Origin of the sequence: Sphingobacterium bovistauri (assembly GCF_020295405.1) — a bacterium.
GTDB classification, from domain to species: Bacteria; Bacteroidota; Bacteroidia; order Sphingobacteriales; family Sphingobacteriaceae; genus Sphingobacterium; species Sphingobacterium bovistauri.
This window is the reverse complement of sequence record NZ_JADEYP010000008.1, coordinates 1-115,343: the sequence shown is the minus strand read 5'-3', so window position 1 is coordinate 115,343 and position 115,343 is coordinate 1. Positions and strand designations below refer to the sequence as shown.

76 protein-coding genes and 2 tRNA genes are annotated in these 115,343 nt (G+C 34.7%); 22 read left to right on the top strand and 56 right to left on the bottom strand.

Annotation, left to right across the window (positions count from 1 at the left end; translation table 11 throughout):
• Positions 1-59 precede the first annotated feature (59 nt).
• Positions 60-1,070 (top strand): zinc-binding alcohol dehydrogenase family protein, encoded by a 1,011-nt coding sequence (locus IPZ78_RS06205; protein ID WP_225552131.1) that lies wholly within the window; start codon positions 60-62, stop codon positions 1,068-1,070.
• Between the two features lie 132 nt (positions 1,071-1,202).
• On the opposite strand, the gene IPZ78_RS06200 is transcribed toward IPZ78_RS06205, so the two are convergent.
• From IPZ78_RS06200 to IPZ78_RS06120, 17 genes are all read right to left on the bottom strand, one after another.
• Positions 1,203-3,518: a DUF5703 domain-containing protein gene (locus tag IPZ78_RS06200; RefSeq protein ID WP_225552130.1), complete on the bottom strand. Its 2,316-nt coding sequence runs from the start codon at positions 3,516-3,518 to the stop codon at positions 1,203-1,205.
• 21 nt (positions 3,519-3,539) lie between these two features.
• Entirely contained in the window at positions 3,540-4,961 is a 1,422-nt protein-coding gene (locus tag IPZ78_RS06195; protein ID WP_225552129.1) for a sialate O-acetylesterase, read from the bottom strand.
• Between the two features lie 11 nt (positions 4,962-4,972).
• Positions 4,973-6,991: an aceric acid hydrolase gene (locus IPZ78_RS06190; RefSeq protein ID WP_225552128.1), complete on the bottom strand. Its 2,019-nt coding sequence runs from the start codon at positions 6,989-6,991 to the stop codon at positions 4,973-4,975.
• 4 nt (positions 6,992-6,995) lie between these two features.
• Positions 6,996-10,406 carry a glycosyl hydrolase gene (locus tag IPZ78_RS06185; protein WP_225552127.1) on the bottom strand — a complete coding sequence of 1,137 codons (3,411 nt, stop codon included), beginning with the start codon at positions 10,404-10,406 and terminating at the stop codon, positions 6,996-6,998.
• A gap of 25 nt (positions 10,407-10,431) precedes the next feature.
• Entirely contained in the window at positions 10,432-13,710 is a 3,279-nt protein-coding gene (locus tag IPZ78_RS06180) for a glycoside hydrolase family 2 TIM barrel-domain containing protein (protein ID WP_225552126.1), read from the bottom strand.
• Between the two features lie 15 nt (positions 13,711-13,725).
• Positions 13,726-15,888: an alpha-L-rhamnosidase-related protein gene (locus IPZ78_RS06175; protein WP_225552125.1), complete on the bottom strand. Its 2,163-nt coding sequence runs from the start codon at positions 15,886-15,888 to the stop codon at positions 13,726-13,728.
• 209 nt (positions 15,889-16,097) lie between these two features.
• Positions 16,098-17,987, bottom strand: coding sequence for a RagB/SusD family nutrient uptake outer membrane protein (locus tag IPZ78_RS06170; protein ID WP_225552124.1), 1,890 nt, complete (start codon positions 17,985-17,987; stop codon positions 16,098-16,100).
• 31 nt (positions 17,988-18,018) lie between these two features.
• Positions 18,019-21,144, bottom strand: a complete 3,126-nt coding sequence (locus tag IPZ78_RS06165) for a SusC/RagA family TonB-linked outer membrane protein (protein WP_225552123.1) — start codon at positions 21,142-21,144, stop codon at positions 18,019-18,021.
• A 280-nt stretch (positions 21,145-21,424) separates the two neighbouring features.
• Positions 21,425-22,732: an L-fucose:H+ symporter permease gene (gene fucP, locus IPZ78_RS06160; RefSeq protein WP_225552122.1), complete on the bottom strand. Its 1,308-nt coding sequence runs from the start codon at positions 22,730-22,732 to the stop codon at positions 21,425-21,427.
• Positions 22,733-22,799: 67 nt separating this feature from the next.
• Positions 22,800-23,243, bottom strand: a complete 444-nt coding sequence (locus IPZ78_RS06155; protein WP_225552121.1) for a MaoC/PaaZ C-terminal domain-containing protein — start codon at positions 23,241-23,243, stop codon at positions 22,800-22,802.
• A 47-nt stretch (positions 23,244-23,290) separates the two neighbouring features.
• On the bottom strand, positions 23,291-24,364 hold the full coding sequence (locus tag IPZ78_RS06150) for a Gfo/Idh/MocA family protein (protein WP_225552120.1): 1,074 nt from the start codon (positions 24,362-24,364) through the stop codon (positions 23,291-23,293).
• The gene (locus IPZ78_RS06145; protein ID WP_225552119.1) at positions 24,361-25,584 is read right to left on the bottom strand and encodes an extracellular solute-binding protein; all 1,224 of its coding nucleotides are present in this window, start codon (positions 25,582-25,584) and stop codon (positions 24,361-24,363) included. The genes IPZ78_RS06150 and IPZ78_RS06145 overlap by 4 nt, the downstream gene beginning before the upstream one ends.
• On the bottom strand, positions 25,577-26,719 hold the full coding sequence (locus tag IPZ78_RS06140) for a CaiB/BaiF CoA transferase family protein (protein ID WP_225552118.1): 1,143 nt from the start codon (positions 26,717-26,719) through the stop codon (positions 25,577-25,579). The genes IPZ78_RS06145 and IPZ78_RS06140 overlap by 8 nt, the downstream gene beginning before the upstream one ends.
• A gap of 2 nt (positions 26,720-26,721) precedes the next feature.
• A complete protein-coding gene (locus IPZ78_RS06135; protein WP_225552117.1) occupies positions 26,722-27,870 on the bottom strand; it encodes a CaiB/BaiF CoA transferase family protein in 1,149 nt (382 codons plus the stop codon).
• Positions 27,870-29,021: an ABC transporter substrate-binding protein gene (locus tag IPZ78_RS06130; protein WP_225552116.1), complete on the bottom strand. Its 1,152-nt coding sequence runs from the start codon at positions 29,019-29,021 to the stop codon at positions 27,870-27,872. Before IPZ78_RS06130 ends, IPZ78_RS06135 begins: the two co-directional genes overlap by 1 nt.
• A 36-nt stretch (positions 29,022-29,057) precedes the next feature.
• The gene (locus IPZ78_RS06125) at positions 29,058-30,605 is read right to left on the bottom strand and encodes a RagB/SusD family nutrient uptake outer membrane protein (protein ID WP_225552115.1); all 1,548 of its coding nucleotides are present in this window, start codon (positions 30,603-30,605) and stop codon (positions 29,058-29,060) included.
• Between the two features lie 25 nt (positions 30,606-30,630).
• Entirely contained in the window at positions 30,631-33,747 is a 3,117-nt protein-coding gene (locus IPZ78_RS06120) for a SusC/RagA family TonB-linked outer membrane protein (protein WP_225552114.1), read from the bottom strand.
• 308 nt (positions 33,748-34,055) lie between these two features.
• On the opposite strand from IPZ78_RS06120, the gene IPZ78_RS06115 reads away from it, so the two are divergent.
• On the top strand, positions 34,056-34,823 hold the full coding sequence (locus IPZ78_RS06115; protein ID WP_225552113.1) for an IclR family transcriptional regulator: 768 nt from the start codon (positions 34,056-34,058) through the stop codon (positions 34,821-34,823).
• A 45-nt stretch (positions 34,824-34,868) separates the two neighbouring features.
• On the opposite strand, the gene IPZ78_RS06110 is transcribed toward IPZ78_RS06115, so the two are convergent.
• The 30 genes from IPZ78_RS06110 to IPZ78_RS05965 form a co-directional block, all read right to left on the bottom strand.
• Positions 34,869-36,221: a glycoside hydrolase family 88/105 protein gene (locus IPZ78_RS06110; protein ID WP_225552112.1), complete on the bottom strand. Its 1,353-nt coding sequence runs from the start codon at positions 36,219-36,221 to the stop codon at positions 34,869-34,871.
• A 45-nt stretch (positions 36,222-36,266) separates the two neighbouring features.
• Positions 36,267-37,838, bottom strand: a complete 1,572-nt coding sequence (locus IPZ78_RS06105; RefSeq protein ID WP_225552111.1) for a sodium:solute symporter family transporter — start codon at positions 37,836-37,838, stop codon at positions 36,267-36,269.
• The gene (locus IPZ78_RS17305; RefSeq protein WP_225552110.1) at positions 37,835-38,920 is read right to left on the bottom strand and encodes a Gfo/Idh/MocA family protein; all 1,086 of its coding nucleotides are present in this window, start codon (positions 38,918-38,920) and stop codon (positions 37,835-37,837) included. Before IPZ78_RS17305 ends, IPZ78_RS06105 begins: the two co-directional genes overlap by 4 nt.
• A 9-nt stretch (positions 38,921-38,929) precedes the next feature.
• Entirely contained in the window at positions 38,930-41,446 is a 2,517-nt protein-coding gene (locus IPZ78_RS06095) for an L-rhamnose mutarotase (RefSeq protein WP_225552109.1), read from the bottom strand.
• A gap of 48 nt (positions 41,447-41,494) precedes the next feature.
• Positions 41,495-43,873 carry a glycoside hydrolase family 2 TIM barrel-domain containing protein gene (locus IPZ78_RS06090; RefSeq protein WP_225552108.1) on the bottom strand — a complete coding sequence of 793 codons (2,379 nt, stop codon included), beginning with the start codon at positions 43,871-43,873 and terminating at the stop codon, positions 41,495-41,497.
• A 6-nt stretch (positions 43,874-43,879) separates the two neighbouring features.
• Positions 43,880-44,986: a glycoside hydrolase family 130 protein gene (locus IPZ78_RS06085; RefSeq protein WP_225552107.1), complete on the bottom strand. Its 1,107-nt coding sequence runs from the start codon at positions 44,984-44,986 to the stop codon at positions 43,880-43,882.
• Between the two features lie 4 nt (positions 44,987-44,990).
• Positions 44,991-47,708 carry a family 78 glycoside hydrolase catalytic domain gene (locus IPZ78_RS06080; RefSeq protein WP_225552106.1) on the bottom strand — a complete coding sequence of 906 codons (2,718 nt, stop codon included), beginning with the start codon at positions 47,706-47,708 and terminating at the stop codon, positions 44,991-44,993.
• Between the two features lie 38 nt (positions 47,709-47,746).
• Positions 47,747-49,246 carry a glycoside hydrolase family 28 protein gene (locus IPZ78_RS06075; protein ID WP_225552105.1) on the bottom strand — a complete coding sequence of 500 codons (1,500 nt, stop codon included), beginning with the start codon at positions 49,244-49,246 and terminating at the stop codon, positions 47,747-47,749.
• A complete protein-coding gene (locus IPZ78_RS06070) occupies positions 49,194-50,096 on the bottom strand; it encodes a sugar phosphate isomerase/epimerase family protein (RefSeq protein WP_225552104.1) in 903 nt (300 codons plus the stop codon). The genes IPZ78_RS06075 and IPZ78_RS06070 overlap by 53 nt, the downstream gene beginning before the upstream one ends.
• A gap of 145 nt (positions 50,097-50,241) precedes the next feature.
• Positions 50,242-51,567 (bottom strand): DUF4974 domain-containing protein, encoded by a 1,326-nt coding sequence (locus IPZ78_RS06065; protein WP_225552103.1) that lies wholly within the window; start codon positions 51,565-51,567, stop codon positions 50,242-50,244.
• An 83-nt stretch (positions 51,568-51,650) separates the two neighbouring features.
• Positions 51,651-53,207 (bottom strand): sodium:solute symporter, encoded by a 1,557-nt coding sequence (locus IPZ78_RS06060; RefSeq protein WP_225552102.1) that lies wholly within the window; start codon positions 53,205-53,207, stop codon positions 51,651-51,653.
• Between the two features lie 19 nt (positions 53,208-53,226).
• Positions 53,227-54,363, bottom strand: coding sequence for a four-carbon acid sugar kinase family protein (locus tag IPZ78_RS06055; protein ID WP_225552101.1), 1,137 nt, complete (start codon positions 54,361-54,363; stop codon positions 53,227-53,229).
• Positions 54,364-54,368: 5 nt separating this feature from the next.
• Positions 54,369-55,394: a 4-hydroxythreonine-4-phosphate dehydrogenase PdxA gene (gene pdxA, locus IPZ78_RS06050; RefSeq protein ID WP_225552100.1), complete on the bottom strand. Its 1,026-nt coding sequence runs from the start codon at positions 55,392-55,394 to the stop codon at positions 54,369-54,371.
• Positions 55,387-56,307, bottom strand: a complete 921-nt coding sequence (locus IPZ78_RS06045; RefSeq protein WP_225552099.1) for a dihydrodipicolinate synthase family protein — start codon at positions 56,305-56,307, stop codon at positions 55,387-55,389. The genes pdxA and IPZ78_RS06045 overlap by 8 nt, the downstream gene beginning before the upstream one ends.
• A gap of 12 nt (positions 56,308-56,319) precedes the next feature.
• Complete coding sequence (locus tag IPZ78_RS06040; protein WP_225552098.1) at positions 56,320-57,465, bottom strand: iron-containing alcohol dehydrogenase; 1,146 nt, start codon at positions 57,463-57,465, stop codon at positions 56,320-56,322.
• Positions 57,466-57,469: 4 nt separating this feature from the next.
• A complete protein-coding gene (locus tag IPZ78_RS06035; protein ID WP_225552097.1) occupies positions 57,470-58,606 on the bottom strand; it encodes a sialidase family protein in 1,137 nt (378 codons plus the stop codon).
• 3 nt (positions 58,607-58,609) lie between these two features.
• Complete coding sequence (locus tag IPZ78_RS06030; RefSeq protein ID WP_225552096.1) at positions 58,610-61,351, bottom strand: alpha-L-rhamnosidase; 2,742 nt, start codon at positions 61,349-61,351, stop codon at positions 58,610-58,612.
• Positions 61,352-61,362: 11 nt separating this feature from the next.
• Positions 61,363-64,143 carry a glycoside hydrolase family 2 TIM barrel-domain containing protein gene (locus IPZ78_RS06025; RefSeq protein ID WP_225552095.1) on the bottom strand — a complete coding sequence of 927 codons (2,781 nt, stop codon included), beginning with the start codon at positions 64,141-64,143 and terminating at the stop codon, positions 61,363-61,365.
• Between the two features lie 2 nt (positions 64,144-64,145).
• Positions 64,146-65,972 carry an exo-alpha-sialidase gene (locus IPZ78_RS06020; protein WP_225552094.1) on the bottom strand — a complete coding sequence of 609 codons (1,827 nt, stop codon included), beginning with the start codon at positions 65,970-65,972 and terminating at the stop codon, positions 64,146-64,148.
• A gap of 2 nt (positions 65,973-65,974) precedes the next feature.
• A complete protein-coding gene (locus IPZ78_RS06015) occupies positions 65,975-66,901 on the bottom strand; it encodes a glycoside hydrolase family 43 protein (protein WP_225552093.1) in 927 nt (308 codons plus the stop codon).
• 21 nt (positions 66,902-66,922) lie between these two features.
• Positions 66,923-68,326, bottom strand: coding sequence for a glycoside hydrolase family 140 protein (locus IPZ78_RS06010; protein WP_225552092.1), 1,404 nt, complete (start codon positions 68,324-68,326; stop codon positions 66,923-66,925).
• Positions 68,327-68,350: 24 nt separating this feature from the next.
• Positions 68,351-71,491, bottom strand: coding sequence for a DUF6298 domain-containing protein (locus IPZ78_RS06005; RefSeq protein ID WP_225552091.1), 3,141 nt, complete (start codon positions 71,489-71,491; stop codon positions 68,351-68,353).
• Positions 71,492-71,952: 461 nt separating this feature from the next.
• A complete protein-coding gene (locus IPZ78_RS06000) occupies positions 71,953-73,572 on the bottom strand; it encodes a polysaccharide lyase (protein WP_225552139.1) in 1,620 nt (539 codons plus the stop codon).
• 204 nt (positions 73,573-73,776) lie between these two features.
• Positions 73,777-74,736, bottom strand: a complete 960-nt coding sequence (locus tag IPZ78_RS05995) for a hypothetical protein (RefSeq protein ID WP_225552090.1) — start codon at positions 74,734-74,736, stop codon at positions 73,777-73,779.
• A 36-nt stretch (positions 74,737-74,772) separates the two neighbouring features.
• Positions 74,773-76,677, bottom strand: a complete 1,905-nt coding sequence (locus tag IPZ78_RS05990) for a RagB/SusD family nutrient uptake outer membrane protein (protein WP_225552089.1) — start codon at positions 76,675-76,677, stop codon at positions 74,773-74,775.
• A gap of 12 nt (positions 76,678-76,689) precedes the next feature.
• Positions 76,690-79,905, bottom strand: a complete 3,216-nt coding sequence (locus IPZ78_RS05985) for a SusC/RagA family TonB-linked outer membrane protein (RefSeq protein ID WP_225552088.1) — start codon at positions 79,903-79,905, stop codon at positions 76,690-76,692.
• Between the two features lie 42 nt (positions 79,906-79,947).
• Entirely contained in the window at positions 79,948-81,552 is a 1,605-nt protein-coding gene (locus IPZ78_RS05980) for a DUF5123 domain-containing protein (RefSeq protein ID WP_225552087.1), read from the bottom strand.
• A gap of 54 nt (positions 81,553-81,606) precedes the next feature.
• Positions 81,607-82,239 carry a DUF3826 domain-containing protein gene (locus tag IPZ78_RS05975; RefSeq protein ID WP_225552086.1) on the bottom strand — a complete coding sequence of 211 codons (633 nt, stop codon included), beginning with the start codon at positions 82,237-82,239 and terminating at the stop codon, positions 81,607-81,609.
• A gap of 467 nt (positions 82,240-82,706) precedes the next feature.
• Positions 82,707-83,777, bottom strand: a complete 1,071-nt coding sequence (locus IPZ78_RS05970) for a Gfo/Idh/MocA family protein (RefSeq protein ID WP_225552085.1) — start codon at positions 83,775-83,777, stop codon at positions 82,707-82,709.
• The gene (locus IPZ78_RS05965) at positions 83,777-85,048 is read right to left on the bottom strand and encodes a Gfo/Idh/MocA family protein (protein WP_225552084.1); all 1,272 of its coding nucleotides are present in this window, start codon (positions 85,046-85,048) and stop codon (positions 83,777-83,779) included. The genes IPZ78_RS05970 and IPZ78_RS05965 overlap by 1 nt, the downstream gene beginning before the upstream one ends.
• Positions 85,049-85,164: 116 nt before the next feature.
• Between IPZ78_RS05965 and IPZ78_RS05960 the strand changes: the two genes are divergently transcribed.
• The 8 genes from IPZ78_RS05960 (at position 85,165) to rodA (ending at position 94,516) form a co-directional block, all read left to right on the top strand.
• Positions 85,165-86,427, top strand: a complete 1,263-nt coding sequence (locus tag IPZ78_RS05960) for a DUF819 family protein (protein ID WP_225552083.1) — start codon at positions 85,165-85,167, stop codon at positions 86,425-86,427.
• 105 nt (positions 86,428-86,532) lie between these two features.
• Entirely contained in the window at positions 86,533-86,976 is a 444-nt protein-coding gene (locus IPZ78_RS05955; RefSeq protein ID WP_225552082.1) for an acyl-CoA thioesterase, read from the top strand.
• Entirely contained in the window at positions 86,969-88,636 is a 1,668-nt protein-coding gene (locus IPZ78_RS05950; protein WP_225552081.1) for a M1 family metallopeptidase, read from the top strand. Before IPZ78_RS05955 ends, IPZ78_RS05950 begins: the two co-directional genes overlap by 8 nt.
• A gap of 160 nt (positions 88,637-88,796) precedes the next feature.
• Positions 88,797-89,819, top strand: coding sequence for a rod shape-determining protein (locus IPZ78_RS05945; protein ID WP_149912555.1), 1,023 nt, complete (start codon positions 88,797-88,799; stop codon positions 89,817-89,819).
• A 97-nt stretch (positions 89,820-89,916) separates the two neighbouring features.
• Positions 89,917-90,762 (top strand): rod shape-determining protein MreC, encoded by an 846-nt coding sequence (mreC, locus tag IPZ78_RS05940; protein WP_225552080.1) that lies wholly within the window; start codon positions 89,917-89,919, stop codon positions 90,760-90,762.
• Entirely contained in the window at positions 90,755-91,279 is a 525-nt protein-coding gene (locus IPZ78_RS05935; protein ID WP_225552079.1) for a rod shape-determining protein MreD, read from the top strand. Before mreC ends, IPZ78_RS05935 begins: the two co-directional genes overlap by 8 nt.
• Before the next feature lie 11 nt (positions 91,280-91,290).
• Positions 91,291-93,258, top strand: a complete 1,968-nt coding sequence (gene mrdA, locus IPZ78_RS05930; protein ID WP_225552078.1) for a penicillin-binding protein 2 — start codon at positions 91,291-91,293, stop codon at positions 93,256-93,258.
• Positions 93,245-94,516, top strand: coding sequence for a rod shape-determining protein RodA (gene rodA / locus IPZ78_RS05925; RefSeq protein WP_225552077.1), 1,272 nt, complete (start codon positions 93,245-93,247; stop codon positions 94,514-94,516). Before mrdA ends, rodA begins: the two co-directional genes overlap by 14 nt.
• Before the next feature lie 92 nt (positions 94,517-94,608).
• Here the strand turns inward: rodA and IPZ78_RS05920 are convergent, their stop codons facing one another.
• From IPZ78_RS05920 to IPZ78_RS05910, 3 genes are all read right to left on the bottom strand, one after another.
• Complete coding sequence (locus IPZ78_RS05920; protein ID WP_225552076.1) at positions 94,609-95,199, bottom strand: hypothetical protein; 591 nt, start codon at positions 95,197-95,199, stop codon at positions 94,609-94,611.
• A 130-nt stretch (positions 95,200-95,329) separates the two neighbouring features.
• Positions 95,330-95,947: an IMPACT family protein gene (locus tag IPZ78_RS05915; protein WP_225552075.1), complete on the bottom strand. Its 618-nt coding sequence runs from the start codon at positions 95,945-95,947 to the stop codon at positions 95,330-95,332.
• On the bottom strand, positions 95,944-96,726 hold the full coding sequence (locus tag IPZ78_RS05910; protein ID WP_225552074.1) for a DMT family transporter: 783 nt from the start codon (positions 96,724-96,726) through the stop codon (positions 95,944-95,946). Before IPZ78_RS05910 ends, IPZ78_RS05915 begins: the two co-directional genes overlap by 4 nt.
• Positions 96,727-97,334: 608 nt before the next feature.
• Here IPZ78_RS05910 and IPZ78_RS05905 point away from each other — a divergent pair.
• The 5 genes from IPZ78_RS05905 to IPZ78_RS05885 all read left to right on the top strand — a co-directional run bounded on the left by IPZ78_RS05905 (position 97,335) and on the right by IPZ78_RS05885 (position 102,931).
• Positions 97,335-98,159: a prephenate dehydratase gene (locus IPZ78_RS05905; RefSeq protein ID WP_225552073.1), complete on the top strand. Its 825-nt coding sequence runs from the start codon at positions 97,335-97,337 to the stop codon at positions 98,157-98,159.
• Positions 98,160-98,210: 51 nt separating this feature from the next.
• A complete protein-coding gene (locus IPZ78_RS05900) occupies positions 98,211-99,323 on the top strand; it encodes a chorismate mutase (protein ID WP_225552072.1) in 1,113 nt (370 codons plus the stop codon).
• Positions 99,324-99,327: 4 nt separating this feature from the next.
• Entirely contained in the window at positions 99,328-100,578 is a 1,251-nt protein-coding gene (gene aroA, locus IPZ78_RS05895; protein ID WP_225552071.1) for a 3-phosphoshikimate 1-carboxyvinyltransferase, read from the top strand.
• A gap of 72 nt (positions 100,579-100,650) precedes the next feature.
• Positions 100,651-101,745, top strand: coding sequence for a chorismate synthase (gene aroC, locus IPZ78_RS05890; RefSeq protein ID WP_225552070.1), 1,095 nt, complete (start codon positions 100,651-100,653; stop codon positions 101,743-101,745).
• A gap of 337 nt (positions 101,746-102,082) precedes the next feature.
• Complete coding sequence (locus IPZ78_RS05885; protein ID WP_225552069.1) at positions 102,083-102,931, top strand: ROK family protein; 849 nt, start codon at positions 102,083-102,085, stop codon at positions 102,929-102,931.
• A 13-nt stretch (positions 102,932-102,944) separates the two neighbouring features.
• On the opposite strand, the gene IPZ78_RS05880 is transcribed toward IPZ78_RS05885, so the two are convergent.
• A complete protein-coding gene (locus tag IPZ78_RS05880; RefSeq protein WP_225552068.1) occupies positions 102,945-105,365 on the bottom strand; it encodes an alpha-ketoacid dehydrogenase subunit alpha/beta in 2,421 nt (806 codons plus the stop codon).
• Between the two features lie 132 nt (positions 105,366-105,497).
• On the opposite strand from IPZ78_RS05880, the gene IPZ78_RS05875 reads away from it, so the two are divergent.
• Genes IPZ78_RS05875 through IPZ78_RS05865 form a run of 3 tightly spaced genes read left to right on the top strand, consistent with a single transcriptional unit; the run spans position 105,498 to position 107,501 of the window.
• On the top strand, positions 105,498-106,229 hold the full coding sequence (locus IPZ78_RS05875) for a hypothetical protein (RefSeq protein WP_225552067.1): 732 nt from the start codon (positions 105,498-105,500) through the stop codon (positions 106,227-106,229).
• 5 nt (positions 106,230-106,234) lie between these two features.
• On the top strand, positions 106,235-107,032 hold the full coding sequence (locus IPZ78_RS05870; RefSeq protein ID WP_225552066.1) for a 3-keto-disaccharide hydrolase: 798 nt from the start codon (positions 106,235-106,237) through the stop codon (positions 107,030-107,032).
• A gap of 4 nt (positions 107,033-107,036) precedes the next feature.
• The gene (locus IPZ78_RS05865; protein WP_225552065.1) at positions 107,037-107,501 is read left to right on the top strand and encodes an NUDIX domain-containing protein; all 465 of its coding nucleotides are present in this window, start codon (positions 107,037-107,039) and stop codon (positions 107,499-107,501) included.
• Positions 107,502-107,839: 338 nt separating this feature from the next.
• Here IPZ78_RS05865 and rlmH read toward each other — a convergent pair whose 3' ends face one another.
• The 5 genes from rlmH to IPZ78_RS05840 form a co-directional block, all read right to left on the bottom strand.
• On the bottom strand, positions 107,840-108,313 hold the full coding sequence (rlmH, locus tag IPZ78_RS05860) for a 23S rRNA (pseudouridine(1915)-N(3))-methyltransferase RlmH (RefSeq protein WP_225552064.1): 474 nt from the start codon (positions 108,311-108,313) through the stop codon (positions 107,840-107,842).
• 213 nt (positions 108,314-108,526) lie between these two features.
• A complete protein-coding gene (locus IPZ78_RS05855) occupies positions 108,527-109,894 on the bottom strand; it encodes an MBL fold metallo-hydrolase (protein WP_225552063.1) in 1,368 nt (455 codons plus the stop codon).
• A gap of 13 nt (positions 109,895-109,907) precedes the next feature.
• Positions 109,908-110,687 (bottom strand): sulfite exporter TauE/SafE family protein, encoded by a 780-nt coding sequence (locus IPZ78_RS05850; RefSeq protein WP_225552062.1) that lies wholly within the window; start codon positions 110,685-110,687, stop codon positions 109,908-109,910.
• Positions 110,688-110,698: 11 nt separating this feature from the next.
• A complete protein-coding gene (locus IPZ78_RS05845) occupies positions 110,699-111,112 on the bottom strand; it encodes a DUF6691 family protein (protein ID WP_225552061.1) in 414 nt (137 codons plus the stop codon).
• A gap of 3 nt (positions 111,113-111,115) precedes the next feature.
• On the bottom strand, positions 111,116-111,664 hold the full coding sequence (locus IPZ78_RS05840; RefSeq protein ID WP_225552060.1) for a YeeE/YedE family protein: 549 nt from the start codon (positions 111,662-111,664) through the stop codon (positions 111,116-111,118).
• 338 nt (positions 111,665-112,002) lie between these two features.
• On the opposite strand from IPZ78_RS05840, the gene IPZ78_RS05835 reads away from it, so the two are divergent.
• The 4 genes from IPZ78_RS05835 to IPZ78_RS05820 all read left to right on the top strand — a co-directional run bounded on the left by IPZ78_RS05835 (position 112,003) and on the right by IPZ78_RS05820 (position 115,310).
• Complete coding sequence (locus tag IPZ78_RS05835) at positions 112,003-114,033, top strand: M3 family metallopeptidase (RefSeq protein WP_225552059.1); 2,031 nt, start codon at positions 112,003-112,005, stop codon at positions 114,031-114,033.
• 205 nt (positions 114,034-114,238) lie between these two features.
• A tRNA-Gly gene (locus IPZ78_RS05830) sits at positions 114,239-114,314 on the top strand.
• Positions 114,315-114,319: 5 nt separating this feature from the next.
• Positions 114,320-114,404, top strand: a tRNA-Leu gene (locus IPZ78_RS05825).
• A 552-nt stretch (positions 114,405-114,956) separates the two neighbouring features.
• Positions 114,957-115,310 (top strand): ISAon1 family transposase N-terminal region protein, encoded by a 354-nt coding sequence (locus tag IPZ78_RS05820; protein WP_225552058.1) that lies wholly within the window; start codon positions 114,957-114,959, stop codon positions 115,308-115,310.
• Positions 115,311-115,343 lie beyond the last annotated feature (33 nt).

The following is a 115,343-nucleotide window of genomic DNA, read 5'->3' as shown; positions in this document are numbered from 1 at the left end:
AAGGAGATTTGGGTTTGCAATTAATGTATACTTATTATGGATAAAATTTTTAGAATAGTATGATGAAAGTCCTAGTGTGTGAAACGCCAAATAAACTAAACTTTACCGAACAAGTAATTCCTACACCTAAAAAAGGAGAATCATTACTCAAAATCAAAAGAATAGGTGTATGTGGAACGGATATCCATGCCATTGCGGGCAAACAACCATATTTTACATATCCAAGGGTCTTGGGACACGAAATCGCTGCTGAATACGTCGAGGGGGATGCTGCAAATTTATCACCAGGTGATAAGGTAACAGTAATTCCTTATTTGACACAAGGCATTGATATCGCATCAAAAATGGGAAAACCAAATTGTGCTACAGATATGAAAGTATTGGGTGTACATATAGATGGCGCGATGTGTGAGTATATTGTTGTGCCGACTGCAGCTTTAATTACCACAAAAGGCATGTCGTATGATCAGTTGGTTTTGGTAGAGCCTTTGGCTATTGGTGCACATGCTATTAGGAGAGCTCAAATCATACCTGGAGAGTTTGTTTTTGTAATAGGCGCTGGGACTATTGGATTAGGTATTATTAAGTTAGCAAAATTAAGTGGTGCAAAAATAATCGCAATGGATGTTGATTCCTCTCGATTAGCACATGCCAAACGATTAGGTGCAGATTATACGCTTAATCCATTGGGTGATGATATAGATGCTAATTTGACAAATATTACCAAAGGCGATATGCCTACATTAATTTTTGATGCTAGTGGGAATGTACAGATAATTAATAAGGCTTTTAATTATATGGCTCACGGAGGCAGATACGTGTTAGTAGGTATTCAAAATCAAGATATCGTCTTTAGTCATCCCGAATTCCACAAGCGTGAAGGTACATTAATGAGTAGCAGGAATGCTGTTAAAGACGACTTCAACGATATTATATTCAAATTTCAAAATAAGTTGTTAAAGCCTGATGATTTTATTACCAAAAGAGTGAAATTTAAAGATGCTCGTGAATATCTAAGCGAAAGTCCTGAAGTACTAAAATCTGGAATAAAGACTGTTATTGAGTTTTAATAATTATCAATTACCCCATTAAGTAGTTTATCAATTAAAACTATTCTAATGGGGTATTTTTTTGTGCTATGCAAAATAAATTGCAAAACTTATTTCCAATCAAATTTTAATTGTCTTCGTAGTAAATCTACTTTAGTTAAGACAAATTTGAACGTCTTTTAATCTTTCTTTAGGTAATACGACTAAATCTTTTACAACACCATCTATAAGTCTACCAGAGACAGTTGCATTTTGTGATGCATGAAGTTTGAAGTCAACATCCCAATCCTTTGGCCAAGCTGGAAATAATAATATCTTATCATCATTAGTTTGTAATAACATCTCCTGCAGACCAATCATTCCTGATCCCCCCCAATTATGATCTGGAACCCAGTCAAAACCTGGCCCCCAAAACGTAGGAAATCTTCTTTCTGAATCCTTTAATTTTAGTGTAGTATATTTCTTTGCTTCATCCGTAAGACCAAGTCGCGCCGCGAAAATATTATCTTGTTTCCAACCAACATGACTGCGAAATTTCAATAGATCTGTATCATATTTATAGGTATTGATAGCTATATCAATATCTGGCTTACCGACACCATAAAATCCCCAAGGATATACCCCATATAGCTGCGGCGCTTCGGTATTATTTACTCTAGCCCAAATTTCTGCTGGAGCTAGCATTTCTTTCCCATCTAATATGCGCTTTGGTAAAGGAGGTATTTTTTTCAAGAAGTTTTGTAAATACGCACGATCGCTATTTTTAAGTACTGAAGTATCTAATGAAACTAACTTTTGAGTGACCCCTTGCAATGCAGCTATAGTTGTTGAAGCATTATATGCCATTTTGTATGTCTCGGCTGAAGATCCAGGATAAAAAATTAAATGCCCCTTCTCATTCAAAGCCTTATTTCCCAATTGTCTAGCTCTAAACTGATAATGTTCATCAAAAAATTGAATACTACTCATTACAAAAGGAATATACGCTGAAACGTCTTCATTATTATATGATTCTAATTCGAGCATCATCATACAAAATTCTAAAACAGTATCCCATTGATGTTCTAACCATGCATTATATTCTATACCAGGATCGAAGCTTTCGGGTCTTTTCCAATTATATTCAGCTGGATTTGGTAAGCCAAAATTTTCAATTTGTTCTGTAAAACTAGCTCCCAAGTGTCCCCAATATACCTTTGAACGTAATTCAGCATTTTTTTGAATTCGTTGATAAAACTTAAATTGTGAGGGCATCATATCAAAATCACCACTCTTTAACATAGGCCAATACACTAATCGTTGGTTTTGTGCTGTATGCGTACCTCCTCCCCAATTCCTAAAATCAGGGGTGAATTTAAAGTCATTATTGATAGATGAAGGATCATAAGTGAATAAACCGCCATTAAACTTTGTCGGGTAATCTCCATATGCATTACATGCCAGCATGTACCTAAACAATTGATAATTTCTACCGACCTGCCAAGCTTCAGAATACGCTGATTTTTCCTTAGGTCGTATTATAATGTGGCTACGCTGCCAGAAATTGTGCCACCACTGTTCGTTCTGCTTTTTTACTTCAACAATCGATGTTTTATAGGCTGCTCTTTCAGCTAGTTTTGAAAACCAAGAAGAAATATCTTTTGATTTATCTACAAACAGAACAACTAGTAAATTATGTCTCTTTGCTTCCTTCTTACTAGATAAAACCCAAGACTTATAATCTGTATCCATATATTTACCATTTGTGGTAGATACAAATTCTAAATTACTACCTTTTAAAATACCTCCCGAAATAAGATTTTGTAATGGATTATATAATGAGTCTTTTACACTATCCATTTTCTGCTGTTTTACCACAATGTCAAACACTGTGTGACTTTTATTTTGATGGTAAAAGTGAATCTCGTTGTTAACGACTCTGATGCTGTCCTTATGTGTGATGACCTTGTGTGGAGGTGCCCATTTCCAAGAATTCATGTTATTCTCTCTTTTTTCAGGGAAAAGATCTTTATATCTCCATGATTCGTAGGCTGCTTTTAAATGGATATTTTTTAGTGATTTAACTTCAATATGGATATTCGGACGAAACACATCTACAAAAACCAATATATCCACTTTATTGCCATTGTGTTCCGCTGATATTGTAGCATGCCCTTTATGCAATACAAGCTCTTGAGAAAAGGACTTTCCAGCAAATGGATTTGGTAACAAATCCAATTTAATACGTCCCAACTTAAGTAAGGTATTATTCTCATCGAAAGCTCCTGTTTTACCAAGATAAAGATAAACTTGACCCTTTTCTACCCAAAGGTTAACACCGATATCTCCTCCCCCAACAGGCATTGATTCAGAAGAATTATTGCTTTGAGAAGTCCATTTCACATTATAATCTTGGATTGACTGCGCTATTGACGTGTCGTAAACAGCAAAAATTAACAAGGAAAAGAAAATATAGAATTTTAGAATCATACTTTTTAAATCTGTTTTATATTACCAATCATCTGTTCTGAATGATGAAACTGGTAATCCATTTACACCAAATAGATCCCCGATTACAAAATCTTTGAATCCATAACGAACCGCAGCAGGCTTACTAACCTTTGGAGAACTCACTACAATAGCTTTTCCTTTAATAATTGCATTGGCTGGATAAAACAATTTATCCTCACCTGCAATTTCAAAATTCTTTAATTCTTTTCCGTGACTTGTTAATCCTAATGGACATTCTCTAAAATGAACTATAGCTTGGGCTTCATGTATTTCGTATTTATCATAAATAGGGCTTTGTCCATTAATCCCCTTAAGAAAATATGAATTTTGTAAGGCTAACATTGCAAATCGGTCTCCAACTTCACTTTTTTTTGAAGGATGTATACATTCTTCTTCACCAATGTCTAATGTGACAACCATACCTGAATGCATCAACGTGTCCAAAGATTTGCGCTGCGCATCGCGAATAAATGCAGAATTAAATTTATCTTCTTTATGATATGGAGGTAGAGATGCATAATCAAAAGGAGCAATCTGTGCGTAATAGAAAGGAAGTTGATCATCATTCCACAGTTTTCTATAGGATTGGACCATACCTGTAAAGAGCCTTTCATACGATTCTGCAATTTCATAGTTAGATTCACCTTGATACCACAATATCCCCTTTAATCCAAAACCGACAATTGGATTTACCATACCATTAAATAGCATAGTTGGAATTCTATTTTTGTTCTTTAATCCATTCTCTTCAGATGGTATTTCAAGATTAGAAACTTCCTTTAGCCATTCTTGATGCATCCATGTCTCTATATTTGATCCTCCGTAAGCACATAAAATTACACCTACTGGCACCTCTAATATTTGATGTAATCGTTTTGCAAAAAAATAAGCTGTAGCACTAAAATTTGCTGAATTTTCAGGATTTGAAATTTTCCAATCCGATGGCTTGGAGTTTTCTTGCAGCTTCAAAGATGGATTTCTCGGAACTGTATAAAAACGAATATTTTTATTTTTTGACTCTATAATAGCATCTGTACTTTCTTCAATAGGTTGGCCAGGATAACCTTTCAATGGCATTTCCATATTTGACTGCCCACTACATAACCAAACCTCTCCTATTAATACATTTTGTAGAACTATTTTGTCACCAGCTAATATTTCTATGGCATAAGGTCCTCCTGCTTTGGGTGTAATGAGTTCTATCTTCCAATTTCCAGAAGTACTAGCATTGGTCCGATATGTTTTTTTATCCCACGAAGTTTTAATTGTCACCTTTTCTCCTTTATTTGCCCAGCCCCAGATTGGAACTTGTTTTTGCTGTTGCAAAACCATATTATCCGTAAATAGAGATGATAATGACAGTTTTGCAAATAGCATTTGAGTTGTTAGTAGAAAAATGAAAGTGAATACTATTCTTACCATATCAATCTAATTTAAAAAGATGGTAACCAAACCGACATATCTCCAAATTCGCGGTTGCCCCAAGCAAAATAAGGAACTAAACGAACATTGACCTCTTCTTTATCCGTATTGGATATTTTTCTGTATAAAGAAGTCCATTTAGACAATGAGGGTTCTACATAAGCTTTACCTTTTAAGAAGGTAATTTCCTGTCCCATAATTTCTCCTTTTTCAGGTGAAAATGTGTCCAAAATCTTAAATTTAAGATCAAATAAATTCACATCCTTATCAATATCTTGATTTTCTAGACAATAAATAACAGGACCACGTTTCAATGCGATTTGATTGCGTGTTTCCTCAACTAGAGGATTAGATTCCATGTAAGCCACTTCCATAGGAATTTCCATTTCGATTAAGTCATTCCTTTTCAAATCTTCAGTTAATGTCACATATCCTCTGTCTACCTTGTACGCGATATTTTTACCGTTCTTTTTTAACGTTATATTTTCGGCCCAACCTGGAATTCGTAATTTCAATTTGTATGATGAAGGAATCTCTTGAACTTTAAATGCAATATTACCATTCCAAGGGTATTGTGTAGTTTGTTTAATTATGATTGCCTCATTATTTACTTTGGTATTCAATTCATTCCCTCCATATAAATTCACCCAAATATGATTGTCAGAAATGCTGTATGAATAATTACTTATTTCGGCAACTGTACGTACTGTATTCGGTGGACAACAGTTGGATAAAGAGATATACGGGACACGTTTTTTTGACCATCTTTGTTGAAAAGGCAAATCTGTAGAATAACTTAATGGATTAGTATATAAATACTTATCCCCATCAAGGCTCACACCAGACAATACACTATTATATAGGGCCAATTCTAATACATCAATATACTTACCGTCACCAGTTAGATTTGCCATTCGCCAATTCCACAGTACATTACCTATATTCGCACAAGTTTCATTATGAGCTGTCAAGTTTGGTAATTGATAATCTCTTCCGAAGGCTTGATGTATTTTTTGGACATCCTTAGGATCATAAGATGTTCCATCAGGAGATGTCCCATCATACAATGATCCGACTCCCCCCGTAATGTACATCTTTGTTTCCGTCATATCGTCCCAGATATTGTACAATCTATTCGTTAAAGTAGTATCCTGTATTTCAGCACTTAAGTCCGCGACCCCAGCATATAGATACGTAGCTCTAACAGCATGACCGATAGCTTTATTTTGTTGACGGAATGGTACTCGATCTTGGTTATCATCTGTTCCATCTTCAATTTCACCCTTTATATCAATTAGATGTTTTGCTAACTCTAGGTATTTCTTATCCTCTACAGTTCGATACAGCTCAATGACACCCATATAGTGAGATGGACAAATTGCATTTCTTGCAAGTGTAGGATTAGATTTTTTATAGAATCCGTGTAGGTAATCAGCAGCTTTTATAGCAATATCTAAAAGATTTCGCTTACCAGTAATCCTGTAATGAATACAAGCTGCTGTCATTAAATGACCTATATTGTAAGCTTCAAAACTTAATCTATCTTGAAATTCTATATTATGACCTGCATTCTTTTGATCAATCGTTGCTTTTGTATAAATATAACCATCTGCGCGTTGTGATTTAGCAATTACAGCAATGACCTCATCAAGCATTTTGGACAATTTAGGATCTTTTGTTTGTGCATAAATAGAAACTACAGCTTCTATTGTTTTATAAAAATCTCCATCATGAAATGATGGACCTTTATGTTCACCTTCAAAATGTCCGGCTGCGATTTCAAAATTGCGATAAGCATGACTTATTTCTGCATTTGTATACACTTCCCAAAGACTTGGAACCATACGATCAACACAAACTTTAGTACGATCTGCCCAAAAACCTTTAGTCCATTTCACATCTCCTATATTAATAGCTCTTTTTACTGCGTATGGACTGTTAGAAGTATTTGTGATTGCCTTTTCTTGCGCATTAACCGTTGCTATACAGTTTACGAAAAGTCCAATACATATATATTTTAAAGATTTCATCTAATTAATTATTAGTTTGCCATATTAATTTTACCTCTCCATTTAGACCCGAAGGGAGTAATCCTTTTAAAAATTTATTCGGAGCTGTAGTCTTGATTTTTTTATTTTCTACATTGGGGTTCTCCGATTCATACAAAAATCTATTTCCCCATGTATTCACGACCTTGATCTCCAGCTTATTTTTTCCAGAGTTAAGTAGTTTACTAATATCCAATTGAAATGGATTGGCCCATATTACACCCGCATAATTACCATTTACTGAAACTTCTGCCATACTTTCTACTTCACTCAACTGCAACAGTACACGTTCATCATGCTTAGGTTTATTTATCTGAAAGTCTGCCGTATATATACCTTCTCCCGAATGGTATTTTATTTCTGTATTACTGCTATTGGTCCAAAAAGTAGGCGTTTTCATTTTGACAGCAGCATGTGATATCCCAAGAATCTGCATTTCCCAATTAGATTTTATTTTTTCTACCTTAAGAGTCTTCCATTTTGGCACATTAATATCTTCATCACTAAAGATGATATAAAATGACCCGTGAACATCAAATTCTACATCAAGAACAAATCGGCCGTTTAAGATCTCTCCTTTAGCTCTTGATAAATCGTCGGAAAGCGGATCGTATATATATGCATTACTCCTGTACTCACGAAATGATACCGTTGTATTATGCTTCACACTATCTTGACTAGCTAGGAAATATATTTCACCTGATTCGAAAGTTCTATGATTCCATGAAATTTGGGTATTATTTTTATGATTAATAATAACGTCTTCATGTAAATTTATAAATGATAGATCCTTTGTATCCACAGTTCCTACGAATAACTTCCCTTTACCTAACTGTTTACTAAGTAAACTTTTCGAACCATCAACCCTTGTTTGTAAATTAGAAGACAACTTAATGATAATAGCTAAAAACTCTACTGAATCTCTTGCTGATAAAATACCTCGAGGATTTTTTGGAAGTTCTTCAAATAAAACATTACCACCATTCTCTATAAGATCGACTAATTTTCTCAGTGTAGATAAAGTATAATGATTTCCTCTATGGTTAAGTGTATGATTCGATGGAACAACCAATAATTTGTATGTAATATGATCACTCATAACAATGTTGCCATCGACGACTTTTGTATTATTTATAAGCACATCAGGATTAAAAGAGTCATATGCGTATCCTTGAAGTGGATCTACCCATTCTTCAGGATTATACATGTTTTTTGTGGTGCTAACATTAGCAAACTTTTGCATTGGGATGCCCTTATTTGCTAACATACGATTGGCTAATGCAACCCGATGCCCTCCTAATAAACCCGGTATTACATTTACAAGACGATTAGGTAAAATTGATCGACGTGGAATTTCTTCTCCAATAAAAACGGCTATATCCCTTACTGGCTTTCCGTGTTGTAATAACTGTTGATTACGAATTGCATAATTAACCCATTCTTTACCTTGATTCCACCAAGTTTGGTCTCTCTGAAAAAATATCCCTACACCATCTAAAGTCATACCTGGTTTACGGTCCAACCAAGGATTGTGCGTGTAAACATGATAAACTAAACTATTTACTCCGATAGCATAATTTCTATCCTGAAGAGTTTTTAACAATCTAGGATGTTCATCCCACTGCATGCGAATTTGAGTAAATGCTTCAGACATTAGAATATTCTTTCCGTAGATATGACCGGCAGAAATAGCATCTAAAATATCATTTGGCTTATCATGGGATGGGCTTCGATACCAAAACTCACCCATTGTATTATCCGTCCAAGAAAAATGACTCAATCCATCACTAGCCATTACTGGTGCAGTAGTTTCTGCAGTAAATTTTACAGCATATTCATCAGCCTTTTTCTTCAGCGTTCCAAAACATTTTTCATCCAATAACTCAGCTAGTGTTAATCTATAGTCTGATAAAAAAGCTTCAGATTCATCAACACTATTCACTATTAATCCAGCTAAAACTGGCCAATATTTATCAATATCATACTTTCTTCTTTTCTTGAATTCCTCTTCCATCAACCGTGTCCAATTCTGACTTCCACATTCCCAGGAATCGATATGGTATACCGTGAGAACATCCTTTGATAGGTCATCAGGTACAGATTTTTTCGCACGACCATACCACTGTTCAAATTGGTATGCCATTGTTTGACTGTCCAATTTATCCGCTTCAAGCCCTTTACCCGCACCTGCTGTTTCATTTTTATGCCCAGTAGATGTATGTCCAATTCTCAATATTTTCCAATTACCCAATGGTAATTGGGTCGTCAAAATTCCATCATTATCTAATGATGCTGTAAGGTCAATGACCAAGTTGCTATTAATAATGTTTGATTTTTCAACATAATCTGGTGTAGTATATGGAGAAACCCTCCATATCTCGCCATTCTTACCCTCAATATTTGTAATTTTTGGCTCTTCGAATAATGTAATTCCTGTAAATTTTATTGAAGGTTTCCATTTTGCGACATCCAAATCTTCAGCTCCAGGCTCAGATCCCTCTGAATCATATACAAAGCGGAAAAATTTAGCTTTAGTAAATGGAATAGTGTGAGTCACCCCATTGTCCCAATCTAGCCATCCTGTTCTCGGTGCTTTTAACTGGACTACTTCATCAAAATTAATCCCATCATTACTCGCTAATATTTTAAAGCGATTAACCTGGTAATTAGATGCTTTCCAGTCTATTTTTAACGAATTACAAGGGAAAATCTCAGTAAACTCGTATTGAATCCATCCTGGCTCTGATGAAGCAAAAATAGTTTCATTGCCTTTTACAGCAATTCTTGATAAATCTTGATTATAAGAAGATGTTACTTTTACTTTTTCAGTAGTACTCAGTCGATATTCACGTTTTAATGGAATTGCGACAACTTTTAAATCTTTGTAGTAGTTTTCAATTATTTTGGCTTGTGGAATTTCTAGTGTTATTGCTTTATCTGTTGATGAAATTACCGTATCAGTCCAAACAATTTTTTGCATAGATTGCTCTGGTTTAATCCATGGTCCACCAGCTGTTGCAAAACCGTCATTTGGAAACATAGCAATTTGGATGTTTAATTTTTTAGCTTCTTCAACCATATATCGAAACATATCCCACCATTCCGGAGTAAGCGTTTTTGTTGCAGGACTAAATAATAAAGGATCCGTTTTATCTTTAATTGGAGTAAAGTATGCTCCAGCAATATTATTAGCAGCCATTGCCTCCAAATCAGCTTTAATCCCCTCTTTTGAATAGCTTGCGTGCATAAAATACCATACAACCCATGGCTTAGCATTCTGATAGGAATCAGAGGAAAGTGGTACAATTGATTTCGGAATACTCCTTATCTGCGCTTGTATATTGACAGAAGTTAATATACATAGCATGCAAACCAAAATATATAGTCTATTTATCATATCCTAAAGTATCTGCTATTTAATATTATTTATTAAAGTAATTTTCGACTTTAGTAGTACTCTGCATTGGAATAATACTAAAACTATACGTGTAATTTTGCGCCGGGATTTGGTAATGAGGTAGAGGTTGTGATACATCAGTCCATGTATCATTACCGCCAATACCCATAGTTTTATAATCTACATACAAGCTGATTTTATCCTCTTTTTTCAACTTGTACCAATGTTTAGTTTTTTCCATTTGTTCCGATGAATAATAACTAGCATTGACATTTAAAGGTTGATTACCTACGATAAGGACACCTGATTTTTTATTATCCATCAATGAAAACCATCGTACATCCATGCGATTACCATTCTCTTGAGGGACTAAATAGGGTTCTACAAAATTATCCAAACTCATTCTATAAAGACCTAAATCAAATCCATAAGCGCGATCATTATAAGTTTCCATTGGTCCTAAACCATAATATTCTATAGTATTAAAATTGGAATTGATCCCCATCTTTAATCCTACCTTAGGAATATTAGAGAGTCCATCCTTAACTTTTAAATTATAGTTTACATTAATTACTCCTGCTCCATCTACATGATATTCTACTTGAATTAATGCAGAATCATTTGGCATTCTGTAATTAGATTTTATAAAGACACCTTGTTGATTTTCAACACTTGAAATATCAATTAATTTAGGCGTATTGTACCAATATTTTAATTTAAGATGTGGTTTCCATCCCCTTCTTTCATTATCTGTTGCAGGACGGGTAAAACTTGGAAGAATTTCATTTGAAATGATATTAATCCCCTTGAATGTATATTTAGATAACGCACCAGAATTTTTATCAAACGTTATTTTAATACCATTTCCATTAATAATGTAGCTAGTAGAATCAGTAGTTACTGATAATTTTTTACTCGCATTATTTGCAACCGTAAATTTATCAAATTCTATCCATCGCAATTGTGAACTTGAAACCACATGACCGGCTTTAGCCCATGGTAAGTCTTTATTTAATTGGAATTGTACATCAATCTGATATTCAGAATTTCTCTTTGGTTTTATATTAATAAATTTCTTTAAAGACATAATTACGGAATCACCAGCTTCGAGGTTTATTGATGGAATTTCAATTTCATTTATTTCCTTTCCATTCTCACGAATAATAAGAAAGGCTTTATAAAAGTTTAGATTCAAAATCGAAGCTCTATTTTTTATAGAGATTTCAAGTGTTTCTTTATTATGCAATTTGATTTCCGCAGGCTGGTATATTTTTTTATTATCATACATAGCGGCCTTAGGTCTTCCCCAACCATCTACTATACCATTTAATGCAAATGATCCGTTGTGTTTTTTCTCGCCGAAATCACCTCCATAGGCTAATACTTCACCGTAAACACTATCCTTGCGTATCAATGCTTGGTCTTTATAATCCCAAATAAACCCGCCAATAAACCTAGGGTAGCTTCTGAAAATTTCCCAGAAATCTTTCATATTCCCAGTTGAATTACCCATTGAATGCGAATATTCAACAAATAATATTGGTCTTTTATCTCCATTTTTCTGATCAAGTAACAATTTAGGAGTATGTATTCCTGGGTAAAACCTTGAAACCATGTCTACATAATATTGATCTTTAATATTCTGTATTCTATTAGCATGATCATTTGATTTAGGGTAGCGAGCATCTGAAGGATCAATATAACCTGGCAGCTGATGACTTCCCATTGCTGGTTCATAGTGAACAGGTCTAGTGATGTCAAAATCATGAATCCACGCCGCCATAGCTGCTGTAGTAGGCCCTCTGCCCGATTCATTTCCTAGTGACCATACTACAATACTTGGATGGTTTTTATCGCGTTCAATCATTCTGATTACCCTTTCCATATGCGCATGAAGCCATTGGGGATCATTCATTAATTTTCCCCCTAAACCATGTGTTTCCAAATTAGCCTCATCCATGACCATTAAACCATATTTATCGCACAATTCATAGATATATGGATCATTTGGATAATGGGAAGTACGAATAGCATTAAAATTAAATTGCTTTATTTGACGGATATCTGCTTCCATATCCTCTCGTGTTAATGCTTTACCTCGCACAGGATGATGGTCATGACGATTTACGCCATAGAAATATGTTTCCTTCCCATTTACAAGTAGTTTTCCAGTTTCCTTACTAAATTTTACTGTTCTAAAACCAACATTACAACTTTTTGACTCTATCAACTTATTATTCTTGTCATATAAGCTCAACACAAGTTTATATAAATTAGGATCTTCTGGAGACCATTTCTTCGGATTCGCTACCTGCGCTTCCATTAGTCCAAACTTCACATTATCAAGGCGAGGGTATATTTCATTAAAAATTTCGTTTGCACTTTTTTCAATTTCCTGATCAAGAACAGGTCTAGAATTGTCATCGTAAAGTTGCATTTTTACAGTATAACCTGCTATCTCATGACCTGAATAATTATCAATTTTAGGTCTAACCGAAAATACTGCATTTTGAAAATTGTTATCCAATTTAGCTTGCCAATGAAAATCAGCTATTTTTACTTTTGGCTCTGCCATAAGAAATACATCCCTATGTATGCCACTCTTACGCCAATGATCTTGATCTTCCAAATAAGAAGCATCGCTCCATCGTATCACTTGAATTGAAACTCGATTTTTTCCCTTTTTCAAATAAGGATTAATATTGAATTCCGAAGGAAGACAAGAGTCTTCTGCATACCCTACATAGTGATCATTGATCCACAAATGATAAGCTGAACTTACACCACCAAAATGGATTATTACATTCATACCATCCCAACCTTCGGGCAAATCAAAATTACGTTGATAAGAACCTACAGCATTATAATCTTGTGGGATCCGAGGTGGATCAATTGGATCAAATGGATAAACAGCTGAACGATAAATAGGAATATCATAGCCTTTCATTTCCCAATTTGATGGAACTTCTAATTTATTCCATCCTTTTACCTCACTTTTGTGAAAGTCTTTAGGAGCTTCAGCAGGTTTAGGAACATATTTAAAGTGCCATTCCCCATTTAGAAACAGTAATCTTTCATTTGCATCTCTCTGATTAGAAAGTGCTTTTTCAATTGTGGAATATGAATATGCAGTGGCACGTGCAGGAAGTCTATTTATTGAAGTGATAAGCGGATCTTCCCATGCTGTTGCTATTTTCCCATCGCTAATTGGGGGTACAACTGCGGGTTTACCATCTACTGTTTGTGCTGATAAAGTATAAATGCCACTTAGTGACAAGAGTAAAGAGCTTATATATTTAATCATGTTGTTAGTAAAGACTTATAATGATTTGTAATCAATCTGATATGAAATTCCTGATTTTAACTCTAGTGAATACGTATGGTCATCTTGCTTTACAAAAGCCCCATGATTACTCTTTGGTAAAGTTTTACTTTTGATGCGTAAAGTTCCCAATCCTATAGGTGATTGTACTTTAATTTTGTTTTTAGAAACAAATAAATCAATCTCCCCCTTTGGAGTAGGAATCTTCCCTTCCATCCACTCTTGACTAGCAAGGTAAGGCTCAATATCATAGGTTTTATAGCCTGCTGAAGTAGGTTTAGCACCAAGAAAATATTTCCCTAAAAGATATATAGGACCAGCACCCCAAGAGTGACAAAGGCTTTTGCCATAATCTCTTCCATACATGGATAGATGGTCTTTTCCGGATTTACTAGGATTATACTCTTCCCAAAAAGTCGTAGCACCTTGCTTTAACATTGCTCCCCAATAATTCTTCATTTCTTTCATCACAAAATCTTTCTCACCAACAACACATAGCGCTTCCAATTCATAATAGCGCATATATGGAGTCATAATCTTTTGAACCTTATCGTTTAGCAATACATGATCCCTTATACCATCTTTTTGATTAGCATTTAAATAATCAAAAAATATGGCAAACATGTTTGTATACTTAGTTACATTATCTGTTTGTTTACCATCTACTAAGCTATGTACAAAGGCATTTTTCTCTGAATTCCAATAAGATTTAAAAAATTTGTCTTTCAGGTCAGTTGAAATATTTGAATACAATAATTTATCATCAGGTTTATTCAAGATTTCTGCACACAATGCCATTGTTTCTAAACTTCTACAAAACAATAATTGTTCAAAACTCACCTCACCTTTTTTACTCAACCCTTCAGCCCAATCTATAAAAACCCAATCCCCTGCTAATCCCTCCATAAAACCATTATGATTTCTTCGGTTAAGACAGAATTCCATCATAGACTTCATTCGCGGATAAATATTCTCTATAAATTCATCATCTCCCGTATATAGGTAATAATCATAAATACTCAGAAACCAATAGAAAGTATAATCCATAATTGTATTGATATGGCTTACTGTTGGTTCTTTGCCACGCAAAGCCAAAATAGTACGCTTAACAGTATTAGAGTCGAATCCTAAATAGTAATTCATGGCATAGGATTGATAAGCATCACCACTCCAAATCCATCTATCTCGTTTGATACCATCTATATAAAACTCTCTAGAAGTGAGCTCCATAGTATATTTTGAAACTTCCCATATTTTGTTCAGTTCATCATCCGAACTACGGAACGTACCTCTATCTTCAACAGGTAGATACTCGTACTGCATACTAACGTCTGAGAAATTTACATTCTCTGAATTCTTGATAAATGCATAACGAAAACCTTTAGAATTTAATAACGTGCTATCTACTTTATTGGACTGAATGATATTCAAATAATCTAATGTTTCACACTTCGCTGTATCTAAAGCTTCTTCTTTAGACTCTCCATAATAGATACTTATGTTTCCTTTGCCAATTAAATTATGCAGTGTCAAAAAACCAAAAGTATTTTTTCCAAAATCTACTAGTACACCATCATTTAATTTTGATTGATAAACTGCTTTCTGCAATTGTGTTGGAAGTTTAAATTGTGAAGGAATTTGATCCATTCTATTAAAATTCCAATACCCAACTTTGGAATATGTAGTACCAGAGGCGTCTGATGCTTTTCCAGTCTCATCTATCCACTCTTTATCTTCATATGTAACAAACCAATCTTTGTCGGTATTTACATTTTTTCCTGACACAAATAGTGCTGGTGGTGTAGATTGATTATATACTTTAATATTTACCTTTTGTTTTCCCTTCTTCAAAATCAATTTATCGGGCATTCCCGAAACCATTTTACCATTCACTTTTACATTATAGATACCTTCGGCCTTTATTTGAATTTGCTCCTCATTGGGTAAATCAAATTCTTTATTAAATTCTACTAATACATAGTGACTATCCATTTTCCAGAAAGGAGGGAAATATGTTCCTCTTTCGGTACGTCTATTTTGCATATCGTTACTCAACCAAACTTCAAAATCTCCTGGATACCAAATCCAAGTGGGACCTTGTTGTCCAAACGATAATGATGTTAAAATTGAAAGATAAAGAACAAGGAATATTCTTTTCATGATTATAATGGTTATTTAAATAAAATTGTATACCTATTAAAATTTGGGGTGATAGTTTTGCTCTAGAGTATTAACTACAAACTTAATTGAAATGCTATTTTTTTGACTGTAAGATATTTCCCAGCTATTATATATAATTAGCATAAAATGATAATACAAGAAGCTGATATTTACCATATCAGCTTCTTGTATTATACTAACTGTTTTAATTAGTAGCCATCATTTTGTCCAAATTCTACCGGATTTGCTATTGCATCCAAGAATGTTTGCGGAATAGGTCTTTTCACATGTTTAGATGGATCGAAAGATAATATTTCTGGATTCGTATCTTTCAAATATGCTGAAGTCAACTTGCCCAATCTTTTCAAATCATACCATCTTGTTTGTTCACCTGCTAATTCTCTTGCTCTCTCAGCTAATATAAAATCTAGATTAACTTCCCCCGCAGCTACTAGCATTTCACTTTCTCTAGATGACTTAGCAGCTCTTTTTCGAAGTGTGTTGATATATTGTAGCGCTTTATTAACATCATTATTCTGTAAAAGTGCGGCCTCAGCGGCAATTAAATATACCTCTCCCAATCTTATAATTGGGATATCACCCATCCAGTATTGTCTATCATAGACATATTCTTTACTTGAAAATTTCTTTAATGAAGGAAATATTTCATATTCAGCTGTAGTCCTCGTATTTGTTTGCGCATTAATCCATTTACCTTCAGCATCAAACCAATCTGATGGATCGGCAACCCAAAATGGTAAATCTGACTTTTCTTGAGTAGACATAACATAATTAGGTGTTAAAATAGATAAACCATCTAAATACCCATCATTGTTATTATCGACCATATTAACTAATCCATAATGATTTATTGCGCGATTGCCCTGTACCAAACTACTACCCGTAGCAGCAGTATTTTTGATCACACGACCTACTAGATTTGGATTCTTGCGATATTGTGAGACCATTGATGCAGTTATCGTTTTATCAGCCCATGTAGCATTATAATATTCATGGAAAAATGTTTCACTAAAACGAGTATCTGCAGGATTACGCACCGGCTGGAATACTTCGGTTAACAAATACTTAGTAGGTTTAAAAATCCTGCTATTTGCACGACCTAAGATAGCATCATTTTCTTGTGTCCCCCATGGTGCACCAACAGTGCGGGCATCCATCAAATAATATTGACGTGTACGCCCTCTATTCCATCCTTCAGGATTACGACCTTCAACGTGGTCAACAGCCTCAAGAAATAAAAACTCCGTATTATTTTTATTATTCGGTCCAGCCCAAAGTTTAGAATATCCAGAAGTATTTGCATCACTTTGATACAATGCTACACCATATTTAGCACCATTATTGATTAACTCTTCTGAAGCCTCCAATGCCAGTTTAGCATATTCTTGGACATTTTCACCTAAACGGATACGCTGTAAATATGCCTTGGCAAGCATCGCATAAGCAGCCTTCTTTGTCACACGACCACGTTCTCCAGCTACTTTATCTGGAAGATTTGCCGCAGCAAATTTCAGATCTTCAATTATTAAATCATAAAATTCCTTTTCCGTACTACGCTTAGGGCTACTAACTGCTCCCGAGACTGTAGAAGGAATCGTAGTTAAAGATATCCCCCCGAATTGTTCGACTAAGTGCCAATTAGCCCACCCTCTAAGAAAATATGCTTCAGCCACCTTTTTATTTCGTTCTTCTGGTGTATAACCTTCTACGACGTTAGCATAATGAATTGCAGTATTACAATAGTTAACTGTAGAATACATACCATTCCAAATAGTATTTAATGTCCCCAGTTGGGCATTCATATTACTATTATATAAAATAAATCCTGATTCCGTATTGCCAACATTAGTCCACAAATCAGTTCCCATTTCCATAGCGCCAATACCATCTACTTTACCATAAAAATAGTAAAGACCATCGTAGCAATAATTGATTAAACTTTCATAGCCCGATTTATATTTATAAGCTGTTTCAACATCCACCGTCGAAGGATTCCATTCTTCCAAAGAACATGAATTCATACCCCCTGCAAGTATTAATGCGAAAGAAAGTTTATATGTTAGTTTTTTAATTGACATAATTTTAGTTTTTTCGTTTTTCATCATACAATTAGAAAGACAAATTAAGGCCAAAAACCATTTGTCTATATAGAGGAAACTCATCTGATGCCCCCGATTCAGGATCCATATCTTTTAGCAAATGACTTTTCGCGAAAATGATAGGGTTATACATTGTAGAATAAACTCTTAATTTCGAGAATCCTAGGCGATTTCCTACTTTTTCAGATAAGGTATAACCCAATGTAATGTTCTTAATTTTAACAAATGAACCATCCACAACATTGAGCCCTAATACTGGATTTGTTTTATTCGTTGTTCTATTCAAATATGGCCTTGGGTAATCATTCGTCGGATTATCTGGTGTCCAATAATCATATATTGAAGGCATATTTAGAGATTTATATTTAAAATATCCCAATAAATTAGCATCTATATGATGTCCCCAACGCGCTACTGTGAAAATATTTAAGTCAAAACCTTTGAAAAGAAATGTATTCTGCCATCCTGCTGTCCAGTTTGGACTACCTTGACCTATGATTGTTCTATCTCCCGCTGCAATAGAATATTGATTTGTGGCCGAATATTCAATAGGAATTTCAGCAGTATTATCTACCCATACACCTTCACTTAATCTTGTAAGCTTTGATTGTGTCTTTACATCTCCAGGTAACAATCCAAATACTGCTGCATCAGCAGCCTCATTCGTTTGCCATACCCCCAATTTCTTATATCCATATAGTACTTTACTAGGTTCATCCATGAATAATCCTAAAGAAACTAAGTCATCTACAGATGTTCCACTTCCTAAGTCAATCGAACGAACTCTTTCCTTATTGTAAGCATATGTAAGTGTAGAATTCCATTTGAATGACTCCGTATTAATGTTTTTAGTTGTTAAGGTTACCTCAACACCTTTGTTATTCATTTTTGCTAAGTTTCCTGTAATTTGATATGGAAGCTTAGGAGTAAATCCTCCACTTGAAAAGGGCAAACTTCTAGCATATAATACATCTCTAGTGTCTGTATCATATAATTCGACTACCGCCTGAACTCTATCGTTGAATAATCCTAAGTCTAAACCAATATTAAAATTGTATGATTTCTCCCACCCTAACTGAGGATTACCAACGGTACGCGTAAGTACACTCACCGGTAGAACACCACCACCTAAATTAATAGCATCAAGACCTGAACTAGTTACTTCAGTCATCGTTGAGTAAGGACTAATTCCAGAGTTTCCTGAAACACCATATGACACTCTTAACTTTAGATTATTAACCGTTTGGCTTATGTTTTGCATAAACTTCTCATCACTAATTCTCCAAGCTCCCGCTGCTGCCAAGAAAGTGTCCCAGCGTCGTGCCAATTGCGAAACACCATCTGTACGTTGCGTCAATGTCAATAAATAACGTCCTTTGTAACCATAGTTTAAGCGAGAGGCAACTGACATTCTTTTACTCATATTATATCCTGAGCTCACATTGGGTACTGTACCCCCTTGCAAACTATACCATAAATATTCATCATACAAAAAGCCTTCATTGTAAGCCATCGAATTCTCAGATTGATTATGTGCCCAAGATGAAACGACAGTTGCAGACAGGCTATGATCTTCTGCTATAGTGGTATTATAATTTGCTATATTTTCCCAAACATATCCATAATTAAGATTTGATGTAACGCTTGCATTGCGCACTTGCGCTGAGCTACCTGCCAACATCATATATGTACGATCACTATTAAAAGCTCCACTTCGTTGATTACTTAATGAAGCGCCTAAAATTGACCTAAATGTTAAACCTTTAGCTATATCGATATCGATGTGTGGATTAATCGTTAATGCTAAATCCTTAGAATTATTACGCAATGTATTGGGAATATCATCCGCTAACAAACTAGGAGCCGTCATGCCTTCAATTGGGTAAACATTTATATTACCCTCACTATCATAAACTTCACCCAAAGGAGCTAAATCAAATGTTTTATTAAGTCGACTTGGACGTGTCTCATTATCTCGCCAAGTAACACCCGATACTATACCTCCTTTTAGCCAGTTGGTAATTTTAGTATTTGCACCTGTTCTTGCAGTATACAGGTTTGATTGGTCACTGCGATATATCCCCTTAGTAGAATTGTAGCCTAACGAAAAAAAGCCTTGAGTCTTCTCAGTTCCACCATTAATAGATAATGAATAGTTTTGTTGAACCCCATCTTGTAATGTCTCATCAGTCCAATTTATCCATTGGTTATTATCTAAATATTTTCCAATCTGCTCAGGATTCAAACTCCAAGCCGTTAATAATTCTGTTCTATCGTTTGATTTTCGACCATTTGTAGCCTCAAAACTATCTTCCAAATATTGCAACCATTTATCGCCTGAAAGTGCTGACGGGTATCTACCATTTGAATTAATACCAGCATAAGCATCCAAATTAATTGATACTCTACCCTCTTTAGCCTTCTTGGTCGTAATAATAATTACACCATTAGCTCCAGAAGAACCATAAATAGCAGTTGAAGACGCATCTTTTAACACTTCAATACTTTCTATATCATTTGGATTTAAATTAGTTATGCTACCAGGTATTCCATCCACAATGTAGAGTGGACTATTGCCTGCTGTTAAAGATCTATTACCACGTAATAATATCTCCGAACCAGATGAAGCGCGACCTGAAGATCTTGCAATATCTAGACCTGCAACTCTACCTTGAATTGCTTCAATAGGGTTAGCTACTGGAGCCATAGCAATATCCTCAGCTTTTACTGAAGAGACTGCACCTGTCAAATCTTTCCTTTTTACACTACCGTACCCGATTACGACTACTTGCTCTAACTCTTCATTTTGAGCATTTAGTACAACATTTAATACTTGATTTGAGGAAACTTTAAATGACTGCCGAGCGTATCCTACTGAACTAAAGGTAACTTCTCCTGTTTTTTCAAGTTCAATCGAATATTCTCCACTGGTATTTGAACGCACACTCTTACCAAATGCACTAATAGTTACATCAGATAACGGTTGCCCCTGCACATTACTTACCTTCCCTGAGACCTTATAAGTCTGCTGCCTTAATTCAATGACTTCATTTGCATGAGTCAATGAAATATTGAACTGGGTAGAACCTATAGCTAAAAATGCTAAAGGCCAAGTTCTTCTAAATTTGTTTAACATAGATATAGTTTATACTTCTACAATGGTTATCAAAAATATACTGGGTAGTATATCAATTTTGGCTTTATTATTCTCAAATATATAAATAGATTACACCAATTATATTTCCCTTAATTACCATTTTATTATACAATTTTATCATAATATTAAAGATTTTGTCTAATTATTCAGACAGTTAAGTATTATAAATTAGAGGGATTAAAGATTGGCTTGAAACAATATCTAATAACCTAGTCTAATTAGGAAGCTATTTATTAATCTGCTATTTTTCGTTTGAATTCTATTTTAATTTTGGTTCAACTAAAGGATTCTTATAACCAATTGTTGCATACCATAAGATAATTAAGTAACAGACGAAAGGAACTAGATATCCAAATTGCATGTTTCCACAACGATCTACAATCTCACCCATGAAAAATGGAAAAACAGCACCTCCAACTATAGACATTATCAACCATGATGAGCCTGATTTCGTTTGCTCACCTAACCCCATTATCCCTAAAGAAAAGATAGTTGGAAACATAATTGACATAAATAATCCAAGACCACCTAGGGCATATAATACAACCATACCTGAACCCAAAATAGCAATCAACGAAAGTAATATCGTCGCACTGGCACATATGGCTAGCATACGTTTTGCTGAAATATATTTTAAAAAGAAGGTACCTATAAAACGTCCCACCATGAATAACAATCCATAAATACCTAATGCATAACCTGCTACTTTTTCATCCACTCCAGCTCCCTGTTGCGCTACCATAATAAAAAAACTGGTAACACAGACTTGTGCTCCAACATAAAAAAACTGTGCTATAACTGCGAATGCTAAATTTCTATTTGCTAAAACTGAAAAAATACTTTTATTACTATTTTCATTATCAGATGGGGAGTCTGTATTCTTGATTTCTGGTAGCTTGATAAAAATAAAAAGAATAGCTACGATTAGTAATACTGATCCTAATATAAAATAAGGTAATTTTACAGATGATGCTTCAGACATCAAGTATGTCAAGCGATCTGGTTCTGACATCACATTTAATTCTTGCTCAGTATAATTTTTTCCTGAAAGAATGAAAATTGTCCCCAATATTGGAGCTAGCATTGCTGCTAAACCATTGAAGGAAGCCGCTAAATTAATTCTACTTGTAGCAGTCTCTGCTGGTCCTAATAATGTGGTGTAAGGATTTGCTGCTGTTTCTAAAATTGCTAATCCACATCCAATAATAAATAAGGCTACCAAAAACATTTCATACATACGCATATTAGCAGCAGGTATAAATAAAAATGCTCCAATTGAAAAGGCAAAGAGCCCTATAATAATCGATGTCTTGTAACCAATTTTTCGCAATAGATATCCTGCCGGAAGAGCCATAACAAAATAGGCTAGAAAAACAGAAGTATCGATTAAAGCAGATTGACTATTATTTAACTGACATGCCTTTTTTAAATGAGGAATCAAAACCCCATTTAAATTGTGAGCCATTCCCCATAAAAAAAATAGACTTACAATTAATATAAATGGTAAAAGATATTTTTTTGATGAAGACTCATTTCCTTTTGCTGAATTACTCGTGTTGATATGCATTGGTAGATTGATATTTAATTTTGGTTTATCATACAGTATAAATGATTATTAAATCTTATACCTTTTCTTAACTTTTACGTTTGGCTAATAATATATGGTCAGCGACCAGTACCACATCTCCATGTTGATTTATCACTTTGACATGTTCTATGACAGTTCCATATTCTGGATTTTTAGCTTCAGATTTTTCAGAAATAATCACTTCGACATGAATTGTATCGCCAATAAATACAGGCTTAACAAAACGTAAACGATCATATCCTTTTGAAAAAGCTTCAGGATTTATAACTGACGCTGTAAGTCCAATACCAATAGAAAATATCATAGTACCGTGCGCGATTCGTTGACCGAATGGCTGTGTCTTACACCACTCTGCATCCATGTGATGTGGAAAATAATCACCTGTATGACCTGCATGAACGACAAAGTCAGTTTCAGTAATTGTTCGCCCTAATGTCACCCTTTTATCCTGTAGAGTATAATCTTCAAAAAATAACGATTCAAAATGCATAATTTATAATTTAGTTATAACTGTTTAATTGGTCTATTTCAAATTATTTATAATAAATAATTAATGAATTCCCCCCCATTCTCGCTACTCTTATAGGCTGTTTCCACGACCGCCATGGTGTGAATTACATCTTCCACACTGGCAGTTAAAACATCAATTTCACCCAATTTGAAGCGAATTAAACTACCCATACTCCCGATGAAAGCATCTGGAAACCATGTGCCTTCTAACGGAACTTCCACCCAATCCAAATTTTCGGAATCACCTTTAATACAATATTCAAATTTATCAGGCACACCGTGCGGATAATTCATCAATAAACCCATTTTCGCTTTGATAGCACCCTTTGTTCCCTCCCATTTAATAAAACTTTCTTGATGCTTATCGCCAAACTCATGATCATGATTTGTATTAATTACAGCACGAAGTGTATCACCAAAATCAAATATCATAGTAGACCTACTCGAGGAGAGCTCTTTTGCTGGGTGCTTAAATGTTTTCGCATAGATACTAATTGGATTACCTAGAAAAGAACGTATTAAATCAATATAGTGAACACTATGATATAGTATCTCAAGTCTTGGGTGAATCATTACGTGTGGGAATAATTCCCAAGGTGTATGAATGCTAACCCGAACTTCCATATCATAAATCTCACCTAAATAATTATTATCCACCAGCCATCTTGCTGCATTCACAAATGGACTTTGACGAAGCTGACAATTAATTGCGGCTACTAGTTTTTTACGCCTACATACTTCAAGAATAGCTTTTGAATCAACGAAATAATCCCCCATAGGCTTTTGAATCAATACAGCAGCTCCATCAGGTAATGCTTCTAAAGTTTCAATAAACTGAGTAGGCATAATCGTAATATCATAGACCGTGTTTTCTGGAGAATTATTCACAGCCTCCTCTATGGTGTCAAATACATGAGGTATTTCAAATTCTTGGGCTAATACCTCGGCTTTGGCACGTGTTCTATTGATTATACCAAATACATTGAAACCTGCTTTTTGATAAGCTGGTAAATGCGCATCTCTAACTATCCCTCCAGCTCCAATTATAACAATTGGTAAATTTACCTTTGGAAGTGTTACTTTATATTCAATAGGTATCATGTTAATCTATTTATTTTTTGTTGAGCCATAGACAATAATAGATAACTATCCTCATTTTGAGTTATAGATTCAGTCACGACATTATCTATAATATGAGCTATTTCTGGCCAATTGGTTATCTTAGGCAATGTTTTTGCGATTTCATGCAATTCACCTAATTTATTATAAAATGGTATTTTGGAATTGATTTCTTCATCATACCAAGTAGAAAATCTACAACCTACTCCGCCTGTTAACGTCAATAATTTATCTTGCTCTTTTCCTATGGAATATTTTAAAAAATCATAGGCAAGGTCCTTATTTCTACTTCCTGTAGCTACTGCTGTAAGCCAATATACATTAAGGGAAATAGGCTTTATCCCTGGCATTGTCGGAATTGAAGCTATATCAACGTTTCCTTTCACTGCTGAGTCTTTATCAATTTGAGCCCAAGAAGCAAAGCCAAACCAATTCACCATCATTGCCACCTCACCTTGAGCAAAAGCATTTCCTGCTTTTACGGAATCGTAAGATTTTGAATGGGAATGCAAACAGTTTTCATTATTAAATAATTGCCTGTAGAAATCTAATGCCTGAACAGCAATCTGACTATTAACAACTACTTTCCCGTCATTATTTAGAAGCTCTCCCCCCCGCGACCAAATCTGAATACAAAAATCAAATACCGCATTATGCCCATCTGGATAACCTGCGAAAATGGTACCGAATAAATTTTGTTCTGGTCTATTAAAAAATGATGCTACTTGCAAAAATTCATCCCATGTTTTAGGAACTTTTAATGGACGCTTGAATTGCTTTTGAAAATTTTCCTTCTCCTTTGGATCTTGGAATAAATCTTTTCTATAAACTAAACATTCAGGACCATCATGAAAAGGTAAAGCTAGAATATCATTATCAAAATTTTGAAAATATAAAAGGCTCTTACTCCATGCATTTTTGTAATCTTCTACCGGATTTTTTTCTAAAAAATTGTTTAGAATATGTAAACTATTTTGAGAATGGGCTTTCGAGATCCAGTCCGTATTAATATGTACCAAATCCCAAATTCCAGATTTAAGACCTTCCTTTATAATCAATTCAGAATATAATTCTTCTAAATCCATTGGTACAAATTCAATATCTATTGCGCTTTTGTTGAGCTCATTGTATGAATTCAACAATGATTCTAATACATCCTCAAAAGGCCCGAATTTTCTGACCGCAAATCGTAATTTATCCATAAAGCTCTTTTAATATTTGTTCATTATGCTCACCTAAGTTCGGTGATCCTTGCTCTGAAAAGATAGGCTTACCATCAATACGAATTGGACAACGTGTTGTACCATATTGAAATCCATCACCCATATTTACTGTTTGGATCATTTCAACTGCTTTGAACCCATCGTGCTCAAACAGATGATTCCAAGATAATACATCAGCGCACCAAATATCAGCTGCTTCTAAAATATTTAGCCAATATGCAGTATCTTGATTTTGAAGATGTTTAGTTAAAATATTTTTAATTTCATCGCGTCTTTCAAACGCTTCTGATGCCTGCATAAACTCTCCCAATTGGGCACAACCTAATAGCTGCCCCAATTGAGGAATAGAACCCATAGCTAGCGTGAGAAAGCCATCTTTAGTTTTATATATTCCGTATGGCGCACCTAAATATGCATTAGCATTACTTGTCTCTGTACGATTAGGCAATTGCCCACCATCTTGATAATATGTCGTTATTACTTCAAATTGAATATCAGCCGCTGTATCTAACATAGATATATGTACATACGCCCCAATATTATGAATCACCTTTCGATATAGACATGCCAGTATTGCAGAACTCAGATTAGATCCAGCGAACATATCTACAATAGATAAGCCCATTGGTACGGGTCCATGACTAGCATTCCCACTTAACCAAGTCATACCTGTCATAGACTGTAACAGTAAATCTTGACCAGGTTTACTTGACCAAGGGTTATCCACTCCGTAGCCTGATATTTCTGCATAGATAACATTCGTATTTATCTTTCTTACACTTGATTGATCAAAGCCTAATCTTTCCATTACACCTGGTCGGAAATTATGGATTACGACATCTGCTTTTTTAATCAAGTCTGTTATTACAGCTTTATCTACTTCATTTTTAATATCAAGAGCAACACTTTCTTTATTTCTATTGATCGCATGAAATACTGTGGATGTACCATTTAAAATAGTATCAGAAGTATATAAATGTCTGCAAATATCTCCTGTTAATGGTTTTTCAATCTTGATTACACGAGCACCAAGATCAGCAAGTCTTAAACTTGCTAATGGTCCCGCCAAAAATTGGCTAAAGTCAATAACTAAGTAGTTTTCTAAAGGTAGCATAATCAATCGTTCAAATAATCATTAAAAATAACGGCATTATGTTCTCCAATTTTAGGGGCAGGTTTATCGCTCAAAAAGTATTTTCCATCAATTTGATAGACACTTCGCGTTGTAGTTAATGTATTACCTGAATGTAATTTGACATAATGTAACATCTTAGATTGTAAAAATCCATCACTATTTAGAAAATCCGTATAATTTTTTATTTCTGCACTCCAAAAGCCATTTTCTTCAAGCAATAGTTCCAATTCTTTAGCATTCCAAGAAAGAATATTCTCTCCTAATATTTTTAATATTGTATCACGATCTCTAAACCATGTTGCTGAATCTGAGTATTCCTTTCCATCAATTGATAGTACATTTAAAAGTTTGTTAATATCCCCCATTGCAATAGCGATATAACTATCAGTTGTTTTATAAATTCCATAAGGCGCACTTAGGTAAGCATGACCTGCCCCCCTTATTTCACTTCTATTTGGATTTTTATTTCCATCATTTAAAAATGATGTCAACACTTCAAATTGCATATCTAAAGCAGATTCCAATAAGCTAACTTCTACTAAAGCACTTTTATTTGTTTTAGCACGTCTTATTAATGCTGCTAATATGCCTTGTGTAAGATGCGTTGCGCAATACATATCAACTACAGATAGACCAAAAGGAATAGGACCATCTTGCTTATTTCCTGTCAACCATGTTAATCCGGAAACCGATTGAACTAATAAATCCTGTCCAGGTTTAGTTGACCAAGGTCCTTTCGTCCCATACCCAGTTACTACTGCATATATTATTTTATCATTTAAAAGCTTCACATTTTCATAATCTAGCCCAAGTTTTTCCATGATACCAGGTCTAAAATTATGTGTGATCACATCTGCTTTTTCAATTAATTTCTTAACTAATGCCAAATCCTCTGGATCTTTCAAATCGGCAGCAAATGATTCTTTATTCCGGTTAATAGTATGAAATACAAGGCTACTATCCTCTACAAATAAATTTTTAATAGCAATTTGACGCCCAGCGTCACCTCCATTGGGCCTCTCAATTTTAATAACACGAGCCCCCATGTCTGCTAAGCGTAAACCAGCAGTCGGTCCAGCCAAAAACTGAGAAAACTCTAATACAACTAATCCTTCTAATGGCTTTTTCATTACTTATCTTGGGATTCTTTATATAATTTATTTAAAGATTCTAGAACATTTTTTTCATCCTTACTATATCTCAAATAGTCGACAACTATATCACCGGCATTATCTTGGAAATATAAATGTCCATAATAGCGCGGACGTAGATAAGCATTTTGAAGAGTTGGTAGTGTATTTTTGAAATAGTTTTTACTATTTGCATTTACTACATCATTCTGCCATGCAGCTAAATGACCAGGCTGACCGCCATTTTCAACATAAATCGTAGATTGAACAATAGGTGAAGCTACAAATTCAGCGTATTTAACAGCTAGCTCTATATTTTTTGACTTTGAAGACACAGCTAATCCAGCACCTCCTAAAGTACTAATCATAGGTTTTCCAGCAGTTAAAGTAACCAAATCATGAAATGTTAACGTCTTTTTTGCATAACCATGTCTTGAATAGTTTGAATAACCATAAGCAAAGGGACAATAAACGATATCATCATTATTGACCATGTCTTCATAAACCATAAATGGATTTTTAGAATAAAAACGTTCATCAACTAGGTCAGATAATGCCTTAAATAACTTTAATGCTTTTACTCCAACTTCTGTACTGATTACATAGTCCTTAGACTGACAGGGCTCTTCGCCTAACGAGCAGCAAAACATATAAAAACTCATCAATACATCTACAGGTATTAATGAAAATCCTACTTTACCCAATTTTGCAAGATCTATAAGTTCATCAAAACTTTCCGGAATTTTCAACCCCATTTCTTCGAGCAAATCAGCTCTAGATGCGGCTACTGGCGTAGCTGCATCTATTGCTAGCGCCCATTGTTTATTTTGAAAATTATAGCTTTCATATGATTTTCCCACAGAATTACTTTTTTGATCTTGCATATATTCTGCTGAAAGATAATCATCAAAAGGAACTAACATATTTTCTTTAGAGGCATGCCCTGTCCATGGATGATCAATAACCAATAAATCATATTCATGAGCTAGTTCCATAATTGATTTATCTGCAAATTCTTGAAGCGTACGTTTCTTCCATATAATTTCAACACCTAGATTTAATTCTTCAAAGCGTTGAGCAGATGCTACCATTGGTACGTATCCTCTACTATGCCCCCATGTTATTCCTTTTAATTGTATTTTACTATTCATTATAATTGTGTAAGTGGTTTGGTCATTGAAAATTATTTAATATCCTTCATTCTGTATAAGATTAGGATTATTATCTAATTCTGTAATCGTAAATGGCAAATAATAATTGTGTTGTTCAAAGACATAAGGAATACCAGAAGGACTAGATAGTTTAGGTAAAACTTCATGTGCAATTTTCCATCTTTTAAGATCATGATACCTATGTCCCTCTAAAGCAAACTCAACCCTTCTTTCATTTCTAATTTGCTCACGTAAAGCACTCTGTGTACTATATTTTGTCTTGTCTATAGCTGGTAGGTTTACAGATTTTCGTCCTCTAATTTGATCTACTAAATCGTAGGCTTCAATAGAAGGTCCTGCTGACTCATTTAATGCTTCAGCAAGCATTAGCAATATATCGGCATAACGAAGATGGATATAATCCTGATCAGACATTGCAGCTGTTGCATTTGTAAAAGGTAATCTGTTTAGATCAACATATTTCTTTGTATGAAATCCTGTATATGTATTATAAATAGGCACAACTGCATTAGTATTTGGATTTCTCCAAACATCAGTTGGGAGTTTTACAGTGGCATATAGACGGGGATCTCTGTTTTCATATGGCTTTTCGGAATCATATAAACTTGATTCACTAATGCTTTTGCCATCCTTCATTCCATAGGCATTCACAAGATTTTGATAAGGCTGCATTAATGCATACCAGCCTAGTTCAATGTCAAGACCTCCAGCACCAGGCCTTAATCGATGTACATTATTCGGCGCTAGATAACATGTGGAAAACAATATTTCCTTATTAATATTATCTTTAGCCTGTCCATTCGTAGTGAAAATTGATGCATAATCATCAGCTAAACCATGTTTATTGTCGTTAATAATCTCACGTAACAATGGAATAGCCTCCGTCCATTTATTTTGCACCATGAGAGCTCGAGCTTTGATTCCTTGTGCACTAGCCTTTACAGCATGGCCATTATATTTTTCGTTCGAAAGATGTTGTATTGCGAAATCTAAATCTTCATATATAAATTCATATACCTCTTCAATTGACGATTTTGGAATTCTCACATCTTGAAGCTCACTTACGAAATTTCTATAAATTACTACACCTCCAAATTGCTGAACTAATTCAAAATAAGCCAATGCACGTAAAAAACGTGCTTCTGCTTTATAATTGTTGCCCCTACTCTCACCCAAGTTTGCTTTATCAATGTTGTCTAGAAAATAATTTACAGATGACACTAATTTATAGGGAGTACTGTACATATTTACCATCGCGCCACCTAACCCTGGAGAAATGCCACCAATTGTTAAACTACCAATATTAGCCTGATTACTATTTCCAGGATCAGGGAATGCATTGTCGCTCAGTGCATCATAGTATACTCTTTCATACCCCATGAAATTTTCTTGAAGCCTTGAGTATACTCCTGCTAGAGCAATTTTTACATCCTCTTCATTATTCCAAAAAATATCATCAGAAACACTTATTAAGGGGTTTTTATCAAGAAAACCATCACATGAAACATTGCAAAGAGATAGAAATGCAACGCCCATCAATATATTTAGATTAATTTTTCTCATTTTTTATAATTTTTAGAAAGCGAAATTAGAATGTTAAAGATGCGCCCAAACTAAATATTTTGGCTTGCGGATACTGGGCAAAATTCCCCGAAGTACTTGCCCTTTCAGGATCTGCTCCTTTGTATTCTGTTATAGTAAATAGATTGTCTGCAGAAAAATAAATTTGTGCATTCTTTGCTTTTAATTTATTCATAAAACTTACAGGTACATCATATGATAACATTAAGTTTTTCAATCGCAAATAAGATGCATCACGCAAATAATAAGTAGATGCTTTATAGTTAGCAACGCCCTGATAACCGGCAACGTATAAAGCAGGAATTTCATTGCTTCTATTTTCGGCAGTCCACGCATTACGCCATTCAGTAGTTGGTGCTGTGCCCTGCATGAATGGATCAACCCCCCAATTCTCCACTCTATTTTTCACACCTTCAATACCTTGAAAAAAAGCATTTAATGAAAATCCTTTATACCCCAGATTTAGTCCAAACGAATAGGTAAAATCAGGATAAGCTCCCGCCACTACCTGTCTATCATTAACATCAACCTTACCATCACCATTTATATCCTTCATTTTTAAATCTCCTGCACGAGGATTAGGATTTAACTGATGCTCAGGAACATTGGGGTTATTGATATCTTCTTCCTGAAAAACACCATCCCATACATATAAATAGTGCGCATCAAAAGGTTGGCCAATCTCACGTATTCTATTCCCATAATTTGGAACTCGGATATGTAACAGCTCATTGTATGCAGTTGAAATCATAGCATTCAATCCATAATTAACTTCACCAATTTTATATTGATGGAATAGATTTAATTCTATCCCTTTATTACGTAATTTACCATCATTAACCGTTGGACTACTTAAACCCAAACTGGCTGGAATAGGTTGTTGTGCTAGAATATCAAAACTAGTTTTGTTAAACCAATCAAACGTAAATCCTAATACTCTATTTTTAAGCGTAGCATCGATTCCCAAATTAAATATACTTGTAGATTCCCATTTCAAGCTTTGATCCATAAACCTATTTACAACTGCTCCCTGTGATAATTGGCTATTATCATAAGAATAATATATCCCATTTATATCAAGCACATTCTGATATGCATAAGTTGAAATATCTTGATTACCTAATACTCCATAAGAAGAGCGCAATTTAAATTCCGATAGCCAAGGAAAGGCATTATTAAAGAACTCTTCTTTTGATGCGACCCATGCTCCTGAAATTGAAGGGAACATCCCCCATCGATAATCAGGAGATACTTTAGAGGTTCCATCATATCTTAAATTGGATTCTAAAATATATCTATCTTGAAAATTATATGCTAAACGCGCAAAAAACGATTGAAGTGCCCATTCCGAAGGAGTAATTAATGATGGAAGCCTTGGATGCGTAAAATAAAGGGTCTCTCCTGAAGGTAAATATCCCTGCAATTCATCTAAATTAGGATAGGCCGTTGCTGTACGACGTCCTCTTAAACTTTGTATTTTATAGGACACTTGCTCATAGCCTGCTAAAGCAGATATATTATGACCATTTCCGACACTTGTATTATAATTTAAAACAGAATAAATTGTAGGCGTTAGTGATTTAGAATATTGGTCAGTAACACCTAAAATATCAGGTCCAAATGAAGATTTTATATAATCACCAGTAGAAGCATCACGTCCCTGCAATAAATATGCGTCATATGGTTTTTGATGCATTTTATAAACATTATCTTCATAATTTATGGCAACTTTATTTGTCCAAGTTAAACCTTTAAACGGATTAATTTCAATGAAAGCTTGGGCATTTAAATTATAATCTTTTGTATTTTGATTACCCATCGCATAATATTCTTGAGGATTTCTATTACGCCCTTCATCTTGGTATGCTCTTGAAACAACTCTTCCACTACCATCTGGTAAAAAAGGACCATACAGTGGACCTGCTGCATAAATAGCTAAAGCCATGTTTTCACCGGTGAATGGTGGTTCTTTACGATCTCTATATGTCGCATTAATTATTGTTCCTACTTTGACGTACTTACTGATATCATTTTTATAGTTCAATAAAGCATTCCATCTTTTAAATTTATATCCCTCAATCATACCATCTTGATCAAGATAACCTAAAGAAAGATTGTATGTACTTTTTTCTGCTCCTCCAGAAAGGGATATATTGTGGTTCACCACATTTGCACTATTTATATAATAATCAATATTATCAAAATTGGGATAAGCATCATCGGTGCTATTTCTATATTTTTCAATATCTTGAGCTGGAAAACGAAAGGATATACCTGACCTTTGAGCTGCAATATTATACATTTCCATATATTCAGCCGAATTGGTAATTAAATCTGGAACTGCAGTTGGAAGATGTCTCCCGTAATTCACAGAATAATTTATAGAGCTTGAACCCTTCTTACCAGATTTAGTTGTTACTAAAACAACACCATTTGCTGCTCTAGACCCATATATTGCAGCTGAAGCCGCATCTTTTAATACTGTAACATTTTCTATATCTGCAGGTAATATCGATTGCAAAGAACCAACTACACCATCTATCAAAACCAGTGGTGAAACGCTGCTTCCAAAACTCCCTCTACCACGAATCAATAATCCAGGAGAATCTCTTCCCGGTTCTCCTGATCCTTGTGTTACTTGCAAGCCGGGTATTCTTCCCTGCAATAAATTTCCTGCATTAGGAGCTGGTCGTTGATTAAGAGTCTTTCCATCAACACTTGCAACTGATCCTGAAACATTAGCTTTCTTTTGTGTAGAATAACCAACAACTACGACTTCTTCTAATTCCTCATCTTTTGATTGTAATACAATAGTTGATTCTTCATTTTTGGAAATGAAAACAGTATTTGTTTGGAAACCAATTGCAGAAAACTGCACTTCTGTTGCATTTTCTAATACAATAGAAAAATTACCATTGTTGTCTGTTTTAACAGTCTTTCCAGCATATTTAACCGATACATCATTAATTGGTTCGTTAGTGTTATTAACTACTTTTCCTTTGTATGTAATAGGAGTTTGTTGAAATAAGGATTTCTCGTAAGCTACAGTTGTTGCTTTTAAATTTGAAATACTAGGTACCAATACTAACATTGACACATAGAAATGTAAACTTTGCTTTAACATAGATTTATTTATACTTGGTTATGTATACTAGTAAGTGTGAGCACTGATGTATATTCAAATATAAATATTATATTTGAATATGAATAAAATTATGGTAAATATTTTATTCATATTTTTATAATGCCTTGCCAAAGGCTACAAACGACAAATGAATCGGAAAATGGATAATATTTTATATTTTGTATTCATATTTAGAGTACTTTCGAACTAATATTATATATTTTTAGTCGTTGCACTAGAATACAACTATAGTCTATTAAGTATAGAGCTATAAAATTATTAACAGAAAATCTTTGTAATTTTTATTTATGGATAACAATAAGTACAAGGCTCCTGCATTAGAAAAAGGGCTAGATATTATTGAATTTCTTGCAAAACAGCCTGCTGCTCAATCTCAAAGTGAGATAGCTATAGGTTTGAATAAAAGTCCTAATGAAATCTACAGGATGTTATCTGCACTTGAATCTAGAGGTTATGTACACCGAGATGGCATATCGTCTAAGTATTCACTAACTCTAAAATTGTACTATTTATCTCACCATCAATCATTTATTGAAAAGCTTCGTTCAGCAGCACTACAACCGATGAAGCAAACTTCATTAATTGTAAAAGAGCCCTGTCATTTAGGTGTATTATTCAATGATAAAGTATTGGTTATAGCCTATAGTAAAAGTCCTTTTCCGATTTCAGTAATGATTGAAGAGGGAAATTTGTATGACATCTTTAATACAGCATCTGGTAAAATACTCTTAAGTTCTTTGGATAAAGAAACGCGCAATCAAATACTTGACAAAGATGAAAGCTATTTAAACCTTTCTGTAAGTGAAAAGGAAAAATTTCAAACAAACCTAGATATCATTAAAAATCAAGGCTATATAGAAATGTCAAGTACATATGCGCAAGGCGTAATTGATTTTTCAGTTCCAATTGGGAATAGTTCTTCAGGAATAATGGCTTGCCTGACTATATCTAAACTACTGACTATTAAGAATAACGAACAGTTGCAAAATGATGAAATAATAGCTACACTTTTAGCTTGTAAAAAAGACATAGAAGGTAATTTAGGATTGTATTAATATAGATCCTTACCTTCTATGTCTGTTTACTAAATTTAAGGAAGTTTAATTCAATTTTTCATATTCAAGAGAGGCTAATATAAAAGTTCCAATCGACTTACCTTCGTTTTCTGCAAGCCCAACATCCTTTCCTGCTAGGTAATAATTAATAGTTCCTGTTCTAGATAGATCTTTAGCTGGGCCTAATCCTGCAGAAGCGCAACTTTGAATGATGTCAATTTTATCATCTTTCGCTACAATAAAATTATCTAATAAACCTTGATAAGCTTTTTTAGCAACTGGTAAATATTCACTTTGATTCAAAACACCTAGACGCACACCTTTAAAAAATGCATAGGTAAATATAGATGAAGCAGAAGACTCTAAATAATTAGAAGCATCACCAACATTATGTGCCACACCATTGATTATATCCCCTACACCATCAGCATGCACACTCGAATCGTACTGTAATAATTGATACCAAAGACCTGTTTCATTATCTTGCCAACGTTTAAGTCCTGCAGCTACTTGATTAGTTATTTCTTTCATGTAATCATAATCTTTATGATCATTCGGCATATACTCCAAAACATCAACTAAGGCCGCGAAATACCAGCCCATTCCTCTCGCCCAAAACTCTTTACTACAGCCCAAATATGGTTCTTGCAAATTAGACCAAAATGAATTGGAATCAGTCGGTAATGCTGACCAAGCATGATAATTTAATTGGACATCTTTATTATATGTTTTTTGATGTATCGTTTTGAATTGTAAGACAATATCATCCCAACTAGACAAATATTCTAATTTATCATCTTTGCCAAATGTACTTTCCCATTCAGCATACACTGGTGAGCCCATATACAAGCCGTCTAACCACATTTGATTAGGATATATTGCTTTGTGGAAAAATCCTCCTGCACCAGGTAAGCTGTCTCCTATTCTACTATGATTGAATTTCAATGTATTTCTGATAAGATCTAAAGCATTTTTATAACGTGCAGCATCCTTCTTATTTCCCTTTGAAATCTCGTGCTTATATAAAGTGAAAAATACACGACCTGCTGGGAGGTCATCAATATTACTTGGTCTCAGAGCCGATTTTCCATTTTTTGAAATTATTGAAGTACCGTCTTCATTAATACAATTATCAGCAAATTGTTTCACCGATTGGTAATATTCCATTTTTTCAGGATACTGCTCCCAAGCTTTTAAAACTGATAAAGCAACCAACCCCGATACATAATCCCATCCCGTAGTATCAAGTTTTCCTTGAAAATGTCTATTACAATAAAAATCTCTCAGCCCATGGGATTCCACCATCTTCTGAGACCATAAAACAGCACTTTCTTTTTTAGGAGAAGCACATGAAAATATAAATATTGAAATTAAAAGTATGTACAAAATATTTTTCATAGATTTTTAATTAATTAAAGATAATTTGTGGTTTTAGATTGTTATTTACCAAAAAACCACATATAATACGATCATAGTAACAAGCAATAATAGCCATGCGATGTTAACAATAGTACTCGTTTTTTCGAGTTTAACTTCAGTGGTATTATTTGACTGAATAGTTGAGGGATATAGCAAAGAAATAACTACTCCGATGACCATTAGTAAGACAAAAATATAAAAAGATATCATCAAATAATGAGGCCAAAAATCAAATTCTTTGGAGGGAAAAACCCATAGATACGCTATCCCGACTCCCAGAGATAAAAAAGCTCCAAAAGTTAGTAATGTATTAACTGCCAATCGGCTTGTGCTTTTCCAAAGGACTGCTAGAAGAAATACGGCAGCTAATGGAGGTGCTATAAACCCAAGAATTGACTGAAAAATATCGAATAAATTAAGACCCCTTATTTCATCAATTGCTAAAGCCATCAGTACAGCTATAATGCACCCGACAATAACAGTCCATCGACCTGTTTGAATAATTTCTTTCGTAGTCGCAGTTGGATTTATGTGCTTCAAATACAAATCCATTGTAAACACCGTGCTTAGTGAATTGAGTGATGAGCCAATAGTACCAACTAATACCGCGATTAAGACTACGATTACCAATCCATTCATACCCGTAGGGAATAAATTTGTTACCATAGTCATGTAGGCCAATGATGGATCTTCCAAATTGGGAAATAAAATATAACAGATTACACCCGTCAAAATGAATAATGGTAAGGATAAAATTTTCAACCAAGCGATAAAATTTATACCCAATTGTCCTTGTTTTAAACTTTTTGCTCCTAATACCGACTGAACCATTGCTTGATCCGTACAGAAAAATGCGATAGCTGCTACTGGGTATCCGAGCAAAATCGCATACCAAGGATAATCTACATCTGATGAAGGGCGAATTAATGACCAGTAGCTTTCGGGGGTAGATGTGAATAAAGCATCTATGCCTCCAATTTTTTGTATACCAAGAAAAGTCAAAAGTGCTGAAACTAAAATCAATAAAATCATTTGAAAAATATTGATTTTAGCAATTGTCTTCAATCCACCTGTGTACGCAAATAATCCAGCTAAACTAACCAAAACAATGATGGATAAAGACATGGGGATACCCAAAATTTGTCTTACTAAAAAACCACCTGCAAACAACCCAAGGGATAGCCAAGATATAAGCATTTTTACTAAGGAATACCAAGCAAGTATAGTTTGCGTCCTTGAGCCAAAATGTATACCCATAAATTCGGGTAGTGTTTTAACACCTAGAGACAAATATCTCGGCGCAAATACCACTGCTAAAAGAAACAAGAAAACAAAGGCGTACCAATCAAAATTTACCGCAACAATTCCCGTCGTATAACCAACCGTTGCGAAAGCAAGCAATAATGATGGACCAACATTTGTAGCCCACATATTGAAGCCTATACTATACCAACTTAAAGATTTATCCGCCAAAAAATGCTCCAGACCACTATCTTTCTTTTTTGATGAAAATAATCCTATCAGAAGTAGTATAAATAAATAGACTACTACAATTAAGTAGTCTAAAAAAGTTAATTTTTGTAATATGGTATTCATTTCAAATCACTAAGTTTGATATTATAGCTAGCTAAAATATCGTTAGGACGCACTGGTTTGCCAGAAGATAATGTTTCATCCATTGCCTGTAATAATGCAATAGTTCCAATACCTTCTTTAATATCTGGGAAAGCAGGCTTATCTGAAAATATGGACTCAGCAAAATACTCAAGATAATTTTGATATTCTCCTGCATGATGACTCTTTCCTTCAAATCTAAAATAGTGTTTCAGCTTGTGCTCCCAAGTCAAAATCCGTTCCTCTCCAGTTTTATCCGTAACAGCGTATCTTAGATCCATATAGTCCGCCTGACTCGCCCCCTCAGTCCCCCTAAGAATACAGCTCATTTCACTGTCACGTGTTGCTGGTTGAACCGGCCCTGTATATGCTCCGCTAACTCTAGCTACTTTGTCATCATCCGTTTTAAATACAAAGTGCATGGTATCTTGATTTTTCAATCCATTTATAGATCCATTTTGACTGAGCATACCATAGCCAAAAACTTCATCAATATTAGGGAGGTACCATCTAATAAAATCAACCGGATGACTTAACCCGCCATACAACCATTTAAATTTCTCATTCAATGACCATGGTTTATTTAGAAACCATCTGTGATCAGCATGGTAATAACTTTCTACTGTTATTAATTCACCTATTAGGCCCTCTTCAAAATCCTGACGCTGTTTTTTCATTGGTTCAAAAAATCGTGAACTCTGCCCCACAAATACATGCCTATTCATTTTTTTTGAAAGAGCCAATAAATCATTTGCATCGCTTAAATCATCAATGAACGGTTTTGTACAAACAACATGTTTACCATGTTGTAAAGCTAACTTAATGTGCTCTGCATGTAAATGATCTGGTGTATAAATAGCTATTGCATCAATATTTGGATTTTCCAAAAGTTCATAATAATTGGTTGTGTAATTATGAAAATCGAACTCTTTAGCACGTTGTCTACACATTATTTCATTGAGATCACAAACTTGAACGAGCTCTATCTTTTCACTATTTAGTGCCGCCGACATTGTACTACGACCTTCTCCAAGTCCTAAAATTCCTAATCTTAATTTTTCCACTTTATATAATTATTTTTTATAAAATATCCATGATTCATTTGCTGCTGTTCCCTGTATACCTCGTTGAAAAGTACTCATAAGTTTGTTCCACTCTTCTACTTTAGGATTATCCTTAGTTGTCAAAGCGTTTATTTCATCAAAACTTTTACCCTTAGGATATGAAATATATAATAAGAGTTGATGATCATTTCTGTACATCGTCACATCATTAAATCCAGCATTACAAAATCCTTTGGAAATTTCTGGCCATTGTTCAAACTGATCCTTATGATATTGATAATATTGGTCACGTTTATTTGGGTCATCAACTAACTGAGCTGTAAGTATTACAAAATCTTCTTCGTCTGATTCAGAATTTGTTGGACAGTGCTGTTTCGATTCAAATGAATAGAAAATCTCTTTAAATACTTTACACTTTACAGCGGGAAAATCAGCTTTCCAAGCACTCGATATTTTTTGAGCGATATCGTCTGTGGTCTTGAGCAATGTATAGCCTTTCCAACGATAAATTTGTTTAATTTCTGCACCTTGCCTTTGGATAAAACTTTCTAAAGATTTCGCTGAAATTGACCCGTCAGGGTCACTAATTTGGACATAAACGGGTTTGTCAAAAGGAATATGTTTATTAAATTTTGATCTATCTTCTACCTTGTTTTGATATTTCAGAAGGGATCTATATGTTGAAGATAATCCAGCATTTGCCACTTTAGCCAAGTCTACTTGTGGTCCATTTTCTTTCCATTCTACTGAAGGTCCATTAGCATTTTTTAAGATTTTATTTTCTGGATACCAATTGTCCGAAATATTCATATAAGCAGATCCTTCATCAGTGTAGAGATAAAACCAATGATCTGGAATATGTGCATATGGAGATAAATAAATGCTATCGATAAGATTATTTTGAATGATTGTACCAGGTTGTGCTGACAAAGTATATATTCCAGCTACATCATACATAAATTTTCCATACCTAGTAATTCTATTTTCCTTAACGATATTATTCTTACTAATATTGATAGTTGGTGTCCAGCCCCATCCTACACTAATTCCTGTATAAGCAAGATCACTAATGTCATTATTTAGAATATTGATATTTCGTGCAAATCCAACACCTATCCCAACAGCACCCCAATCTTCATTACACACGTTATGTATAAGATTATTCTCAATCGAAACCCCATCAGAGACAATACGTTCATCTTTCGGATGATATGGTAGATGTGCTTCAAATTGTTCGTCCGAAAATTTACCGACCAAAACACCATTTCCACCCACATCCTTAATTAGATTTCCTGTAAAAGAATCTTTATAATTTGCTTCTTCAAAGTCAACCGCTGTAGAGGCTAAATGTGTGAATTTACAATTTGAAATTTCGTTCTGTTTTGTGTGTGATAAAACTATTGCTGATTTCGGTCTTCCTACCCAAGCCTGATTTTCTAACCCCTTTTTATCAGGAGTACCAGGTGTTTCTAATTTATAAGCGTCTATAAAATACATTCCTGCCTGCAAGGCAACGTGCCCGAAGTAATGAGGTCTAATCCAAGAACTATGCTTAAAATTTAATCCTTCAATATGAATGTGTGATACAGGGTTTTCTAATGTCCCCCTCAACTCTAAAATCGTTTCTAAATAAGGAACTACTATTTCCGAAGTTTCTAAATCTTCTTTATCTCGCTTATAATAATAGATCTTATGATCCTGCTCATCAAGAAACCATTCTCCCGGAGTATCTAAAAACTGGATTGAATTCACCAACCTAAATGCGGAATTTCCTGTTTCTTTAGATAACCAAGGACTAGGCCAAGGATGTTCACTTTGAATTTTGCTTTCAGGATCATGAAAGGATAAAACTATACTATCTTTTTTAACAATGGCTTCTTTTATTCTAAGCTGAGCTATAGCCCACCATTGATGAATAAAAAACTCCATTCCATCTTTAAACTCGATATTCTTAAATACATTTGGAATGGTAGCTGTTTGTTCCTTAAAATTCCAATTAAGAATTCTAGGCAATTCGTAATCGGAATGACTCTCGGCACGAATAGCTTTAGTATCGCCAACCCACATCTGACGAAAAGGAAAATATCTACCTCCTACTTTAGGTGCATCAGCGACATAAATATTCTTGAAATGCTTTTCACCAAAAAGATTATTTTTCCCAACTCTCCTCCAACCTTTGACAGTAATACCTCCAGAAAACACAGCTTTATCCCCCAAACCTCTAATGGAAGTCGGACTTTGTAAAGTTCCTGAGTCTTCAGGCCGAATTAGAATAGGTTGACTAGGCCGATATACCCCGTCTTTAACCAGAATATAAACAGCAGATTTTATTTTTGGATCACCAAGGCGACGCCATTCTCTAACTTGTCGCAATGCATCCTCCAAATTAGCATATGGAGAAGACATACTACCGTCTCTATCAAGCTTTTCACTATGTATACCCACATAAATTTCTGTTGAAAAAGCTTTGGATAGGAGAATCAATATAGCTATTGAACTCAGAATAATATGTTTAACAACTCTCATAAAATAAGTAATCTTTAAGTTCTATTTAATGTCAATTGAATGGGTAGATTATAACCTTATTTCTTTCGTTCCGAGTTTAGTTTTTATGATAAGGTTACCGACTTTATTTATATCCTTTTTCATAACATACCCTACAGCATACCCTTTAAAGGTTTTTCTTTTCGATTTACTCAAACTATTTAAATCGGCTTGATAACCGTTATCAGTTCCAATTACGTCACAGTTTTCATCTGCATGAAATTCTAATTTTATGTCATCTTCAGTAACTAGATTCCCTTTGTCATCTTTTAATGAAACTGTTACAAAATATAAGTCAGTAGCATCACCCGTAGCATATTTCTCATGCTCAACCTCTACTTGAATATCGCTAAGTGAACCTGCAGTCTTACGTACAACTTGCTGAATCTCTTTACCATTTCTATATTTAACAACTTTTATTTCTCCAGATTCAAAAGGTATTTTCCATGAAGCATGTAGCACATCTGCTGTTTTGGTAGATTTACCTAGACTTTTACCATTAAGGAACAATTCAACGTAGTCTGCATTATTGTAATAACACCACACATCGATTGTATCACCTTTTTTCCAATTCCAATGCGGTAACACGTGTAAAACTTCTTTATTAGTCCATTCGGATTGGTACATATAATAGACATCTTTAGGTAAACCTGCTAGATCAACAATCCCATAATAGGAGCTACGAGCTGGATAAGCATATGGAACAGGTTCACCTAGAAAATCAATTCCTGACCAGACAAAAATTCCAGATAAAAAATCACGTTTTTTCACTTCTATCCACGCTCTTTCATGGCTTGTTCCCCAATAGGCTGAAACATTATCATAGGCTGTTACGGTATAGTCTGAATTACCATTAACCACATATTTATCTTTACTCGATGCTGGCCAATATTGTATGGTATCGTGCGGAGTTTGGTAAACGCCTCTAGTTTGTAAAGCAGACGTCGTCTCTGCAGCTAATAATGGTGTATTTTTGAACTGAGTTTTCAGTTTATCATAATCAAAATATTTATAGTTAAATCCTAACACATCTAACGCTTCTGCTTGAGCAATAAAATTTTTAACATATTCGGTTTCAGTCAATGCCGAAGTAACAGGTCTTGTTGGGTCCAGTGCTTTCACCGTTCTACTCATATTCTGAGTAAGCTTGATACCTGTTGAATCAAATTGTTCGCGAATCTCATTGCCTATACTCCACATGAAAACTGAAGTTTTATTTCTATCCCGTTTGATAAAATTCTCCAGATCACTAATATGGTGCTCGTCAAAATCAATATTATAATCGAATTTGTTCTTACGTTTCTTCCACATATCATAAGCCTCATTATACACTAGCAGTCCCAATTCATCACATAAGTCTAATAATTCTTCTGCAGGTGGGTTATGTGCAGTTCTGATTGCATTAACCCCCATTTCTTTCATAATAATAAGCTGTCTCTTTGCTGCCGATTTATTAAAGGCTGCACCTAAAGCTCCCAAATCGTGATGTAGACAAACCCCCAAAATCTTTGTGGAAATACCATTCAAAGTAAATCCAAACTTATCATCGAATTCAAATTCGCGTAATCCAACATTATAGTTTAACTCATCTACTATTACCTTTTTGTTATTGAAGAGAGATATTTTCAATTTATATAAATACGGATTATTAGGACTCCATAAATTAATATCACTAAGTTTAATAGAAGTTTGTATTGAATTATTAACAACGTTTTTTTCTTTAGTAGCTAAGACCTTACCTTTAACATCTAATATTTCCACTTTAGCTAATAAATCCTTGCCTGCTGTTTTCGCACTAATATTTACAATACTTTCTTTAGTATTTACTTGAGGCGTAGTAATAACAGTTTCGTTTTTTAATAAATATGATGTACTGCGTTTTTCAAGCTTGACATCACGGTATATTCCTGAACCGGAATACCATCTTGAATTAGGTTGAAGGCTATTATCTACGCGTACAGCTATTACATTGGTTTTAGTCCCAAAATTCAGGTGCTTTGTAAGTTCCTTTTCGAATGACAGATATCCATTTATATTTTTCCCTAAATAAATACCATTAATCCATAGTTCAGAATATCTATATATACCACCAAATTGAATAAAAAATTGCTTATTACTATCCAAGGTAGGCAAATCAAAGGTTTTTCTATACCATCCAATGCCACCTGGCAAAGCACCTCCCGCATTACCAGCAGGATATTTTTCATCAAAATCAAAACCAATACTCCAATCATGCGGAAGAGCTATTGATTTCCAATTTTTATCGTTGTATGCGTAATTTCTAAATGATAAATCATCTTCTAAAATAAATTGCCAGCCTTGATTAAAATTTACAATTTCTCTACTTTGTCCATATGTCATTTGTTGAACTACGACAAACAAAATGCTCAATAAATACTTCTTTAGCATAAACAATTATTCTTTAATAAATTTCAATTTACTTTTTCCAATATCTTTTGAGGTAGCAACGGCAATACCTCTATTATCGTCTTTATCGACAGCGCAGTAAAAATGATATACTATACCTTTGTGTTTTATGACGAATGATTTGTGAGCGTATTTGACATCATACTCTTCCGTGGAGTTGATTAAATCATCACCTGTCCAATCCGTCCAATTGATCAAATCCTTAGATGCCGCAAAACGATTAAATCCTCCAGTTTTATTTTCCCAAAATGCGCCAAAATAAAACATTACCCATGTATTATTAATACGCTGAATCATTGGGTCACCAGTGATACCTACAGGATGATGTACAACTGGATCATTCAAATACCTTTTCCATGTGACCATATCGTCAGAGACAGCCATTCCGATTCTTTCATACCACCTAGTTTTCTTATTATTTACTAACGAATCCCCTACTGCATTATAGTACATAATAAATTGGTGTCCTGTATTCTTCTTTTTATCTTCTATCACATAACTTTTGAAAAGCTTGTGCCTATTTTCCCACCACCTAATATCTTTGTCTGTACTACTTAGCACTGGTGTCGTATATCTATTCCACTCAAATGCCCTATCTGGAATATTGGTTGTCGAGGCAACGCCAATAGACAAGGGCTCAGGTTCATATCCTGCTGTATTACCCCCAAAATAAGACATCCAATATTTACCCTTATATTTTTTCAAATCATACTTACCACCCCATTTTGTATTGATAAGGGCATTGTAACCAGCTTTTTGTTTAGAATCCCACGAATTATCATTTGACGAAGTCGATAGTTGTTTACCTAAATATTTCCAATTTAGTAGATCATTACTCTCAGCCAAATGTGTTTCATAACCAATACCATCGAAAATGATGTAGGTCATAAACCATTTTTTTCCTACTTTATAAACTGAGGGACAATCAATTAAATCTTTCTTTTCTGAAGGGACAACCACAAGTCCATACTTATGTGGTGTTTTAACCTCGTCGTATAGCTTCTGCATTTCTACCACAGAAATCGTTGATTGTTTTACCTGCGACATAGCAGGTAATATATATATAAGTAATACTGTTATAAATAAAACTCTCATTTAATTATTTGGTTATTAAAAACTTTCCAGCTGTCAATTCTATTTCAACTCTTGCTTTATCTTTAGATAATTTAGTTTTCACATTCTTACCATTTACCTTGTAATGTCCATAGGCAGGTAGCGAGACTGTTGCTTTCGAACCTATTGGAATGTGCACACTATAGTAGTTATCACCCTTACGATCTAGAATAATTTCGCCATAAGGACTATGATAACTTACTTTAACAGATTTTACCACATCAATGAGTTTAGGTTCAATCCATACATGATTATAAGCTACTGAGTTGTCAGCTTGCTTAATGCCCCCTAAATTTGCATGAAACCATTCCATCAAATGGCCAAGCATAAAATGATTATTTGACACTGTGGGCAGTGCCGCCCAAGATTCTGTTAATGCAGTAGCACCTTTGCGAATTTGGTAACCATAGCCAGGTCGTGTATCATCCTTATGCATCGCATATATTACATCATCTCGATCATGTTCAGTCAATGCTTGAATCAAATAACGGTGTCCTACATCTCCAGATGTAAATGTGGTATCCTTAATAAAAATATCCTTCAATAAATTTTCAAAAACGGCAGTCTTATATTGAGGTTCAAAAATATTCATATAAATAGGCATAGCCTGTGCAGTTTGACTACCTGTAGCATAAATTCCATTTTGACTATTGAAAAATTCATTATTAAACGCCTTCTTAACCTCAACTGCTAACGAATCAAAATATTGTCGATCCGATTTATAACCAAGTTTTTCAGCTATTTTGGACATTACAGTAAGGTCATAGTGATATATTGAAGTACCTGTCACCCCATGAGGTGTTAATTGAGAAACACCTGGTCGCTCTTTACCGATATCATACCAATCACTTAAGCCTTGATATAGTATATTGTTTTTAGCTTTGGATTTAAGGTAATGAACGTACCTTTTCATCATTGGGTAGTTTTCTGTTAGCAAAGTTTCATCACCATACCATTTGTAAGCATACCATGCTAGTAAAATAGAACTGCTACCCCATTCTGGTGAATCTCTAAACATATCTCCTCCCCAATCGAACTGCACATATTCAGGGGCTATTTCGGGAACCAATCCATCAACAGTTTGAGATTGGCGCATATCATACAATGCTTTTGCAAATAGAGCCGAAGAATTAAAATTATACTGAACAGATGGCCCCATTAAATGTAATTGCTCTAACCATCCTAACTTTTCACGATGTGGGCAGTCTGTAAATACAGAAACCATATTACTTTTAATACCCCATTTTATAAGGTTATGAATTTGGTTAAAAAGAGTATCCGAGCTGGAAAAAGTACCTGATTCTACAGTACTATTACGTATATGATCCAATTGAATTTCCTGAATTTCTATTTTACTACCTGCTAATGGTTTCTTAAAAACCTCTGCATAACGTAATCCGTAATACGTAAACTTTGGAGACCAAATAACTTGCTTCTGGTCACCAAAAATATATTGATAATAATGTGGGCTTCCTGAATGTTTCTGATTAGCAGAACCATCATTATTAAGTAGTTCTGCTGGATACACGCGAATAGTATCCCCCTTATTTCCAGACATTTTTAGGGTTACTATCCCTGATGCATTCTGTCCAAAATCATAAACTATACTCTTACGGTGGGAAAGTGTTTTTTGATTTTTGGGTTTGAATGATTCCATGATTCGTGTTGGCTCTATTTCTTGAGCTTTCAAAGCTGGACCATCCACGATAATAGCATTTTTCCAATTTGAATCGTCATATGAATTGCTTGTCCAAATGTTAGGTAAAATATTGCCATCAAAATCTTCACCACCGTACATACTTGAAAATGTGATTGGAGATTTATGCACTTTCCATGATTCATCTGAGTTAAGAACATCAATCGTACCGTCTTGATATTCTGTTATAACTTTCATTTTAACTTTTGGGAGACCAAAAGCTACTTTATGCTTTTGAAAACGACCTCTAATTGGTGGTATATAATAAAAACCATTTCCTAAGAGTACGGAAAATGTATTTTTCCCTTGATTGAGTTTATCAGTCAAGTCATATACTACATAATAGGCCTCTTTATCATATTTAGTCCATCCTGGTTCTAAAAAATTATTTTCTACTTTTTGTCCGTTTAATAAAAGTACGAAATGCCCCAAACCAGATACAAAAGCATAGCTTGATTTTATATTTGATTTTGTATTTACTGATTTACGAAATACAGGCAAATCATACGGTTCTCTAATTTGTAATCTACTTGAGCTTAATGGTAATGGATTGATTAATGAATCGGGTAATTTTTCAAGTGTTATCCACTTTGCATTTGACCAATCTTCGCTAGACAACAAACCTATTTGAAAATTATAAACATCACTCTCTGCAGATTTACCTTCATTATCCTTGACTTGAATTTTCACAAAATACTTCTTTGAAGACGACAAAACTGAACCTGAATACTTGACAAATAACGAATTACTTGATTTTTTCCATTTGGAATCCCACATCAACGAGCTACTAGATAAGTCATCCTTTGAGTAAACAACAATTCTATATGCGACCTGTCTTAATCCATTTTTTTCGGCAATTAATTTCCACGAGAATACAGGGTTTAGGCTATTTATACCAAGAGGATTCTCTCTACCTTCTACGCGGACATCTTTTATTTTTACTTGGGCATTAAGTGTACTGATAACACCTAAAAAAAATATTAGTATAATCTCTCTTAAATAAGTCATTTTAAAATTGGATAACTACAATTGGATATATTATTATTCTACAGATTATTATGCTGACTGATGTTACTTAATTTTAATCCGCTGACATTTACCGTATCAATAGCATTATTTTCAACCGACAACTCAACATTTGACAATTCTAAACCTACAACGTCGCTTGCACTCAACCAATTCTTCCCTTTAGCTATTACATCTTGAATTATTACATTCATTAACGGTGACTCAGGTAAAGCTTGAATTTTAATACAATCTTCTGCATTTTCTATTACTACATTTTTGATTCTTATATTCTGAAACTTTGGTGTTAACCTATCAGGAATAACTTTATAATTACGATCGGCTAATTTTCCAACATGCATAGCTTGTCCTAGCATATCCCATCTTATCGCCGAATGATTAACTCGCATACGGATATTTTCAAAGAGCATATTCTCACCACCACCACCTCTAGGACGTCTCGTTTTAAAACGAATTCCTACATCAACTCCATCAAATACACAATCATGAACATATACATTACGAACCATCCCCGCAGTCTCACTACCAATCGTCAATCCGCCATGCCCCTGTTTGGCTAAACAATGACGTACAATTACATTTTCAGTAGGTCTATTTACACGTAATCCATCATATCCTCTTCCTGCTTTCAGTGCTATACAATCATCTCCCGTATTAAATACACAATATTCAATAAGCACATCTATTGAAGACTCGATATCAATACCATCCCCACGTTGAATTCCAACAGAATTAATTGTTAATCCTCTAATGATTACATTTTCACAATAAGTTGGAACTACATTCCAAAATGCAGAGCGTTCTAAAGAAACACCCTCTATTAATACATTTTTACAATTTATAGGAGCTATTAAAGCTGGTGGAAAAATAAAATCTTCTGTTCTTCCATCATATATTCTATCCTCAACAGCTTTCGTATAGTCTACTATTTTTTCAATAACTTCATGAGTCATTGTCTTCCTTCTTACACTTCCTTCTCCAGGACCAATGATTTTTCCTTTTCCAGTAATTGCAATGTTTTCTACATTATTTGCATAGATACACGCCCCTAAAGAGTATAACTCTATACCTTCGTTTCGTGTGAATACAACTGGCAGAAAATCCTCTATTTCACTTTTAAAAACTAATTCTGCACCCTGTCCTATCTGTAAATTAATATTAGACTTTAATATTATTCGCTTAGAAATATGTACTCCAGCTTCCAATACGACATATCCGCCTCCCATTTGGGCCATTGAATCAATAGCAGATTGAATATTTTCCCCTGAACTAATGTTTATAAATCTATTCGGAAATATGGGTTTATAAAATCGATGATTAGTATATGGGCTATGTGTGTCCCCGAATATAGAATCACCTTTACTTTCAAGTACGTCAGCAGATGTCAACAACATAGAATCCAAACGCTTATGCCTTTCAGATTTACAATTGACAAACAAAAAAACGACAATAAATAGGAATGCGTTTTTAATTACCATTTTCTTGAAAAATACTTTTAACGTACCTTGTATTTGCTCCATAATTTTCCAAAACCATACGAGAAGATAACTTAGCGTCTCTTGATCGTTCAATAACCAACCATCCACTCCATTTCATCTGATCTAAAGTTTCCTTTACAGAATTTAAATTTAAACGTGAATTATGCTCAAGCCAAACCCCATCTTCATCTGTACAATGAATCATACTTATGTTCTTTGCTCCAAGAGTTTTCAATTCTTGAATGAGAGGGATTCCATTTTTCAATGGATTTGAAAAATTGAAGTAAATTTTAATATTCTTCGATCCAATTTCTTTTAGCAGATTCAATTCACCCTTTGCATCAAGAGAAGTTTCAATGCCAACAACTACACCTGCACCTTTTGCCATCTTACCAATTTCACGTAATCGTTCTACAAGCACTGGTCGTAATTCAGGGTTTTTAACAAGATCACACTGAACACCCAGTGGCAAGAATGCATTTTTAACACCAAGAAGCTGACATGTCTTTAAACAATCTGATATCATTTTCTTATAGGTCGGTCTAGTCGCCAATGATTGTGCGTAGAATCCCGTCATAGCGACAGAACAGATGTCTATTTTGTGTTTTTTGAGATGATTAATATAATTTTCACGGAATTCAGTCTCAAAGAATTTGTTATCGAATGTATCTCGATTGCCCAAGCCACCCATATCTACCTCTAATCCATCCGCACCGATTTCACTGGCTAACTGTACTGCACTAAGCTTTTGGCGTTTAAGAATCATCAGATCAATTACAGCAACACGATACCTGGACTTCTTTACTGACGCAATTGATCCTAATGGACTAGCTAAAGCTATCCCAAATAGAAAACATTGCTTCATAAAAACTTTTCGATCTATTGATTCCATTTTATTTGATAGTTTATATTGGCGATCCACTCACTAAAAAGTAAGAAAGTTAATATTCTATGAATTTTATAATTCAAGAATAATCTAAAAATAGATAGAAAACTGAAACGAGAACAATACGTTTTTAGCCAATAATTATAGCATCTTACTTGAAGAGTTTTTCAAGATTTTCGTATCCATAAATAGCATGTGAAGGTATTAATTCACCATTTTCTCCAAATGCATATAGTGCCTTCTGGTCTTCTATAGTACATTTGCTTTCGTCATAATCACCGTTTGATTTTAGGACATGCTGATTATCTAACTTGAAATGCTTTGTTATAAAATCGTATACAGCTTTGCGCTTTGGATACGAGAAGTCATGAGCCCCATCTGCAAAATGCACATTTTCAACTAAGTCCGATTTGTTATAGAAACTGTAAATGTTTTTTAGGTATGGAACATCATGTAAAGGTGCATGCGCTGTCCAATCTTTGCCATTAGAAATTATAAGTTGTGGTCGTGGAGCTGTCATGGCAGCAATTTCTACATTATTTGTTCCGGAACCACTAAAATGAATAGGTAACCCACTCTCGCAAGGACAACCACCAAAATGATAAGATGATAAAGAAGCAACAGGTATACTTAACTTTATTCGGTCATCTAATGCTGCAACTAGGGCGCTATGATTGCCACCACCAGATCCACCGCATATACCAATTCTACTGGAATCTATAGATTTATCAGCTTCTAAAAAATCTAGAATACGTAAAGCTGAAAGAGTTTGAACAGTTAAAGCAAGACTTCTTCGGTGATCTTGAGATCTAAATTGGAGCAACGATTCTCCCCATGCAAATAAATCATAGCTAATAGCAACTGCACCTAATTGAGCTATCATGGCACATCTTATTTGAGCATCGTTTCTATACCTATGCCCTCCCCAATGACCGTCTGGTGATAATATAGCGGCCTTTTTATTATTTCCACCAATAGGACGATATATAGAACCGTTTACGAATAATCCCGGCATAATTTCCAAAGCGAAATTCTGAACCGTGTATCTATGAAATTTTCTAGCCTTTGTTAAAATGGGTTTGCTATTAGGTATTGTTGGTATTGGCGATAATTTCAATGCTTCAAAAAGATCTGTACGCAATGAATCTTTACGTTTTTCCCAACTAGTTTTGTCATTGTACTTCCCTCCTAAATATTGTAAATACTGCCACCCATCCTCTTCTTTCCAACGAAAGTATTCGAATTCCTTTAATTTGTATTTACCCTCACCTTCCTTATTCACTTTTAGATCTAACGCTGACAAAACTTGCGTAAGCGTCTCATCTACGTTAGCTCTGAAACGCCATAATCCATAATCAACATTTTTATCCTTAATTTGATCTTCATTATATTTTATGACTACATTATATCTCTTCTCAATCAAGGATAATACATCCCTCAAAGGCAAACTGTATTTGGTTTCAAAGCTCTGCCCCATAAGTTTAACACAGCTTATGTTAAAAAAATAAAAACCTAATAATAAAACAATTAAAGCAACAAACCTATTCATTCTCTTTAACACTATTTATTTTTATTTATTGAATTTCTCCAGCCTTTAAAGGTTAAATTAGGATCTAACTCAGCTTTAGGATAAAATAAACTCGCGATGTAGCCAACAATTATAACTATCAAATGACTATAAACACCTAACATTAACTTGTTGTGAGTAAAATTAAACTGACCTAAATCCAAAATTTTAAAGGTCTTACTAGCAAAAGTAATTTCCGTACTAGTCAAAAATGCATAGGCAGTAAATAATATACAAACAACGATAGCAATGTTTACACCTTGATTATTTGCTCTAGATGAGAGGATTCCTAATAAAAATACCCCCACAATACCACCCGAGAAAATGGCGTATAAAGTAAATATAACACCCAAAATACTTTCACTTCCTAATTCTACATAAATGAACCCAATTAAAATTGAAATAATACCTGCCACACCTACCACCCATCGGCTAGCTAATAAATATTTTTTATCTGAAAGATTAGGTTTTGCCTTTTTATAATAGTCTTCTATTCCCACTGCGGCAAGTGAATTAAGATCTGCACTCAAACTACAAATAGCTGCTGATATCATAGCTGCCAAAATAAATCCAACTACTCCCATGGGTAACTCTGTCATAATAAAGTAGGGAAATACACTATTAGCACCTACATTTTCTGGCAATGGTCTTTGTGTATAGTACACAAACAAAGCTGTTCCGATAAGCATAAATAGAGACCAAACAGGAACTGTCAATAAAATACCTAATAGTGAGGCACGTATCGCCGATTTATCGGATTTTGCAGTTAGGTATCTCTGTATTACAGTTTGATCTGTACCATACTTTTGTATCGCATAGAACGCTCCATTTATAGCCATCACGACAAATGTTAATCGTTTGAAATCTACATCATAAGGACCGAATCCCGTTCTTCCATTCTTTGATGCGACATCCCACAACTCTGAAAATCCACCTTCTATTGAGAATATTATAACCAATAAACAGATGATTCCACTTGCAAAAAGCATGAAGCCTTGGAACACATCAAGCCATATAACAGCCTCAATACCACCAAGTAAATTAACTACAACAATTATACTCCCAACTATTAAAATAATGACATATGTATTAATTCCAGTCATACTCTGCAGTGCAATTGCGAGTAAATAAAGTACAGTGCCCATGCCTGAAAATTGTCTTAGGACAAAGGCTATCGAGCTATAATATCTCGCAAAGCTGCCAAATCTCTTCTCAAAATATTCGTACGTACTTAGACCAATAACTTTTCTGTAGAGTGGGACAATAAACCAAACCGTTCCAAGAAGAACAATTGGCACCATAAGACCCTGAACTAGCAATATCCAATTATTTGAAAAGCCCTCTGCTGGGTAGCCTAAAAATGTCACACTACTAATTAAAGTAGCTAACAACGACATTCCAATAGCCCAAGACGGAACGCGTCCCTTTGCAGAAAAATAATCCTCAGTAGAATTTTGATTTTTCGCGTACCGAAGTCCAAAATAAAGTGTAATTAAGAGTACGAATAATATAATTCCGTAATCTAGAATACTTAAAATAGGTTTATCCATTTAGTTGCATAATTATATATTAAACAACCTGATCATTACTCCAAAAATAACTTCCAGGCTTTAATATAATATGTAATTCACTATTCTCAATTTTCATACGTATCACTCCTGCTTCATATACATGAACAGGCAACATCCTTTGAACATTGAGGGTATTTAAAATTTCATAGGCTGTAGCACCACCTTCTATATAAAGCTCTCTTAGATTAGAATTTATAAAAACTTGCTTGACTAATTTTGCCATAGCATGGCGTAAATAATCAGCATCAAAATCTAAATCATCTAAAAAAGCTAATATTACCTTCCCTTCATTTTTTATCTTCTCAACAATACCTTGTATGACAGTATAATCTTTTGCATTCCAATAAAGTACTGCCTGAGGATCCTGTTTATGTAACCAGTTTCTAGAGTTTTTGTGTGATGAACCACACACAAAAAGTGTAGATTCGCTTGATATAATTGACTTATCGACCGAAGATATAAAATATTCACTATTTAAATCGCTATTATGATGTTTATTTTCACCTATATAAGATTTCAATAAAGCTTTAAAATAAGCCGCTGCTCCAGCATTGACTGAATTGGAAGAGGTTTTTACTGCTAAATCGTTAATATCATCTGCAGTTAATACTTCACACACGTATACAGTGTTGTCAATTTCATCCTCAAACACCCTTTTTATCGTCCAATCACTAGCCCCCAAAATTTTCAAAACATTATCATCTAGAATAGGAAACTCTGGATCTTTTGAAAATGACGTTTGACTAATTAATTGATTATTGATCCAATAATTCCCATTCTTAATGTATCGATTTAAACTTGGATTAACAGGACAAAAAAATATTTTAGGTACATTTAAAATTTCTCTATATGTCGATATTTCAGCATAAATATGTCCCCGTAATGCCGAATCAAACTTCAAATAAACCCAATTAAAGGATGGAATATCAATCGTATCTATTATTTCACGAATTTGAATAATAGCTTCGTTCGCTGTTAATGAACGTGTATTACTATTAACTATAGCAACATCGCTATCAAAATTTTGATTAGAATACCAGGTAAAAACTTCTGCTCTTAAACCAGATTGATGAACTATTCCTGCAATTTCAGCTGCACCCGTTAAATCATCGGCTATTACTAAAATTGAGCACATAATATTTACTTGTTTTTGCTTAACTGCACTGCTGATTTAATTGCTAAGATCATTGCATCCGAACTAGCTACACCCTTTCCTGCAATTTCAAATGCCGTACCGTGATCTACAGATGTCCTTATGATAGGCAATCCCATTGTGATATTGACCCCTTTGACACTGTCCATTTGCTTTTTCTCAGGATTCCATTTAAAACCTGTTAATTTGAAAGGTATATGTCCTTGATCATGATACATTGCTACTATACCTCCATAGTAACCAGTTACTGCTTTAGCAAATAATGTATCAGCTGGCACTGGGCCATCTACATCGTAGCCATTTTCACGAGCCTCTATTACAGCAGGCAGTATTTCTTCATCATCTTCTGTTCCAAATAAACCAGAATCACCAGCATGTGGATTTAAACCTGCAATTCCAATTTTTAAATTTTTCTCACCTAAACTTATCAATCCCTGCTGTAGGAGCTCAACTACCTCCAAAATACGGTCCTTCTTGACTAAATCACATGCTTGCCTTAGAGAGACATGTGTCGAGACATGTATGACCTTCATATTATCTTCTACTAAAAGCATTGCATACTTTTTCGTATTCGTATAGTGAGCATAGATTTCTGTATGACCAGCAAAATGAAAACCTGCCTCATTAATTGATTTTTTATTAATTGGCCCCGTAACAGTGGCATCAACTTTTCCCTCTAATGCAAGTTCTATAACTTTAGTTACAGCCTGAAAAGATGCTTTCCCCGCTTCAGCTGAAACTTCACCAAAATTCACTTTGCTTAAATCGGTATTCTTCAAGTCCAACACATCAATTGTACCTAATTCAAAATAGGCTTCACTAATGTCTTCAAATGCATTGATCCTTAAATCAAAATTTAACTTTTCGGCTATTTGTCGAATTACATTGCCATCACCGATCAAGACTGGTCTACAAATAGAATGAATTTCGCTATCTAAAAGTGCTTTTATAGCTATCTCAGGACCAATACTCGCAGGATCTCCCATTGTGACACCAATAATTGGCTTATTCATTGCTCGTGGAATTAAATTGTAACTTATTATTTGTTATTAAATCTTGAAAATTAGAAATCAATTCTATTTCCTCTTCTGTATTGTCTTTATTAAGTGGAGGCATCATATAAGTATCACAAAGGTCAAATTGCTTCATCAAGACTTTCAATGCCCACAATGAATCACCCAACGACTTGTTAAATTGATAGATATTTCCCAATTTATCTGAATCATTTTGTAATCTATACACTCGATCCTCTAACCCTTGCTCTGCTGCCAAACACATCTGTGTATAAATATTGGGGGCAAAATTCCCTGTACTAGGGACAATACCAGAACTTCCATTCAACAATGCTATTGCAGATTGACCAGCCCAGCCCATGTAATGCTTAAAATCCTCTCTATTCTTACAAATTTCAAGAAGTGCAATAAGCCTATCTAAAGAACGCTCAGAGTCTTTTACAGCTACGATTTTAGGATGATGGCTAAGTCGCTCTATCACATCCAAAGGAATCGACATATGTGTTGTGGCAGGAATATTATAAATAATTAAATTAGAATGGCATTCATTAGCCAATTTCAAAAAATAATTTTCCATTTGCTCTTCACTAAGTGAATAGTAAGAGGGTAATGTTGCAACTACAGTCTCCACTCCGAGACTATAAGCCTTATTTGCAAATTGTATGGAATCTTCAATTATATTAGAAGATATACCAACCAGAAGCTTTTGTCCATAAGGACGATTTTCGACAGCAACTTTAAGATATTCTTCTTTAAAATATTGGGGTAATGAAGCACACTCCCCAGTGGTTCCCAAAATAAATGGAATTGCATTATTATTATATAAAAAGGTAAATATCCTTTTTACTGCTTTCTCATCTAATGATAGATCCTCAAGCATTGGAGATATTACAGGAATAATAGTTTCTTTCATTTAAATAATTAATTAATAAGCCTTTTCAAAAATCTCTATTGCATCTTTTAAGTTAATTTCTCGTGGATTATTCACCAATAACCGCGTTATTTTCATCGCATCAGCTGCCATTGTTGGTATAGCATCCTTTGGAATATTCAAATCACGAAGTCTACTAGGTATTGCACAATCTACCATTAGCTGTTTTATTTTAGATATCCCTGATAATGCTGTTTCTTCATCAGATTCTAGCTTTAAACAACCTAGAGCTAACGCGACTTCAGCATATTTCTTCACATTACTTTGATAATTAAATTCCATGACGTGAGGTAACAGAATAGCGTTGGAAAGACCATGTGGTAAATGAAACATACTGCCCAAAGGATACGACAAAGCATGTACACCAGCTGTATTTACTGGTCCCAAACAAAAGCCACCTAAAAGACTCCCCAAAGCAACATTGCTGCGAGCTTCGATATTATTACCATCCTTTACTGCTTCAACTAAATTCGAAGAAATTAGTTGCATCCCCTTATAAGCATACATATCAATAAATTCTTGAGAATATCTGTTGGTATACGCTTCTAAACAATGTGTTAAAGCATCTATTCCTGTTGCCGCAGTTATTGCTTGAGGGATACTAACCGTCAAAAGAGGGTCAGCATAAACCATATCAGGAACCAAAAAAGGACTAATTATACCTTTCTTTTGACCTTCATAATCCACCAAAATTGCATTCGGTGAAACTTCACTGCCTGTACCAGCAGTTGCTGGCACACAGATTAGATCTTTCGTGCGCTTTTTTAATAAGCCATTACCTACAATTTGTTCAAGTGATTGATCGTTATTCAATAGCGATGCTACAAGTTTTGCAACATCAAGTACACTACCTCCACCAATTCCAATGACAGCATCAATATTACAGGATTTATATGCATTATAAACTCGGTTAAAATCATCAAATGTAGGCTCTTGAACTATACTCTCATCTAAATAAACTTTAACATTTGCTTCTTCAATACTTTCAATCAATGGCCGTATAGCATCTCTTAGCGGTGCTATAGAAAGGATTAAAACTTCTTTGTATGAATAAGTACTAATATCTTCGGAAAGTTGTGATAACACTCCGTTTCCAAAATTGAAATATCTTGGAAAATTTATCCTTAAATTTCTACTCATAGTATTATTCCTCTTCAGGTTTATATTCTTTTTCAGTTGGTAATGTATAGCCTTTTACTGCCGGCCATACTCCATTTTTAATCGTACGTTTCTTGAAATTTTTAGGATTCGCTATTACATGCTTCATCTTTTCTCTTCGCCATGTATATGCAAAATGTACTAAACCATCATTACTCTGTATCACAGCAGGATAAGAATATTGGCTTATTGGAGAATCCTCCAAAATTAAAACAGCTTCCCAATTGATTCCATCTTTTGATACGGATACATTTAATGGAGTTCTTTTTCCTTTAGGATGCTCAGGTGGAGGTAATACATGGTTATAAATCAACACATGTATTCCATCTTTTAGTGTCACGGCATCTATGCCTGAATTATTATTAGGCAATGTAGTTTTCTGTAATGGAGTCCAAGTTTCACCATAGTCATAAGACCAAGACTCTGCAATAGCCCAATTTCTGGTACGCGCCAAAAGCTGTAATTTACCTTTACCATGATCTAACACACTTGGTTGAATAGCATTGATATTATCCCCTCTGTTAATAGAAGGAGTTTTTCGCCAAGTTTTGCCCTTATCAGCACTGATTTCTAGATGAATATTCCACCCATTTCCTTCAGTACTACTTGGGGAAAGTAAATTACCGTTACTCAGCAAAACAGGCTTGTTTTTGATTGGTCCCAATATACCATCTGGCAATAAAGTGGGCTCAGACCAAGATTTACCACCATCACTAGATTTTTTTACCACACCCCACCATTCAGATGGTTTGGGTCCTACTTTATAAAAAAGTAACAAATCCCCACCTGGTACTTGATACAAAACTGGATTCCATGTAGGTAATCGAGTTCCATCCTTTTGAATACCATCAGCTACTGAAGTTGGAGCTGTCCATTTTCCATCTACATTTCTTGAAACATATATTTCAACATCAGGATTACGCTCATGTGTTCCCCCAAAGAAAGCATATACTAATCCAGAGGGAGTATCTTCAATAGTAGCTGAATGACATGATGGAAACGGAGCACTGTCATATACAAATTGATCTTTAATTACTCCTTTGCGCCACTTTTGAAAATTATTTTGTTGTGCAAAAACCACCCCTAAGCAACAAGTAATTAGGGTTAATATTATATTTTTCATATTTTATATTTTACTTTTAAACAGATAGTTACCAGACACAACCTCAACTTTAACCCGACCTTCTTTAACGTCTTCCAAAACTTTTAATCCTTTTGCATCTTTCAATGATTTACCTGATTCATAAATAGACGCTACGCTAGAAGTAGGTATATATATAACAGCTGTTGCATTGACTGGGATCGCTATCTCCCATTGAAAATCATTTTTTGTTTTTTTCCACTTTGAATCAATTTGCCCGTATAAACTTTGATATGTTGCATTAACAAAATTTAAATCACCAACTAGTTCTGGTTTCATTTCAATAGTTTGAAATGCATTTTCTTTAGATTTTATACCTGCCAAATTTTCATAGTACCACACCATGAGATCACCTAACATCATCACATGATTTTGAGAATTCATCTTAGGGTGTGCTGAATTTCCATTCCACAACTCCCAAATTGTCGTTGCTCCATTTTCAATCATATATCCCCAAGATGGATAGGTCTTTTTGGTAGCTAACTCATATGCAAGATCAGCCTGACCAATATCTGTGAGAGTACGCATTAACCATTGTACCCCAACCACACCTGTACTTAAGTGACCACTATGCACGACCTTAATAGTATTGATCATGTTATTAATTACACTACCTCTATTTTTAGCTTCCACTAAGCCAAAATTCACAGCTAAGATATTTTCAGTAAGCTTATTATCACCATAAAACCCTTTCTCATTATAAAACACGCTATTGAATGCATTTTTTATCTTTTCCGCCCTAGCACTAAAATTTTGTGTATCCTGGTGATTCCCTGTTAGCTTACTAAATTTCTCCATTAACCCTAGCAGATGATAATAATACGCTGTCGAAATAAGTGGACTAGGATACTTCTTGTCTGCAATCTTCCCTCTTCCCGCTTCTATAGATTCTGGTGGGAAACACCAGTCACCATAGCTATCTTTGCTGATTATTCCCTTTTCATTCGTATAATTAGAGTACATGTAATTCATCCATTTTCTCATTGCTGAATAGTGATGAGAAAGAATTCTTAAATCATTACTTTGCTCGTATAACATATCAGCAACAACTAAATATGTACCTGGCCAACTAATATTATCACTATAGTACCTCCAAAATGCTGGAGCAACATCAGATATAGATCCATCAGCTGTTTGTGAAAGACGAATATCTTCAAGCCATTTGTTATAAAAATTTAGATTATCAAACATAAATGACTCTCCATAAGCAGTCACTGTACGATCGCCCAACCAAGGCTGACGCTCATTTCTTTGTGGACAATCAATCGGCATACCTTTGTAGTTCGAAGCTGTTCCCCACCAAGCATTCTGATATATCTTATTTAATATAGAATTAGAGCTTTGGAATGATCCAATAGTTGCCAAATCATCATACACAAACCTTCCTACGAAATTCTTTGGGTCAACCAGACCTGAATAGTTAGTAAATTCTACATATCTAAAACCATGATACGTAAATGTCGGCTCCCACTCTTCAACTGAACCACCTTTGAGAATATAGGTGTCTGTAGATTTTGCATCTCTTAAATTATCTAGAAATAATTCACCATTATCTTGTAACGATTCGGCAAATTTCAATTTGACCTGTTCACCTGCATTCCCCGTGACTTTAAATTTTACCCAGCCTGAAAAATTTTGACCAAAGTCAACGATAAAACGTCCTTTCTCCTTTTGAATAATTTGCACAGGTTTAATATCCTGCATCACTTTCATGAAGCTATTTATCTGCGCTTCATATTTGCCTGATGGCTGTTGGACGTACAATGCTTTTGACCATTTAGAATCATCATAACCAACCCTTGTCCAACCGACTAATTCTTTTCTAGCATCGTACTCCTCACCATCATATTCATTATTTGCTGTAATAGGGCCATCTGTAGTACCTTTCCAAGAGTCATCAGAACGTATCACTTGTGTCGATCCATCTTCATAGGTTACAAAAATCTGCATTTGCATCTTCGGAAATCCAAATGATTTGACCTTATACGGCTTTGATTGCCTCATAGCATAAAACCGACCATTTCCCAACACAACACCAATGGCGTTATCGCCTTGTTGCAAATTTGACGTCACATCAAATGCATTGTATTTAATATTTTGAGAGTAATCAGTTGGAGTTGGGGCTAGTACTTGGTCACCTATTTTATTTCCATTGATATACATTTCATAGAGACCAAGTCCCATAATGTAAGCAACAGCCTTTTTAACCTTTTTAGAAGTTTGAAATTCTTTTCGAAAATATCTAGCTGCGAGCTTACCTTCAGTCTGATTATCACTTGAAAGATAACCATCAAATCCGATCCATCGATTATACCAATCCTTGTAGATGAGCAATCCGACAGTCCAATTGGCAGGTTCAGACCATCCTGATTCCCCGAAATTGGTTTTAATTTTAACCTTCCAAAATACTTGCTTACGACTTCTCAACTTTTCGCCAGCATAATAAACTGAAATAGAATTTCTTGAAGATATATTTTTAGAATCCCATAAATCACCTATATTTCTATTCAATAACTCCAATGATGAAGCTACTAATACGTGATAAGACTCTTGAACAACACCACGCTGCTGACCTAGAATTTTCCAACTTAACCTTGGATTTTCTATATCAATGCTAATAGGATTTTCAATAAGTTCGCAGCGAAGATCATGAACAGTTATAGACTGAGACTTCGCTATAAAAACATTACATAGTATAATCCAAATAATCCCAATCTTTAACTTCATGAATCAAAATTTTAGTTAACCGAAAAATCAAAATATAATACCATATGCAAAGCACGAATAGGCTCTTTCTCGAAATCATAATACACATGATCCATCCCCATTGGTCCAGTTGTAGTAGGTTTTTGTGTTTTAGTGCCTATTGCTGAAATACCGTTCATGAATGAAATATCTCCAGAAGGGAATGTTGGCTCCATATTTTTCCAATTTGTATCCTTCTGTTCTTTAGGCGTAAACAATCTCAAAAAGACATCTTCCCTATCCGTAAAAACTCTGAAAGACTGATTCTCCATTATAAATTTAGCCCAATACATATTACTATGATATCCCTTGAATTCAGGATATTTAAAAGGAATCTCTCCTGTCGCTACATCGTTATAATCTTTCTTCCACACATCAAACTTATTACCCTTCATGCGGTTTTTCCATACCCTGTAAGGACCACGTCCCATATATTCTATCCCTTTTAATTGAGACTCAGGAAAAGAAAAATTAACTCCTACAAAACGGGTAAAATAAGCCTCTGGAAAATATTGCACCTGCATCTTTAACTGACCGGAAGCAAACACTTCCCAACGTAAAGTATTATAGCTAGATTTTCTATCAAAAGTAGATTCTATGATTACTTTGTCCTCTAATCGAGTAAGAGTGAAATTTTTAAAATTATTTACTCCTTTTTCAATAATAGGTCCATTACCTAAAGGCAAAAGGCCTTTAGAATTTTGTACTTCTTGTAATAAACCAGAAATTTTATTAAACTTATACTGTATATTATTCGCTGATATAGTATAAAATAATGCATCTTCAGTAACATTTACTGTAGACGAATTTGCTTTAACTAAGAATTTTTGAGTAACACGTTCAGGTAAAGAAATAGGATAACTCCAAGTATAAATTTCATTTTTAAATGGATCTTTTGCCGTTATATATAAAACATCATAAGTATACCAATTCGATGGCAAATCAACTTTCAGCTGTCCCCAATCATATGGCTTAATATCAGGCGAACTAATATCACCCTTGTAGTTAGTTAAGTTTTCACCATATTCACCCAATTTCCTAAGTTCATATTGAAAAGAACACTGCTTCGTATTTGTAAATGAATACCGGTTTTCAATCCTAAAATTACCTTCAAATTCTTTAGTCATTTCACGTTTCTCAAAAAAGATTGGACTCCATACTTCTTTGATTGTGTAATAACTACCTTCCTTTTCATAATATGGCCCTACTATCCCGTCAGCCCCGTGATTACCGTCTGTGTCTATTACATCTCCTTTATCCTTACGCACTATTCCCTGGTCTTGAAAATCCCATAAAAAGCCCCCTGCGGACAATGGGTTTGCCCACATTGCATTCCAATAATCTTCAAGCCCAGCTCCATGACCTCCGTCAAACATACCATGTAAAAATTCAGTAGGCATGACAATATTATGGCCGTGATCATAGCTTCCTATACCGTAGTTATACTCACGATAATGTGTCGTTTCAAACCCTCCATATACTGCCCAAGGGTGTATCAATGGACGTTTTTGAATATCCTGATCAAAAAAGATATAATCTAATTCTGTATTATGCCCTCCCTCATTACCATTAGCCCAAAATATAATGGAAGTATAATTTTCAGACACCAGCATCATTTCTTTCAAAAGTGTTGAGCCTACTGTTGTGTCATAATAGCCGTGCCATCCTGCTAACTCGTTCATCACATACAAGCCTAAAGAATCACATGCTTCCAAAAAATGATTATCTGGAGGATAATGAGCCATACGAACAGCATTCATATTCATATCTTTCATGAGTGAAACATCATGGTAGCTTATCTTTTCACTCGTAGTCCTGCCTGACTCTGGATGAAAACTATGTCGATTTACACCTTTAAACTTTATTTTAGATCCATTAATATAAACACCATCTCTTTGTTTGACTTCAATAGTTCTAAAACCGAATTTCTGTTGTTGCTGATGAATCACTTTTCCTTTATTAAAAAGTGTGAAACGAGCAGTATAACGATTTGGAAATTCCGCTGACCACAGTTTAGGATTATCAAATTGGAGATTAAACCAAGTTGAGTCTACTGAAATAATTTGTTTCAAGGATTTGCCATAAGGTTTTCCTTGTTGATCAAATAGTTCTACCATTAGCTCATCCGCTTGTCCTTCTTTCAAGATTCTGCTTCTGAACTCACCATTTGCCTTTGCGTCAATAGAAATTCTAGAAATATAAGATTTCGGTAAATATTCTAAATATACAGGTCGATATATCCCACCTAAAATCCAATAATCAGCCTCCCTTTCTGCGGCATTCACAGATGTATTAGCAGAATGTTTGGCAACTTTTACCTCTAGAACATTCTTTTGACCATATTTAAGAAGGTTCGAAATATCGTATTTAAATACATAAAAAGATCCTTGGTGAATAGCTCCTGCCAGTTTTCCATTAATTTTGACTTCAGTATCAGTCATTGATCCCTCAAAGACAATATTCACCACTTTACCTTTCCAAGATTTATCTACTTGAAATGAATGTTTATATTCACCAAACTCTTTTGAAATTGTTTCCTTTTTATCAAAACCATAGTTATAATTACCGAAACCTTGTAATTCCCAATTGGATGGAACCTGAATTTTCGACCAGACACCTGCTTTCATTCCAGCAGAGACTTTAAAATCCCACAATACTCCGTCGTCTTTACCCTTTCCGGATAAATATTTAATTTCAGTTTGTTGGGCTATAACTTGTTTTTGAAATAAAACAAGAACTATAAGACTAAGTATTCTAATAAATTTAGTAATCATGACTAATTAATCTTCTCTGCTTTAAAATTCAACAATCTATAACTAGCTTCACTAATTGGTGTACCTGGATTAGAAACATCAAAATCTTGATCTGTCGGGGTATCAGCATTCGGAAAAGTTCTACTTTCACCGGTTCTGAAACTTACACGCGAAATTTCGTGTACTGGCTGGAAAAATAAACGCGTGCCCTTATCCGCACCATTAATTTTTAGTTTATACGATCTAGTGTTAACATTTATATCTAACGTGATTACGTATTTTTCGCCAATCTTATATTCTTGTACAGAAGCATTTCTATAACCCGCCTTATTTTTGATAAAGCCATCTTGATCAAATGTCAAACGTCCAGCAGCTTGACCTTTTGCATTTAAAAACTCTATCTGAAGTTGACCTTTATCTATCTGATTTGCAAGTATTGTAAATGAAACATTTAAAACCTTACTTTCTGGAATTACACGTTCTGCCTTTGCATAGTCATATTTATCTTTATCGCGCAATATTAGAGCACCATTTTCTAATTTGACAGAAGCCCAAAGTGGACTATAAATATTCCATTTACTAAATGCTGCTTCGCCATCAACTGAAAAATCTTCAGAAACATTATCCGCTTCAATAGATGTAACCGGCACAGGCACTTTAGCCACCCACATATCTTCCTTATTCATACTATAGGTTAGCCACATGCTATTATCTATTGGCTTACCATTTTCTGAAGTGATACCACGAACATACTGTGGACCATAAGATTTATAATTACCACCATAACGCATGGTAGATATCTCTCCATTTACCAACAATAGATCTGTATAAGTCAATCCATCTTTACTTGTGGATATTGCCAAAGGCCATCTAAACTCTGATGGGTTATACACTGTTGCAAAATTTCCGTCAGAAGTACCTTGTCCCCAAATTTTGGCATTACTATTTACAAAACCTGGCGCTCGCAATGGAGTATAACTCCAAGATTTACCATTATCTTTACTAATTGATGTTAAAGCATGTTTCCACAACCCTACAACACTTCCATTAGCCAAATGGTAGTAAGAGAAAGCTTTGATAGGTCTATTAAATGGGATCAACGGATCATCTCGATCAGCTTCTTCAACCCACTGTTGCATAACAAGTGGATCTGCCATCATTTCATTACAAGCTTTAATAAACTCCTTATCTTTACTTTTAGTATATAGCGGATATTCTGCTTTGTATTTTGCAAATGAAGAATTCATTCGAATAAAATATATAGGACCTAAAGAACCGTCTTTATATATCTCACGAACGACCCTACCTATTCCATTACCATCATTGGGATCATCTTTTTTGTCTAATGCCACTCCATAATAACCTATCGTGAGAAGTCTACCACTCTTAGATGTATAAAAGCCCATGCGTTGATGCATTATGGCGTACAAGTCGTTACCGGCTTTATCCGTTCTATCAGGTTTAGTGAATCCTTCAGGAACTTTGTAAGGTGGAAAAACAACTATTGGCTCTCCCCACTTGTATCCGTCTTTCGAACTTTGAAGAAACGTTTTGCCTTCAGCCATATGTTCACCAACAGGGTTACCAAGGAATTGTACAAAGTATGTATTATTCCAAAATGCCATAAAGGGTTGGTGATTATATGTAAAATTATTCCCTCCTGCTAAATCTGGATGTTCTCTATTTGCACGAAATATTTGAATATTGTGTGTTCCTACGGCTGGGCTTAATTGCCCATGATGATAATCTACATTAGATAGCGTATTTCCTACATATCTAACCGTATCTTGCGCTTCAACACAAGAAACAGCAATTAACATACCTGCTAATATATTGTACTTCAAACTCATATTTACTTCTTTTGCTCTTGCTTCAATAAATTATTCAAATGCTTTTTGGAAGCTTTGAATATCGTTCCATGCTTATGTCCTGTTGGTATTTTAATTTTGTCATTTATATTTTCAAAGGTTTTGAAATCCTTCGTGGATACGGCTTCATAAGATTTGTTCCCATAGGAATCAAAGTATATTAGCCACTTGTCCTTCACCTTTACAACTGAAGGCCCTTCTGTTAAAAAACCTGAAAATGGAGCTGTTATATTATTAAATGGCCCTAAAGGATTATCTCCTGTTGCAACTTTTAAATTTCTATTTGGACGTGTATTATCTTTTAAAACCAATGCATACTCATCTTTTCTTTGCTTGACGATAACTGCGTCAATCACACTAAATCCTGGTTCATAGTAAATTTTGGTATCAGAAAAATTCACAAAGTCATTCGTTTGGGTATAGTACATCCTATGATTATTAATTTCCTCTTCTACTCCTTTTTCATATCTATACGGAATGGTAGATGCCCATATAATAGTAAACTGATGTTTTTCTGAATCATAATATAATTCGGGAGCCCAAGCATTAATTGTTTTAGGTTCATGAGCCATTACTGGGATTTCCTTAGTATTTTCCCAATTCACTAAATCTTTAGATGAAGCATAACCGATACTACTTTCCGATTTCCAAGCAATTGTCCACACAAGATGATAGACTCCATTTTTATCTCGAACCATCGATGGATCACGCATAATTTTTTGTTTTCCAACCACAGGTTTTAGATATATATTTTGCAATGTATCCCACTGATAGCCGTCGTAACTATACAAAAAGCGTAAACCTTCATCGGCAGGCTCTCGAAACGACGTGAACATGTAAACATCCTTCTGACAAGAAGTAAATAAGCTTACGAAGAATAAAAGAATTATATTTTTCTTGAGTATAATCATTGTTAATATGCATTAATCAAACTATGCTTTATCTAAAATTAAAACCCAATCATTTCCATCCTTATGCTCTCCTTGGGGTTTAAAGATTTGAATTCCTTTATTCTCCAATTCTCCAATTATAATAGTTTCACCAGTTCTGGGATTAAACCAAGAAGCTTTAACTTTATCTCCTTTTAATTTTCCCATGATTATTTTCATTTCTCTTCCACTATAATTATATATAAAAGCATAATCATCTGTTCTAGTAGCTATTAATCTATCATAGCGTTCTCCATTTTCAGCAATAATAGTTTGGTCAGGAATTCTATCAAAATAATTACCTCTTGACAACATAAGATTCTTTAAATAAATCATTTGAGAAGCTCCAGCTGCATTTAAACCTTCAGTCCATAACATTGACGAACCATAAGCAGAGGTGGTATCCTTGGCAGAATGCATTTGCATTACAGAATTCTGACCGTACGTATACCCAAAAGCACCTGCAAACACTGACCAATACCCATATCGACGTACATCCTTATCTACCCAACGGATTTCTTTCACATCATGTAATCCTTGTGGGATACCTTCATACGATGGTTCTCCATCAATTGTTGGTTTAGTAGGCTTCAAGTTCCAATCCACCTCCATGAATCTCCAATTGTCCTCACCGTAATGCTTGACCTCATTGCTTGATGTATCTTGATCATAACGTCTATGCCCAGATTGCACCATATTAAAGTCTAACCACGATTCATTATGAAACCAATCGGAAGAAGCTGTACGACCACGTGGATGATATGTCATAAGTTGTTTTGGTGAAATACCTTTAATAGCTGGTCCAATTTCTTTCCATACAGCTATAGAATCAGATCCCTTAATATCGCCACCATTCAACCAAATAATATTGTTTTTATCTTTCCAACGATCTGCTAGAAATGAGGCAAATAGCCTTGCTTGCTCTGGGCTTACTAATCCATTTTTCACATTAGTTCCCCACACAGGAACTAAAGCCATGTAAATTCCCTTTGCAGCAGCACGATCTATCATGTAGTCGATGTGATCCCAATAATCATATTGCTCTGGATTATTGGGATCATTCCCCTCAGTAATAAAAGGTTTTGATATATCACTATTCACAATGGAAGAATCTCCGTAAATATTAACAGAAGGGACTGTATGTAAAACCATAGCTTGTATCACATTGAATCCTTTCTTTTTACGATCCTCCAAATAAACTTCAGCTTCTTCACGATCCAACTTATTGAACAATAACCACCCTGTATCTCCTAACCAGAAAAAAGGTTTACCATCTTCAGTCATCATATATCTCCCATTTTCACTAATTTTTAGTGCAGGAGTTTCATTGTTAGGTATTGAACTTTCACAACTTAAAAGAGCACCTAGTGCTAGAGAGGAATAAAATAACTTACTTAATATTTTCATAGTTAGATTGTTTACTTTTAATGATTATCTTTTCTTTAACCATATTACCCTTGATTGATTACTATCAGGGAATAGTTTACCTTTTTTACCTAAGTTAATTTTTCCAATAGTTGACAACTCCCCACTATTACTATCAATAGTTGTGATTTCGAAAGTTCCTTTATAACTAGGTAATATATCTTTGATCTGATTTATTGTTGCTCCGAATAATATAGCCCCTTCTTTACTTTCGAGCATTTTAACATTGTCAACTTGCTTCGGAAGCATAGTTGCTGCAGCCTTAAAGAAATCTTCATTATTGATCTTGGGCAAATTAGCCATTGATCCCCCAGCCATAAATACAGCCCAAGCATTTGAAGGATAATTATCCCCGTGATAAACTACTACTTTATCTGGGTGGGCATTTCTATATTCTAAAACAGCACGATACACTTGATCAAAAGCTGTTTTCTTAGGCTTTAATAAACGTGCATGTTGGCGAGGGGCTAAATGCTGACCTCCTGTTGGAGAATATGCTGTTCCATCGGCTTGATAATGCCAATATCTGATATCTATAATTTGAATCTCCTGAGACCTAGATTTATCATTTAATATAGCATCTTGAACATCCTTAGTAGTACTTAGAGCGACTATAACTTGTCTAGAAGTCTCTTTTTTCCACTCTTTTATTACATCAATCCAAAATTCCACAAAATGAAGTGGACCTGTATATTCGGCACTTATTAATTGAATAACATTACTATTATCCTTAAAATTGTCTAAACACTTTCGTATATATGCACGATGTAATTCACGTCGAACAGGATTATTAATATCATAAAATTGTTCATCCATGAATATTCTCTTATCACCAGCATAGTGAACAGGCTCTGGAAAACCTACATTATTGATATTATTTGCTGTCCGCCAAGGGAAATCTGTATAATGAGCCCCGGCCTCCAAAATATTATGTTGAAAATACTGTTGATGCATTAACAATAAACCCTGTTGATCTGCTAGGTTTGCAAACTCCTGAAGACGATTCCAATAAAAATGATTATAACGGGTCAAGTCATATTTAGAAAGTCCATCATAAGCTACCCCCTGCCCACTTCTGGCAAATGGTAACTCATAAAATGGAGGCCATACTTCATTGTTAATTCTTCGTGTTCGCTCATGGTCATCTCTTCGTCTATCATACCATAATCCGTAGTTATGATCAATAGACAAAACATTATTTTTAACCATTTCATTCGCCATTTTACTCAAATCATCCGTCAACCCCAATCCCATTTCACCAGGAACAAATCGTGTAATATGTGGTTTTGCTTTTACAGCCCCATAAGGTCTAGAACTTCCTGACCACCACTGCACATCTATTTTACCCCCTGTCATGACTTTATTTGACGCTATTAGCCATCCGTTTTTAATCGACATAAGTGATAAAGGCGAGGTAGTGCTTACACTTTTATCTACTTGCTTTTCATCTATCCATAATCCATCAAAACTTACATTCAAAGGATTAATATTAATTTCTTGGTATATAAAATCATCCAAATTCGATCCTGTAGCGTATGCAGCAGCTGTTAATGCCTTAGCTTGTTCTATAGACGGACTACTAGTACCTCCAGAATCAATCGGTTTAAACTTTGTGCGTGAATTAGCTACATCTCCTATTCGTGATTGCAATTGAGCATAATATAAACTTCTCGGTTTAATATGTTCGTTTGACATATCCCAATAACCATTACCTTGAAACTGGGCCCACACACCAAAGGCCCAGTTCATAGCAGTAGATGGTTGATAACACTCTACTAAAGCAGCACTACTCTGCCATATCATCGAATTAGCAGCTGTCCATCCAGCCCCATTTCCATCTTGTCCTCTATTTTTTAAACTTATAGCTTGATTATCAATCAAAACATTATCAAACAAAACACCTGTAGCCCAACTATCTATAGCTCCACTAAAATTGTGTGAATCATATGCATGGCATTGCACAAAAGCATTAGGACCAGCTGCCATAAAGCCAGTTGAAAAATCATGATATCCCCCTTCAGAATAGCAACGTTGAAATAATGTTTGTTGACCTTTTGTATGAAAAGTATAGCGTCTTTGTCCTCCGATTTCGGAGATCGGAGATCTTGAGATACAATCTTCGACTGTGACACGAGATGATGAGGAAAGTAAATAAACTGCTGATCCAGCAAAATGCTTAAATTCTATTCTACGAACCCATATATCCCTTGCATTTTCTACACTAATAGCCATCCATCTATGATCTTCATCTTTTTGATTAGTAGTATCATATTCAGAGATTACTTTTAAATTTTCTACCCCAATATTCTCTACACGTCCGGTCCATTCATATTTTTGAACATGACTTTCAGCAAATGTTTTTTCAAGCGCATTAGTTAATGGGGCATCTACCTCCAATTCGTTTCCATTAATAGCTACAACCCTACGATCCCACACTATATCTCGCTGCCCAACTTTCCAACCAATCGCTGTAATACCTCCACCAAAATGATGTGTACCCAACGCATTAATCCATTTCATACTTGATGGTCTAGTAATAACAATTTGATCACCAACTTTAATTTTCGCACCTTGAGTTACACGTATTTTATTTGTCCCAACAGGAACATAATAATTCTCTATATTAACCTTATTATCAAAAATTTTATTATCATTACCTATAATTTTAATTAAAGTATTTCTACTCTTTCCTGCACCTACAATTATAGTTCCCTTAGCATCTATTCCCGCTCCCCTTAAAACCACTCCTGATGTATGTAAATTTAGTGTTCCGAACACTTTGTATGTGCCTTTAGAGAGCTGTACAGCTCCTCTAAATCCACTTTTATCTAACGGAAGTTTCGACACATAATCAATTGCATATTGAATCAATTGTGTTGCATCATCCATTATTATAGGTACAGATACTTTTGTCGCAATAAAGGGAATTTCAGATTCACCAGCTTTAAATCCAGCAAATGAAAAATCAGGGATCCTATTACCTAATGAGTCTGGAATAATTGAAATTTTATCTTCTTTAATTTGTAAAGGTTTATTCTGCTGTCCATTTGCATAATTTATGCAACATAAAATGTATACACCTATTTTCAAGGTAAATGATTTTAAAAACATATTTTTTGCTACAGAAATAATTTGCTTCCTTAACATGAATAAATTGGTTATAACTAAAAATGGAATCTAGTAATATCTATCGCCACACCTAGCATATACAAACATAATTTAATTAACCATTTATGTTATATATGTTATTTTCTGTGTAATGTATTATCTTACCCATATCGATAGATATATTTACAATGGGAAAATGCGGCTTCAAATGTATTTACAAGAACTTAACATTACTTAATGTTTAGAAATGTAATGCAAACTAAAAAGTAGAAATAGTATAATTTTACAGGTCTTATTTAATATCATAGGTTTGGCAATTAGACTCATAAAATACTAAAACATTTACAAATCAAAACGATTTAATTTTATAAATGCATAAAAAAAGAATGGTTCCACAATTCTATTAGTATACTTCGCAGTATAGATAATAAAAATAGGAACCATTACTAAGGGATACCAATAAACCTATTTTAAACCATTATAAACCACACATCTAATAATTATTTATTCTTTTTATTAACCAAACTATTTAAATAAACCTCAATATTTGCATATCCTGAAGCTGTAATAAGAGCCGAATCTTTTGGATCTTTAGGGTTTAACCCCATTTGCTTTTCTACATTATCTGGGATACCATCATTATCTGAATCTACATATGCTTTGCCCTTATAACTTGGGTATCCGCCTACTTGCAAGATATCTGTTATGATTCCAATTTTATAGGAATCCTTAGGTAATCTTCTGTGTTCAAATTCATTGTCTGGTAATTTCACATTCTTTAGTGGTGTAGGCTTTCCATCACGAACTTCTTTAACGATTCTCGTATCTACCGCATCGCGGATAGGTAATGTAGCACCCGCGCTATTTAATACTAATTCGTACGCTTCCTTTGCCGAAATAATCTGCATATCAGCCATTGGCAAAGGTTTATGCACTCTAGATCGAAGCATATAATCTTCATACTCTTCTCCTTTAGCCAAACTACCATCTTTATTATAAAACTGAACACCACCAGCCCAATTGTCCTTAGTTATTTTATCATAGCCTTCTACAATATTGCCTTCCACATAGGCACGACCAAATACCATATAATTAAGTTTGCTACGTCCAGACTCAGGCTTAAGCAATCTATAACTAATAGGCTGATCAACAGGAGTCGCAGGACCTGGCTTAAAGTAATTGTTTATCACATTATATTGAGCTGTATAGTCACCTCCATCTACAGAGCGATGCACCCAATTATACATTACATTATTTGCTAAATTGAAAACGCCATTCCAACCAATAGAAGGATTTCGTGCAGCATTATTAGCCCACAAATTTCGCATAAATGAACAATTTTCTCCTCCTAATGTACTTCCAAAGGCGTGATTCCATGTATCTAAAGCTTCTGAAAATATTGAATTCTGTATAGTAATGTTAACCGTTCCTAATTTGACTGCTTGTTTGCCTGTACCATCATCATACATATGTCTATATATAGACATATTCTCATCCAATCCCCAGCTAGCAGAAATATGATCCATCATGATATTTCCGATGGGATTTCCACCTATCGCATCATCCCTTCTTCCAACGAAAGTTTCTCCTCTACGAAATCGCATAAATCTTACCACTACATCATGCGTATCTATCCATACAGTCTCTCCTGCCACACAAACACCATCTCCGGGTGCAGACTGACCAGCAATAGTAATATATGGTGCACGAATAATTAATGGAGTCTTTAAACGAATAATTCCTGCAACATTAAAAACAATTATACGGGGTCCACCTTGTTCACAAGCTTCGCGCAATGTTCCTGGTCCGTTATCTTCTAAACTTGTAACTACGATTACTCTTCCGCCACGACCACCAAATGAAAATTTGCCACCTCCCTCTGCGCCTGGAAAAGCAGCTATATCAGCCTGAGGTAAATCAGTAGGCCGACCAGCCCAAGGAATATAAGGTTTACCTTTTTTAGCATACTCATCTATAATTGGTAATGCTTTTTCCCATGCTGCATCAGATTGTTTACGCGCATTTGATAACATCTCTTCTGATGCTTTTTTAACACCCTCAGGTATCTTAGGATATTGAGCCATCACATCTTGATTGTATGCTACTGCCACCCCCATCATAATAAATGCTGCTTTTAATAATCTCATTATATTAAACTTTTCAGTAATTGAAATTTAGAATTATACTTTTCTATAAATGGTTAACACTTCTTATCAAAAAATTGAATTTTCAACTCTTTTATCAAAGTAACTCATAATTCACCTTATAGTTCTTAAAGAAATTACCAAATTACTACACGATATTATCATAAAAGAATGTGCTTGCTATTTTTGAATCTTTGTGCTTATACTCAAATAACGGAAACCTTGTGTGTCTGTAGTTACTTGATTAACATACAATGCTCCATATTTGCCTTCTGGTGTTAAAAAATAAACCATATTTCCAGCAGCCAAGCCTTTATCAGAATCTGTTACTGAAGTTTTAGTTAGGTTTATTGCTCTTTTTTTAGCCTCAGTTTCAATTGTACTTGAAGAAACTAAGACATTGGTAAAGGTACTCGCTGAACTTGTAATAGGTGCACTAAATAATGTTGTTCTTTTTTCCCAATCACTAATATCTAAAGTTGGATTTGGATTTGGAGTGACGTTAATAGAATACAAATTATAGGAAAATCTATTTATATGAGTTGGTCTAGTATCAAGTAATGTATAAACACCAAAATCAATTTTGGAAGAATTAGCCTTACCACCTGTATAATCGTATACAGTTCCATCCAAAATTGAATAAAAGCTTTTTCTGGTATTATCACCTTCAAATGGAGCATACAAATGCCTATTGGGCAAATGAATATAACTAGGCTTACCTTCCAAGGTTATACTTTTATAGCCATCACCGATATATTGATTCAATCTATTGTATGCATATATACGAAATGTGATTTTGCCATCTCTTTTCATTTTGTGTTTAATTACACCTGAATAAGAGTTTTTCTCATTCTGCTTGAGTATAATTTCACGCTTACCTATTTGACCGTTTCCTAATGTACTATCCACAGAAATCTTTGTCATTTCTTCTTGAGATATGACTCTAAAATGTATATAAGCACTATCCCCATCATTCAATACCCCATCCGTAGTAAAGCTATTTGTTCCCTTATCCATAAATTCAACGGATAAATCGTCAAACATATTGAATATATTTTGTTGATCTTTCACACAGCTAATTGTTAGCGAAGAACCGATAAACATCAGTGAAAGCATCTTTATTAATTGTATCTTTTTCATCTATTTTATTGTATAAATATTAAAATTAGACAAGTTTTAATCCTGATTATCAAGCGGATCAAAAACACCACCTTCCCATCCTATAGTTGGAAAAATATCTACACCACGCCAAACAAAATCATTATGAAATGTATAAAAGTTGTGGTATTCAGGAATATCAATCACCCTAAAACCATTTGGCTGTGGAAGGATTGTATAAGGTTTGAAATACGTTAAATAAACTTGTTTATTATTTATGTCAAGACCTTCTCTTAGCATTGCCCCAGTACTTGGATTGATAGTTTCTAATTGTGAACGAGTAGCTGTCATTGCTGCAGATGTAGCACCAGCAGGTTCTATCTGAATAGTTTCTATTTGCTCACCTGACAACAAGTGCCAGTTTCTGGTTCTTCTTAAATCAGAGTTCCTTTTGTTTTCAAATGCAAACTCTACCATTCTCTCATTAAGTAGAAGTTTACGCATACTTTCTACAGAATTTACACTTCCCAATCCATAATCATTAGCTCCCTGTTCTATTCCAGCACGTTTTCTAATCAAGCGAATCATTTCTTTTGCAGTATTCATATTACCGATCTCACTTGCTGATTCTGCATAATTTAAAATTACCTCCGCTAGACGCATTTCTATCCAATCCATTCCACTACCGCCAATATTACTAGCATAAGGTACCGAACCGATTGCTAATTCAGGTGTGGAGAATTTTTTTGTATATACCCCCCAATTCGATCCTTCACTCGTAGCACCAACATATGCCCATTGCCTTCTTTTGTTATTATTACTTAGCGGCCAAGATGCACCGTTATATGCTAAAGTAGCTTCAAATCTAGGGTCTCTATCTTTCCAAAATAACACACCATCGTAAGCATAAGTACCACTTTCGTCTATACGATTACCATCCTTCATAGGGTATGCCTGTAATAATTTTAGCGTAGCACGATACCCAATGTATGGGGATCCACCTTCAGAAGAAGGGCGCGATTTGCGTTCTTCATCATGACCTCTTGCTTGTCTAGTACTTGAATAAGGTCTAGAAATTATAGTTTCTTTATTAGAAGCTCCTTTCGTTTGGAAAATTCTACCATAATCTGCCACTAAGCTATGTCCTGCGGCAGTAGCTATTTCGTAAGCCTCTTTGTTGGCATCAAAGGCAACTTGCCATCTAGTCTGATCGTATGGATGTTTGGCATCGTTTAATGGATTAAATTGTGGACTTGCCCAATACAATAATGCTTTACCTTTTAGTGCAGCAGCAGCCGACCTTGTTATCCGCCCCCAATTATCTCCCGACCAATTCACATCTTTTAAATATTCCATCGCCTTTGTCAAATCATCGACAATTACTTCAAAACATTTTTTAGCAGATGCTCTACCTTTTGCAGTCATTGCAGATGGATCTTGTGGCTCGAGTACTAACGGTACACCTCCGTATATTTTAACAAGTTCTAAGTACACCATAGCGCGCATAGCATAATATTGACCCAAAAGAGCACGTTTACTAGACTCTTCGATACTGCTTTCAGGTAAATACTTAATAGCGTTATTACAACGTGCTATATCCATATATCTATTATCAAGATAATTTACGGTATAGCGGTTTCCAACATATCGTACATCATGATTTATCAAGGCCGCTCCAACAATACCCAAAGCTCTTGCCCCCCAATTCCCATTCGATGGTAAATAATTCTCATCACTTACCAAGTGAATATCAAAACGATCTGGAATAGTTTGATATGGAAATTTAGGTATAATAAGATCATACGTTTTATTCAAGTGCATATTAACCGCACCTTCAGTATTCCAGATATTTGCATCCATACCACCTCTATCAGGCAATACAAAGAAATCGTCATCATTAATATTACAAGATGAAACCAATAAGGCTGCAAAAATTGCTAAAGTTCCTTTTCTAAATTTTATATATAAGTTATTTTTTTCCATGATTACTGCATGTTATAAATTTGCACTAAGACCTACTGAAATAGTTCTTGTAATAGGATAATGATAAGCGTTTGCTGAATACGGATCTTTATATCCATATGGATTAACGATTGTCCAAAGATTATTACCTGTCAGAAGCACTCGTGCATTTGAAAATCCTAAACGACTAATAGCATTTGCTGGTATTCTATAACTAAGAGTCATATTATTGACACGGATAGTAGTACCGTTTGCTGCCCAAAAGTCTGAATTAACATTAATCAAAGGATCATCAGTTCTTGGGTACTTGCCCTCTAGTGGATTCTCTGGCGTCCATCTGTCCTTCCAGATACTAACTACATTACGCGTATTATCGGCCTTATTACGTGCTTGAGAATCATAAAACACTCTTCCACCTAATCTTGCTAGAAAATTAGTACTGAAATTGAAAGCTTTATATCCTAAACCAAGTGTTATACCAGAAGAGAAAAATGGGTTATTGTTCTCAAACAAAGGAACAATATCATTTTGATTAACCATACCATCGCCGTTTGTATCTTCATAAACTAACCACCCTGCCTGAGGAATATTTCCAGCTATGGTATAATTTGGATTTTCAGCTAAGAAATTATCTACTTGCTCTTGAGTTCTGAACATACCATTGGTTTTGTAACCCATGTTTGAGTTATTGTATTTTCGAGGATCTACCCCAAACTTAGTACCTAACCATTTTCCATCACTCCTATCAGTCACCAATAAATCTGCAGGATTATAAATAATCTGAGTAACTATAGAATTTCCATAACCGAAATTCATATTAGCATTCAAATTTAGGTCTGATCCAATCTTTGCTCTATAGCCAATTGAAACTTCCGTTCCCCAGTTATAAGCTTCTCTGTAATTTACAGTCGGTGCTAATAATCCAGCATATAATGGATTCATTTCGTTCGCTCCTTTGTCAAATCCATCAAACACTTTGTTTTGATAATACTCGACACCGATATCCAATTTATTATTAAACAAAGAACTCTCAAACCCGAAATTAAGAGTACGTTTCTTCTCCCAAGTAATTACAAGATTAGGATATACAGATGGGTTCAGGCCTATACCGTAATTATTATCTCCAAAAAGATACCCATTATTCAAATCTATAGTATAGCGCTCCTGCCATAGTCTTTCATCTACCCGGTCATCTCCAGCAATACCATAATTAATCTTAAGCTTTAAGAAATTAATAAAGGATATATTGTCTTTGAAAAAATTCTCTTGACTGACAACCCATCCGGCACCAATACTTGGTGACACTCCCCATCTATCTCCACGTGCAAAGTTTGAAGAGGCATCGATACGCGATACAGCTTGAATTAAATATTTTTTATCAAAATCATAACTCATCCGACCAAAAAATGAACGTTTTGTTGATTTACCAATTGATCTACCTCCTATTTGTAAGCGATTTTGGTCAAAAGCCCAATAATCTGTCATATCTGGAATCATTTGACCGTCCCAGCGAACTGATAAATTTTCATTATCATTCACAGTCTGCTCTGCGCCACCAACGATATCGAAACTATGTTTTCCAAAAGTATTTGCATAATTAAGTGTAATAAAGCCTTGGTAGCCATTATCCTTACCTAAGTTTGGAGTCAAGCTTGAGTTTGCCTCAGTTACCCCGTATACTATTGGATTGACAGCTGCTAGTTGAGTAGAATACAATTGGTTATTATTCCCCATTCTTTCAAAATTATAGAGCTTATAAGGTGCTATATAAGTTGAGTTGTTGAAGCTTCCTCCGCCTTGAGAAACTTGAAGTTTAGCTGTTAATCCAGGAATAAATTTTGGTTGGTAACTCAAACTTGCATTTATACGATACGATTGTGATTTACGAGAATCTGAATAACCAGACTGCGTAATTGCAAGTGGATTTCTAACATTTCCTCTATTAAAAAAGACAGGCATGCCATCGATCTGTAACGGTATCCATTGTGGTGCTGAAACTAATGCTTCAAAAAAATCATTGTCTGTTCCATTTCCTAGATTATTCTTACTTTCTCTAATACGGTGATCAACATTAAAATTTATATCTGCCTTTAAGCCATCTATTATAGTAGCTGTGAGACCACTACGCATCGAATATTTGTCTTGCTTCATTCCGGCATAATTACCATTTTCATTCTGATAGCTTCCACCAACGAAATAGGTTGTACGATCAGATCCTCCAGAGACACTTACGTTATGACGTTGCATCAGAGAGGCTTGCCATATTTGATCATACCAACTTTTTGTATTTAATCCTTTCAAGTATTCCAAATCCTCTGGTGAAAAAAATCTATCTTCTGGTGAATTATTAATGCGGTGACCTTCATTTAATAATAAAGCATGATCATATGCAGATAATAGATCTGGCTTAGTAGCGGCATCTGTAATACCTGCATATCCATTATATGTTATACTAGGTTTACCAACCTTACCTCTCTTTGTAGTTACTAATACAACACCTTTAGCACCTGCAGCACCATAGATTGCAGCTGATGCATCTTTCAAAATGGAAATATTTTCAACCATTGATGCATCAAGGTTATCAAACACATCGGATGAAACGACTATTCCATCAATAATATATAGTGGTTCATCTGTAGCCCCGCTTGGAGCATTACTTGAAATACTAGATCCCCTCACATTTAATGAAATTCGAGAGCCAGGCCTTCCTGATTCTTGATTCACCCCTACACCAGCTATTCTATTCCTAAGTGCACCAGCAATATTAGGAGCAGGTATATCCATGAGCTCCTCTCCTTTGATAGTAGAGATAGATCCAACAATTTCGGACCTACGCTGTGAACCATAACCAGTAACCACAACATCTTCTATCTGTCCTTCAAGAGGTTCAAGCACAACAATTACATCCTTTAAAGAATTAACTGGGACTTCCTGTGTTTTGAGACCTAAATAACTCACTACCAAAATCGCACGATCACTAGGTACATTGATAGAAAAACTTCCATTTTGATCTGTTTTTACACCACTTTTTGTACCTTTCACCATTACGGTGGCTCCGACCACTGGATTCCCATTATTATCTTTAACAACACCCTTTATTCCGACAATAGCATCAATATTCTCCTTAGCACTAATCGCTTCAAATTTACTAGCTACAGCCAAGTGTGGTGAAGAAAGTATGCATGCCAGGGCAAGACCTTTAATCATTGTAGGAAAATATACTTTCCTTATATCTTTATTTGACTTCATTGATTTAAGTTTACTTCATTAATTTATAAGATAGATGGCGGATTAAGGTCTCCAGCGTGGATCTCCCACACTAAACAAACTTGATTCTTTTAATGTAAAATCCCATTCAGAGGCATTCACAAATGCATTGGAAGAGGATATTCCTGAAGCAGTAACCCCAGGCACTACAGCACCTGTAAAATCCGATGTACTAAAATTATTGGTACTCACTACCGAAAGAGTATTACTTGCTCTTGGTGTCCCTGAAGCTGAAGAAGCAAATAGGCAATTTGTCACTTTAATACCATTGGTAACTAACCCATTTGTATAATCATAAAGACGCTGTCCCCCATTAGGCGAATTAAAAAACGTAACATCAGAAATTGTTACGGACTCATCATGATTAGTACTTCTGTTTTGTGTGACAATGAATCTTTGCGCATTGATTATAGTACTATTTTGAATAGTGGTATTTTTAATATTTCCATTGACATGTCCTATATTTGCCACACCAAAATCTTTCACATTTTGAACAATAGAATTATTTATCAATAAATTTTCTATCAAAAAATATACTGAATTCGAAGTCGCACGTACACGTACCAGACCTCGGTGATCAATCAATTGACAATTTTCAAAAGTTAGGTTACTTATTTTACCAGCACTTTGAATATTAAAAATATATCCACCATCAAAACTGCTCGTTATTTTCACATCCTCGAAGACGATAGAATTAATGTTGCTACCCTCTGTGACATTGAAAGAATTGACTTGTATGTGTGCTGGTGGAGTAAATCCCGGTTCACTTATAACTTTAAATGATTTACCTACTGAAAAAGATTCTTCAAATGTATAGACCTCTCCTCTTTTGAGCACAATAGTAGCACCATCAGAGGCTGTTGATAAAGCATTTTTTAGGGCGGCAGGATCTGCCCCTAATGGTCTCAAATCAATGTAAGAAGGGTCATTAACACCATTTCGAGTCAAAAGACTTAATCGTCCCATACTTTTTGTTCCAGCAAACAACTGAACGCTATAATTAGAATTTGCATTCAATTCATTTACTAGTTTAAAAGTAGCTGTTTTATCAGCTGAGGACAAGTCATACCGCTTACTATAATTAGGCGTTGCTGACGATACGACAAGATGCGTTAATGTTGCATTTTGTTCCCAACGAACAATGGCTGCATTGTGAATTAAATCATGGTATTTTAAGTTTCTAAATATATTAACCTCCGGCACTTCGTTAAGAATATGAAAACGAGCACTATTTATCCATTCTGACACTGAAGAGCTAGTACCTGCTACGGATCTTACACGAGCAAAATAGATTACATTTGGTGTAAGTATGTCTTTACCTAATGTTATTGTTGTTGAATCTTTATCTGCCGTATGAATTATTGCTTGATTGTCTGAAAAAGTTGAATCTGTGGAAACCTCTATTAGGTAACCAAGACTTGGATTTTGATCTCCTTGCCAAGCAGTTATAGCATTATTCCAATTCAATGTAATCGCTGTATCAGCATGTAGAAAACTGATATTTCCAGAAAGACGCGTCAAGCTTGTTGGGGTGTAACTTGGGTCCTTTTGGCAGCCATTAAAAAAAAATGCTAATAAAATTACAGCTACAATAGTAGCAGATGATTGATAGTATTTCTTTAATCGCATAATTTTTGGTTTGTTTTATAGATTAGATGATTGATTTCAATTCAATAATTAGCCTTATGAATCCTTATTGATTCTCTCCTTCCATTTTTCACCTTCCTTTTTCAAATCATAGCCTTCTTTAGACAGGTAATTATTTATTCTTCCTTTATATTTACCAAATGCAGCATGCCTCTGCTTAGAATCCGAGCCTATTATTGCTAAATCACGAGCCTCTTTAAGCATATCCAGAATTATTTTTTTCTGTCCATCTTTTAAATTAGGAATCATTGCTAAATAGGCATTATAAGTACGTGGTAAAATACCATAAGTTATACCGTCAACAATAGATTCTACTTGCCTTTTATCAATATGTAATGAAATGGTCGATACAAAAGCATTATATATATCAAATGCATGTTGTTGATACTTCCCCTCAATACTTTTAATTTGGTCTACTTGATTATTTCCACTAGCTTTTAGGTTATCCAATTCTTTCTTCAATCCCTCTGCGTTGGAGTTAATTTTATCATAATAATCTATCATTTCCTTTAGTAATACATTTACGGAGGAATGATTTTCTAATTCGGAAGTATTAAGTATCTTCTGAGATCTGGTTTTAAGAACTTCTAGATATTCTTCTCTTTGATTTTGAGAAAAAACCAAATGACTAGATATTAATAAACTAATTAGTAAGATGATGCGTTTCATAATGATTTATTAAAAGATGTACTTCGCAAATTTTGACAATAAATAATTCCTTAGCTTAACTTCCCACGGTAAATACTGAAAGCAAAATTTTTGAAGATTTATATTTATAATCGGTAACATCAAATTACGGAAATAGCGAAAGGACATTTCTATTATAACTTAGCAACTTATTATACTATCTTGCAACAAATACCTCATTATGACAGAAGTATCTATTAATATCCTATCATTATTCTGTAACTAAAACAATCTACCCTACTATGTGAAGTGTTTATATTTTTAATATGTGCAGAATAATCAAACAAAAACTTTCGTAAGTAATTTGAAACTTTACCCCCACATAGAATAGCTTAATTAGAGTTATAAAAAAAGCTTTCTCAAATTGAGAAAGCTTTTTTTATAACTTATTTACTTATAGAGCAAGCCTATATTAAAAAGACAGCAATGTAATACGCTTTTGAGATTCACTATAGGTTCACAATACTACCGATCTTCACGCTTTCATCACAAGCTAATGCTATCTTAAGACTATTCAATGCATCGTCCATTGATTTTGACAAGTCTAGGTCTTCTTTGATTGCTTGTAAAAAGAAACGCTGCTCCCGATTACAAAGTTCTTGATGATTTGGTTCATCATGTAGATTAATCCATTCATCTTCTTTTACAAACTTATTCTCAGCATCAATTGCCGCGTGATGAACACGGATAGATTCAGTTTTGGTATGTGACTCGACAAAATCCGACTGTCCATCTTGAGATGCTTCTTTGGCAACAATGGAGACCGAACCTTTGGGGCCAAAAACATCTTTAACAAAAAAGGCAGTTTGACTAACCATTGGACCCCATCCTGCTTCATACCATCCTACAGAGCCATCATCAAATCGAATCTGTAATTGGCCATAATTATAATTACCTACAGGTATATCTTCTGTCAATCGAGCCCCAATTGCAGAAACTGAAATTGGTTTAGCTGTTGTCATCTGACACATTACATCAATATAATGTACACCACAATCTACAATCGGACTGAGACTTTTCATTAAATTACGATGTACATCCCACATATATCCCTGACTCTGCTGATTTAGGTTCATACGAAAAACCATGGGTGTACCTAATTTTTTACCTTCTTCTATAAATCTCATCCATGAGGGATGATGTCTTAATATGTAACCAACAACCAACTTTTTATTCGCCTTTAATGCTGCTTCAATTACTTTTTCAGCACCAAGGACAGTGTCAGCTAAAGGCTTCTCGATAAACACATGTGCACCAGCCTCAAATGCCTTTACGGCATAATCCTCGTGCGTATCTGGGTATGTTGAAATACAAACAGCGTCTGGTTTCGTCTTTGCTAAGGCTACTTCATATTCTTCAAATAGCGGGTATTCTAATCCTAATTGCGTTTGCAAATCACGCTTACTCTCACCTCTTGAAACCAATCCAACGATCTCAAATTCTGAAAAATCATGGTAAGCTTTAGCATGTGAAGCCCCCATATTCCCACAACCGACAACTAATACTTTTATTTTTTCCATTATACAAAAGATTTCATTCCTGGTCTTGGAATATCAAGCTTGTCCGGCCCCAATTCCCATGAATAAGCATCTGAACGAGGACTCAACTCTTCTTTAGATGACAATATTTGCTCCAAAGAAATACGCTTGCCTGTATATGCCGATACTTTCCCCCAAATAGCCAGCAATGTTGAATTTACCATAAAATCACCGTCGTTAATTACATCGTTCTTTCGGATAGATGCTATTAATTCATCGTGCTGAGTCTGGTACATATTATTTGATGGACCAGAAAATTCGTATGGATTATCCCCTATAATTTTATAAGAACTCATTATATTCACTTCCACACGGCCTTTACTACCCAAGACTTCGACAGAATTACGACTGTCTGTACCACTTTGTTGTCTTCCAAAATGCATACCTTTCACACCATCACCATAGTCATACTCTACCGCAAAATGATCATACCCATTACCTAAACCATTCCATGCCCAGCTTTGTCTTCCCCCTGTTGCAAAAACAGTCTTAGGAAGTTTATTTCCCATCACCCAGTTCATATAATCAATGCTATGCACTGTCTGCTCTACGATTAAATCTGCGGCATAGCGTTGGAAATAGTACCAGTTTTTTAATTGATATTGCATTTCGCTATAATGTGCCAGTTTAGGTTTCACTGTATTCTCGCCACCACATCTAAAAGTGGTAATAGAACGTACATCACCTATAGAACCAGAATTAACACGTCCCATTATTTCACGATTAGGTGTCAGATAGCGGAAGCAAAATCCCGAAACTAGATTCAATTTCTTCTCTTTAGCAATTCGCACACTCTCCATTACTCGCTTAAGCCCTGGAATATCTATTGCAACAGGTTTTTCACAAAAGATGTGCTTACCTTTTGCAACAGCGTACTCTATATGATCAGGTCTAAAATTTGGAGGGCTACAAAGCAATACCACATCTACATCAGAATCAATTAAATCCTTGTAACTCTCAAATCCTAAAAACTGCCTTTCCTTAGGAACGTCTACACGTTTACTATCCTTTTTGAATGCAAGTTTATGTGCTTGCTCTAATTGCTCAGGGAAAACATCTGCCAAAGCAGTCACAATCACTTCCGGATCTGCTGTCATAGCCTGGATCAATGCTCCTACTCCTCTTCCCCCACATCCTACTAAACCAACTCTTATCTTTTTATCAAAACTCACATCAGCTGCTATGTTTGCAAACGGTAGGCTGCCCATCACCATACCACTTGTTTTTATAAAATTTCTTCTAGAGTATTTCATCCTATAAATATGCAACTTTTAATAATTTTTAAAAAGTTGAAAGTTAACACATTCTATTTTTATTAAATAAACATCAAAAATATTACATATTTTCACACCTCACTAGTATTAACACGATGAAAGACACGCAAATTATTGAACCCCTGATTACCAATAATACAGTAATTGTCGGCATATTGATGGCTATTTTGGGAGTCGTATTTTACACCGCTAGTATTAACAATAAATATATTAAAGGTTTTTATAATGTCATCCCTCCACTCCTATTATGTTATTTTTTACCCGGACTTCTCAATACATTGCATGTATTTGATGGAGTTAATTCTCCATTAACAACTATAGGAAGTCGTTATTTTTTACCCGCATGCTTAATTTTGTTCATACTTAATTTAGATATTAAAGAAATGTGGGGATTACGTAAACGAGCTGGATTAATGTTCATAACAGGTACGATTGGCGTACTTTTAGGTGGCCCTCTTGCTGTTTGGCTCACCTCATTAGTAGCTCCACAAATAGTAGGTGGAATCGGTCCAGATGAAGTTTGGCGTGGATTAGGCACATTAGCGGGATCTTGGATAGGTGGAAGTGCTAATCAAGTAGCATTAAAAGAAATACTTCAACCATCATCATCCTTATTTTCATCTATTATTGCTGTAGATGTATTTGTAGCATATTCATGGATGGCACTACTACTTTATGGTGCTGGAAAAAGTAAAATGATGGATAAATTCTTCAAAGCTGATTCCAGAGATGTAGATGAACTGATGGTAAAATTGGAAAAAAAATCCAAAGAGAATGCTAAAATGCCAGAAACCAAAGATATCATCTTAATGCTGTCTATAGCTTTCGCCGGAACAGGACTAGCCACTTTTTTGGCAGAACCAGTAGCAGCATACATAACTCAACACCATCCTCAATTAGAAACTTTTTCACTGACAAATACTTTCTTTTGGATTATTCTTTTCGCTACGATTATAGCAATCGGATTATCCTTCACACCAGCACGTAAATTAGAAAATGTAGGCGCGTCTAAAATGGGCACAGCTTTACTGTACATGTTGATTGTAACTATAGGCATGCAAATGGATATTTTAGCAATTCTTCAAAACCCAGGATTGTTTATTGTTGGTATTTTGTGGATTTCTTTTCATGCCCTATTATTATTCATTGTGGCAAAAATATTCAAAATACCCTTCTTCTATTACGCAGTAGGAAGTATGTCAAATATTGGAGGCGTAGCTTCCGCATCAGTTATATCTGCGGCATTTCATCCATCTCTTATTTCAGTTGGTGTTATATTATCTGTATTTGGCTATGCTATAGGCACGTATGCAGGCTGGCTTACTGCTGTTTTAATGCAATTAGCGTCACCGGTATAAGACATTATAAATGCACACGATAAGAGCGATAAATATCGATTTATCGCTCTTATCCTTTTTATATACCTAGCAATTTTATACTTTTAATGTATTCTAAATATGGCTATGAATCAGAATATATTTTTTGAAGGACAGGTTTTATGGTCTCAAATAGATGCCAATCGTCATTTGAGACATTCAGCATACGCTGATTTCTGTGCACAAGCACGTAGTAATATGCTTAATGAATTTGGACTGTCACTGAACGAATTTGCTAAAAACAAAATTGGTCCAATTTTATTTCGTGAAGAACTAATTTACCATCGTGAAGTAAACTTAGACGAAATAATTAAGGTAAGTACCGAATTAACAAAATACAGTACAATTAACGGTAGATTTTCTTTCCGCCATCAAATTATTAAGCCTAATGGCGAAATTGCAGCTACGGTAAATGTTGACGGTGCTTGGTTAGACTTACAAATTAGAAAATTAACCTCTTTGCCAGAAGCTTGGAAATCAATTTTACAAAAAATACCAAAATCAACAGATTACATCGAAATCAATGAATAAAATATTATTTACATCCCTACTTATCACGTCAATATGTGGTTTATGCACACAAGCAAAAGCCCAACTGATGCAAGCTAAAGAACTTTATTCAAAAGCAGACTCTTTACGAGGTCAACTTACCCCTCTACGTAGTTGTTATGATATTCAATATTACCATTTGGATGTAAAAGTTGATCTGGACAATAAATTTATTTCTGGATCCAATCTTTTTAAATTTAAAGCCGTAAACGATTTCAACAAACTTCAATTCGACCTATTTGACAATCTATCAGTAGATAAAATAGTATATCATGGCAATGAATTATTGTTTACTAGGGACTACAATGCTGTATTTGTAACTTTCCCGAAAACAATTAAAAAGAACCAAAATGATGAGTTTATAGTATTTTATTCTGGCAATCCAATACAGGCTACGCGAGCTCCTTGGGATGGAGGCATAGATTGGAAAAGAGATAGCAATGGAAAGCATTTTGTCGCAACAGCCGTTCAGGGATTGGGTGCGAGTGCATGGTGGCCCAATAAAGATCATCAATCTGACGAACCAGATAGCATGTTAATCTCTGTAACTGTACCAAAAGATTTAGTAAATGTGTCGAATGGTCGTCTTATTAAAAAAGAAATGTTCGATGATGGCCATAATAAATATCATTGGCTAGTAACAAATCCTATTAACAATTATAATGTATCATTAAATATTGGGGATTACGTCACAATGCAAGAAAAGGTAAAGACTGAAAAAGGACTTCTTGATGTAGAGTATTACATTCTTCGAGAGAACGACACACCGACAAAGAAAAAACACTTGAATATAAATGTAGCACAAACGCTAGAGGCATTAGAATATTGGTTTGGTCCTTATCCTTTTTTTGAAGATTCTTATAAAATTGTTGAGACAGCTCATCTGGGAATGGAACATCAATCGGCTATTGCCTATGGAAACAACTACCAGAATGGCTATCGTGGCTTTGACAGTTCAAATACAGGGTGGGGTAAAAAATGGGATTTTATAATCGTACATGAAAGTGGTCACGAATGGTTTGGAAACAATATTACTGCCGCAGATATTGCTGACATGTGGATACATGAAAGTTTCACCAACTATTCAGAAGCCCTATTCATCGACTATCATTATGGTAAAGAAGCTGGACAAGCTTATGTATACGGTAACCGTGCAGGTATCAAAAATGACAAACCTATGCAAGGCCCCTATCATGTGAATAAAGAAGGTTCGGGTGATATGTATTTGAAAGGTGGCGTATTTTGGAACATGATACGTACTATGGTTAATGACGACACCAAATGGCGATCGATACTTAGAGCATTAAACCATCACTTTAGACATAAGCAAGTTGATTACAATGATATACTAAACTACATTTCTACACATACTTCACTTAATTTAGATAAAGTCTTTGAGCAATATATTCAAAACAAAACAATTCCAGTTTTAGATGTGAAATTTAATTCAAATGGTGATGTGCTGGCTAGATGGCTGACTGATGTTAAAGATTTTCATATGCCTATACATTTGGGTATTGAAAAAAATTATAAACTGATCAAATTAACTGACAAATACACCAAAATCAACATAAAAGGACTATCAAAAGCTAATCTTTCCGTAGATACATACAACTATTATATTAACACCAAAGTACAATAACAGAAAAAAAAAGACGTTTCTAAAAAAGTAAATAGGATATTTACTACAACAGCATAAAAAATAAAATTTATTATTAGTTTTTATCTGTTTGGTATTATCAATATCAGTTTTTTTTAGTTAATTTTGTTCAAATTTTACACAAAGAATCAGGACTTTTTAGATGGGTTTATTCAATTGGTTTACGCAAGAAGTTGCGATTGACTTGGGGACTGCAAACACCCTAATTATACATAATGATAAAGTAGTAGTTGATGAACCTTCAATAGTAGCATTTGATCGCACTACCAATAAAGTAATTGCTATTGGCAGACAAGCGATGCAAATGGAAGGTAAGACACACGATAATATAAAAACCGTAAGACCATTACGTGACGGTGTTATTGCTGATTTTACAGCTGCAGAGGCACTAATTCGCGGGATGGTTAAATTGGTAAACAATGGAAAATCTTGGTTTTTCCCTTCCCTTCGTATGGTAGTATGTATTCCTTCTGGTATTACAGAAGTTGAAAAACGTGCCGTTCGTGATTCAGCTGAAATAGCTGGTGCAAAAGAAGTATACTTAATCCATGAGCCAATGGCAGCTGCTGTCGGTATCGGAATTGATGTAGAAGAGCCTGTTGGAAATATGATTATTGATATAGGTGGTGGTACGACAGAGATTGCTGTTATTGCACTATCAGGGATTGTTTGTGATCAATCCATCCGTGTAGCAGGTGATAATTTTGACTCCGATATCGTTCAATACATCCGTCGCCAACATAATATTATGATTGGTGACCGTACAGCTGAGAAGATTAAAATTGAAGTGGGTGCTGCACTTCCTGAATTATCAGATCCACCAGCAGATTTTGCGGTACAGGGACGTGATTTAATGACAGGTATACCTAAACAAATTACCGTTTCTTATACAGAGATCGCGCATTGTTTAGACAAATCGATTTCAAAAATCGAAGAAGCAATTCTTAAAGCATTAGAGATTACACCTCCAGAATTGTCAGCAGATATCTACCAAACGGGTATTTACTTGACTGGTGGTGGTGCACTATTGAGAGGTTTAGATAAACGAATTCAAGCAAAAACAAAATTACCTGTTCATGTGGCTGAAGACCCTCTTCGCGCTGTAGTACGTGGTACTGGTATTGCATTAAAAAACATAGGAAGATTCAAATTCTTAATGCAATAATACCCTCAATATAAAATATTTAGGCGCGATATAGAAAAGAAATACTTATTCTATATCGCGCATTTTTTAATAATAAATTTTAAGTAAGTATAGATACATGAAAAACCTGTGGCTCTTCTTAGTCAGATATAATTCCGTTTTTTGGTTTATATTATTTTTCGTGTTATCTCTTGCGTTAGTTGTCAACAACAATAATTTTCAACGATCGTCATTTGTCAACTCATCCAATGTTGTTGTAGGCTCTTTCTACGGCAAAGTAAATTCATGGAAGGAATATATGCATCTAGCAGATGCCAATAAAGAATTACTTGATGAAAATGCCTTACTTAGACACCAGTTACAATCTTTCATAAGTAATGATTCCATTACAGAAGTTCTAGAAACGGATTCTCTGGATGATCCAAGTAGATATGGATTTATTGTAGCCTCGGTGGTGAATAATAGTGTAAATCAAAAAAACAACTATATTACTGTAAATAAAGGCTCTTTAGACGGTATCCAAAAAGATATGGGAGTGATCACTTCTAACGGTGTTGTAGGCTCTGTCTTAAATGTATCACCACATTTCAGTACAATTAAATCATTATTACACCCGACAACCAAAATTTCAGTTTCGATAGACTCTACTACCTCTGCTTTTGGGTCTTTGGTATGGGGCGAAAATACAGAATCAAGATTCGCTATGGTTCGCGATATTCCAAATCATGTAAAGTTATACGTTGGCCAACCTATTTATACTTCTGGATTTTCAACTAAATTCCCTAAAGGTGTAAAAGTAGGCTACATTGTCCAAACCGACATCGTCACCGGTGGATCATTTAAAGATGTGAGAATTCTCTTAACAACAAAATTTGAAAAATTGACACATGTTTATATTGTGAAAGACAAGTTGGCGAAAGAGAAAATAGAATTAGAAACATTAAACGAGGAGAATAATGGCTAAAATTGTCATATTTAATATTATACGTTTTTTAGCTTTAATCCTACTTCAAGTAGCTGTATTAAAGAATATAGGATATTATAATATTGCCGTTGCTTTCCCATATATCTTAATTGTGTTACTCTTGCCTGTTGGCACCCCCAATATCGTATTATATATACTGGCATTCTTAACAGGATTAAGTATTGACGCATTTTATGATAGCATTGGCATACATACAGCGGCCTGTGTAGCATTAGCCTTTTTTAGAATTTTCTTTCATAAAATCACCATTGAGCTCGATGAGCAGGAGTCATTTAATACACCCTCTTGGGGTAATATGGGATTCAAATGGTTTAGTACTTATATCTTATTAGGGACTTTGGTACATCATTTTTTCCTATTTCTCGTAGAAACGTTCTCGCTTCAGAATTTCATTCAGACACTGATCAGTATTGTATTAAGCTGTCTTTGTACATTAGTAATAATTTTTGTCATAAGCTTATTAACGTATCACAAAAAATCACGCATAATTAATTAAACTGATGCATCATGAATAGTTTTTTTGAAAGAAAGTATATTATTCAAGGAGTCATCCTCATAATTGCATTAACCTTAGTTGCGAGACTATTTTTTCTACAAATAATAGATGATTCATACCTATTATCAGCCAATAATAACGTATTACGTAAAGTAATAGAATATCCTGCTCGAGGAGTCGTGTTAGACCGTAATGGTGAAATTTTAGTTCAAAATGAACCAGTTTACGATTTAATGGTTATCCCTAAAGAAGCTAAAAATATTGATACCTTACTGTTATGCAAGCTTATTGGTATTGATAAAGAAAACTTTATTAAACGTATGAAAAAGGCTCGAGATCACTCACCTTTTCGTGCTTCTATCTTCGAAAAACTAATACCAAAAGAAACATTTGCAGTACTGCAAGAGCATATGGATAAATTCAATGGTTTTTATACCATAGATAGAAATATCCGCTCATATCCAGATAGTATTGCAGCCCAGTTCCTAGGTTATATTCAAGAAGTAAATGATAAAGATATTGAACGTTCGAAAGGCTTCTATCGCTCTGGAGATTACATTGGAGCATCAGGCGTAGAACGTTCTTACGAAGAGCTACTACGTGGTACTCGTGGTGTTAAAAACCAAATGGTCGATGCTTTAAATCGTCCAAAAGGCTCTTTCATGGATGGAAAATACGACACGTTAGCTATTGCTGGAGATGGATTAATATCATCATTGGACAAAGAGGTACAGCTTTTGGCAGAAAAACTAATGCGCAATAAATTAGGATCAGTGGTGGCTATTGAACCTGCTACTGGTGAAATTTTAACCTATGTTAGTAGTCCAAGCTACAATCCCAACTTAATGGTAGGACGTGAACGAGGAAATAACTATATGGAGATGTTGTACGATCCATATAAACCAATGTTCAATAGACCTATCCAAGCCTCTTATCCTCCAGGCTCTGTATTTAAGGTCGTGGCAGCGCTAACGGCACAGCAGGCTGGAGTAATAAATCAGCAAACCACATTTTATTGTCCCGGAGGTTACTATGTCAATGGTGCTAGAATGCGTTGCACCCACGTAGATGGTTCTACAGGTTTAGTCAAGTCTATCCAAAATTCTTGTAACACATATTATGGGTACGTGTATGCCAAAATGCTGGATAGCAGAGGCATGCCATCTTACAAAGCATATGATCTATGGCGAGATGGGTTGACTAAATTTGGACTAGGATCTCCATTAGGAATTGATTTACCAGGTGAAAAAGGAGGATTACTATACACCTCGGATCAGTATACAAAAAGATTTAGGAGTAATAAATGGAGATCAACGTATAATATTTCAAATTCAATAGGTCAAGGAGAAATTGGAATTACACCTTTACAAATGGCTAATATCATGGCTATTGTAGCCAATCGAGGCTTTTATTATCGTCCACATTTGATTAAAGGCATCGGTGAAGAAAAAATTATCAAAAAAGAATTCACAGAGAAAATATGGGCTGGTGTTGACGCAAAATATTACGAACCTGTGATCGAGGGTATGAGTCTAGCTGTTTCTAGTGGTACTGCTGCTGCATCTAGAATTCCAGGTATTGAGATGTGTGGTAAAACAGGTACTGTTCAAAATCCACATGGCGAAAACCATGCTGTATTTTTCGCTTTTGCACCAAGAGAAAATCCAAAAATCGCTATCGCTGTGTTTATTGAAAATGCGGGATATGGAGGTACATGGGCTGCCCCTATTGCAAGTATGCTCATTGAAAAGTATATCCGTGATACAGTTAGCTTACCTAAGCATATACAAGACCGGGTATTGAATGCTGTTATTTTACCAAAAGTGAAAACTAAAGACGTAAAGCCAGAGGTAAAAGAAAAGAAGGATAGCACAAAAAACAAGACAAATACAGTAAAAAAAGCTACTGTACTAGATAAGAATAGAAATAATTTAGTAGTTCATCATAGTCAAGTAAGAAGAAACTATGAACAACGATAAGAAAGGTTTTTTAGGAAGAATTGACTGGATAACCATCATATTATGGTTGGTATTATGTCTTATCGGATGGTTCAACATCCATGCAGCCGTTTTTGATTCTGAACACCCTGGTTTATTCAATATGGAAACAAACTATGGGAAGCAATCTATATTTATTTTTACAGCCATTATTATTGGATTTAGTATTCTAATAATTGATCAACGCTTTTTTATATCTGCGACTCCATTTATTTATATAGTTGTTATACTCTTACTTGTGGCTGTATTAATAGTCGGTCGGAATGTAGGTGGTAACCAAGCTTGGATTCCTATAGGTAGTTTTAGACTTCAGCCTTCAGAATTTGGAAAATTAGCTACATGTTTATTATTAGCCTTTTACCTTAATTCACAATCCAACAAAACGCCTTCTATAAAGGGCTTAATAATAGGCTCTTGTATAGTATTGTTTCCTGTTTTCCTAGTGATGCTACAGCCTGATACAGGATCAGCGTTGGCATTTTTCTCCTTAATATTTGTGTTTTATAGAGAAGGCTATGTGAACTCAAAACTAATGATATTAGGAGGGTTAGCCATATTATTATTTGTTCTTGCTCTATTGATAAATCAATGGTTATTAATAGGAATAATTGCAGCCATATGTATAGGATTTATAGTTCTTTTAGGTAAAAAGCGTAAGTATTTAATTGATTTGGGCGTCATATTCGCAATAGCTAGTGTATATGTGCTCAGTGTAGATTTTGCGTATGAAAACATCTTGCAACCCCATCAGCGTAATCGTATAGACATTATATTAGGAAAAATGGACGATCCTAGGGGACAAGGATACAACTTAAATCAGTCTAAAATTGCAATAGGATCAGGTAAATTATTTGGAAAAGGATATCTTCAGGGTACACAAACAAAGTACAACTTCGTTCCGGAACAAAGTACAGATTTTATTTTTTGTACAGTAGGCGAAGAATGGGGCTTTGTTGGTTCTGTGGTACTAATTAGTATCTATGTTTTCTTACTTTTACGAATTATCCATATCGCCGAAAGACAGCGAACTACCTTTGCTCGTGTCTACGCATATGGTGTTGCCTCCATCCTATTTTTCCATTTCTTTATTAACATAGGAATGACGATTGGTATTGTACCTGTAATTGGTATCCCCTTGCCATTCATTAGTTATGGAGGATCATCATTATGGAGCTTTACTATTCTACTTTTTATTTTATTGAAGTTTGACTCAACAAGAAAAGGATTATCACCTAATTAAGAATATTAAATTGATCAATAATCAAACATCATAAAAAGAGTTGGTAGTAAACTCTACCAACTCTTTTCAATTTTATAATACTATAAGTTTTCTTATTTTTTACTACTATTCTGATTAATATAATCAGCAACATCTTTACCATCGAGACCTCCATCAACATCTAAAACAGATAATTGTAATTGCACATTTACAATTTGTGCACATTGGATAGATGTCGGTTTAACTACCATTGTAGCCGTAAGTCCGCCGCTCGGACAGCCAATACACAACATTACTTCTCTACACTCTCTATTAGCCATAGCCAAAGCCTGTGGGTAAAGAGATTGATATATAGTATTTATTTCATCCCAACAATATTTTGTTGGATCCACTGGATCAAGTATTGGATCGTAAGGCGAATCTGGACGACTTGTAGCTCCAGTTACAGGAATAAAAACCTTATTAACATTAGAGGCTAGTTTCACTATACTAAAACCATCATCTTTAATGATTTTCATCATTTCACTATGATTACCAACGACTATTCCTTTAGTCATCTTTTCTTTACCTTCAAAATGTAGAATTGGTATAGCATAGATTTCTGATTCACGAGCAGACTCAATAGATAATTCTTCAGTTTTATTACAACTCATTGTAGTCGATAAAACAAATAATAAAAGCATGTGGGTTACAAAATTTTTCATGGTTCAAAATTTAAATGTTACAATTAATTAATGTCCTTATTCTTATATAAAAACAATGATTTTTTTGTTACCTCCTAAAACAAAAAATCTCGAATAAATTATTCGAGATCTCAATCATAATATGTAAAACTTAGAGTGTTCGCAAATACGTACTTCGTACACCTTCAATTTTATCTATTTTTTGAACAAAATTATTTACCTGCATCTTGCGCATTTCGACTATCATAATACATGCATTATCAAACTCTTGACTTAATACAGTTATATTTTCATCCTTGATTATGCGCATGATGTCATTCATTACCAAATATCCAAAGTCTATTTGATATACATCATTTACAGTTTTTTCTACTATTGATGCGCTTGCTAAAGTTTCTTGAGTAACTGTTTTATAAGCATTGATTAAGCCTGGTACTCCCAATAATGTACCACCGAAATAACGCACAACCACAACTAAGATATTCGTAACGTCTTTTGACAATAATGCATTTAATATAGGCCTTCCAGCAGTTCCGGAAGGTTCTCCATCATCATTCACACGAAATACAGTTCGATCTGGAGACAAACGGTAAGCCCAACAATGATGTCGTGCCTTTGGATGAAGAGACCTTAGCTCTCCTATTACTTCCTTTAACTTATTTTCATCCTTAAATGGATAAGCATATGCTATAAACTTACTTCCTTTGTCGCGGAATATTCCTTCCGCAGGTTCTTCAATTGTAAAATATGTATCTTCAAATAAACTCACAGATATGCAATTAAAAATATAGATAAAACTGCCAAAGCAAGCCCTATTTTATTTATTAAACTCAGTTTTTCTCCGAAAGCTACTATTCCAACAATACTACCCAAAACAATTACACCAACATTCATAGCTGTAAAAACTATTGAAGGATTATCTGCGATAGCACGGTGAGCTTTCATATAATAGTATATGTTAGCAAAGTTAAACAAACCTAACATTAAACCCCAAAGAATTGCTGATTTGTCAAATGCCCGTTTCTTTAACAGTGTCTGATAGAGTAAAATGAATACCCCAACGAACATAGCACCTACAAAAATCAAAAACATAGATGTAGTATATGGAATATCTTTGTATTGAGCTATTTGCTTAAATAAAATATCTATAAATCCCATCCCGACAAAAACTAAAATCGGATAGATTGAATTTCGACTAGACTTTGAATTATGACCTTTACTCCAACTAATAGAGCATGCTACCGCGATTAAACCAACAATTATACCGATGACCTTATTTATTTGTATTATTTCTTGGAATATAAAAAACGAGGCTAATAAGGGTATAAATAATGACATGCGCTGAGCTACATCAGTTTTTACTATTCCACTATACTTTATAGCTAATGCTATAAAGATGAATAAGGTAGGCAACAAAAGCATTAAAGGAAAATACAATTGAAAGGGCAATGATGATATTTTTATTTCATCAAATTTCGGCGTAAACAATGCATATGTTAAAACGACAGTAGTCGGATAATTCCACAATACCAATTGTTGAACGTTCACCTGTTTTTTTCGAGCTATTTTTATCAACACGCCGACGATGACACTACAGCATACACTTATTAAAACATATATCATGCTACAAATTATTTCAAGATACAATAATATCAAATAAAAATGAATATTCTATTTCGATAAAAAAACCAAAAAAACAAACAAAATAAACAAATTTTATACACTATTTTTAATAAAAAAATAGGTAAAAAATCATGAAAAATACCCACTAAAAAACGACACATATCAAAAGTCCTAATAAAACATAAATAATTAAAAAACAATTACTTAATTTTTAAATTAAACAAAAAAAACACCAAATAACATCAAAATTTATGGTATTTTTAACAACATTTTACATAAATAATTCATTATATTTTTTGAATAAAAATTGATTAAAAAAAATATTTTTTAATCAAATATTTTGCAATTAAAAATTAAAAATATACCTTTGAAATATCAAAACGAGAAAATGAAAAATTTTAACACATATTATTTTAACTTCTTTTATTTTAGCAATAAGAGCTGGGACAAATATTTAGTGTTAAAATGAGAAGATAAATACTAAAGTCCCGGTTTGAAAACCAGGACTTTTTTTGTGTGACTATATAAACAACATGAGTATAAAAATAGCAATCCAAGGTGTAAAAGCATCATTCCATGAAGAAGCTGCTTATAAATATTTTGGTCAAGATATCGAAACCATAGAATGTGGCTCATTCAAACAAACCTGCGAAATGCTTAAACAAGGAAAAGCAGATTATGTCGTGATGGCTATTGAAAATTCTATTGCAGGTAGTATTTTACCGAATTATAACTTATTAAGAGATTACAGATTTCATATCATCGGCGAAGTTCATTTGAATATACAACAAAATCTATTGGCTCTACCGGGAGTTAAATTGAGTGATATTCAATTTGTAGAATCACATCCTATCGCTATTCGTCAATGTGATGAATTTTTGGGAGAACACCCAGAGTGGACAATCAAAGAAGGTATGGATACTGCTGGATGTGCTAAGAAAATCAGCGAGGATAAATTAACAAATACCGCGGCTGTAGCAAGTGAATATGCTGCAAAAATTTATGGCCTTAATATTTTAGAGAAACGAATAGAAACTCATAAAAAGAATGCAACACGTTTTTTGATTTTAGCCAATGAAGTCGTTGAGCAAAAAGGAGCTAATAAAGCCTCACTATCCTTCCAAACTGGAAATGCTGTAGGTTCGCTTGCAGCGGTATTACAATGTTTTGCAGAGCAGAACGTAAACTTAAGCAAAATCCAGTCTATGCCAGTAGTTGGCAGACGTAATGAATACGACTTCTACGTGGATGTAGATTGGAAAAAACAATCAGATTATGATGCTGCTATACGTAAAGTTTTAAAACACACCGTCAATTTCAGTATCATGGGTGAATACATCAAAAACGAAAAAGTATAATACAACAATCGAACTACTAACAATTTGTAAATAAAAAAACTCAAAATAGAAATGAAACATTCATTAGAAATCCAACCATTAAGTTCTTGGATAAATACAGACGGTAAACCATTAATCATCTCTGGCCCTTGTAGTGCAGAGACTGAAGATCAATTGGTATCTACAGCACACTTATTAGCTAACACTGGTAAAGTTCACGTATTACGTGCTGGTATTTGGAAACCTCGTACCCGTCCAGGAGAATTTGAAGGTATCGGAAGTATAGGTTTAGAATGGTTGAAACGAGCAAAAGAAGAAACTGGCTTATTGACAGCTACTGAAGTAGCTACAGCGCAACACGTAAAAGAAGCTATCGACGCAGGTGTTGACATCCTATGGATCGGTGCTCGTTCTACAGCTAATCCATTCACTGTACAAGAAATTGCTGATGCTATTAAAGCATCAGGTAAAGATATTCCAGTAATAGTAAAAAATCCAGTAAACCCAGACTTATCATTATGGATTGGGGCTCTAGAGCGTGTTAATGGTGCTGGTATTAAAAAAATCGCAGCTATACACCGTGGTTTCTCATCATACGAAAAAACAGCTTTCCGTAATGAACCAATGTGGGATTTAGCTATCCAGCTCAAAACAATTGCACCTGAATTGCCTATCATCAATGACCCAAGTCATATCTGTGGTAACCGTGAATTGATCCCTTACATCGCTCAAAAAGCTATGGACATGGATATGCAAGGTTTTATTATTGAGTCACATATTGACCCTTCTGTAGCTTGGACAGATGCAAAACAGCAAGTTACTCCAGCAGCTCTGGCTGAATTATTGGATAATTTATCATACCGTCAACCAGAATCTGCAGACCCTGCATTCTCTGATAAACTAGCTGAATTACGTCAAAAAATTGATAAATTAGATGATCAAATCTTAAAGTTAATTGGTGATCGTATGAAAGTTGCTGAGAACATTGGCGAATACAAACGTGATAACAATGTAACTATTTTACAAGTTAACCGTTGGGATGAAATCATTCAAAAACGTGTTCAATTGGCAAAAGCATTGAATCTAGGAGAAGATTTTTCTGTGAAATACTTAGAGCTATTGCACAATGAATCTATTCGTAAGCAAAACGAAATTATGAACGTTAAAACTACAACGGAGGCATAATATAATGAGTCAAAAGAGCATTACGCTAACTCATCCTACAAAACAAGTAAGTGGCACGGTACAACTAACGGGTTCAAAATCTGAGAGCAACCGTGCTCTTATTATAAAAGCATTGAGCCAAGGTAAAGTAACGATTGAGAATCTATCAGAAGCGGATGATACCGTTTTGCTCACTCGTGCATTGAAGGTTGCTAATGCAGAAGGCGAAGGTCAAAAAACAATCGATATTGGTCCTGCGGGAACAGCGATGCGCTTTATGACGTCGTATCTTAATCTTATTCCTGGGGATTTTATTCTAACAGGAACAGAACGTATGCAACAACGCCCTATCGGAATTTTGGTGGACGCATTAAAAACAATAGGTGCTGATGTACATTATGTAAAAAAAGCAGGATTTCCACCATTACACATTGAAGGGAAGTTGTTTCAAAGCAAAGATACTGTACGCATAAAGGGTGATGTAAGCAGCCAATATATCTCTTCGCTCCTTTTAATAGCCTCATCCTTAAAAAAAGGTTTGAAGATAGAAATTGAAGGCGAATTAACTTCTCGTCCATATGTAACTATGACATTGAATATGTTGGCCGAGGCTGGAATTCAACATAGTTGGGAAGAAAATAGCATTCAAATATTGCCACAAGTTGCTAAAGAAACTACTATTTATGTAGAACCAGATTGGAGTGCAGCTTCATACTGGTATGCTATGGTCGCTTTGGCAGAGCAAGCAGAAATTAGGCTTCCAGGTTTAAAGAAAAACAGCCTACAAGGTGATATTGCTATTGCTGAAATCATGACACATTTTGGCGTAAAAACGACTTTTGAAGCTAAAGGAATTTTATTACAAAAAGTGAAACTAGATTCTGATAAGACATTATTTGACTTCAAAGAATGTCCAGATTTAGCACAAACTGTAATCGTCGTTGCGGCAGCATTAAAACGTAATGTTTCATTCACAGGTTTAGAAACCCTGAAAATCAAAGAAACGGATCGTATTGCGGCACTACAAAATGAAATTGGAAAATTTGGGGCTAAATTGACTGAAGATAATGAAGTCTATCATTTGAATGCAGACAATGTTAAAGAACCAGATGATATATCAATTTTCACTTACGAAGATCACCGTATGGCAATGGCATTTGCTCCTTTAGCTTTAGTTTTCGAAAGAATACAAATTGAAGAACCTCAGGTCGTTGAAAAATCTTACCCTATGTATTGGGAACATTTAACACTCCAAGGGTTTTCGATAACAGAATAGAAGTTTACTTCAATAGTATCTTTCTATCCAATTGAGGGCATAAATATTTATATTAGTAATATACTAATCATTATGGCAGGAAATTCATTCGGTGACTTATTTAGAATAACGACTTTTGGCGAGTCTCACGGCAAGGCAATTGGAGTTATTGTGGACGGTTGCCCATCAAATATTGAGATTGACGAGGAATTTATCCAATCCGAATTGGACAAACGTAAACCTGGGCAATCCAAAATTACAACGCAACGCAAAGAAAGCGATACGGCACAAATCTTATCTGGTGTTTTTGAAGGTAAATCAACAGGTACACCTATTTCGATTGTAATTCCCAACGAAGACCAACGATCTAAAGATTACTCTCACATAGCGGACAAGTATCGTCCCTCCCATGCAGACTATACCTACCAAATGAAGTACGGTATTCGTGATTACCGTGGAGGTGGGCGTTCTTCAGCACGTGAGACAGCGGCACGTGTAGCTGCAGGAGCAATTGCTAAATTATTTTTACAACAACAGGGTATTGAGATTTTTGCCCATGTTTCTGGAGTAGGACAAATTGAAGCACCCAATGTCGATTCTTCAAATTTGAAATCACTATTAGAAACTCGTGAATCTAATATTGCACGTTGTGCAGATCCAGCGACAGCTAATGAAATGATTGATTTCATTGACAACACCATCCGTAAAAATGGGGATACAGTCGGTGGACGTATTTCAGCTATTGTACGAGGTGTTCCTGCAGGATTAGGTGAGCCTGTTTTCGATAGATTACACGCAGAGCTGGGTAAAGCTATGTTAAGTATCAATGCTGTACATGGTTTTGAGTACGGCTCTGGATTCGAAGGTTCTAGAATGCGAGGATCAGAGCACAATGACATTTTTACCACAGAAAATGAAAAAGTAGTAACAAAAACAAATTTCTCAGGTGGTATTCAGGGAGGTATCTCAAACGGGATGGATATTACATTCAAAGTAGCTTTTAAAGCAGTTGCTACTATTATGCGTGATCAAGAAACATTGAATCAAGCTGGTGAGGAAACGACTATTTCCGGGAAAGGTCGTCATGATCCTTGTGTAGTACCGCGCGCTGTAGTTATCGTTGAAGCTATGGCAGCCTTAGTTATAGCCGATCAATTATTAAAACAGAGAGCATATTCAAATATTTAATAGAACTTCCGTATTCTTACGGAAGTTTCTTTTTTACACCAATTATAAAAACCTTTGTTCTTTATTTTCTATTCATTGGAATGATTATTTCATTTTATGTTTAGACTTAAATTGCTCTATAACAAACATCCTTAAAAGGAACAAATCCAATGACACAGCAAAAAACTTATATTCAAGAGCCACGTGAATATGTTACTATACAAATTGAAATGCTGGTAAAACTTAGGTCAATAGAAGTTTATGGAATTGAATGATAACTTATTAAAAATTTTATATTCTTTTTTTCAACAGAAAACCTATATTTGGCTAATATAACTAGCGATACTTAATATAAACTATGACTCTATATCCTAAATATATTTTATCATGCGATATTGGTGGAACACACATTACTTCAGCTATTGTTGATACAAATGAATGGGTAATTTTGTCGGATACACTTTCACGCAGCCATATTAATTCTTCTTCAAATGCTAAATCGATTTTTCATAACTGGGCGTCGAATATTAAGTCATGTCTAAACAAATTTAACATTGAAATACAGCATATTGGCATAGCCATGCCAGGTCCATTTGATTATGACAATGGCATATCCTTAATGAAGAATCAAGATAAGTACGATGCCATTTATAAATTAGATACGACTAATGCCTTAATAGAAGAATTAGGTAAACAATATGAAATAAAATATATTAATGATGCAGCAGCATTTTTACAAGGAGAAATATTTGCGCAGGGACTAGAAAACAAAGACAAGGTATTGGGCATCACATTAGGCACAGGATTGGGCAGTGCAGTTTGGTCTAATGGTGAAAAAGCTTTTGATGCTGATCTTTGGAAAATAAGTTATAAAGATTCAATCTTCGAAGAATCATTAGTAACAAGGTGGTTTACTAAACGATTTGAACAGCTAAAAGGTATAAAAGAAAATGGATTGAAAGAAATAATTGATAATCATCAAAATTCAACCGAATTCGATCAATTGTTAACAGAATATAGTACGCATTTAGAAGCTTTTCTAAGCTATTTTAGTGAACTACACCATTGTAATCATTTTATCATTGGAGGAAATATTGCAAAAGCATGGCACTTAATTGATAGAGATAATAAATTTTCAGCATTTAAAATTACAAAAGCCCAATATGCTGAAAAAGCAGCACTTATTGGTGCTGCTTCGATATTTTAAAAATTAAAACTATTTAATTAAGGTATTTTGGAAACTGTTGAGGATTAACATCCTGCATGATTTCATATACTGATTCTACAATATCATCTACAGATGGCTTAGTAAAATAATCCCCATCTGAACCATAAGGTGGACGATGAGGCTTCGCAGATAATGTCCTTGGTTTACTATCCAAATGATAATAGCCATTTTGATGTTCTAAAATTTGTTGTAAAATAAAAGCGGAAGCTCCTCCAGGAATATCCTCATCAACAACCAATAAACGATTTGTTTTACTTAAAGAACCCAAACATACTTGTGTTCGATCAAACGGCTGTAAACATTGCACATCAACAATTTCAATTGAAACACCTATTTTATCTAGTTCTAATGCAGCTTCTTGTACCAGTCTTAAGGTGGAGCCATACGACACAACAGTAATATCTTTCCCTTCACGAATCACTTCTGCAATACCAATAGGGACAGTGAAATCGCCGATATTGTCTGGCATCTTTTCTTTTAATCGATAACCATTCAAACATTCTACCACTACTGCGGGATCATCCCCTCTTAACAACGTGTTGTACATTCCTGCAGCCTGCGTCATATTTCGGGGCACACAAATATGTAGACCACGCAAAGCACCTAATAAAACTGTCATTGGCGAACCTGAATGCCAAATACCTTCCAAACGATGTCCGCGAGTACGAATTATAACAGGAGCCTTCTGTTGGCCCTTAGTTCTATAACTTAACGATGCCAAATCGTCGCTCAAAACTGGTAAGGCATATATCAGATAATCTAAATATTGAATCTCAGCAATCGGTCTTAAGCCCCTTACAGCCAAACCTATACCTTTACCTATAATTGCTGACTCACGAATACCTGTGTCAAAAATTCTTAAATCACCAAATTTCTCTTGTAAACCGGCAAAACCTTGATTAACATCACCAATTTTACCCACATCTTCCCCAAATGCTATCAGACGCTCATCATTCTTAAAATTAGCTTCAAAACAAGCATTCAATACTTCTCTCCCATCGACTGTAGCCGAATCCATAGCATAAGAAGGCTCAACTAATTCTACTTCCAGAGGAGAAAATGAATTCTCAACATGTAGCTTACTATTGTATCGATCTTCGTTAATGATTTGCTTTTCTTGATACCAAGAAAATAATGTATCCTTCTCTGCAGATTCTTCAAATCGTAAATCACGCAACACCTGTCTTACAGTCGAAAAAATCTCTTTTAGTGAGGGCTCAGTCGTGCTCTTTAAAATATTTAAAGGTAACTCAACGATTTCATTATCAAATTGTGATAAATATTCAATAGCTTCATCCAAATCATTTTGAATCAATTTTCTATAATCTGTCCAAGCCCTCTTTTGTTCTACACGTACAAAATCTTTTATAGATGACTCAATATCTAACAACTCAGAATCTGTAGCAATACCAGCTTCCAAAATCCATTGACGTAATTTAGTATTACAATCATAAATCTGCTCCCACGCTAATCTATCTTTTGATTTATAGCGTTCGTGTGAACCAGAGGAACTATGCCCCTGAGGTTGAGTCAACTCCGTAACATGTACTAAGCAAGGAATATGCTGCTCACGTGCTATTCGAGCGGCCATCTCATATGTTTCACACAGTCCTGGATAATCCCAGCCTTTCACTTTAAAAATCTCAATCCCTTGATTCTCATTATCTCGTTGAAAACCTTTAAGAACTTCTGAAATATCAGCTTTCGTCGTTTGAATATCATTTGGTACAGAAATACCATATCCATCATCCCATATAGAAATAACAGCCGGTATTTGCTTTACCCCAGCAGCATTTACTGTCTCCCAAAAGACCCCTTCAGAAGTAGATGCATTTCCCACATTACAAAATACCACTTCATTCCCTGCATTAGAGAAGTATTTTAAATACGATAAGTCTTTATTATTGCGGTATAATTTAGATGCTAAGCCTAAACCTAACGTACGTGACATTTGCCCACCAGTGGTAGAAATATCAGAAAAAGAATTTTTCTGAATAGTTTGGTCTTTCCAGGCCCCATTCTCATCTGTCAACGTTGTAGAAAAATGAGCTACCATTTGTCTTCCTCCAGAAGATACTTCCGCTTCTATGTCTGGATTAGCATACAATTGAGAGAAAAAATTATAAACAGTACATATCCCAGATGCAAATGCTAATGTTTGATCTCGATAATAACCAGACCTCCAATCACCATTCTTAAATACCTTAGCCAAAGCAATTTGCGCGACCTCTTTGCCATCACCAAATATACCAAACTTAGCCTTGCCTGTAAGAACCTCTTTCCTACCCAATAAACTTACATACCTACTTTGAACTGCAGCTTCATAGTCTTTCAATATGATTTCACGAAAATCATCAAAGCTTAACTTTGAAGTGTTTGCATTTTCAGGCGTTTTCAGTTTCGAATCTATCATTAACTTATATTCTTATTCAACAAAAGTAGCAAAATTAACACTTACAATATAGCCAATAATTTAATAATACCTCTAAAATATAGACAAGAATTATGTACTTTTAAGCACATCTTAAAGAATTGAAATTAAAATATGAATTTAACAAATAATGATAATAATCCAGAAATAGGATTAGGTGATTTAGAAAAAACAGTGATACTGAATTCATTATTAGAAGTACCTTTTCAAGATCGCGATGAGAAATGGGTAGGTAATTTTTTACAATCAGTTGATGAAGCTAATCTAAAATTAGGAAGTCCTGAGGTTGTAATCGCTAGTGACGGTTTTCCTTACATCCAGCTTCAAAACGTTAAAACAAATGAAAATTTTCAAGCTTTTGTTATCAACAAACAATTACCAACAATCCTAATGCAAGGTTTTGGAATTGTAATCAATGCTCAAAATGAAAGACCTGACTGGGTATTCTCCTATGGAGATATTGCAAACTATGAATTAAATGATTCATTCTACATCGACGAAAGTGTTTTTTCAAATAATAAAGAGCAAATATCAATTCAAGCTGATGAACAAATTTTAGTAGGTGCGCCATCTGATTCAATACTCCCAAAATATCTAAAAAATCAATTGCGTGAATTTTTAAAACATGCAGGTATAGATACTCCAAAAGCCATGATGATTGCACGTAATTATGAAACAGAAGAAAATTTGATGCAAGATTTGGTATTTAATTTCACCCCACCACAAATTGCAGATGAGAAAAAATTTGAGATTATTTCGAACACAATTGGATGGTTATTGCCTAAGCATTACTCCGTATTATTTGTCGACGAAAACGCTGTGGAAAATGGATTTGTAGAAATTTAATAGATATGAACTTAAAATTTCTCTCAGCACTATTTTTTTGCGCATTAACATTAGGTTGTTCTTCGAAAAAAAATGAAACAAAAGAATGGAAATCTCTATTTAATGGTAAAGATTTACAAGGCTGGACAGCCAAAATCTACCCTTACGAGGTAGGTAATAATTTCGCAAATACATTCCGTGTGAAAAATGGCGTGATACAAGTTAATTACGATGGTTATGGAGAAAAATACGATGATCGCTTTGGACATTTGTATTATGATATCCCCTATTCACATTATCACCTAAAATTAGAATACCGATTTTATGGAGAATTATATAATGAAGCACCAAGCTACACCTTACGTAATAGTGGGGTAATGTTTCATTCACAGGACCCAAGGACTATGCAAAAAAACCAAGACTGGCCTATCTCCATAGAAATGCAGTTTCTGGGTGGGCTTGGCGATGGAAAGGAAAGAACTACAGGAAATATGTGCTCTCCCGGTACCCATATATTTTTGAATGGAGAATTAAATACAACACATTGTATAAATTCAACATCTAAAACCTATCATGGAGATCAATGGGTTAAAGCAGAAGTCATTGTGCTTGGAGACTCACTTATTCAACATATTATTGAAGGAGATACTGTATTAACATATTCTAAACCCCAAATTGGAGGTCCTGTAGTAAACAATTTTGACCCTAGAATGAAGGCCGATGGAAAGGCTTTAAAAGAAGGATTTATTGCACTTCAAAGCGAAGGACAGCCTGTAGAGTTTAGAAATATATATTTGAAAGATTTAGCTAAGAAAAATAAATAAAAAAATGTTTCCATTTAATGTTAGAGTGTACGGAATACTTAGGACAGAGGCAAACGAGATATTGATTACAGATGAAAGAACGCAAAGTGTTTCGTTTACTAAGTTTCCTGGAGGTGGATTAGAATATGGAGAAGGACTTATAGACGCTCTAAAAAGGGAGTTTTTAGAAGAATGCAATTTGCACATAGACGTAATTAGACATATTTATACAACAGACTTCTACGAAAAGTCAAGTTTTAATAATAGTCAGATTATTTCTGTCTACTACGAAGTCCAACCTTTGGAAGAGTTAAAAATTGAATTAAAGCTCACACCTTTCGAATTTGACAAAAACTTAGAGGTCGATAAAATTGAAGTTTTCAGGTTAGTAAATATGGAGAAGCTTAAAGAAGAAGATTTAACATTCAAGACTGATAAAAAAGCGCTGGAAGTTTACTTCGGATTAATTAAAAAGAAAAATTTAAACTAATTTATATTTTTTTATCAAAAATTTTGAATTATTAAAACTTATTTTACTAAATTTGATGTTATCGATGATTCCTTGAAATTTTCAAAGCATCGATGCCCTATTCTCTTTTCATAAGAGATAAATAGTTAGTGTGATTTTAAGGCGATACTCCCAATATCGCCTTATTTTATTTCATTATATATGCTATCAACACGATTAGTGCAGCGCAAATAATTATAATCCATTTGAAGCTTTTATTTCCTTCTGAGCTTCTGTATCTATAATCTCTTTTATATTTATCGAAATCCATAATATTTTTGTTTTAATTACATGATGCCAAAAACTATACAATTTCACAATTATTCGTGATGATAGGGCTCACCTTTCATAATAGTGAAAGCACGATATATTTGTTCTACAAAAAATAGTCTTACCATTTGATGCGAGAATGTCATTTTGGATAAAGAAATAAGAGAATTAGATCGTTGTTTGATTTCATCCGCAAAACCATAAGGACCTCCTATTAGGAAAACCAAATGTTGCACACTTGCTACCATTTTCTTTTGTAGGAAATCCGAAAACTCTATTGATCTAAATTCTTTACCATGTTCGTCTAATAATATTACAAAATCTGTAGACTGAATATTTTTGTTGAAGAGCTCTGCTTCCTTATCTTTTTGTTGATCTTCTGAAAGATTCTTTACATTTTTAACATCGGGCAACACAATTATATTGAAATTGATATAATGTTTTAGTCTCTTGAGATATTTATCTATTCCTTCTTGAATGAATTTATCATCCGTCTTCCCAATGCACAGTAACGTAATTTTCATAGCTACTAATTTGCAATATATTTTTTATTATTTAACCATCAATAGTAGATTTTATTAGTATCATTTATATTATAAACACTATAAAAACACATATAATTAGAAACAGCGAATACGAATTAAAGTTTTAATAAAATAAAAAGCTCAACTATAGCTATACAGTCATTTGTATCGCTATAGTTGAACTTTTAAATATGAAATAAGGTGTTTCGAAGCTTAATTTACAACTTGATTTCCTTTTGCTAACCAATCAAGCATACTTCCTGAGTAATTCGTAACGTTGGTGAAGCCCAATTTCTCCAGATAAGAAGTAGCAATGGTAGCGCGGTCTCCCGATTGACATTGAATAATTATCGCAGCATCTTTGTCAAGATTAGGCAAAACTTTAGCTAAATGTCCTACAAAATGATGTTTAGCTCCTTGAATATGCGCCTTTTTAAATTCAGTAGTATTACGAACGTCAAGTAGTATTGATTCACCTGTTTCTAATTGACTTTTAACATATTCAGCATCAACAATTTTCGATGGTTTTAAATTATTTCCAATATCGACAATATATCCCTGTACATTATCCATGCCTATACGCATCAACTTTCTTGTAATTTCTTCTTTGTTTCCTTCTTCAGCAACTAAAATCAATGGTCTATCATAAGGTAACATCCAACCTGACCAATTCGCTAAGCTATTGTTATTTTGAATATTGATAGATTTTGGAAGATGTCCATTTGCAAATTCAAATTTATTACGCGTATCAACTACTATTGCATGTACAGGTATATTATCAACCCCAACAATCGGATGATTGGGGACTTCGGTTAATAAGTTTCTAGTCACCTTATTTAACTTCTTCATCATCGCGAAATAATATGGTGCTTCGGGCTGGTCTTTTAATAATTCATCTTTGAAAGCTTCAAAATCTTCATATTGTAAAGCCCAATTTCTAATCTTTTCATACCCTACTGTAGTACTCGCCACAGCACCTAATGCTTTTCCACAAGCAGAACCAGCTCCATGTCCAGGCCATACTTGTATATAATCTGGTAATGATTTGAACATTTTTAGCGATTCAAACAATTGTTTTGCACCAATTTCTTTTGATCCAATTACTCCAGCAGCTTCCTCTAATAAGTCTGGTCTACCTACATCTCCCACAAATACAAAATCACCGGTAAACAACATCACGGGTCTGTCTGTAGCAGGATGATCAGTTAACAAAAAAGAAATACTTTCGGGTGTATGGCCGGGTGTATGCATCACCTTTAATGTAAGGTTTCCGATAGGAATAACATCATCGTGTTTAAGGCCTATATGAGGGAATTCGTATTGCCAATCAACCCCTCCTTCATCTGATAAGAAGAGTTTAGCACCTGTTAATTCGACCAACTCTCTACTTCCAGATAAAAAATCTGCATGAATATGGGTTTCAGCAACATGCGTGATATTTAAGTTATTTGCCTTAGCAATTTGTAAATAAGTATCAACATCACGTTTAGGATCTATTACTATAGCTTCCTTTGATACCTGGCAGCTCACTATATAACTAGCTTGTGCTAGCGTTTTATCATATATCTGTTCAAAAAACATATTTCAATTACAATTAAATAATACCAAATTCTTTTAATAAAACAAATATTGCTACTGCCATTATACCGACAGAAAACAATCTTTTTAAACTCTTGCCGTCAATTTTACCACTTAAGTAAAAACCTATAAAAATCCCAACTACCGTCATTCCTGTATAAGTAATCAGAAGATTCCAATCAAATAAATCAATTCTTCTCCAGTCTCCCAATAGCCCAAGAATAGAATTAATAGAAATAAGCACTAAAGATGTTGCTACTGCCCTTTTCATGCTCAAATTGAAAAAGTTTGTCAGCGCAGGAATAATTAAAAAACCGCCTCCTGCTCCTACAATCCCAGTTACACTTCCGACAAATACCCCCTTTAATAATATGGCTGTAAGTGGAAACTCAGTTTTTGGAATGATAATCTCTTTAAACATCGCATAAGCAGCAAACAACATTATAATAGCGAACAATACCATAAGAACAGTTTCCTGTGCTATTACAATATTAAAAACGATAATTTCATCTGGTATTAATGGTACGATAAACTTGCGTGTAAGGAATACAGAAATCATTGAAGGAATACCAAATTTCAGTAGTTTATCAAAATCCACATCTTTATTGATTATTCCTTTCACCCCTCCAACCATAGATGTTACTCCTATTGCAAATAAAGAATAAGCCGTTGCTAATACAGGCTCTATCCCAAACACATACACAAAAATAGGCACAGTAAGAATAGATCCTCCGCTACCTACTAAGCCTAAGGTAACGCCAACAAAAACAGCTAATAATAAACCCGTTATAAACATTTAGCAAATAATTAGTGAGGAAGATACTTGCGGATCGCACCATAAATATAAGTTCCTAAAAGAGCTCCTATAATCACAATTAACATTGAAAACACGCCTGAGCCTAATAATGCGAATATAGGTCCTGGGCATGCTCCTACCAACGCCCAGCCTAATCCAAAAAATATACCGCCTATCAAATAACGAGGGATAGATTTTGCTTTTGGTTGAATATTAATTTCATCTCTATCCACATCTTTTGCCTGCGTTCTTTTGATGTATTGAACACCCAATACCCCCACAAAAAGAGCTGAACCAATAAATCCATACATATGAAATGATTGAAAACTAAACATTTCAAAAATTCTAAACCAAGAGGCAGCCTCTGCTTTATACATTATTATACCGAATGCTATACCTAATAGCACAAAAATCAATTTTCTCATTCTTTAAAAAATTAGTGGAAACAAAACATGAACCATTAATAGACCGCCAATAAAAAATCCAATTACAGCAACTAGTGATGGCCATTGCAGATCACTCAATCCTGAAATCGCGTGTCCCGAAGTACAACCTCCTGCATATCTAGTTCCAAATCCTACAAATAAACCACCTACCAAAAGGATAACAATATTTTCAGGTGACATATCAAAAAAGAGTTCTGTTGGTAAATAAGTATTACCAGCACTTTCAAAACCATAGCTTTTCAACGTTGAAATCGTATCTTCTGATATTGGCGGCACCTGATTGTTTGCTAATAAATGAGCAGCGACAAAGCCACCGATAATTGTGCCAACCAGGAAAAGTAAATTCCATTTTTGTGCTTTCCAATCGAAGGCAAAAAAATCACAACTTTTACCTGCCCCTATAGCAGAACAAATTGTTCTGAAATTTGACGAAAAGCCAAATGATTTACCCAATTTTATTAAGGCTAGCATGATTAATGCAACGAGTGGTCCTCCGATGTACCAAGGCCATGTTCCAAATAATATCTCCATATTTTAATTTATTTATAATGCAAATTTACATGCATTAAATCTTTTTATTGGTAACATAAGTTACCAACCAAGTAAGAATACACCAAAATACAGATTACCTAACTAATTCTAGGAAGACAAGTCTATTTCGATAATATTATCAAAAAAAACAGGTGTTCTAAATAAAAATTATGGAAAAGATAGGTTAAATATAAAAAATAAAACCTACAAAAAAGATAGATTTAGAGGTTTAAATAACATTGACATAAATGAAAAATGATATCTGATTTTGTTTATAGTAACAAAAGACTTGACCTCAATTTGATTTGTAATTCCTAAAATATTTATAGCTTTATCACATGGCAATTTTAACACAAAAATTTAATACCGTACAAGACACAGCTCCTTTTTCGCAGATTACAGAAAAGGATTATATACCTGCCTTTGATGAGGGTATTGCAATTACAAAAAAGGAGATTGAGGCTATTGTTAATAATCCAGCATCGCCGACTTTTGAAAACACCATAGAAGCATTAGCTTTTTCTGGACTTACCTTAGATCGTATAAGCAATATTTTCTTCAATCTACATTCGGCAGAAACGAATGATGAACTCGAAAAAATCGCACAAGATGTAGCGCCAAAACTTTCCGCTCTAGGCAATGATATTACATTGAATGCAGATTTATTTGCTAGAGTAAAAGCTGTTTATGAACAAAAAAATGCGCTTTCACTTACTCCAGAACAAGAAACATTATTGGAAAAATCATTTAAGGATTTTGCGCGCAATGGCGCTTTGTTACATCAAGAACAAAAGCTAATACTCCGAGATATTGACTCAAGACTAGCTTTATTGACGCTAAAATTTGGAGAGAATGTATTAGCTGATTCCAATGCGTATAAATTGCATCTGACGAATATAGACGACTTAAAAGGTTTGCCAGAAGGTGTCGTAGAAGCGGCCGCAGCTTTAGCCAAAGCCGATAACAAAGAAGGCTGGATATTTACATTAGATTACCCTAGTTATATTCCTTTTGTCACCTATGCAGAAAATCGTGATTTACGTAAAGAAATCACCTTGGCAGCTGGACGCAAAGGTTTTCAACAAAATGACAACAATAATGAGGCTATTGTACTCGAAATTGCACAATTACGTTTTCAACGCGCTCAGCTATTAAGTTATGACACACATGCAGACTTTGTATTAGCCGAACGTATGGCACAATCTCCAACAAAAGTAATGTCATTTTTAAATGACCTACTCGCCAAAGCAAAACCTGCAGCAAATCAAGAATTTGATGAATTAACTGCTTTTGCAAAAGAGAAAGATGGAATCTCCCAATTAGAAAAATGGGATGGCTCCTATTACGCCGAAAAATTGAAACAACAGAAGTTCCAATTGGATGATGAGTTATTGAAGCCTTACTTCAAATTAGACAATGTATTGCAAGGTGCTTTTGATATAGCTAACGAATTGTATGATTTGACTTTTACAGAAGTTCATAACATTGACAAATACCATACTGATGTACAGACCTACGAGGTCAAAGACAATCAAGCTAATTTAGTCGCAATATTTTATGCAGACTTCTTCCCACGTAAAGGAAAAAGACAGGGCGCATGGATGACTTCTTTCAAACCTCAATATAGTAAAGATGGCATGCAAGAAAGACCGCATATCTCTATTGTATGCAACTTCACCCCTGCAACAGAGACAAAGCCTGCTTTATTGACATTCAATGAAGTCACGACACTATTCCATGAGTTTGGACACGCTTTGCATGGTATGTTAGCTAATACAACATACCCAAACCTTTCGGGTACAAATGTTTTTTGGGATTTTGTGGAACTACCGAGTCAAGTGATGGAAAATTGGTGTTACGAAAAAGAAGCGTTAACCCTATTTGCTAAGCATTACCAAACGGATGAGTTAATTCCAATGGAATTGGTCGAAAAAATTAAAGATTCTGCCGCTTTCTTAGAGGGCATGGCGACTGTACGTCAATTGAGTTTTGGGTTATTGGATATGGGTTGGCATGCTGGCGATCCGTCAACTATTACTGACCTTAAGTCTTTTGAAAAAGAGCAATTTGCTTTGACTTCATTCTATCCAGATGTCGAAGACAATGCCATGAGCACTTCTTTCTCTCATATTTTTAGCGGAGGATATTCTTCAGGATACTACAGTTACAAATGGGCCGAAGTTTTGGATGCTGATGCCTTTGCATATTTCAAAGAAAACGGAATTTTCAGTAAGGAAATCGCCACAAAGTTCAAGGATCATATCTTATCCCAAGGAGGTACAAAGCATCCTATGGAACTATATAAACTATTCAGAGGAGAAGAACCACAGGTGGATCCACTGCTTCGCAGAGCCGGATTAATCAAATAAAATACATATAGCCTACTTTGAGATGAAAGTAGGCTATATTATGAATAAAATTATTCTACCTGATAATCAAACAAATGCCAGTATAACACAGAAAAAAGCCACTTTATTTTCAAAAACATTTTGCATAAATGGAATATAGCTCTATATTTGCATCATCAAATCGGAAGGACGCGATGTCCAGACAACTTTTGAAAGACTTAAAAAAGCGAAAATAGCTCAGCTGGTAGAGCACAACCTTGCCAAGGTTGGGGTCGCGAGTTCGAATCTCGTTTTTCGCTCCAGAGTTGCCTAGGTGGTGGAACTGGTAGACACGCAGGACTTAAAATCCTGTTCCTGTTAAAGGAGTGCGGGTTCGATTCCCGCCCTAGGTACAAAGCCTCGAGAAATTCTCGAGGCTTTTTTTATTGATAGAGTTCTCGTATTCTAAATAAATTTCAACAGGCTAGACAAATTTGAAAAACCCGTTTTTTAGCTTAATTTCTACCTGCTATTAATTAATGATTGCCATCCTTCAGTAACAGTAGGTATATAATAAATCTCTCTCCCCTAACAATCCTTCTGCTATTTTATTCAGAATGACTATAATTGAAAAAGCACAGACTAAGAAGCTCGAAAGAATTTCAGAATGAAGAATAACATACCACCCAATACATAGTCCGATTGAATACACAAAGCTTCGAAGAAATATCCAGGCTTGGCATTCATGAACAACAATCATTGTTTCAAACCACCCCTAGTCTAACTGGAGATAGAAAATCTAAAAACACTTATTGTTCTTTTATGTTATACTACTAGCGATCCAAAGAATTGAAAGAGATTTGGCCGAGACACCTGATAAACTATGAGGCTATATTGGATCAATCTGAATTCATGGGGGGAGTGTTAAAAATTTCTTAGTTTAGTATCCTTAATACAGATATCCCTTGCAAGAAGCCGAACGTAAATTACTATCCTTATTGATGCCCGAAGGGCTTTTGGAATATTTTCAGATTTTAGAAGTCGATCAAGTTGACAATCAACTCCATATTTATTTAGATGAGCTTAATATTGCTCCGACAAGTTATGAGAACAGCAAGTTGGAGTCAAAGGGGTTTATGCCTTCCACTGAAATTTCAGACTTTCCCATTCGAGGTCAGAAAGTTACGCTACATATCCGCCGTCGTCGCTGGACGGTACTGGATACCGGAGAGATCGTCACAAGAGATTGGAACCTGGTGCGTGAGGGTACTCGAATGACAACGGAATTCGGGCTTTTTTTAAAGAAGATATTTGGATAATCATCCTGTAAGCGCTCAATTGGTAGGTCTGTT

Coding starts and splice junctions, on each gene's coding strand:
- IPZ78_RS06095 (WP_225552109.1), bottom strand. CDS start 41,446: ATGAGAGTTGTTAAACATATTATTCTGAGTTCAATAGCTATATTGATT.
- IPZ78_RS05855 (WP_225552063.1), bottom strand. CDS start 109,894: ATGTTTTTTGAACAGATATATGATAAAACGCTAGCACAAGCTAGTTAT.
- IPZ78_RS05850 (WP_225552062.1), bottom strand. CDS start 110,687: ATGTTTATAACGGGTTTATTATTAGCTGTTTTTGTTGGCGTTACCTTA.
- mreC (WP_225552080.1), top strand. CDS start 89,917: ATGAAAAACCTGTGGCTCTTCTTAGTCAGATATAATTCCGTTTTTTGG.
- IPZ78_RS05995 (WP_225552090.1), bottom strand. CDS start 74,736: ATGAAAAAGATACAATTAATAAAGATGCTTTCACTGATGTTTATCGGT.
- pdxA (WP_225552100.1), bottom strand. CDS start 55,394: ATGAATAAGCCAATTATTGGTGTCACAATGGGAGATCCTGCGAGTATT.
- IPZ78_RS05990 (WP_225552089.1), bottom strand. CDS start 76,677: ATGGAAAAAAATAACTTATATATAAAATTTAGAAAAGGAACTTTAGCA.
- IPZ78_RS05905 (WP_225552073.1), top strand. CDS start 97,335: ATGAGTATAAAAATAGCAATCCAAGGTGTAAAAGCATCATTCCATGAA.
- IPZ78_RS06005 (WP_225552091.1), bottom strand. CDS start 71,491: ATGTTAAGGAAGCAAATTATTTCTGTAGCAAAAAATATGTTTTTAAAA.
- rodA (WP_225552077.1), top strand. CDS start 93,245: ATGAACAACGATAAGAAAGGTTTTTTAGGAAGAATTGACTGGATAACC.
- IPZ78_RS06010 (WP_225552092.1), bottom strand. CDS start 68,326: ATGAAAATATTAAGTAAGTTATTTTATTCCTCTCTAGCACTAGGTGCT.
- IPZ78_RS06040 (WP_225552098.1), bottom strand. CDS start 57,465: ATGAGTAGAAATTTAAGGATAAATTTTCCAAGATATTTCAATTTTGGA.
- IPZ78_RS05865 (WP_225552065.1), top strand. CDS start 107,037: ATGTTTCCATTTAATGTTAGAGTGTACGGAATACTTAGGACAGAGGCA.
- rlmH (WP_225552064.1), bottom strand. CDS start 108,313: ATGAAAATTACGTTACTGTGCATTGGGAAGACGGATGATAAATTCATT.
- IPZ78_RS05975 (WP_225552086.1), bottom strand. CDS start 82,239: ATGAAACGCATCATCTTACTAATTAGTTTATTAATATCTAGTCATTTG.
- IPZ78_RS06140 (WP_225552118.1), bottom strand. CDS start 26,719: ATGCTACCTTTAGAAAACTACTTAGTTATTGACTTTAGCCAATTTTTG.
- IPZ78_RS06105 (WP_225552111.1), bottom strand. CDS start 37,838: ATGAATACCATATTACAAAAATTAACTTTTTTAGACTACTTAATTGTA.
- IPZ78_RS06055 (WP_225552101.1), bottom strand. CDS start 54,363: ATGTGCTCAATTTTAGTAATAGCCGATGATTTAACGGGTGCAGCTGAA.
- IPZ78_RS06120 (WP_225552114.1), bottom strand. CDS start 33,747: ATGTTAAAGCAAAGTTTACATTTCTATGTGTCAATGTTAGTATTGGTA.
- IPZ78_RS05935 (WP_225552079.1), top strand. CDS start 90,755: ATGGCTAAAATTGTCATATTTAATATTATACGTTTTTTAGCTTTAATC.
- IPZ78_RS06155 (WP_225552121.1), bottom strand. CDS start 23,243: ATGCATTTTGAATCGTTATTTTTTGAAGATTATACTCTACAGGATAAA.
- IPZ78_RS06065 (WP_225552103.1), bottom strand. CDS start 51,567: ATGGGGCAGAGCTTTGAAACCAAATACAGTTTGCCTTTGAGGGATGTA.
- IPZ78_RS06020 (WP_225552094.1), bottom strand. CDS start 65,972: ATGAGTTTGAAGTACAATATATTAGCAGGTATGTTAATTGCTGTTTCT.
- IPZ78_RS05900 (WP_225552072.1), top strand. CDS start 98,211: ATGAAACATTCATTAGAAATCCAACCATTAAGTTCTTGGATAAATACA.
- IPZ78_RS06145 (WP_225552119.1), bottom strand. CDS start 25,584: ATGGATAAATTACGATTTGCGGTCAGAAAATTCGGGCCTTTTGAGGAT.
- IPZ78_RS06090 (WP_225552108.1), bottom strand. CDS start 43,873: ATGCTAAAGAAGTATTTATTGAGCATTTTGTTTGTCGTAGTTCAACAA.
- IPZ78_RS06030 (WP_225552096.1), bottom strand. CDS start 61,351: ATGAAGTTAAAGATTGGGATTATTTGGATTATACTATGTAATGTTTTT.
- IPZ78_RS06115 (WP_225552113.1), top strand. CDS start 34,056: ATGGATAACAATAAGTACAAGGCTCCTGCATTAGAAAAAGGGCTAGAT.
- IPZ78_RS05950 (WP_225552081.1), top strand. CDS start 86,969: ATGAATAAAATATTATTTACATCCCTACTTATCACGTCAATATGTGGT.
- IPZ78_RS05885 (WP_225552069.1), top strand. CDS start 102,083: ATGACTCTATATCCTAAATATATTTTATCATGCGATATTGGTGGAACA.
- IPZ78_RS06025 (WP_225552095.1), bottom strand. CDS start 64,143: ATGATTACTAAATTTATTAGAATACTTAGTCTTATAGTTCTTGTTTTA.
- IPZ78_RS06165 (WP_225552123.1), bottom strand. CDS start 21,144: ATGTTAAACAAATTTAGAAGAACTTGGCCTTTAGCATTTTTAGCTATA.
- IPZ78_RS05965 (WP_225552084.1), bottom strand. CDS start 85,048: ATGAAATACTCTAGAAGAAATTTTATAAAAACAAGTGGTATGGTGATG.
- aroC (WP_225552070.1), top strand. CDS start 100,651: ATGGCAGGAAATTCATTCGGTGACTTATTTAGAATAACGACTTTTGGC.
- IPZ78_RS05970 (WP_225552085.1), bottom strand. CDS start 83,777: ATGGAAAAAATAAAAGTATTAGTTGTCGGTTGTGGGAATATGGGGGCT.
- IPZ78_RS06070 (WP_225552104.1), bottom strand. CDS start 50,096: ATGGAATCAATAGATCGAAAAGTTTTTATGAAGCAATGTTTTCTATTT.
- IPZ78_RS05920 (WP_225552076.1), bottom strand. CDS start 95,199: ATGAAAAATTTTGTAACCCACATGCTTTTATTATTTGTTTTATCGACT.
- mrdA (WP_225552078.1), top strand. CDS start 91,291: ATGAATAGTTTTTTTGAAAGAAAGTATATTATTCAAGGAGTCATCCTC.
- IPZ78_RS06000 (WP_225552139.1), bottom strand. CDS start 73,572: ATGATGGGGGTGGCAGTAGCATACAATCAAGATGTGATGGCTCAATAT.
- IPZ78_RS05845 (WP_225552061.1), bottom strand. CDS start 111,112: ATGAGAAAATTGATTTTTGTGCTATTAGGTATAGCATTCGGTATAATA.
- IPZ78_RS06075 (WP_225552105.1), bottom strand. CDS start 49,246: ATGGAGCAAATACAAGGTACGTTAAAAGTATTTTTCAAGAAAATGGTA.
- IPZ78_RS05840 (WP_225552060.1), bottom strand. CDS start 111,664: ATGGAGATATTATTTGGAACATGGCCTTGGTACATCGGAGGACCACTC.
- IPZ78_RS06180 (WP_225552126.1), bottom strand. CDS start 13,710: ATGATTAAATATATAAGCTCTTTACTCTTGTCACTAAGTGGCATTTAT.
- IPZ78_RS05985 (WP_225552088.1), bottom strand. CDS start 79,905: ATGAAGTCAAATAAAGATATAAGGAAAGTATATTTTCCTACAATGATT.
- IPZ78_RS06130 (WP_225552116.1), bottom strand. CDS start 29,021: ATGAATAGTAAAATACAATTAAAAGGAATAACATGGGGGCATAGTAGA.
- IPZ78_RS06135 (WP_225552117.1), bottom strand. CDS start 27,870: ATGAAAAAGCCATTAGAAGGATTAGTTGTATTAGAGTTTTCTCAGTTT.
- IPZ78_RS06125 (WP_225552115.1), bottom strand. CDS start 30,605: ATGAGAAAAATTAATCTAAATATATTGATGGGCGTTGCATTTCTATCT.
- IPZ78_RS05880 (WP_225552068.1), bottom strand. CDS start 105,365: ATGATAGATTCGAAACTGAAAACGCCTGAAAATGCAAACACTTCAAAG.
- IPZ78_RS06110 (WP_225552112.1), bottom strand. CDS start 36,221: ATGAAAAATATTTTGTACATACTTTTAATTTCAATATTTATATTTTCA.
- IPZ78_RS05870 (WP_225552066.1), top strand. CDS start 106,235: ATGAACTTAAAATTTCTCTCAGCACTATTTTTTTGCGCATTAACATTA.
- IPZ78_RS06170 (WP_225552124.1), bottom strand. CDS start 17,987: ATGTCAATTAAAAAACTAACATATAAACTTTCTTTCGCATTAATACTT.
- IPZ78_RS06085 (WP_225552107.1), bottom strand. CDS start 44,986: ATGAGAGTTTTATTTATAACAGTATTACTTATATATATATTACCTGCT.
- IPZ78_RS05980 (WP_225552087.1), bottom strand. CDS start 81,552: ATGCGATTAAAGAAATACTATCAATCATCTGCTACTATTGTAGCTGTA.
- IPZ78_RS05875 (WP_225552067.1), top strand. CDS start 105,498: ATGAATTTAACAAATAATGATAATAATCCAGAAATAGGATTAGGTGAT.
- IPZ78_RS06190 (WP_225552128.1), bottom strand. CDS start 6,991: ATGAAATCTTTAAAATATATATGTATTGGACTTTTCGTAAACTGTATA.
- IPZ78_RS06195 (WP_225552129.1), bottom strand. CDS start 4,961: ATGGTAAGAATAGTATTCACTTTCATTTTTCTACTAACAACTCAAATG.
- IPZ78_RS06045 (WP_225552099.1), bottom strand. CDS start 56,307: ATGAAAGAAACTATTATTCCTGTAATATCTCCAATGCTTGAGGATCTA.
- IPZ78_RS06205 (WP_225552131.1), top strand. CDS start 60: ATGATGAAAGTCCTAGTGTGTGAAACGCCAAATAAACTAAACTTTACC.
- fucP (WP_225552122.1), bottom strand. CDS start 22,732: ATGCATATCAACACGAGTAATTCAGCAAAAGGAAATGAGTCTTCATCA.
- IPZ78_RS06060 (WP_225552102.1), bottom strand. CDS start 53,207: ATGGATAAACCTATTTTAAGTATTCTAGATTACGGAATTATATTATTC.
- IPZ78_RS06015 (WP_225552093.1), bottom strand. CDS start 66,901: ATGATTATACTCAAGAAAAATATAATTCTTTTATTCTTCGTAAGCTTA.
- aroA (WP_225552071.1), top strand. CDS start 99,328: ATGAGTCAAAAGAGCATTACGCTAACTCATCCTACAAAACAAGTAAGT.
- IPZ78_RS05835 (WP_225552059.1), top strand. CDS start 112,003: ATGGCAATTTTAACACAAAAATTTAATACCGTACAAGACACAGCTCCT.
- IPZ78_RS06200 (WP_225552130.1), bottom strand. CDS start 3,518: ATGATTCTAAAATTCTATATTTTCTTTTCCTTGTTAATTTTTGCTGTT.
- IPZ78_RS05960 (WP_225552083.1), top strand. CDS start 85,165: ATGAAAGACACGCAAATTATTGAACCCCTGATTACCAATAATACAGTA.
- IPZ78_RS05955 (WP_225552082.1), top strand. CDS start 86,533: ATGAATCAGAATATATTTTTTGAAGGACAGGTTTTATGGTCTCAAATA.
- IPZ78_RS06185 (WP_225552127.1), bottom strand. CDS start 10,406: ATGATAAATAGACTATATATTTTGGTTTGCATGCTATGTATATTAACT.
- IPZ78_RS06175 (WP_225552125.1), bottom strand. CDS start 15,888: ATGAAAAGAATATTCCTTGTTCTTTATCTTTCAATTTTAACATCATTA.
- IPZ78_RS06150 (WP_225552120.1), bottom strand. CDS start 24,364: ATGATACCTATTGAATATAAAGTAACACTTCCAAAGGTAAATTTACCA.
- IPZ78_RS06080 (WP_225552106.1), bottom strand. CDS start 47,708: ATGACTTATTTAAGAGAGATTATACTAATATTTTTTTTAGGTGTTATC.
- IPZ78_RS06035 (WP_225552097.1), bottom strand. CDS start 58,606: ATGAAAAATATAATATTAACCCTAATTACTTGTTGCTTAGGGGTGGTT.
- IPZ78_RS05945 (WP_149912555.1), top strand. CDS start 88,797: ATGGGTTTATTCAATTGGTTTACGCAAGAAGTTGCGATTGACTTGGGG.